Genomic DNA, 112,835 nt, shown 5'->3' with positions numbered 1-112,835 from the left:
GGCTCTCGCGCAGGTCCGCCACACCTGGCTTGTAGGCGACGCCCAGGACCAGGACCCGGGAGCCGCGCGTTCCCAGACCACGTGCCGCGAGTGCGTCGCGTGCCTTCCCGGCGACCAGGGCGGGGCGCTCGGCGATCGCCGTCATCGCGGCGTCCACCAGCGGCGACGTCACCTCCCGCGCACGCAGTTGCCAGAGCAGGTAGTGCGGGTCGCAGGGGATGCAGTGCCCTCCGACCCCCGCGCCCGGGCGGAAGGGCATGAAGCCGTACGGCTTGGTGGCGGCCGCCTCGATGACCTGTCGGGGGTCCAGTGCGAACTCAAGGCAGTTCTCGGCCAGTTCGTTCGCCAGGGCGATGTTGACGGCGCGGAAGGTGTTCTCCCACAGCTTGCTCATCTCGGCGACCTCCGGGCTGTCCACCCGGTGGACGGAGGGCGCGGTCCCGGCGAGCAGGGAGGCGGCGAGTTCGGTGCTGCGAGGACTGACGCCACCGATGACGCGTGGGGTCCTGTCGGGGGAGTGGGCGGGGTTCCCGGGATCGATACGCTCGGGTGCGAACGCCACGAACACCTCGGCGCCGGGCAGCAGTCCCCGTGCCGCGAGCGGCTCGACGAGGAGGTCGCGCGTGGTGCCGACGTAGCTGGTCGAGGTGAGGACCAGCAGCTGCCCCGGGACCGCGTGCGACACCGCCGACGAGCACGCGGCGGTCAGTGCGCGCAGATCGGGCGTGCGCCGCTCGTCGACCGGGGTCGGCACACAGATGATCACCGAGTCCGCCGTCGCGACCGCGGCGGGGTCCGCCGTCAGCCGGAAGCCCGGGTCGCGCAGGGCGGAGGCCAGCCGGCCGTGCTGTGCCGGCAGGAGATCGACCCGCCCGGACCGGATGTCCTCCAGCCGGTGCCCACTCGTGTCCACACCGACCACCGTGTGGCCGGCTGCCTGGAGGGCCAGTGCGGTCGGCAGCCCGACGTAGCCGAGCCCGACGACGGCGACCGTGGCCCGGCTTCCGCCCTGGGGCTGCGACGGGAGGCTCGCGGACGTGACGTGTTCCGCGGGGGCGGCTGCCGCGCACCTGTCAGCCCGGCCCGGCCCTCCGGCGTTCCCCTCCGTCGTCGAAGCGGTGCGCCATGGGGTCTTGAGTGAGGCATGTGGTGTGTTGCTTGCGGTGTGCACAAACGAAACATGTCATTCCGTTTCGAGGTTCTTCCGCAAGGAGGTGAAGCTGTTCGTGCCTGATCAGGTCAAGTTCACTCGTCCGGAACTTAAGTGCGTTCATAAGATCAGGAGTCGGTCAGTGAATTGTCCCGGATAGGTGGAGTGCGCAGGTTTTCTGTGGCGAAAGCTTGCCGAGTCCGTGACGGCTGCATGAAGGTCTTGATCTGGGCGCGTCAATCGAGCAGTGTTTCGAACCAGCCCCCGGAGATCTTCCGGCCGAGGGCCAATCCCCCCACAAAGAATGACGAGGAGACCCCTCTTCATGGCAATTCACAAGCGCGCTCGCTCGGTCAAGCTCACCGCATCGATAACCGCCGTGGCAGCCGCCGCGGGCATCACCCTGCTCGCCACCCCGTTCGCCGGAGCCGCCCCGGCTCCCGCGACGGGCACCGTCTACGGTGCGGACGCGGCGACAGCTGTCTCCGGCAGCTACATCGTGATGCTGGGTCAGAAGGCCGACAAGGCCGGGCTGGCCAAGGAGTACGGCGGCACGCTCCAGCGGAACTACAAGTCGGCCATCAACGGCTTCTCGGCCAGCGGCCTTTCGGAGACCGAGGCCAAGCGGCTCGCCGCCGACCCGGCCGTCTCCAAGGTCGTCCAGAACAAGAAGTTCCACATCGACGCCACCCAGGACAACCCGCCGTCCTGGGGGCTGGACCGGATCGACCAGGCCGAGACCGCCGGTGACGGTGCCTACACCTACCCGGACGCCGCCGGCGGGGACGTCACGGCGTACGTCATCGACACCGGTGTCCGCGTCACCCACAAGGACTTCGAGGGACGCGCCACCTCGGGCTTCGACGCCGTGGACAACGACGACGACGCCGACGACGGCAACGGACACGGCACGCATGTGGCCGGGACCATCGCGGGCGCCGCCCACGGTGTCGCCAAGAAGGCGAAGATCGTGGCCGTCCGGGTCCTGGACGACGCCGGTTCGGGTACCACCGAGCAGGTCGTGGCGGGCATCGACTGGGTCACCGCGAACCATGAGGGCCCGTCCGTCGCCAACATGAGCCTGGGCGGGAGCGCCGACCCGGCGCTCGACGCCGCGGTGCAGAAGGCCGTCGCCTCCGGCGTGACCTTCGCGGTCGCCGCCGGCAACGAGTCGAGCGACGCGGGCGAGGGCTCCCCCTCCCGCGTCCCCGAGGCCATCACGGTCGCCTCGTCCACCGAGGACGACGAGCAGTCGTCCTTCTCCAACTTCGGCTCGGTCGTGGACATCTACGCGCCCGGTTCGGACATCACGTCGGCCTGGAACGACAGCGACGACGCCACGAACACCATCTCCGGTACGTCCATGGCGACCCCGCACGTCGTCGGCGCCGCGGCCGTCTACCTCGGCGGACACCCCGACGCCACCCCCGAGGAGGTCGCCACGGCGCTCACCGAGGGGGCCACCCCGGACGCGATCTCCAACGCCACCGAAGGCACGGCGAACAAGCTCCTGAAGATCGTGGAGTAGCCGCACCGGATCGGACGGAACGAGCAGGAGCCGCCGCGCCCTCCCCCACGGGGCGCGGCGGCTCTCTGCCGGGGGAAAGCTCTAGGGTGAGGGTATGAGCACGATGTACGCGGCGCTGCTGCGGGGGATCAACGTCAGCGGTCACCGCCGGGTCCCGATGGCGGAGCTCCGTGAGCTGCTCGGGGAGCTGGGGCACGAGGACGTCGCCACGTATCTGCAGAGCGGCAACGCCGTGTTCCGCAGTGCCGCGGACGACGAGGACGCCCTGACCATCGGTCTGGAGCAGGCGATCGAGCAGCGGTTCGGGTTTCCGGTCGACTGCCTCGTCCGCCCGGGCGCCTATCTCGCGGGTGTGGCCGAGGCCTGCCCGTTCCCGGCCGCCGAGCTCGAAGGCAAGCAGGTGCACGTCACCTATTTCGACCAGGCCGTCGAGGCCTCCCGCTTCGCCTCGCTCGACGCCGACGCCTTCCGCCCCGAGGAGTTCCGGCTGGGTGACCGCGCCCTCTATCTGTACGCACCCGACGGGCTCGGGCGCTCCAAGCTGGCGGTGGCGCTCGGGCGGCCTGCCGTCACACGGGGCCTCGTCGCCACCAGCCGCAACTGGAACACCGTGCTCAAGCTCGTGGAGATGACGCGTGACTGACCCCTCGCCCGCCGTGGCCACAGCCGTCGAAGGCGAGCTCCGTCTCCTCGACCCCGTGGTGCGGACCTCCGCCGATGTCCTGGTGACCCTGCTGCACCCCGACTTCCGGGAGATCGGCACCAGTGGACGCCTCTGGGAGCGCGACACGATCATCGCGATGCTCACGGATCCCGAGGCGCCGCGCCCCGGGCCGCTCACCGCGTCACGGATGCGGGGCGACCAGCTCGCCGCGGACCTGGTGCACCTCACCTTCGACACGGAGTCCAAGGGGCTGCGCTCGCACCGCAGTTCCCTGTGGCGGCTGACCGGGAGCGGCTGGCTGCTCTGGTTCCATCAGGCCACGCCGTTCGTCGACGACCCGTTCGCCGAGGTCTGAGCCGGCTGTTCGGCCGGCACCGTCCCGCAGCACACACCGGAGCGGCGTCGCAAGAGTGCGGCCCCGGTCTCATCTGTGCGCCGAGCCAGGCCTGTTCCCGCCGGAAGGGTCAATTCCGGCCAACCGCGGCGCCCGGGCAAAACGCTGGTAAAGCGCCTGAACGGACGAGGTGCCGAGAGGCCCGGTGCGGGCCGCGGACGTTCTCGCGCATTCCTGACCCGGGCTGCCGCGGCGTGTGTGAACGCGATGCGCGTAGACAGGAGCCGACGTCCTCCGCCCGCTTCATGCTTTGCTGCAATTCGCAGGCCGACTCCGTTCGGTGAGCGGACGCCCGCGTTCGGAGGGCACTCGTACGCATCGCGGAGTTCACGGTCCGTTCTCCGCCACGGTCCGGAAGGCGACCTTGCCACAGGCCCAAGTGGAGTCAAGGATTCGGGGCGTGCGGTTGGCAGGTCCACGACCAGAACCCCGGTCGAGGACAGCCGTACGCCCGGTGCGCCCACCCAGTGGACCGGACACCCCCAAAGACGGAGGATCCTGTGACCTTCAAGCGCTTCGCTCCCCTCGGCTCGATCTCCAGACGTGCACGCCTCATCGCCGCCACCTCGGGTCTGCTCACCGCGGTGGCGCTCGCGGCACCGACCGCGGTCGCCCAGGCCGCGCCGGACACCGTGACGAAGGCCGAGCTCGCCGACGCCAGTTCGGCCGTCGGCACCGCCGACATCGCGGGCACCGCCTGGTACACCGAGGCGAGCACCGGCAAGGTCGTCGTGACGGTCGACAGCACCGTCACGGCCGCCGAGATCGCCACGATCGAGAAGTCCGTCACCGACTCGGGCGCCAAGGCCGACATCAAGCGGACCCCGGGCACGTTCAACAAGCTCATCGCCGGCGGGCAGGCCATCTACGCCGGCGGCGGACGCTGCTCCCTCGGCTTCAACGTCCGCAGCGGCAGCACCTACTACGCGCTGACCGCCGGGCACTGCACCGAGATAGGCAGCACCTGGTACACCAACTCGGGCCAGACCACCACGCTCGGCACGAGGGCCGGATCCAGCTTCCCGACGAACGACTACGGACTGATCCGCCACTCCAACTCCGCGGCCGCGGACGGCAGGGTCTACCTGTACAACGGCAGCTACCAGGACATCACCACGGCCGCCAACCCCACCGTCGGTCAGGCCGTCAAGCGCAGCGGCTCCACCACCGGCGTCCACAGCGGCACCGTCACCGGTCTCAACGCGACGGTGAACTACGGCAGCGGTGACATCGTGTACGGCATGATCCAGACCAACGTCTGCGCCGAGCCCGGCGACAGCGGCGGTTCGCTCTTCGCCGGCAGCACGGCGCTGGGCCTCACCTCGGGCGGCAGCGGCAACTGCTCCTCCGGCGGCACCACGTTCTTCCAGCCCGTCGTCGAGGCGCTGAACGCCTACGGCGTCAGCGTCTTCTAAGACCACACGCACCACCCGTCGACGGGCCGCGCTCCCGGAGCGCGGCCCGTTGCCGCGCCCGCTTCCCGCTGGGGAGGGCGGTGTGCCAGGCTCGCGGGCATGCGCTACATCATCGTGGGAACGGGCGCCGTGGGCGGCGCCATAGGCGGACGACTGGCCGAGGCGGGCCACCAGGTGGTCCTGGTCGCCCGAGGGGCGCAGTACACGGCTCTGCGCGAGAACGGGCTGACCCTCACCACCCCGGACGGCACCCGCGTCCACCGCCTCCCCGTCGCCGACGGCCCGGCGGCACTGGAACTCGAGGCGGGCGACGTCCTCGTGTTCGCCGTCAAGACGCAGGACGCCGTCGCGGCTCTCGACGACTGGAGCGTCAGGCCGGTGGCAGGCGGCGGAACGGCAGGGGAGCGGCTCCCCGTGATCTGCGCGCAGAACGGCGTCGAGGGCGAACGCCTCGCCCTGCGCAGGTTCCGCCGGGTCTACGGCTGCTGCGTCTATCTCCCCGCGAGCTTCGTCGAGCCGGGCCGGGTCGTCGCCGGCGGAGCCCCGCTCACCGGCATCCTGCACCTGGGCTGTTACCCGTCCGGGGTCGACGGCACCGTGGACGCGATCGCCGCGGACTGGGAGAAGGCGAAGCTGGAGGCGCCCGTCGTACCCGACGTGATGCGCTGGAAGTACGCCAAGCTGCTCTCCAACCTCGCCAATGCCATCGAGGCGGCCACCGGGGTGCTCGACAGCCCCGAGGCGTTCGCCCTGTTCGACCTGGCCCGGGCGGAGGGACGGGCCGTCCTCGCGGCCGCCGGGATCGAGGCCGTGGGAAGTGAGGAGCAGGACGCCGCACGCGGCGGCAGGATCCGCTTCGACCCCTTCGACGGCTCCGAGCGGAGCGGAGGATCGTCCTGGCAGAGCCTCAGCCGCGGCACCGGCACCATCGAGGCCGACTACCTGAACGGAGAGATCGTCCTGCTCGGCCGGCTGCACGGCGTACCCACCCCGGTCAACGAGGTACTGCGGCGCACCGCCGACGCCTTCGCCCGGGAGCGTCGCGCACCCGGGTCGATGACGCCGGCCGAGCTCACGGCCCTGGCCGACGCGGCGTCCTGAACGCCCCCGCTCCGCTGTCGCGTTTCTTCAAGACCGGCCGCACGGGCGGAGCGCAGGATGGGGGCATGAAGAACGCGTACGAACACATGGCCGAGTGTGCGGCCGAATCGGCCCGGGTCGCCCGGGGTGCGGGGGCCCTTCCCGAGGCCTCCACGACGACTCCGTGCCAGGAGTGGGACCTGCGGGAACTGATCAACCACTGGGTGCTGTACAGCGCGCACGGACTGGAGCACCGCGCCCTGCGCACCCCTCTCCCGGACGAGCTGACGACCCGTGACTTCACCGCCGACGCCGACTGGCCGGAGCGCTACGCCGCCCAGTTGGAGCGGGCGGTCGCCGCCTGGTCGGACCCCGCCACCTGGGAGGGGACGATCGACACGGGGCACGGCTCCACCCCGGCTCCGGACATCGCCAGGATGCTCGTCATGGAGACCGCTCTGCACGGATGGGACGTCGCCCGGGGCACGGATCAGGAATTCCGGCTCTCCGGCCCGGCGGCGGCCTTCCTCCTGGAGTCGGTCGAGGGGACGGCGGAGCTCTACCGGCGGTACGACGGCTTCGCCGGTGAGGTCGTCCTGCCCGGCGAGGCGTCCGACTTCGACCGTGCTCTGGCCCTCAGCGGCCGGGACCCACGTCCGGTCGCCGCCTGACGCGTTCCGGGAGCGGCGGCGGGCCGGCGGATCGACGGCGCCGGACCGTACGTGATCACGTTCCAGGGCTTGGGCGCACTAGGCGCTCATCGCCCCCGCCACCGGGACGCGCGCCTCGTCGTACCGGGTCAGCAGCAGCCGCGCCAGTGCCGGGGACGGCCCCAGCACACCGGCCAGTACGTCGGCCCCGGCCTCCTCGGCACCGGCGGCGATCCGGTCGGGGAGGCGGCCCGGGGCGATGACGTACGGCGCCACCGCCACCCGCCTGGCGCCCTCCGCCCGGAGGGCCCGCACCGCTGCCGCGGTACGGGTCGGGCCGTCGGCGACCACAGCGGAGGCGAACGCAGGCCGCACGGCGCACCAACCGGTGTGCCGCAGCTCCCGCGCGATTTCAGCGATCACTGCGATCGCCTCCGGGTCCGTGGAGCCCGCCGAGGCCAGGACCAGCCCCGTCGAGCCCTTGTCGCCGGGCGCCACCCCGGCCTCGTGCAGCCTCTGCTCCAGAGCCGTGTTCAGCAACGGCGACGGACCGAGGACATCGGCCTGGCGGATCCGCAGCCGGGGGAGCCGGCTCCGGGCCTCCCTCAGCACCGAGGGGATGTCCGACTTCGCGTGGAAGGCGCGGGTCAGCAGCAGCGGGAGCGCGACGACCTCGTCCGCACCCTCCGCGGCCAGGCGTTCCAGCACCCTGGGCACGGACGGGGCGTTGAAGTCCAGGAAGCCGGTCTCCACGCGCAGCCCGGGCCGCAGCGACCGCACGCGCGCGGTGAGCGCGTGCACGGTCGCCGCGTGCCGCGGGTCGCGGCTGCCGTGGGCGATGACGAGGAGAACCGGGGATGCCATGGAGATCAGCTCTTCACCAGGAGACCACGGCTGCGCAGCACCCGCCGCTCCAGCGGACTGAAGATCAGCAGGTCGATCGCGATGCCGACGAACAGGATGAGCAGGATCGCCAGGAAGATCCCGGGCATGTCGAAGTTGTTCCGGCCGTTCTCCAGCAGCTGGCCGAGCCCCAGGCCCAGGTCGGGCGAGGAGGCGATGATCTCGGCGGCCATGAGCGAGCGCCAGGAGAACGCCCAGCCCTGCTTGAGGCCCGCGAGGTATCCGGGCAGCGCGGCCGGCAGGACGATATGGATCGTCCCGCGCAGCCCTGTCGCGCCGATCGTGCGGCCGGCGCGCAGGAACAGCGGCGGCACCTGGTCGACGCCGGACACCAGTCCGTTGGCGACGGAGGGGACCGCGCCGAGCAGGATCACCGCGTACATCGTCTTGTCGTCGAGACCGAGCCAGATGATGGCCGGGGCCACCCACGCCACGGACGGCAGGGACTGGAGCCCGGACAGGATCGGCCCGATGGCCGCCCGGACGACCTTGACCCGTGCGACCAGCAGCCCCAGCGGGGTGCCGATCGCGACGGCCATCACGAAGCCGAACAGCCCGCGCGACACACTGGTCCAGATGACCTCCAGCAGAGTGCCCTGCACCCACATGTCGGTCAGGCTGTCCCACACCGCGCCGGGCGGCGGCAGCTTGTAGTCGTCGGTGACCTTCGCCCAGACCAGCAGCTGCCAGACGAGGACGACCAGCACGACCGCGACGACGGGCGGCAGAACCTTCTGGAGGAGGATCTCGCGGGCCGGCGTCCGGCGCACCTGTACGGCGTCGAGCGCGTCCAGGCCGGCTTCGAGACCTGCCAGGTCGTCGGCCTTCGTTTCAGTGCTGGCCATGTCGGCGGATCTCCCCACGCAGTTCTTCGGTGATCTCGACGGACAGTTCCGCCACGGCGGTGTCCTCGATGCGGCGAGGCTGCTCGATGTCGACCGTCCACTCCCGGGCGATCCGGCCCGGACGCGAGGACAGCAGGATGACGCGCTCGGCGAGCCGCACCGCCTCGCGCACGTTGTGGGTGACGAAGAGGACGGAGGCGTTCGTCTCGCGCCAGATCCGGGTCAGTTCGTCGTGCAGCACATCGCGGGTGATGGCGTCGAGAGCAGCGAACGGCTCGTCCATCAGCAGTAGTTGGCTGTCCTGGGCGAGCGCGCGGGCCATCGCCACCCGCTGGCGCATACCGCCCGAGAGCTCGTGCACCCGCTTTCCGTACGCTCCGCCGAGACGCACGAGTTCGAGCAGCCGCTCCGCCTCCGGGCGGCGGTCCGACTTCGGCACCCCACGCAGACGCAGGGCCAGTTCGATGTTCTTGCCCGCGGTCAGCCACGGGAAGAGGGCGTGCTCCTGGAACATCAGGGCGGGCCGCCCGCCGGGGGTCTCGATGGACCCCGCGGTCGGACGGTCGAGCCCCGCCACCAGATTGAGCAGCGTGGACTTACCGCACCCGGAAGCTCCCAGGAGGGTGACGAACTCACCCGGAGCGACGTCGAGTGTGATGTCGTCCAGGACGAGCTGCTGTCCCGTGGGTCCGGCGAAGGACTTGGAGACGTTCCGGATACGAGCGGCGTGCTCGACCGCTGCGCGGTCCTCGGCCTTGGTGAGGGTGGTGGTCGCCATGGTCGTCACCTCCTGGGAGTCTTCAGGGATCCTGGTGCGGTCGGGTGGTTACTCGGCGCCGAGACCGGCGTCGGCGACCGCGGGCTGCCCCTCGGCCTCGAGGATCTTGTTCAGCGGCTTCAGGTCGTAGATCCCGCCCAGGTCGGGCTTCTCCAGCAGACCCGCCTTGACCGCGTGGTCCGCCTGCGCCTGGAGCGTGGCGGCCAGCGGGTCGTCCGTGATCCGGATGGACTCCCACGCCGGGTCGAGGACCTCGGCGGGCAGCGCCTTGCCGCTCAGCTTCTCCAGCGCCGAGTTGGCCGAGGCCTTCGCCTCGTCCGGGTTGGCGTTGATCCACTTGTTGGTGTTCACCGTGCCGCGCAGCACCGCGTCCACGACGTCCGGGTGCTCGGAGAGGAACTTCTGCGACACGATGATGTTCGTGATGACGAACTTGTCGTCCGGCCACAGCGACGACTCGTCGAGCAGGACCTTGCCGCCCTCGGCGACCAGCTTCGACGCGGTCGGTTCCGGCACCCAGGCGCCGTCCAGCGAACCGGACTTGAAGGCGTCCGGGGTCACCTTGTTGTCCGAGCGGACCACGGAGACGTCGCCCTTGCCGCTCTGGGCGTCGACCTTCCAGCCCTTCTCGGAGATCCAGTTGAGGAACGCCACGTCCTGCGTGTTGCCGAGCTGCGGGGTGGCGATCTTCTTGCCCTTGAGGTCGTCCAGGGTCTTGATCTTCTTCGGGTCGACGACGAGCTTCACGCCGCCGGAGGCCGAGCCGCCGATGATCCGCAGGCTCTGGCCCTTGGACTTGGCGTAGCCGTTGATCGAGGGGGAGGGGCCGATGAAGCCGATGTCGATCGAACCCGCGTTGAGCGCCTCGATCTCGGAGGGCCCCGCGTTGAAGGTCGAGGGCTTGACCGAGGTGCCGCCCAGCTCCTTGGCGATGAGGCCTTCCTGGATACCGACCAGGGCGGTGGCGTGCGTGAGGTTCGGGAAGTAACCGATCTTCACGGTGTCGGCCGAGAGCTTCTTCCCGCCGGCGGAGACGTTCGACTTCGCTGCGTCGTCGTCCTTCGCCTCGGAGCCGTAGCCGCAGGCGGTGGCCGCCACGGCGAGCAGCGACGATGCGGCGGCAGCGGCGAGGCCGCGGCGCAGGGTGGTACGGGTGGCACGCACGGGAGGTTTTCCTCTCGTAGGCCCGGTGCTCACGTCCTCCCGTGGTCGGGTGGCGTGGCCGGGCGGTCGGCAGGTCTTCGTCTGAACTGGCGGTGCGGGTGGTACGAGCGGGCGCGCAGGCAGTGCGCGTACGTCATCACGCACATCGCCCGACCCCGCCCTGGCCGCTGCCGAGGGCGCCGCTGCCGACCCGGCCGCCCTCCTTCGCGAAGGTCGAGAAGAAATCGGTGGTCATCAGAAGTCCCACTCCGCGTCCTCGGCGGAGGTGTCCGCGTCCGCGTCGGCCTCGGCGGCGAACGAGGCGCCCGCCATGCCGGCCGTCAGCGTGGTGCCGTCGGCGGGGTCGATCAGCAGGAACGATCCGGTGCGCCGCGAGTCCGCGTAGGCGTCGAGCGCGAGCGGCTCGGCGGTACGCACCACGACCCGGCCGATGTCGTTGGCCACCAGCTTGCCGGGAGCCGGGTGCTGGGAGAGGTCGTCCAGCGTGAGCCGCGACGGGATGTCCTTGACGATCGCCTTGACCGTGCGGGTGGTGTGCTTGAGCAGCACCCGCTGCCCCACGGTGAGCGGCTGGTCGGCCACATGGCAGACGGTGGCCTCGACGTCCTGAGTCACGGCGGGGGCGTCGTCCGCCGGCGCGATCAGGTCGCCGCGCGAGACGTCGATGTCGTCGGCCAGCCGGATCGTCACCGACTGCGGGGCCCAGGCGACGTCGACGCTCTCGCCGAGTGCGTCGATCCCCTCGATCGTCGTGGTGCGCCCCGACGGAAGCACGGAGACGCGCTCGCCGACCCGGAACACCCCGGCGGCGATCTGGCCGGCGTAGCCCCGGTAGTCGGGGTGCTCGGCGGTCTGCGGGCGGATCACGACCTGCACGGGGAAACGCGCGTGGCACTCGGTCAGGTCGTGGCTGACCGGCACCGTCTCCAGGTGCTCCAGGACGGTCGGGCCGCCGTACCAGTCCATGTGGGCCGACGGCTCCACGACGTTGTCGCCGGCCAGCGCCGAGATCGGGATCGCGGTGATCTCCGGGACGCCGAGGGAGGCGGCGTACGCGGTGAACTCCTCCGCTATCGCCGCGAACACGGGCTCCGCGTAGTCCACGAGGTCCATCTTGTTCACGGCGAGGACGACGTGGGGGACGCGCAGCAGGGCGGCGACCGCGGCGTGCCGGCGGGTCTGCTCGACGACGCCGTTGCGGGCGTCGACGAGGACGACCGCCAGCTCGGCCGTGGAGGCGCCGGTGACCATGTTGCGGGTGTACTGCACATGGCCGGGGGTGTCGGCGAGGATGAACCGGCGCCGCGGCGTGGCGAAGTAGCGGTAGGCCACGTCGATGGTGATGCCCTGCTCCCGCTCGGCCCGCAGACCGTCGGTGAGGAGCGCCAGGTCGGGTGCCTCCTGGCCGCGGCCCAGCGAGGCCTGGGTGACGGCTTCCAGCTGGTCGGTGAGGACCGACTTGGAGTCGTGCAGCAGGCGCCCGACAAGGGTCGACTTGCCGTCGTCGACGGACCCGGCCGTCGCGAACCGCAGGAGGGTGGTGGCCGACAACTGCTCTGCCAGCTGGATGGGTGTGGTCATTTTTAGAAGTACCCCTCGCGCTTGCGGTCTTCCATCGCGGCCTCGGACATCTTGTCGTCGGCGCGGGTCGCGCCCCGCTCGGTGAGGCGGGAGGCGGCGATCTCGGTGATCACGGCGTCCAGGGTGGTGGCGTCGGAGTCGACGGCGCCGGTGCAGGACATGTCGCCGACGGTGCGGTAGCGCACCTGACGGGTCTCCACCTTCTCGTGGTCCTTGGGACCGCCCCAGTCGCCGGCGGTCAGCCACATGCCGGAACGGCTGAAGACCTCGCGCTCGTGGGCGAAGTAGATCTCCGGGAGCTCGATGCCCTCGCGCTCGATGTACTGCCAGACGTCGAGCTCGGTCCAGTTGGAGATGGGGAAGACCCGGACGTGCTCGCCGGGGGCGTGGCGGCCGTTGTAGAGCTGCCACAGCTCGGGGCGCTGGCGGCGGGGGTCCCACTGGGAGAACTCGTCGCGGAGCGAGAACACGCGCTCCTTGGCCCGGGCCTTCTCCTCGTCGCGCCGTCCGCCGCCGAACACGGCGTCGAAGCGGTGCCGCTGGATGGCCTCGGTGAGCGGGACGGTCTGCAGCGGGTTGCGGGTGCCGTCGGGACGCTCACGGAGCTTGCCCGCGTCGATGTACTCCTGGACGGAGGCGACGTGCAGGCGCAGCCCGTGCTTCTCGACGGTGCGGTCGCGGTAGTCGAGGACCTCGGGGAAGTTGTGCCCGGTGTCCACGTGCAGCAGCGTGAAGGGGACGGGCGCCGGCGCGAACGCCTTCAGCGCCAGGTGCAGCATCAGGATCGAGTCCTTGCCGCCGGAGAAGAGGATCACCGGCCGCTCGAACTCCCCCGCGACCTCACGGAAGATGTGCACCGCCTCGGACTCGAGGGAGTCCAGGTGGCTCAGCGCGTACGGATTGACGGTGCCGTCCGGCACGGTGGCGACGGTGCTCACGCCAGGCCCCTCTCGGTGAGCAGCGCACGGAGCGCCGCTGCGGACTGCTGCACGGTCTGCTGGTGCGACTCGATCCGCAGATCCGGTGACTCGGGCGCCTCGTAGGGGTCGTCGACCCCGGTGAGGCCGCTGATCTCGCCCGCTGCCTGCTTGGCGTACAGCCCCTTCACATCGCGCTCGGAGCACACCTCGACCGGGGTCGCCACGTGCACCTCCAGATACGCGGTGCCCTCCTGCTGATGACGCTTGCGTACCGCGTCACGGCTGTCGGCGTACGGGGCGATGACCGGGACGAGGACCTTCACGCCGTTGGCGGCGAGCAGTTCGGCGACGAAGCCGATCCGGCCCACGTTGGTGTGCCGGTCCTCGCGGGAGAAGCCGAGGCCCGCGGAGAGGAACTCCCGGATCTCGTCACCGTCGAGTACCTCGACCCGGTGGCCGTCGGCGCGCAGCCGGCCCGCCAGCTCGTAGGCGATGGTGGTCTTGCCCGCGCTCGGCAGACCGGTGAGCCAGACGGTGGCTCCCGTCTCCGTCACGCTCATCGATATCTCCTGATCAGTCGTCATCAGCCGTGCAGCCCGCATTCGGTCTTGCCGCGCCCGGCCCAGCGGCCGGCCCGTGCGTCCTCGCCCTCCAGCACCCGCCTGGTGCAGGGCGCGCAGCCGACGGAGGCGTAGCCGTCCGTCAGCAGCGGGTTGGTCAGTACGCCGTGCTCCGCGACGTAGGCGTCCACGTCGTCCTGCGTCCAGCGGGCGATGGGCGAGACCTTGACCTTGCGGCGCTTCTCGTCCCAGCCCACGACAGGGGTGTTCGCCCGGGTGGGGGACTCGTCGCGGCGCAGTCCGGTCGCCCAGGCCGCGTAGGCCGTCAGCCCCTCCTCCAGGGGCTTGACCTTGCGCAGCGCGCAGCACAGGTCGGGATCGCGGTCGTGCAGCTTCGGCCCGTACTCGACGTCCTGCTCGGCCACCGACTGACGCGGCGTCAGCGTGATGAGGTTGACGTCCATCACGGCGCCGACGGCGTCCCGTGTGCCGATGGTCTCCTCGAAGTGGTAGCCGGTGTCCAGGAAGACCACGTCCACGCCGGGGAACACCTGGGAGGCGAGATGCGCGACGACCGCGTCCTCCATGGAGGAGGTGACGCAGAAGCCGTTGCCGAAGGTGTCGGCCGCCCACCTCAGGATGTCGCTCGCGGAGGAGTCCTCCAGCTCGCGTCCGGCGCGCTCCGCCAGGTCCTTCAGTGCCTCGTCGGTCAGCCCGTCCGCTTGCAGGGTGTCCGTCATGTCCCGTCCCCTTCGACGTCGTTGCGCTGGAGCCCCTGGGCCAGGAGACCCAGGAACTTCAGCTGGAACGCGCGGTTGCAGGAAGCACATTCCCAGGCGCCGTGACCGGCCTCGTGCGGGCGCAGGTCCTCGTCGCCGCAGTACGGGCAGTAGAACGGCGCGGCTCGTTCGCTCATGACAGCGACTCCGCACTGGCGCGGGCCGCCCAGGTCGCGAAGCGCTCGTCGTCCTCGCGCTCCTCCTGGAACTTCCCGAGCACCCGCTCGACGTAGTCGGGGAGTTCGGCCGAGGTGACCTTCAGCCCGCGGACCTTGCGGCCGAAGCCGGCCTCCAGTCCGAGCGCGCCGCCGAGGTGCACCTGGTAGCCCTCGACCTGGTTGCCGTCGCCGTCCAGCATCAGCTGGCCCTTGAGCCCGATGTCCGCGGTCTGGATGCGGGCGCAGGCATTGGGGCAGCCGTTGATGTTGATGGAGAGCGGCTCCTCGAAGTCCGGCATGCGGCGCTCCAGTTCGTCGATGAGCGCGGCGCCGCGCGCCTTCGTCTCGACGATCGCCAGCTTGCAGAACTCGATGCCGGTGCAGGCCATCGTGCCGCGCCGGAACGGCGAGGCGTTCACCTGGAAGTCCAGGGCCTCCAGCCCGGCCGTCAGGGATTCGACCTGGTCCTGCTCGACGTCCAGGATCAGCATCTTCTGCTCGACGGTGGTGCGCACCCGGCCCGAACCGTGCGCCTCGGCCAGGTCGGCGATCTTGGCCAGGGTGGAGCCGTCCACCCGGCCGACGCGCGGCGCGAAGCCGACGTAGAAGCGGCCGTCCTGCTGGGCGTGCACACCGATGTGGTCGCGCCAGCGGGAGGAGGGCTGCGCGGGCGGCGGCCCGTCCAGCAGAGGGCGCTTGAGGTATTCGTCCTGGAGGATCCGGCGGAACTTCTCCGGACCCCAGTCGGCCATCAGGAACTTCAGACGGGCGCGGGTGCGCAGCCGGCGGTAGCCGTAGTCGCGGAAGATCCCGACGACCCCCGCCCAGACGTCGGGGACCTCGTCCAGCGGTACCCAGGCGCCGAGGCGCTCGGCGAACCGGGGGTTGGTGGAGAGTCCGCCGCCGACCCACAGGTCGAAGCCGGGGCCGTGCTCGGGGTGGTCCACCCCCACGAACGCGATGTCGTTGATCTCGTGCACCACGTCCTGGACCGGCGAGCCGGAGATCGCGGTCTTGAACTTCCGGGGCAGGTTGGAGAATTCCTTGCTGCCGATGTAGCGCTCGTGGATCTCGTCGACCGCGGGCGTGCCGTCGATGATCTCGTCGGCGGCGATACCGGCCACCGGAGAACCGATGATCACACGGGGGCAGTCACCGCACGCCTCGGTCGTCGAGAGCCCGACGGCCTCGAGCTTCTCCCAGATCGCCGGGACGTCCTCGATACGGATCCAGTGCAGCTGGACGTTCTGCCGGTCGGTGATGTCGGCGGTGCCCCGCGCGTACTCCTCGGAGATCTCACCGATGACGCGCAGCTGTGCGGTCGTCAGCCTGCCGCCGTCGATGCGCACGCGGAGCATGAAGTAGCGGTCGTCGAGCTCCTCGGGCTCCAGCACGGCGGTCTTGCCGCCGTCGATCCCGGGACGGCGCTGGGTGTAAAGGCCCCACCAGCGCATACGCCCGCGCAGATCGTTCGGGTCGATGGAGTCGAAGCCGCGCTTCGAGTAGATCGTCTCAATGCGTGTCCGCACGTTGAGACTGTCGTCGTCCTTCTTGAACTGCTCGTTCCCGTTCAGCGGGGTGAAGTGACCCATGGCCCACTGACCTTCACCACGGTGACGTCCGGCCTTGCGGCGGGGCGTGGCGGTAGCAGGCTTCTCAGGGATGGCGGCCATGGCTATACGTCCTTCGGGACTGCAGGAGGGCGGCTCTGAACTGCACACTCGCGTGAGGCGCGGCGGTGCGCAGGGGATGGAGCTGGTTCAGGAGATCGCGGTGCTGGAAACTCTCAGCGGACCGGACAGATGGCGCTGGACATGCGGCCGAGATCGACGTGCCGCCGACTCACCAAGGCAATTCCAGTTCCAGACATGACGGAAGCGTGTCACGCGGATCTCGGGCCAGTCCACCACGATCCATCATGTGGACGTGATGGTCCCGAAATGTGAGACGCTGTGGTGTCCGTCACGTCCGTCCTGTCGACAAAGCGGCAAGAAGGGGTGTGATCAGGCGTGCGCACCGGGCCAGGGGCCGGGGTTCGCGACGTCGGGTTCCTGCTCGACCTCGGTGGCGAACAGCCGGAAACCGCGCCGCCGGTAGTTGTCCATCGCGTGCGGGCCGTCGTTCGAGCAGGTGTGCACCCACACCCGCTCGGTGGGCTTCCGCCCCGGATGCCGTTCGGCCAGGTCCCACGCGCGGGCCACGCCGTACGACAGCAGATGGCCGCCGATGCGGCGGCCGCGGAAGGCCGGGATCAGACCGAAGTACGCGATCTCCACCGCCCCGTCCTCCTGCGCGTCGAGCTCGATGAACCCCGCCGGCGTGCCGTTCTCGTACGCCACCCAGGTCTCGGCCCCCGGCCGCTCCAGGATCTCCTGCCACTGCGTGTACGTCAGGCCCAGCCGGTCGGTCCACCTGACGTCCCCGCCCACCGCCGTGTAGAGGAAACGGCTGAACTCCGGCAGCGGGGTCCGCGAACGCGCGACGGTCACTCCGTCCGCGGGCGCGGCGGCGGGGCTCAGATCGGCCGGCGACGTCTGCTCCAGGGACCAGACGGTCACGTCGGAGAAGCCGGGGGAGGGGTGCGCGGAGTCGTTCATGGCGGTCAGAAAACCACGGCTTCCGCACCGCGCCCAAACCGGGGCCCCTCAGGCCGTCCCCGCGGGCATACGCGTCCTGAGCACCACCGGAGCCGTCGAGCGGGGCAGCAGATCGGCCGGCACGTCGGGGTGGACCACCTCCACCTCGACGTCCTCACGGAACCGGTACGGGCGGTGCGCCAGCACCTGGGCGAGATGGCGCCGGATCCGCGATATCTCGGCGCGCACCGTCACCGTCCTGCTCGCGTCACCGAAGACGTCCCCGGCCAGCTCCGCCGCCGTGCGTCCCTCGCGGTGCAGGGCCAGCGCGTACAGCAGCTCGGCGTGGCGGGGTGAGAGCCGGCGGGTCCAGCTCCCCACGGGACCCGTCACATGGACCGCGAGGCCCCGCTCCCGGCCGAGGTCGAGCACCACCCGGCGCGGCGGATGGTCGTGCGAGTCCTCCGCGACCTGCACCAGCCATCCGCCGGGCAGGGGCTCCACCCGGCACATCCCGAGCGAGGCCAGCCACACCGTGCCCGGCTCCAGCGACTTCGGCAGGGGCAGCCGGTCCACCGGCGGCATGCCGCTGACGGCGGCCAGCCAGCCGTGGACGTCCACCACCAGCGCGCGGCCCCCCAGCCGGCAGAGGATCGGGGCTGCCACCGAGCGCAGCCGCTCGATCGCCACCAGGTGCCGGCTGCGCAGCTCGCTCTCCGCCAGCGCGGCGACCGAACCGACCAGGGCCAGTGTCGCCGGGTGGAAGGTGGAGGCGGGCCCGGTGATGTCGACGATGCCCATCAGCCTCCCGTCCCGGGGGTCCCGCACCGGGGCGGCCGCGCAGGTCCAGGTGTGCAGGGCGCGGATGAAGTGCTCGGCGGAGTGGACCTGTACGGGAGTGCGCGTGGCGAGCGCGGTGCCGATGGCGTTCGTCCCCGTCGCCGACTCCGCCCAGGCGGCGCCCTCCTCCAGACAGATGCCGCTGGCCCGGCGCAGCACGGCCCGGTGGCCCTGACGCCACAGGACGCGGCCCTCGGTGTCGGTGACCACCATGAGCTGCTGCGTCGAGTCCGTGATCGTGGCCAGCCGGTCCCGCAGCACGGGCAGGACCTCGCCGAGCGCCGAGTCCCTGCGCCGGTGCTCGATCTCGTCCGTCTCCAGCAGCCTGCTCTCCGGTGACTGCTCGGGATCGACCCCGCTGCGCAGCACACGGTCCCAGGACGCGTCGATCTCCGCACGCGGTGCCGCCGCCGGGCGCCCGCCCGCCAGCCGGGCCTCCCGCGCGCGGTGGACCAGCCGCTCCGACACGGCGGGGCGCGGGGCGTTGTCCGGCCGCGCCCCCGCGCCGGTGTGTGACTCCATGACGCTCCCCCCAACAAAGCGTGGGCCGGTCCGGAAGAGGGGGCCCGGCCCCAAGGACACATCCTGCCGTGCAGGGGGCCGGTTGGCCCGCACTCCACGCAATGGTTGCAACCCTTTGCAACTCTGGTGAGGGGGGCGCCGGCCGTACGACAGTGGAGGGACACCGCGTGGGGAGTCCCCGACCCGCCGTGCGGTGATGCACAAGCGTGGAGGGTGGTGCCGTGTCGGCGCAGCACCACCCTCCGTCGTTTGCCGCCCGGTGGCCGCCCTCAGGACTCCCCGGCCCGCGCCCGCTCCACCACCGTGGCCAGATCCAGGCTGTGCGGCAGCGTCCCGAAGGCCGAGCCCCAGTCCCCTCCCAGCCGTGAGGCGCAGAACGCGTCCGCGACCTCCGGCGGCGCCCAGCGCAGCAGCAGCGAGCCCTGCAGCACCAGGGCCATCCGCTCCACCAGCCGCCTGGCGCGCGCCTCGACGGCCTCCAGGTCGGCCAGCTCCGTCAGCAGGTCCTTGATTGCGGCGTCGAGCCGGTGATCCGCGCCGCGGGCCTTGCCGACCTCCCTCAGGAACGCGTCGAGAGCCCCCGGCTCACGCTGCAGCGCCCGTAGGACATCGAGCGCCTGCACGTTGCCCGAACCCTCCCAGATCGAGTTGAGCGGGGCCTCGCGCAGCAGCCTCGGCATCCCGGACTCCTCGACGTAACCGTTGCCGCCGAGGCATTCCAGGGCCTCTCCGACCACCGCCGAGCACCGCTTCGTCACCCAGTACTTGGCGGCCGGTACCGCGATCCGCAGGAAGGCCCGATCCTGCTCCGTGTCCGCGTCGTAGGCGGCGGCCAGCCGCAGTGCGAGCGTCGTCGCCGCCTCCGACTCCAGGGCCAGGTCGGCCAGTACGTTGCGCATCAGCGGCTTCTCGATCAGCAGACCGCCGAACGCGCTTCGGTGGGCGCTGTGATGGATCGCCTGCGCCACCGCCTGGCGCATCAGCGCGGCCGAACCGACCACACAGTCCAGCCGGGTCGCCGCCACCATCTCGATGATGGTGCGCACCCCGCGCCCCTCCTCGCCGACCCGGCGGGCCCACGTCCCGTCGAACTCGACCTCGCCGGAGGCGTTGGACCGGTTGCCCAGCTTGTCCTTGAGGCGCTGGATCGCGAAGGGGTTGCGGGCGCCGTCCGGGAGGACCCGCGGCACGAGGAAGCAGCTCAGCCCGCCCGCCGCCTGCGCCAGCACCAGGAAGCCGTCGGACATGGGGGCCGAGCAGAACCACTTGTGACCGGTGAGCAGGTACTCCCCGTCCGCGGCCAGGGCCTCGGCACGGGTGGTGTTGGACCGCACGTCGGTGCCGCCCTGCTTCTCGGTCATGCCCATCCCGAAGAGCACACCGGTCTTCTGCGACGCGGGCCGCAGCCCCTCCTCGTACACGTGCGAGGTCAGCAGCGGCTCCCATTCCGCGGCCAGCGCCGGATCGGTGCGCAGTGCCGGGACCGCCGCGTGCGTCATCGACAGCGGGCACCCGTGGCCCGCCTCGGCCTGCGTCCAGACCAGGAACCCGGCGGCACGCCGGACATGACCGCCCTGCCGGCCCCAGGCGTCCGTCAGCCCGGCCGTGACCGCGTGCCCCAGCAGCCGGTGCCAGGCCGGGTGGAAGTCGACCTCGTCGATGCGGTGCCCGTACCGGTCGTGGGTGCGCAGCCTCGGTGGGTTCTCGTTCGCCTGCGCACCCCACTCCTGGGCCTGGAAGGAGCCGGCGGACCGGCCCAGCCTGCTCAGTTCCTCCCGCGCCTCGTCGAGGATCCCGGGCGCGAGATGCCGCTCGACGGCCTCCGTCAGCGCCCGGTCGCCGGCGAAGACGTCATAGCCGACCAGCGGCGGAACCTGGTTGGTCACTGTGTGGGTGCTTGCTGCCATGCCGATACGGTAAGGAGGTGCAGGCAGCAAATGAAACACCCGAACGGCCACCGGGCCGCCTCCACCGGGCCCGAGTCCTCTACCGCAACGTGTCGAAGCGGCAGATGGTGTGGCAGTTGCTCAAGGACACGGTCAACTCGTGCATCGAGTACCGCATCCTCGGTCTCGCGGCCGAGGCGGCGTTCTTCACCCTGCTGTCCCTGCCTCCGCTGCTGCTCGGCCTGATCGGGCTGCTCGGATACGTCGACGACTGGACGTCCACCACCACGGTCGCCTCCATCGAGCGCAACATCCTGGGCGCGGTGCAGACGGTGCTGTCGGAGCGCGGCGTCAACGACATCGCCAAGCCGCTCATAGCCGACGTCACCACGGGTGCGCGTCCCGACGTCATCTCCATCGGTTTCGCGATCGCGCTCTGGTCGGGATCGCGCGCGGTGAACGTCTTCATCGACACCATCACCGTGATGTACGGACTCGACGGCCACCGCGGCATCGTCAAGACACGCCTCCTCGCCTTCCTGCTGTACGTGGTGGCGCTGCTGCTGGGCGCGGTGGTCCTGCCGCTGCTGGTGGTCGGACCCGACCGGGTGGTGGAGTTCGTCCCGTGGGGCACGGAGGTGCTCGCGGTCATGTACTGGCCGCTGGTGATATTGCTGTCCATCGCGTTCCTGACGACGCTCTACCACGTCTCGGTGCCCGTCCGTTCGCCGTGGATAGAGGACGTCCCCGGTGCGCTCGTGGCCCTCGGGATGTGGGTGCTGGGCAGCTTCCTGCTGCGGATCTACCTCACGAGCACGGTCGAAGGGCCCACCATCTACGGATCGTTGGCCGCACCCATCGCCGTCCTGCTCTGGATAGGGATCTCCGCCTTCGCCGTACTCGTCGGCGCCGCGGTGAACGCGGCGATCGACCGTGTCTGGCCCTCGCTCGCGACCGCCGCCGCCCGCGCCACCAGTGACCGGATCAAGGCCGCCCAGGCCGCGGAACTGCTGGCACGCACCCAGGCCGCGAACTGGGACGCGTACGCCACCGACGACGAGGAGGACGACGACGTGTCCATGCCCTCCGAGTTCCCCGAGCGCTGGTCGCGCTTCCTGCCCCCGGACGACGTGAAGTCCCGGCTGCACGGGACCCGGGACAAGGACGCCACGTAGCCTGGTGACCATGGGCGCACGGTACGAGGAGCGGGCGTCGCGGCTCGGCGGCGCGGTTCTCTGGACCTGGAGCGGGGCGCGTGACCCCGGCCGGCCCGTTCTGCCCGACGGCTGCATGGATCTGCTGTGGGCCGGCGGCCGGCTGATGGTGGCGGGCCCCGACACCCGGGCGTTCACTCCTGCCGCGGCGCTCTCCGGCAGCTGCGCGGGCATCCGTTTCGCCCCCGGCACGGCCCCGGCGCTCCTGGGTGTGCCGGCGCACGAGCTCCGCGACAGGCGGGTCCCGCTCGACGCCCTCTGGCCGGCGCCCGCCGTCCGCGACCTCACCGCGCGGACCTCGGAGGCCGAGGACCCGGCCGCCGTACTGGAGGGCATCGCCCTCGGCCGCGCGGCCGGCGCCGAGCCTCCCGACCCGCTCCTGGCCGCGGTCGCGGCACAGCTGGACCAGGGGCGTTCCGTCGCCGACACCGCGCGGTCCGTGGGGCTCGGACCCCGTCAGCTGCACCGACGCTCGCTGGCCGCGTTCGGGTACGGCCCCAAGACACTGGCCAGGGTCCTGAGACTCCAGCGCGCCCTCGCCCTCGTCCGCGCGGGCACCCCGTACGCCGAGGCCGCGTACGCCGTCGGCTGTACGGACCAGGCCCATCTGGCCCGCGAGATGCGGGACCTGGCGGGCACGACGCTCGGCGGGTTCCTGGCCCGCACCGGTCAGGAGGGATTCGCGGCGAACAGGGAGACCGCGCAGCCGTCGGGGTCCAGGACGACCGCGTAACGCTGGCCCCAGACGGCGTCCCACGGCTCCAGGTGCCCGTCGTACCCCGCGCCGGTCAGATCGGCGTACACCGCGTCGACCTCCGCGGGGCCCTCGCAGAGGAAGGCGAGCCCGAGGCGCTCACCGCCCCTCGACCCCGTCCAGCCCGGGTCGAAGGAGCGGACGACGTCCTCGGTGTCCCAGAGCAGCCGCTGTCCGCCGGGGAGCGCCACCTCCACATGGGGCGCCGATTCGGCGCCCGCGGGGATGTCGAGCCCCAGCCGGCGGTAGAAGGCCAGTGATGCGGCCAGGTCGGCGGTCGTGACGGAGATCGCGTCGAGTCGTGGAGTCATGGGACGACCGTATGCCGGTGCCGTGACCCGGTCTTGTACGAAACGGTCACGGCCCCGGCGTGGTCACCCGCTACGCGCAGGCGTCGGGCGAGGTGCCCGCCTGCGTCAGCGGCAGGCCGAGCTGGGCGCGCTCGGTGAGCCAGCGGGTCGGACGGTGGCGCGGGTCGCCGGTCGTGGCGTGCAGGGACCGCTGGAGCTCCAGCACCCGCGCGGCGCCGACCCGGTCGCCCCAGGCCAGCGGCCCCACCGGGTAGCCCAGGCCGGTCGTCACGGCGAGGTCGATGTCCGCCGGGGCGGCAAGTGAGCGCTCCGCGATCGAGGCGGCGACGGAGACCACCGAGGCGAGCAGCCGCTGCGCCACCGAGCCAGCGGTGTCCCGTACCACCGACACGGCGAAGGGCTCCGTGCCGTCGGCCGAGCGGGCCAGCACCGCGCGGGCGTCCCGCGCGGCGGACGGGTCGGAGGCGGGCGTCACCGCGAGCACCCGGCGGCGGCCCGCCGAGGGCAGAGGGTCCACGCCGAAGGTGCGTGCGGCGGGCAGCCCCAGCGAGGCCACCGCGGCCGCCACGGTGGTGCCCCACACGGGGACGAGCACCAGCGCGCCCTCCGAGGGGACTGTGCCGCTCTCGACCGTCGCGCCGTCGGCGGTCAGCTCGCCGCGCAGCGCGTCACCCTCCTCGCCCGCCACGAACACCGGCCGGCCGGCGTCGCCCGTCACCGGCGGTTCCGGGGCGGGTGCCGGCGCGTCGGGGCCGTACGCGAACCAGCCCTGTCCGGTCTTGCGGCCGTGCAGGCCGGCCGTGACCCGGTTCGGGGTGAGGAAGGAGGGGCGGAGCCGGTCCTCGTGGCGGAATCCCTGCCAGATGGAGTCGATCACCGCCGCCGTGACGTCGAGCCCGGTGAGGTCCATCAGCTCGAAGGGACCCATCCGCAGCCCCAGTACGTCCCGGGCGATCCGGTCGATCCCGGCCGGATCGGCGACCGACTCCTCCAGCAGCGCCAGGGCCTCGGTCACCAGCCCCCGGCCGGCGTGGTTGACGAGGAAACCGGGGGTGTCGGCGACGGTCACCGCGCGGTGGCCGCAGCTCTCGACCAGGGCCGTGAGCACCGGCGGGATCCCGGGACGGGTGGCGGCCCCCGGTACCACCTCGACGATCTTCATCAGCGGTACGGGGTTGAAGAAGTGCAGCCCGGCGAGCCGGCCCGGGTCCCGCAGCGAGGCGGCGATCCGGGTCACCGACAGGGACGAGGTGTTGGTCGCGAAGACCGTGGACTCCGGCAGGGCCTGTTCCAGCTTGCCGAACACCTCGGCCTTGGTGTCCAGGTCCTCGCGCACGGCCTCGACGACCAGCTCGACCTCCGGGCCCGGTGCCCACGGGTCGTCCAGCGGGACCAGCCGCTCCAGGGCGGCCGCGGAGTCCTCGGCGGACATCCGGCCCTTCTGGACCGCGCGTTCCAGCATCGACCCCACGAAGTCCACGGCCGCTGTCACCGCCTCGGTCCGGACGTCGCAGAGCTCCACGGTGTGCCCGGCTACGGCGGCCCACTGGGCGATGCCGCGGCCCATGGCTCCGGCGCCGACGATCCTGATACGCATGGCGGTTACGTCCTCTCGGCAGGTGCGGTCGATGTCAGCGACGGTAGCCGCGGTCGGTGTCGGAAGGTGCGGGCGGCCGGGTTCAGCGGAGGTAGACGCGCCCGGGGTCGACGTCCTCGCGCAGGAGGCGCAGCTCCGCCGCGGTCGGCGGGGGCACGGTCCCGACGGACCCGTCGACCTGGAGGTCCCAGCCGGTGGCCTCGCGTACCCGGTCCACCGTCACACCGGGGTGCACGGCGACCAGCCGGAGCTCCTCACCCACGCCGGAGCGGGCCAGGATGCCCAGTTCGGTGATGACCCGGGTGACCCCCGCGCCCAGCGGCCGGATGCCATCGGCGAGCGCGCGGTCCGGGCCCGGTGTGGTGCAGAAGTCCAGGGCCGCGGTGAAGGAGCGGGGGTTGTGGCGGCGCATCACCACGAAGACCTCGCGGGAGTTGGCCATCACCTCGACGGCTCCGCCCGAACCGGGGAGCCGCACCTCCGGGCTCTCCCAGTCCCCGATGACGGAGGTGTTGAGGTTGCCCCACCGGTCGATCTGCGCGGCGCCGAGGAAGCCCACGTCGATGTGGCCGCCCTGCAGCACGCAGCCGAACAGCGCCGGCATCGACAGCACGGCCTCCGCGCCCGAGACGATCACGGCGTCGGCGATGGTCTCCGGCAGATGCGAGGGATGCGCCCCGCAGACTCCGGACTCGTACACGACCTCGATCTGCGGTGCGACCGTCAGGTGCGCGAGCTCCGTGGCGAGCGTCGGCAATCCGATCCCGGCGAACACCGTTCTGCGGGAGGCGAGTTCACGCGAGGCCACGACCGAGAGCAGCTCGGACGAGGTCACGGTCTCCGGCGCGGTGGTGGTCATGTTCCCTTCCTTCTCCAGGGGCGCGCTCACAGCCGCCTCCCGTAGTTCACCGGTTCGCTCAGCGCCTCGCCGACCGCGAGGCCCGCCCAGAACTCCTCGCCCAGCTTCTCGACGTACTCGGCGTGGTCGGCCGTGCCGTACACCCACTCCGCCAGCCACGCCCGCAGCCGCTCCGGGTCCTTGCTGATGTGCGACCAGGCCCGGTAGAAGTCGTTGTCGCGGTCGTAGTAGCCCTGCGCGAAGGACGGGTGCGCGCCGCGCGGGCAGACGACGACCGCGTCCACGGCGTGCGACGGCACGAGCGTGCGGTTGGGGTCCGAGCGGACCACCTCGTCCTCGACGACCTCCTCGACGACGACGATCGCCTTGTCCGCCGCGTACACCGCTTCCGCCTGGATGCCGGTCAGCCCCCAGATCTGGGTGTTGCCCCGGCGGTCGGCCCGCTGCGCATGGATGATCGTCACGTCCGGGTTCACGGGCGGTACGACATAGATCTGCTCCGGCTCGCCGTCGGGGCCGGGGTAGGGGGACGTCACCTTGCGCAGATCGCTGTTGACGCCCGGCAGGTCGCTGCCGCCGTAGCTGCGCAGCGGGTAGAACGGCAGCCGCTGGGACCCCGCGAGGTAGCGGCAGACCATCCCGTAGTGGCTGTACTCCTCGAAGGCCAGCGGGGCCGGGTCGGCGCGCTCGATCCTGCGCCGCAGCTCGCCGAGCGAACCGGCGGAGGAGTTGCCCACGAAGGAGGAGACCAGCCGCGAGACGCAGCCCGCGGCGATCATCTGGTCCACCACGATGTCCGCCGTCATCCGTACGACGGTGAGGTCCTTGCGTCCCTGACGGATGATCTCGTGCCCGGCGGCGGTGGGGACGAGGTGGGTGAAGCCCTCCAGGCAGACGGTCGCCCCGTCGTGCACGAAGGCGGCGACCGCCTCCCTCATCGACATGACTTTGCTGGGCCCGTCGGCCGTATCCGTCCGCTCCACGGTGCTCCTCGGCGAGTGCGTGCTGGTCGCCCTTACCGTGCCAGCGGCCATTGATTGCTGTCCAATACCAAATTAAGGTCGGATCAAGACCGTTGGTTAATGAATGGAAGCTCCGATGGAACTGCGTCATCTGACCGCGTTCACCGCCGTCGCCGAGGAACTCCACTTCGGCCGCGCCGCCAAGCGGCTGCAGATGGCCCAGCCCCCGCTCAGCCAGCAGATCCGGCAGCTGGAGAAGGAGCTCGGCGTCCAGCTCTTCGAGCGCAACACCCGCTCCGTGCGGCTGACCAGCGCGGGGGAGTCCTTCCTGGAACCCGTACGCACCGTGCTCGACGACCTCGACACGGCGGTGCGCGCCGCCAAGGCCGCCGGCCGGGGCGAGTACGGCCGGGTCACCATCGGCTTCGCGGGAGCGTCCAGCCACGAGACGCTGCCGCTGCTGACCCGCGCCGTGCGGGCCGCCCACCCCGGGATCGAGCTGGCCATGAAGGGGCAGACGTACGCCAACGTCGCCCTCTCCCGGGTCGCCGACGGCTCCCTCGACCTGGGTTTCGTACGACTGCCGGTCACCCAGCCGGGGGTGGCCCACCGGATCATCGACGAGGAGGAGCTGCTGTGCGCGCTGCCCTCCGACCACCCGCTCGCCCGGCTGGAGAGCATCCCGATCGGCGTCCTCGCCGACGAGCCCTTCGTCTCCTTCCCCGCGAACGCCGGCTCCACGGTCCGCGACGTGATGGTCCAGGCCTGCGAGGCCACCGGCTTCAACCCCCGGGTGGTGCAGGAGGCCCCCGACTCGTACACGATCCTGGCCCTCGTCGCCGCGGGCGTCGGCGTCACGCTCACGGTCTCCTCGGTCCGCCACATCCAGCAGAACGGGCTGGTCTACCGCCCCCTCGCCGGTCCGCCCATCCGGCGCCAGGCCGCGCTGGCCTGGCGCACGGACAATCCCTCGGCGGCGCTGCGTGCGGTGCTGGAGGTGGCCGAGGAGGCACTGCCGACGCCACGACCGCGTGATTGAGACGCGAGGCGTCTTGAATGTGAGGTAACTCGATATTGGACCGACTCAGTGGTCCAGTGCGAAGGTCACCCCACACACCCGAACCCGCCGAAAGGTGTTCCGCCGTGCCCGACCAGACCGATGTCGTCATCTGCGAGCCGCTGCGCACACCCATCGGGCGTTTCGGCGGCGCTTTCGCCCAGCAGACCCCGGCCGCGCTCGCCGCCCACGTCATCGCCGAGGTGGTGGCCCGCACGGGAATCGACCCCGACCGGGTGGACGAGGTGATCCTCGGACACGCCTACCCCACGTCCGAGGCCCCCGCCATCGGCCGGGTCGCCGCCCTGGACGCCGGACTCCCCGACACCGTCACCGGTGTCCAGACCGACCGGCGCTGCGGCTCCGGGCTGCAGGCCGTCCTGGACGCCGCCATGCAGATCAGGGCCGGATTCAGCGACGTCGTCGTCGCGGGCGGCGTCGACGTCATGAGCGCAGCCCCGTACTACACGCACGACGGACGCTGGGGCATCAAGGGCCCCGGACTCCAGCTCCACGACTCGCTGGCCCGGGGCCGGGTCACCGCCGGCGGCGTCCACCACCCCGTACCCGGCGGCATGATCGAGACCGCGGAGAACCTGCGCCGCGCCTATTCCGTCAGCCGCGCCGACCAGGACGCCCTCGCCCTGCGCTCACAGGCCCGCGCCGCACGTGCCGCGCGGGAGGGGCGCTACGACGCCGAGACCGTCCCCGTCACCGTCAAGCACCGCAAGGGTGAAACCGTCGTCACCGCCGACGAGCACCCCCGTCCCGACACCACCGCCGAACAACTCGCCGCACTGCGCCCCATCATGGCCAAGTCCGACCCCGAGGCCACCGTCACCGCCGGCAACGCGAGCGGCCAGAACGACGCCGCCGCGGCCTGCCTGGTCACCAGCGCCGCCACCGCCGAACGGCTCGGGCTCACCCCGCTCGTCCGTCTGGTCTCCTTCGCCCGCGCGGGTGTCCCCGCCGCGACGATGGGCCTCGGCCCCGTCCCGGCCACCCACGCGGCCCTCGGACGGGCCGGACTCACCCTCGCCGACCTCGACCTGATCGAGATCAACGAGGCCTTCGCCGCCCAGGTCCTCGCCTGCACCCGGGAACTGGGCCTCGGCGAGAAGGACCACGAGCAGCGCATCAACGTCAACGGCTCCGGCGTCTCCCTCGGCCACCCGGTGGGTGCCACGGGTGCCCGCATCCTCGCCACCCTCAGCCGGGAGATGCACCGCAGCCAGGCGCGCTACGGCCTGGAGACCATGTGCATCGGCGGCGGCCAGGGCCTCGCCGCGGTCTTCGAACGCATCGCCGCCTGACCGTCTTTCCACCGTCCCCCTCCTCCTCACCGTCCCCTCTCCACCCACACGGACCCAAGGCGTCTCGGGCGACGCCGGGTCAGTCGTGCCCCCATCCGCTTGATCAACGATGTTCACGGGAGCCACCCATGAGTGCGACCACCGCAACCGCACGCGAGCGAACGAAAGCCGCCAACCGCCGGGATTCGGAGCCTTCATCGGCTCCACCATCGAGTGGTTCGACTTCTACATCTACGGAACCGCGGCAGCGCTCGTCTTCGACAAGGTGTTCTTCCCCGAACTCGAAGGTCCCATAGGCACCCTGGTCGCCTTCGCCACCTTCTGGGTCGGCTTCCTCGCCCGCCCCATCGGCGGCATCATCTTCGGCCACTACGGCGACCGGCTCGGCCGCAAGAAGACGCTCGTCATCACCCTGCTGATGATGGGCATCTCGACCACCGCGATCGGTCTGCTGCCCGGCTACGCCTCCATCGGCATCGCCGCCCCGATCCTGCTCGTCTGCATCCGCATGATCCAGGGAATCGGCCTCGGCGGTGAGTGGGGCGGTTCCGTACTCATCGCGTCCGAACACGCGCCCAAGGGCAAGTCCGTCCTGTACGGGGCCTTCGCCCAGCAGGGCTCGCCCGTCGGCAACACCCTCTCCACCGTGAGCTTCCTGGCCATCAGCCAGCTCCCCGACGACGCCTTCGTCTCCTGGGGCTGGCGCGTGCCCTTCCTCGCCTCCGCCGCACTCGTCATGGTCGGCCTGCTGGTCCGGCTGAAGGTCACCGAGTCCCCGGCCATGGCCAAGCTCATCGAGAAGAAGGAAGTCGTCAAGCTCCCGCTGACCGAGGTCCTGCGCAGCCACCCCATGCTGATCGTCCTCGGCATCGGCGCCTGCACCATCGGCCTGTCCGCCACGTACTTCAAGTCGACGTTCGCCCTGTCCTGGGCCACCACGTCCCTCGGCTTCGACCGCAGCTCCTTCCTGACGATCATCCTCGTCGCCAACATCACCCAGATCATCGTCCAGCCCTTCGGCGCCGTCATCGCCACCCGGATGAAGAGCTGGTCCCGTGCGGTGATCGTGATGCTGGTGCCGGAACTGGTCCTGATGCCGGTGATGTTCGTCCTCATCAGCACCGAGAACTACGGTCTCGCGATGCTCGGCGTCGCCGTCGCCACCATCCCGCACTGCCTCTACTACGCGGCCCTCGCCGGCATGCTCGCCAGCCGCTTCCCGGCCCATCTGCGCTACACCGGCATCTCGCTCTGCTACCAGCTCTGCGGCACCCTGCTCGGCGGCACGACCCCGATCATCGGCCAGTTCCTGCTCAACCGGACCGGCTCCATCACCGCGGTCATCGCCTACGCCGTCTTCCAGGTGGCGCTGACCCTGGGCTGCATGCTCCTCCTGCTGAAGCGGCCCAACCATGACGAGCAGGCCGCCGAGCCGGCCGCCGCCCCCCGCACCGCGCCCGTCACCGCCTGACCGCCCGTACACGCAGAACGGAGTACCGCCATGCCGCTGACCGCGCACGGCATCCCGGAGATCCTCGCCCTCGGCGGGCGCGACCTCGGGCGCTCGGAGTGGAAGGAGGTCACCCAGGAGCTCATCGACGCCTACGCGTGCGTCTCCGGGGACCACCAGTGGATCCACACCGACGTCGAACGCGCCGCCGCCGGCCCTTACGGACGCACCATCGCGCACGGCTACATGGTGCTGAGCTGGGGCATCCCGATGTTCGGCGAGCTCCTCCGGGTGAGCGGTGTGGGACGCGCCCTCAACTACGGGGTCAACAGGGTCAGATACCCCGCACCCGTCCCCGTCGGCAGCCGTGTGCGCCTGCACGCCACCGTCACCGCGGTCAGCGAGGTCTCGCGGGGCGGCGTGCAGATGACGCGGGGCTTCACCTTCGAGCTGGAGGGTTCCGAGAAGCCGGCCTGCGTCGCCGAGTCGCTGACGCACTTCTACCCGTAGGCCCGGACGCACCCACGCGCAGGCGCCCGCCCGGATCTCCGGGCGGGCGCCTGCGCGTGCGGCCGTGCTATCCGACGCGGCCGGCCTTCTCCGGCTCCGGGGCCCGGTCGGGCTCGGCCAGGTGGTCCTTCTGCGCGTCGGGATCCGTCAGCCGGTTCAGCCGCGCCGGTACGTCGAACCCGACCAGCAGCACCACGATCACCGTCCCCGCGAACGTCAGCACCGCGAGCGCCTGTCCCAGGTCCATCCCGGACGCCAGGTGCGCCCCGAGCACCGGGGCCACGGCACCGCCGAGCGCCCCGACGTTGTACGTGAAGCCGAGCGCCGCCCCCCGGCCCGCCGTCGGGAAGTGGCCGCCGATGTAGCGCGGCAGCAGCCCGGAGATGCCGAAGCTGGTGGCCTGCAGCAGGAACAGCAGACAGCCGAGAACCAGCAGGTTGTCCTTCACCGCGAACACCGGGTAGACGAAGGCCAGCGAGGCCAGCAGCGTCAGCGCGTAGGCCTTCTTCGCCCCGATCCGGTCACCCAGGAAGCCCGCCGTCCAGCAGCCGACCATGGTGCCGAAGCCCGCGAAGTAGAGGACGTCGGTGACCTGGTCCGTGGTGTATCCCAGCTCCGTCTTCAGATAGGTGGGGAGCAGCGCCTGGATCGGCCAGGAGTAGAGGAACGCGAAGAACAGCGTCACGATCATCGACACGTAGAGCAGCCAGCCCCGCCGTCCGCCCAGTTGCACGGCGAACGCCGCGAGGGCGAGGCCCGCCACCACCGACAGCACCGGCACCATCCCCTCGCCGCCCGGGGTGAAGACCAGGAAGAGCGAGAGCGTGGCGGCCACCACGAGGACGCTGTTGACCACGGCCAGGCGCGGGGTGCGGAACAGCGGCCGGAAGGGATTGGGCTTGGCGCCCTGTTCCGCGACGTCCGCGGTCCACTCCTCGGCCTCCGGCAGGGCCCGGCGCATCCAGAGCGCGACGGCGATGGGGATCAGACCCAGATAGAACATCCAGCGCCAGCCGAGCGAGGGCACCACCCAGTTGTAGACCTGGGCCGCGAGGACGGAGCCGACCGAGAACCCCGAGATCAGGAAGCCGCTCGCACGGCTGCGCACCCGCGCGGGCCAGCTCTCCATGACGTACGTGGCACTGGCGCTGTACTCACCGGCCATGCCCATGCCGATGGCCAGGCGGGCGGCGAACAGGCTGTGGTAGTTCCAGGCGAATCCGCAGGCGAAGGTGCCCAGCGAGTAGAGCAGGATGCTCAGCACCATCGAGATCTTGCGGCCGTACCGGTCACCGATGGCGCCCAGGACGGCGCCGCCCAGCCAGCGGGTGATGAAGGCGCCGGAGATCAGGCTGGCGGCCTGCACCGTACTCAGCCCGAAGTCGTCGCTGATCTCGGTCAGGACGAGCGTGATGAGGACGAAGTCGAATCCGTCGAGGACGTAGCCGATCCAGGCGGCGAAGAAGGACTTCCACTGGGTACCGCTCACCTCGCGGTACCAGGGGAGCGTGGAGGGGGATTTCTGCACGGTGCGCTCCTGGTGCGGGGACGGCGCTCCGTTGCCGGGTCGCCGTCCCTCGGTGGTGAGGGCTGCTCAGGGCCGGGCGAGGCCGGCGACGAAGCGTGAGGTCAGGGCGGTGGGAGCGGTGATGGCCGTACCGACCACGACGCTGTGGGCGCCGCGGGCGATGGCCTCGGCAGCCTCCTCGGGGGTATTGATACGTCCTTCGGCCACGACCGGTACAGGGACCGCGGCCGAGAGAGATGTCACAAGGTCCAGGTCCGGACCGGTCTGCTTCGGCGTCCCCGGCACGTAGCCGGACAGCGTGGTCGAGACGAAGTCCGCTCCCTGCCCGGCGGCGGTGATCCCCTCGGCGAGCGTGGAGACGTCGGCCATGACCAGGGCGCCCGCCGCGTGTACGGCGGTGACCAGCTCGGCGAACGTGGAGCCGTCCGGGCGCGGCCGGTCGCTGGCGTCGGCGGCGACCACGGCCGCGCCGGCCTCGACGACAGCCAGGGCATGCCGGACGGTCGGGGTGATGTAGACGCCGGTGTCGCCGTCCTTCCACAGGCCGATGACCGGGAGGTCGACGGCGGCGGCGATCGCGGCGACGACCTCCGGCTCGTTGGCCCGGATCGCCGCTCCGCCGCCGGCGACGGCGGACAGGGCCAGACGTACGAGGACGGAGGTCTCCCGCATCGGGTCGCCGGGGGGTGCCTGGCAGGAGACGATCAACCGGCCCCGGAGGGCGTCGGCCAGATCCTGTGCGGTCATCGGAGTGCTCCCGGGTGATGGAGGGGAAGGGTGGTGGTCAGGGCGGCCGCGCCCAGCACGGCGGCGTCGTGACCGAAGAGCGGGGGTTCGGGGAGGAGCCCGCGCAGCGGCGGCATCAGTTCGGCGGCGAAGGCGGCGGCCAGCGCGTCGCCGTACAGCCCGCCGATCCTGGGGACCCCGCCGCCGACGACGACCCGGTCGGGGCCGAGCGCGTTGGCGAGGCCGCCGAGGACCCGTCCGGCGGCCGTCGCCCCGGTGGTCACGGCGCGCACAGCGGCCCGCTCCCCTTCGGCGGCACGCGCGGCGACCGTTTCGAGCCGGTCCGCCGGGGTTCCGGTCAGCCGCTCGTAGTGCGCGGTGATGCCCGGACCCGAGGCGATGACCTCCAGATGTCCGGTGGCACCGCAGGTACAGGGCAGCCCCGTCGCCTCCGCGCTGGGCAGATGGCCGAGGTGGCCGGCGATGCCCGCCGAGCCGTGCAGCATCCGCCCGTCGACGGCCAGGGCACCGCCCACGCCCGTGCCGATCGCGGCGAACAGCAGCGAACCGCGGTGGTCCGGCAGCGCGGCGAGCTCCGGCCCGGCGGTGGCGCGTACGTCGTTGTCGCAGGCCACGGCCAGACCGGTGCGCTCCGCGAGGCCCGCGGCCAGCGCGGTGCCCGCCCAGCCGCTGATCGAGTCGGTGGCACTGGTCACCATTCCGCTGCGGGGGTCGACCACGCCTGCGGCGGCGACGCCGAGGAGCGTGGCCCGCCGGCCGGGGTCCACCTCGGCCGCCGCGGCGGCGAGCGCGTCGAGCACCGCCGCCGCACCGTCCCGGGCCGGGGTGGGCCGGGTGTGCCGGGCCAGCACCGTGCCGTCGGCGGAGAAGAGAGCGGCGGCGATCTTCGTACCGCCGAGGTCGAGGCCGATCACCACGGCCCCGGTCGCCGCCGCACCGGCCGGGCCGGCCCATGCCGGGCCGGGGTTCGTCGGACCGGTGTTCATCGGACCGGCGGCAGACCGGCGCCGTGCAGCCGCTCGCGGACCAGGGCGACGGACTCGGCGGAGAGCGGGAGCTGCGGGAAGGCGGTGGCGCCGTTGTCGATGACTCCGAGCAGCTGGAGCGCCGCCTTGAAGGCCCCGAGAGCCGACGAGCTGCGGCCCATGTCCTGCTCCGGACCGACGTCGACCATGGCGAACAGCTCGACGAGCCGCTCCTGCTCCCGGGAGGCGAGCGCCCAGTCACCGGCCCGCGCGGCGTCGTACAGCCGGACGTAGCCGGCCGGGTCCACGTTGCCGATGCCGGGCACGACACCGTCGGCACCGGCCAGCAGCGCCGCGTCCACGGTGAGTTCGGAACCGGTCAGCACGCTGAAGTGCGGCACGGGGCCGTCGGCCCGCCCCTCGCGGCCGCCGAGCTCCACGATCAGCCTGCGGAGCCCGCCCTCGTCACCGCTGCTGTCCTTGAGGCCGGCGAGGGTGCCGTCCTCGGCCAGTTCGCGCACCAGGGCGGGGGACAGCTTGGAGTGCACCGCCACCGGGATGTCGTAGGCGAAGAGCGGCAGATCGACGGTGGCGCGCAGTCGCCGGAAGTGGCCGGCGACCTCCTTCGGGTGCGTACGTGTGTAGAACGGCGCGGTCGCGACGAGGGCGTCCGCGCCGAGCTCCATGGCGGTGCGCGCGTGCTCGGTGACCCGCGCCGTCGTGGTGTCGATGACCCCGGCCAGGACCGGGACGCGCCCGGCGGCCGCGGTGACCACGGTCTCCAGGGCGGTGGCGCGCCGGGCGTCCGTCAGATAGGCGACCTCGCTGGTCGAGCCGAGGGCGAAGAGCCCGTGCACACCGCCGTCGACGAGGTGGCCGACGAGCCGGGTCAGGGACGCCGTGTCGACCTCCCCGCGGTCGTCGAGCGGGGTGCAGACCGGCGGTACGACGCCGTGCAGCGGTGCGGTCAGAGACATGGTGAAGGGCTCCAGCTCGTTCGGTACGCGGGTCGTTCGCCGAAGGGGAGGCGCGACCAGGACGTGGGACGTAAGATGTCCTATGTCTGGACTCACCTTAAACAGATGCCCCGGCAGCCGGTCAAGAGGTGCCGGTGGCCGGCGACACCCCAGGAGGACCGTTGTGGCCCGCCCCACCATGGCTCAGGACATCGAGCGAAGGATCAAGGAACTGATCCTCGGACGCCGGCTCGGACCGGGCGATCCGCTGCCCACCGAGACCGAGTTGATGGAGCTGTTCTCCGCCGGACGCGTCTCGGTGCGCGAGGCCCTCAAGGCACTCCAGGCCGTGAACGTCGTCGAGATCCGGCGGGGCTTCGGGACGTTCGTCGGCTCGCTCTCCCTGTCACCCTTCGCCGAGGGGCTCGCCTTCCGGGCAGCCGTCCGGCACCGGCAGGGCGAACCGGGCCTGCTGGAACTGATGAAGGTGCGCGAGGCGCTGGAGACCGGACTCGTCGGAGCCGTCACCGCCGGAGTCCCCGCGGAGGACCTGGCCGTGCTGCGGGCCCTCGTGGCGACGATGGAGGCCGAGGCCGCCGAGGGCGGCCGGGTCGCCCGGGCCACCGACCGCGCGTTCCACCTCGCGCTCTACGCCTCGCTCGACAACCACCTCCTCAGCGAGGTGCTGGACGCGTTCTGGGCGGCCATGGACCGGGTGCGCGAGGACGTGGACGACGGCCACCAGGACCCGTCCGTCACCTGCGCCCAGCACCACGAGATCGTCGAGGCGGTCGCGGCGGCCGACGGCGCACGCGCGGTGCGCGCGATGCGCACCCACTTCGACGGGATCCGGGGCCGCCTCGACCCTCAGTCCGTGTCCGCGTAGAGGTAGCTCTTCGTGCCCGCGAGGGTGGCGCGGCACCAGGCGTCCACCGAACCCTGGTCCATGGCGGTCCAGTCCGGGGTCTGCTCCACCTGCGCGCGGCCGAGCCTGCGCCCCAGCTCGACCAGCCTGGCGCCCTCGGGGGTCCGCTCCCGGGCGTAGTGCCGCAGCGCCTCGGCGGGTGAGGCGGACGTCCGCAGCGCCTCCTCCAGGCAGAGGGCGTCCTGCAGAGCCTTGACCGCCCCGCTCGCCGTGTGCGGGCGGGTCACCCCCGCCGCGTCGCCCGCGAGCAGGAACGGAGGATCCGCGGCCAGGGGCGCGTGCAGGTCGGCGACGGGGTGGCAGGTCATCGCGGTGTGCTCGCCGCGGGCCACGATGTCCGCCCACTCACGGGGGAAGTGCTCGTCGGCCAGCTGCCGTACGTGTCCGGCCTCGTCGTGCGACCCGGCGGGCGGGGTCGCGTAGATCGCGTAGGCCAGCAGGCGTTCGTCAGGCCCGGCGCCCCCGCCCCGGGGGATCAGGTAGAAGATGCCGTGCCCGCCCGGGAAGCCGATCGTCACCCAGGAAGCGCGCAACAACTCCAGGGGCCGGCGGTGCTCGGCCCACGCGCCCGCCGGAAGCGTGCCGCGCCACACCGTGTACCCGGCGGGGGAGGCCCGCAGGTCCGGGGCCAGGACCTGGCGGGTGAGCGAGCGGTGGCCGTCGGCGCCCACGACGATGTCGTAGGCCTCCTCACCCTCGGCGGTGCGGACGAGGGCGCCCCCGGCGGGGTCACGTGCGACCGAGGTGACGGGGCGCCCCCGGTGGTACCGCGCACCGGTGGTGGCGGCCCGCAACGACTGCCAGAGAAGGCCCCAGTTGCACGGGGTGACCGCGCTGGGCTGGCGGGCGAACTCGCGTGCCGACCGCTCCCCGGGCACCCGGGTCAGCCAGACCCGGGTCGCCACGGGGGCGGTCGGCATGGCGGCGTCCAGATATCCCGCGTCCACCAGCCGGCGGTGCAGAGGGGGCGGGATGACGATCCCGAGCCCCCTGTCCCGGAGCTCGCCGTCGCTGCGCTCGTGGACGGTGACCTCCGCCCCCGCCCTGACACCCGCGACCGCCATCGCGCACCCGGCGATGCTGCCGCCGACCACGCCCATCCGTGAACCCGTCACCGCCATGCCGCTGCCGCCTGTCCGTCGTCCCGGGAGGTGCCGCCCCATCCTGGCAGCCGGCCGGGTGCGACCAGGGCGACAACACTCACACAGGAGGCGGGTGTTACGGGGTGACGGTCACCGTGCGGCTCCCCGAGGCCTGCTTGCCGTCGGCCTTGTAGGTCGCGGTCAGCTCGGCGTTCCCCGAGGCACCGGCCGGGACGGTGACCGGGACCTTGATGTTCGCGCCTTCACCCGGACGTGTCGCCGGGAACGCCACCTGACGGGTCGTCCAGCCGCCGGGCACCGTCAGGTCGAGCGTTCCGGCGCTGCGGGTGACGTCCATCCGGTTGACGACCCGGACCGTGACCTCCGTGGTGGTCCCCGCCTTCATGGTGGCGGGCGGGGTGATGGTGACGTCGGCGCAGGTGCCGCCGAGCCACTGGAGGTCGAAGGAGGAGTACGTGATGTGCTTGTAGTTGTCCCGCTCGTAGAGCAGGCCGAGGCGTCCGTCCGGCAGCCGCGTCAGTGTCGAGTACGCCGCGCTACCGGAGTTGACGACCTTACGGATCGGCCAGGTCCTCCCGTTGTCGCAGGACATCTTCACGGTGAGGTTGCTCCGGGAGGAACTGCTGTCCGTGTTGCTGAACAGCAGCCACGAGGCCTTCGGGTCCGATGCCGCGGCGTCCGGGGCGTACCGCATGACCGAGCCGTTGTTCGCCGGGTCCCGCAGGGCGGTGTCCTGGGTGAAGGGGGTCCAGTTCACCCCGCCGTCGGTGGAGTGGGCGATGGTCCGGTAGGGCGCCGAACGGTTGTTGAGCATGATCCGGCCGTCACTGAGCTCGACCGTCTTGTTCTCGTCCCCGCCCGGACCGACCGGGTTGCCCGTCCTCCAGGTCGCGCCGTGGTCGTCGCTGTACGCGCTGACCGCGTAATTGGCGCCGTTGTTCCGGATCGCGTACTGCTGGATCAGACGGCCCTTGTAGGTGCCGTTGCGCACCTGGATGCCCTCGCCGGAGGCGGCGAACATGCCGCCCCAGGCGGGGTTCTTGATCTGCTGCGTGATCCGGCGGTGGGTCCAGGTCACCCCGTCGTCGTCGGAGTAGCTGTAGTCGGCCTGGAGGACGTTCGGGTCGGTCTCGTCGTTGCCGGTGCCCGACCCGAAGAAGCCCTGGTTCACGGAGGCGGCGTAGAAGACGAAGATCCGGCCCGTGGTGCGGTCCACCAGCAGACTCGGGTCGCCGAACCCCTTCGGGGCGGCCTCTTTGCGGACCACCTGCTGCGCCTGCCAGGTCGTGCCGCCGTCGGTGCTGCGCCGCAGCACGATCCCCAGGTTGCCGGGCAGGTCTCCGAGCGTGGGACGGGAGTCGTAGGCGGCCAGCAGGGTGCCCTTGACCGAGGTGGTCAGCGCCGGGATGCGGTAGTAGGGGGATCCGGCGCCCTGGGTCGCGATGTCCTGCGAGGTGAGCTCTCCGGCCGCGGCCGCGGCGGTGGGTGCGCCGTGGGCCGTGCCGGCGGCGGTGGCCACCAGGACGGCGGCCGAGAGCATGGCGAGGGTGACTCTGCGCTGCATGAACGGTCTCTCTTCTCGTGAGGGGGAGAGGTGCGGAGACGGAGCGGAGCGCGGCGCGAAAGGCCGGCGCGTCAGGGGGTGAACAATTCGCGCACCCAGGCAAGTTGCTCCGCCCGGTGGTGCGCGCCGCCGCCCTCGTGCCCGTTGAACTCGTAGACGCGCAGCTCCTTGGGGCCCGCGTAACGGTTGTAGGCGGTGAAGCAGGTGGAGGGCGGGCAGATCTCGTCCGTCATCGCGACGGAGAACAGTGCGGGCGCGGTCGCCCTGGTGGCGTGATGGGCCGCGTCGAAGTACGACAGGGTGCGGAACACCTGGTCGGTGCGGTCGTGGTGGAGCCGGAGGTAGGCGGCGATCTCGGTGTACGGCGGCAGTGCGGCGATCCGCGCGCCCCGGGCGATGTTGCACAGGAACGGCACGTCCGGCATCACACCGGCCAGCCCCGGCACGAGCCCGGCCACGGCGAGCGCGATGCCGCCGCCCTGGCTCACCCCGGTCACCACGATGCGGGCGGGATCGACCTCGGGGTGTTCGCGCATCGCCTCGACGAAGCGGACCGCGTCGGTGAACACCCTCCGGTAGTAGTAGGTCTCGGGGCTCTCGACACCCCGGGTCAGGAAGCCCGGCACCGTCCCGGCGGCCCCCGGATCGGTGTCCGGGGTGACGCCGGCCGCCGCCGACCACCCCTGCCCCCGGGTGTCCATGACCAGGTGTGCGTAACCGGCGCAGGCCCACATGAGTTCCTCGTGCGGCAGGCCCCTGCCGCGCCCGTACCCGAGGAACTCGACGACGCAGCCGAGCGGTTCGGTGGCACCGGTGGGCATGTGCAGCCAGCCGCGCACCGGGCGTCCGGCGTAGCCCGGAACACTCACGTCGTACGTACGGATGTGGGGCAGTCCGCAGTCGACCTCCCTGTACCGGGGCTTGTCCGCGGCACCGTCGTGCGGCTGCTCGCCCAGGGTGCCGGACCAGAAGGCGTCGAAGCCGTCGGGCAGCGGGAACTCGGGCCGGTAGACGCGGCATTCCTCGAGCGGGAGATCGGCCGAAGGCATGGCTGTGCCCTCCTGGAGTAAGGGAAGAGTCCAAACAGCAGACGTCAGATGTCCTGCTGGCAAACTGGACCCTAGGGAGCCCTGCCGTCGGACGTCAAGGGTGTGCCGGAGGCCGCGGCCCCCGCCCCGGAAGGCGGGGCGGGGGGTGGTGCGCGGTGATGTCAGGCCTGGCCGGCCGGGCCCGCCCCACGCGACCTGGCCTCGGCGATCCGCCGCCGTACGGGGGTGTAGTGCTCGTCCAGAGCCTTCAGGAACGCGGTGACGTCGCCGGCCCGGGCCGCGTCCACGATGTTCTGGTGGGCGGCGATCGTGGCGGTCTCGTCCGCGTGCGTGAAGCCGTCGAGGTGCGGGGCGACGATCGTGTAGACGTCCCAGAAGGCCATGGAGAGCTGGCCGATCAGGTCGTTGCCCAGCGGTTCCACGAGCAGGGCGTGGAACGCGCGGTCCGCGGCGACGAAGCCGTGCCCCTCGCCTGCGCCGGTGTCGCGCATGGTCGCCACCAGGCGCTCCAGGCCGTCGAGCTGCTCGGTGCTGAGCGAGGAGATGATCCGGTCGGCCATGCCCCGCTCGAAGAGCTCGCGTACGTCGACGAGGTCGGCCATGACCTGGAAGTCGTCGTCGGGGGAGAGCAGGCCCCGGAAGGTGAGGCTCTCCACCAGGGCGGACAGGCTGAGTCGGCCGACGTACGTCCCGTGGCCGTGGCGCACCTCCACGATGTCGAGGGCGGCGAGGATCTTGACGGCCTCCCGGACGCTGGAACGGCTTGCGCCCAGCGCCTCGCACAGGGCCGGCTCCGTCGGGAGCGGGTCCCCGGGGCGCAGCCGCTCGTCGAGGATGTAGCGCTTGATGCCCTCGACCACTTCCTGCCGCAGCAGGGTGCGGCCGGGTCGCGTGCCGGACATATGTGAACTCCCCACCTCTTGACCCCTCTCGATTGTCAAGCTACGTTCCCACGCTATCAAGGCATCAGACATCTGACGTCTGATGCTCAACCGTCCGGCGGCATCCCGAAGGCCGTCGAAAACGGTGGCTCTCCACTCATTCCAAGCTCTCAACGTCCCTTGGAGGACCCGTGCCCGAGCTGAGGCCAGCCGGCGTCGAGCGCCGCACCTTCCTGCGTTACACCAGTGCCATCGGCGCGGCCGCAGCCGTCACGGCAGGCCTTTCCGCGTGCGGCGGGCCTTCCTCGACCGCCGACGGCGCTGCGGGCAAGGGCGACGGCAGCGGCACCATCGAGGCCGGTCTGTCGTATCCGCTGTCGACCGGCTTCGACCCGATGATCACCTCCGGCGCCACGCCCTACGCGGCCAACATGCACATCTTCGAAGGCCTGGTCGATCTCGATCCGGCCACGCTCGTGGCGCGTCCCGCCCTCGCCACCGAGATGCCGAAGAAGATCAACGCCACCACCTACCGGGCCACCCTCCGCGAGGGCGCCACCTTCCACGACGGCTCGCCCGTCACCGCCGAGGACGTCGTCTTCAGCTTCGAACGCATCCTGGACCCGAAGAACTCCTCGCTGATGGCGCAGTTCGTGCCCTTCATCGACACGGTCACCGCCGTCGACGCGAAGACTGTCGAGTTCAAGCTCAAGTACGCCTTCGCCCTCTTCCCCTCCCGCATCGCCGTCGCCCGCATCGTGCCGAAGAAGATCGTCGAGGCGGACGTCAAGGGATTCGACGCCGAGCCCGTCGGCTCGGGGCCGTACAAGTTCGTCTCCGCGACCCGCGAAGACAAGATCGTCTTCGAGAAGTACGACAAGTACAACGGCTCCCACCCGGCCAAGGCCGACAAGATGATCTGGCGCCTGATGTCGGACCAGTCGGCCCGCGTCAGCGCCATGCAGTCCGGCCGTGTCCAGGCCATCGAGGACGTCCCGTACATCGACGTGGACGGACTCGCCGCCACCACGAAGACCGAGTCCGTGCAGTCATTCGGCCTCCTCTTCCTCATGTTCAACACGACCGACAAGAGGTTCGCCGACAAGCGGGTCCGCCAGGCCCTGCACCACGCGCTGGACACCGAGAAGATCATCAGCACCGCGATGGTCGGCAACGCGGCGGCCGCGACCGGGTACGTCCCCTCGACCCACCCCGACTACCACGAGGCCGCGACCGTGTACACGCACGACGTGGCCAAGGCGAAGAAGCTGCTCGCCGACGCGGGCGTGGGCAAGCTGAAGTTCACCGTCCTGACCACCGACACCGGCTGGGTCAAGGACATCGCCCCGCTGCTCAAGGAGAGCTGGGCCGCCGCCGGTGTCGAGGCCACCCTGAACATCGCCCAGTCCCCGGCCCAGTGGGCCAAGGTCGACGCGGGTGACTTCGAGGTCATGGTGGCCCCCGGCGACCCCTCCGTCTTCGGCAACGACGTCGACCTCCTGATGCGCTGGTTCTACTACGGCTTCTGGCCGGAGAAGCGCTACGGCTGGTCCCGGACCGCCGAGTACAAGCAGGTCAGGCAACTCCTCGACAAGGCCGCCCAGGCCGCCGACGAGGCGGTGCGCAGGCAGCTCTGGGGCCGGATCACCGACATCGTCGCGGAAGAGGCGGCGCTCTACCCGATCCTCCACCGCAAGCTGCCCACCGCATGGAACGAGAAGGCCCTGCCCGGATTCAGGCCGCTGCCGACCACCGGCCTGTCCTTCGTGGACGTCGGCCGCGCCTGACGCCCACGCCCGGTGCGGGACCGGCCCCTTCCGGCGGGCCCCGCACACCGGTCCGGGCCGCCCTCCCCGGCGGCCCGGACCAGCCGCCCGCCCAATCGCAAGGAACCCGACGATGGTTGCTTTTCTCCGGCTCGCGCTGCGCCGCGTCGCGATGATGCCGGTGATGATCCTCGGCATCGCGCTGCTGGTCTTCGTGGTGCTGCAGTTCTCGCCGGTCGACCCGGCCTTCAACGCGCTCGGGGAGAGCGCCACCCCCGAGGCCCGCGCTGCCTTCGCCGAGGCCAACGGGCTCAACGACCCACTGCCCGTGCGCTACTTCGACTTCCTCGGCCAACTGCTCCACTTCGACCTCGGGATGACCGTCCCGCCGAGCCAGCCCGTGATCGACCGGATCACCGCCGCCTTCCCGCTCACCCTCCAGCTCACCTTCCTCGGACTGCTCCTCGCGATCGTCCTCGCCGTCGCCGGCGGAGTCCTGGGCGCCATGTACCGGGACCGCTGGCCCGACCAGCTCTTCCGCGTCCTGTCCATGGCCGGCGTCGCCATCCCCTCCTTCTGGCTCGGCGTCCTGCTCATCCAGCAGTTCGCTCTGAACACCCGGGTGTTCCCGACCGGCGGCTACACCAACCCCGCCGACTCGTTCAGCGGCTGGCTCACCACCATGGTCCTGCCGGCCGTCTCGCTCGCGGTGCCCGTCGCGGCCTCGCTCGCCCGGCTCGTCCGCACCGCCATGGTCGCGGAGCTCGACCGCGACTACGTCCGCACCGCACAGGGCAACGGTCTGCCGGTCCACCTCGTCATCCGCTCGGTGCTGCGCAACGCGCTCGTCACCCCGCTCACCGTGCTCGGGGTCAAGGTCGGCTACCTGCTCAGCGGGGCCGTCGTCATCGAAGCGATCTTCGACCTGCCCGGCATGGGCAAACTCATCCTCGAAGGTGTCACCGGCGGCGACGTCGCCCTGGTCCAGGGCACCGTACTGACCATCGCCATCGCCTTCCTGGTCGTCAACGTCATCGTCGACCTGCTCTACCTGCTGGTCAACCCGCGCATCAGGACGGTGTGACATGTTCGCCACGGGCCGTCTGGCCACCAAACTCTCCCGGCCCGGCATCGCCTTCCGCGCCCTGCCGGTCACCTCCCGCGTCGCCCTCGGCGTCCTGGTCGTCGTCGTACTCGGCGCCGTACTCGCCCCCCTGCTCACGCAGGACCCGCTGACCACCGGCACCCCCGTCCAGGCCCCGGGTGCCGACCACTGGTTCGGCACCGACCGCGCGGGCCGCGACGTCTTCGCCCGTGTGGTGCACGGTTCGCGCTACTCGCTGGTCATCGGCCTCGGGGCGACCGCCGTCGCCCTGGTCGCCGGCTCCGTCCTCGGATCGCTCGCCGCCACCTCGCGCAGACTCGGCGACGAGTCCGTCATGCGCACCCTCGACATCGTCATGTCCTTCCCGCCGATCGCGCTCGCGGCCGTCCTCGTCGCCGTGTTCGGCACCAGCGTCCCGGTGATCATCTTCACCATCGCCTTCGTCTACACGCCCTCCCTCGCCCGCGTCGTACGCGCCAACGTCCTCGCCCAGTACGGGGAGGACTACGTCGCCGCCGAGAAGGTCATCGGGGCCCGCCGCGGCTACATCGTGCTCCGCCACGTCGCCGTCAACTGCATGGCGCCCGTCATGGTGTTCGCGACCGTCATGGTCGCCGAGGCCATCATCTTCGAGGCCAGCCTCTCCTTCATCGGAGCGGGTGTGCAGGACCCCGACCCCAGCTGGGGCAGCGTCCTCGCCTACGGGCGGCAGATCCTCCTCGCCGGCGGCTGGTGGGCCACCTTCTTCCCCGGCCTGGCCCTGCTGATCACCGTCCTCGCGCTCAACATCCTCTCCGAGGGCCTCACCGACGCCTCCGCGGCGCCGAAGAGCGCCCGCGCCCACGCCGAGCCCGCCGCCACCACGGCACCGGACCCGGTCGAAGCCGCCTCCACCGTCGACATCGACGCTGCCCTCGGCAAGCTCGCACGGCACATCGAGTCCACCGAGCCGACCATCACACCGGTGCGCGAGGACGCCGGCGAACTCCTCGTCGTACGCGACCTCGCCATCCGCTTCCCGGACCGTTACGGCGACGTCCCCGTCGTCGACAAGCTGAACCTCACCGTCCACGAGGGCGAGACCCTCGGCCTGGTCGGTGAGTCCGGGTGCGGCAAGTCCATCACCAGCCTCGCGGTCATGGGGCTTCTCGCCCGCAACGCGGAGGTCAGCGGCGAGATCCTCTACCGCGGCCGGGACCTGCTGAAGCTCCCGCCCAAGGAACGCCGCGCCCTGATGGGCCCGGAGATCGCGATGGTCTACCAGGACGCGCTCTCCTCCCTCAACCCCTCCGTGCTCGTCGGCACCCAGCTCAAGCAGCTGACCTCGCGCGGCGGTACGAAGACCCCGGCCGAACTCCTCGAACTCGTCGGCCTCTCGCCCGAACGCACCCTGCGCAGCTATCCGCACGAGCTCTCCGGCGGCCAGCGCCAGCGCGTCCTCATCGCCATGGCCCTCTCCCGCAGCCCCCGCCTCCTGATCGCCGACGAACCGACCACCGCACTCGACGTCACCGTCCAGGCGCAGGTCGTCGAACTCCTCGTCGAGCTGCGCGACGAACTCGGCTTCGCCATGGTGCTGGTCTCCCACGACCTCGCCCTGGTCGGGGACCTCTCGCACCGGGTCGCCGTGATGTACGCGGGGCGGCTGGCCGAGGTCGGCGACACCCGGGCCGTGCTCACCGACCCCGCCCACCACTACAGCCGCGGCCTGCTCGGGTCCGTCGTCTCCCTCGAAGCGGGGGCCGGCCGGCTCCACCAGATCCGCGGCGTCGTCCCCGCGCCCCAGGGCTTCGGCGAGGGATGCCGCTTCGCCGGGCGCTGCGGCGCGGCGACCGGCCTCTGCCGCACCACCCCCGTACTGAGCGGGCGCGGCACCACGAAGGACCACGGCTTCGCCTGCCACCACCCGGCCGAGGCCGCCGCGAAGAAGCTGGAAGGGAGCGCCCTGTGATCAGGCTCGACGGCGTTCACGTACGCCACAAGGCACGCAGCGGAGGCCTCTTCAGCCGCGACGCCGTGCACGCGCTCACCGACGCCACCATGGAGGTGAAGCGCGGAGAGATCGTGGGCCTGGTCGGCGAGTCCGGCTGCGGAAAGTCCACCATGGCACGCGTGCTGACCGGGCTCCAGAGGCCCACCGACGGCAAGGTCCTCTTCCACGGCCGGGACCTCTGGGAGATGACGGGCGCCGAACGGCGGGGCGACTTCGGTTCGGCGGTCGGTGTCGTCTTCCAGGACCCCTCCACAGCACTCAACCCACGCCTGACGGTCCGTCAGATCCTCCGCGACCCGCTGGACGTGCACCGGCGCGGCACCCGGGAGGCCCGCGAGGCACGGGTCGAGGAACTGCTCGACCTCGTCGGCCTGCCGGGCCACACCCTGGAAGCCCTGCCCGGACAGCTCTCCGGCGGTCAGCGCCAGCGCGTCGCCATCGCCCGCGCCCTGGCCCTCGAACCGGAACTGATCGTCGCCGACGAACCGACCTCCGCGCTCGACGTCTCCGTCCGCGCCCAGGTGCTCAACCTCCTCGTCGACCTGCGCGACCGCCTGGGACTCGGCATGGTGTTCATCTCGCACGACATCCAGACCGTGCGCTACCTCGCCGACCGCATCGCCGTCCTCTACCTCGGCCGCATCGTCGAGGAGGGCAGGGCCGCCGAGGTGGCCGGCGCCCCGAGACACCCCTACACAGAGGCACTGCTCTCCGCCACGCCCAGCCTGCTGGAGACGACGGAGCGCATCGTGCTCACCGGACCGGTGCCCTCCGCCACCAACCCACCGCCCGGATGTCCGTTCACCACCCGCTGCTGGAAGGCCGACGACGCGTGCGCCACAGCCTTCCCCACGGAGAGCTCCGGGCCCGGCGGACACCGCTGGCACTGCGTCCACCCCCAGCCCACCACGTCGTCCCCGTCCGGGGACCCGGCCCCCGTACCGCCCGCGAGGAGCACCGCATGACCACCCCCACCACCACCTCCTACTCCGGAGTGATCCCGCCCGTCGTCACCCCGCTCACCACGGACGGCGAACTGGACGCCCCGTCCCTGGAGCGGGTCGTCGGCCACCTCCTCGACGCGGGAGTGAGCGGGCTCTTCGCCCTCGGCAGCTCGGGCGAGACCGCCTACCTCACGCCCGCGCAACAGGACGAGGTCATCAAGGTGATCACCTCGGTGGCGGCCGGGCAGGTACCCGTCCTCGTCGGCGCCATCGAGACCACCACGAACCGGGCGATCGAGAGGGCCCGCGCCGCCGCCGGTCTCGGGGCGGACGCGGTCGTCGCCACCGCGCCCTTCTACACCCGCACCCACCCCCCGGAGATCGACCGCCACTTCCGGGACATCGCGGCGGCGGTGGACCTCCCGCTCCTGGCGTACGACGTCCCGGTGTGCGTCCACAGCAAACTGGACCCGGAACTGCTGCTCCCGCTCGCCGCGGACGGCGTACTCGCAGGGGTGAAGGACTCCAGCGGCGACGACGGGTCGTTCCGCAGGCTCGCCATCGGGGCCCGGGCGTTCCCCGGCTTCTCGGTCCTCACCGGCCATGAGCTGGTGGTGGACGCGATGATGCTGAGCGGCGCGGACGGGTCGGTACCCGGCCTCGGCAACGTGGACCCGCACGGCTACGTGCGGCTGCACCAGGCGGCCGTGCGGGGGGACTGGGCAGCGGCCAAGGCCGAACAGGACCGCCTGGTCGGCCTGTTCGACATCGTCACGGCCGCCGCGTCCGGGACCGCCTCGGCGACCGCGGCCGGACTGGGCGCCTTCAAGACGGCCCTGATGCTGCGCGGGGTCATCGCGACCAACGTGATGAGCCCGCCCATGCGCAGGCTCGACGCCGCGGAGACCGTCGTGATCGCCGCGTACCTGGACCGGGCGGGTCTGTCCCGCGTCTGACACCGCTTCCCGCACATGCGGAAGGGCCGCCCCGCAGCATCCGCGCTGCGGGACGGCCCTTCCGTGCGGGGCGGACTAGTTGCGCGAAGCGCGGGTGCGGCGCATGAGCACCGCGCCACCCAGCAGCAGCCCCGCGCTCGCGCCGGCGGCCAGACCCATGCCGGCGGAACCGGTCTGGGCCAGCTGCGTGTCGGGCGTGTTCGGACCGGGGTTACCGGCCGGCGGCTCCTCCACGGGAGGCTTCGAGGTCGGCGGCGTGACCGTCGGGGGCTCCTCGGTCGGGGGCTCCTCGGTGGGCGGCGTGACCGTCGGGGGCTCCTCGGTCGGCGGCTCCACCGGCGGCTTCACCGGCGGGTGGCCGTGGTCACCGCTGTCGTTGACACAGTCGTTGCCGAACACCGGGTTCAGCAGACCGACGACGTTGACGCTGTTGCCGCAGACGTTGACCGGGACGTCCACCGGGACCTGGGCCAGGTTGCCGGAGAGGACACCCGGGGAGCCGACGGCCTTGCCGTCGGCGCTGGCGCCGGAGCCCTTGTGGCCGCCCTGCGCCTGGCCGTGCTCGTCGCCGTACGCGTCGTCCTGCGCGTCGCCGTGGCGGTCGTGCGAGCTGACGTTCGCGCAGGAGTTGCCGAAGGCCGGGTTCAGCAGGGCGATCACGTTGACCGTGTTGCCGCAGAGGTTGACCGGGACGTGCACCGGGACCTGCACGGCGTTGCCCGAACCGACACCGGGCGAGTTCGCGGCGACTCCGTCGGCCGAGGCGTCGGCGTGCGCGTAACCGCCGGCGGCGGTCAGGATGCCCGACGCCGCCGCCATGACGATCATGCTTTTATTCAGAACCTGTCGCATTACATGCCCTTCTCCGGGAAATTCGCGTGGGCGGTGACCCTGATGGCGGTCATTCCATCGACGCGGACGACTTCCTAACGACGCGACGGTTGCGGGGGAAACTTGGAGATCGGTGGAAATTGTGTAACCACCCGAAAGGGTCACGTACGCGTGTTCGCTCGACGCGGTCTTCATGGCATTCGGGTGAACGGGGCCGAGCGGGGGGAACCAAATGCCGGGCGGCGAGTTGATCAGGGCGCTCCGCTGCGGGGCACTCGGTACGAGAAGGGTTCATCGTGATCAAGAAGGTCCTGGCGACGGGCGCCGTCGCCGCCTCCATCCTCGGTCTCTCGGCGACCAGCGCCATGGCGATCGGTGACGACACCGGTACGACGTCGATCAACGGCAACGGCGCCGAGGCGGAGTACGGCAACAGCTCCACCAAGGGTGACCAGAGCCCGCAGCTCAGCCTCGTGCAGGGTTCGCTGAACAAGCCCTGCATCGCCCTGCCGGTCAAGGCCAACGCCGGTGCGCTCGTCGGCATCCTCGCCGCGGTCGCGGTCCAGGACGTCAACGTCCTCTCCAACCCGCAGAACCAGCAGTGCACCGAGAACTCCACCCAGGCCAAGGGCGACGAGCCGCTGTCGCACATCCTGTCGGACATCCCGGTTCTCTCCGGCAACGGCGCCGGCAACAGCTGACCGGGCCACCACGACCGGTCCGGGCCGCCGACACTCCTCCATCGTGCGGCCCGGGCCTGCGTCATTCGGGCGGTTTTCCCGAAAACGTTTCCCACAGCGTTTCGAAGTCGCCCGTAAATCGTTACGGATTACAGCTCCGGAGTCACGAGTGCGTCCGTAGGAGCGCTCGTGCGGCACGAAAGACGTGTCCGTCGAGGACTCCGCTGCAGAAAGGGATGAAAGTGAAGTACACCAAGGTCGCCGCCGTCGCCGCCGGAACCCTCATGGCGCTGGGCGCCGCTGCCCCGGCCATGGCCGACGCCGGTGCCGGTGCCGTTGCCGCCGGGTCCCCGGGTGTCCTGTCCGGCAATGTCGTTCAGGTCCCGATCCACATCCCGGTCAACGTCTGCGGCAACACCGTCAACGTGATCGGTCTGCTCAACCCGGCGTTCGGCAACGTCTGCATCAACGACTGAGCTCTCGTCGACAGGGCCGACGGCCCGTCATGAGAAGGCCCTGGAGCGCTGTGGCGCTCCAGGGCCTTTCGTCGTGCGGGGGAAATGCCACGCCCCGCAGTTTCCCCGCGCACCGCTCGGTCGTTGGTCCTGGAAATGGCGGCAGACGCCGCCCGAGAAGGGATTTGAGAAAGTGAAGTACGCCAAGACCGTCGCCCTCGTCGCAGGTTCCGTCGCCGCTCTCGGGGCGGCCGCCCCCGCCTTCGCCGCGACCACCCCCACGGCGCCCCGGATCAGCCTCACCGGCGGAGTGAACGAACTGTCCTCCACCGTCCCCGCGATCCCCGACCAGGTGGTGAACCCGGTGGTGGACGCCGTCGGGGACACCGCCGGGAAGGTCAAGGGGGACGGCAAGGTGGCCAAGTCGGCGAAGGCGGTCACCACGGTCGCCGAGGCGGCAGGGCCTCTCATCGGCGGGCTGCCCCTCGGCGGCTGATCCACGGCCGGGCGCCCTTTCGCGTCGTGCGCCGTTCCGTCGGACGGCACCCGTATGCGGTGCACCGAAACCGTCCCGGGAAATCGTTCGAGTGAAGGGGCGAAACCGGGACCGCCTCGGCGGAGTTGTTCAGAATGCTCCGGACAGGCGGGCAAACAGAAATCCAGAAGGGCACGTTCATGATGAAGAAGATTCTGGCGTCCGCGGCAGTCGCCGCCTCCGTCGCCGGTATTTCCGCCGCTGCCGCCCCCTCGGCCATGGCGATCGGCAACGACACCGGCACGACGTCGGTCAACGGCAACGGCTCGGACCAGTACTACGGCAACAGCAGCACCCACGGCGACATGAGCCCGCAGATCGGTCTCATCCAGGGCTCGTTCAACAAGCCCTGCATCGCCCTGCCGGCGAAGGCGAATGTCGGCTCGCTGCTCGGGCTCGTCCCGATCTCGGTCCAGGACATCAACGTCCTGTCCTCCCCGCAGAACCAGCAGTGCACCGAGAACTCCACCCAGGCCAAGGGTGACGAGGCGCTGTCGCACATCCTCAACGACATCCCGCTGCTCTCGGGCAACGGCGCGGGCAACAACTGATTCCGTGCGACTCCGGCTCGCCCTGCGACCATTGAGGCCAGGGCGTACCGATTCCCGCCCGTCGTAGTGCGTGGTCAGTGAGCACGTACGGGGCCGGTCCTTCCGTGCGCCCACCGCTCTGCGGTCGGCGCCCAGGTCGGACCGGCCCCGTACGCGTGCCCGGGCCCAGGCGGCCGGGGGCGCTGGTCTGCACGTCGGGTAGCCCGATAGTGGGGGAATTGGGCCGATTGCCTCAGTCCCGGCCGACGCCGCGCGCCCGGCCGGGTAGGTGCGGGGCATGGACCCGTACGACAGTCACCATGCGCGCGGCCGTGACCGGTCGCCGGAGAGCTCCACGCCCATCTACGACCGGCTGCTCGCCGAATGGCGGGACGCGGCACGGCGAGACGCCGGGGCCGACCCGTCCGCGGCGGCGGTGACCTCCGGGGCCCCGCGCGGCCGCGAGGTCTTCGTCCCCGCCGCCCGCGCGGAATCGGGCGGCAGGTAGGAACCGCGTCGACGGAAAGCCGGATCCAACTCGTTCGAGTGGTGCAGCGGAACTTAATCCTCCGTTTGCGGTTGATCAGTACGTTCCACAACGGGACGCTCCGAAAGGTGAAGCGCAATGAAGAAGATTATGGCCGGCGCCGCTGTGGCTGTGTCCCTCCTCGGTCTGTCCGCCGCCGCGGCCCCCTCGGCCATGGCGATCGGTGACGATCACGGCACCACGACCGTCAACGGCAACGGTGCCGAGTCGGAGTACGGCAACAGCTCCACCAAGGGTGACCAGAGCCCGCAGCTCAGCCTCGTGCAGGGCTCGCTGAACAAGCCCTGCATCGCCCTGCCGGTGAAGGCCAACGTGGGCTCGCTGATCGGTGTCATTCCGATCGCCGTCCAGGACGTCAACGTCCTGTCCAACCCGCAGAACCAGCAGTGCGCGGACAACTCCACCCAGGCCAAGGGTGACGAGCCGCTCTCGCACATCCTGAGCGACATCCCGGTGCTCTCGGGCAACGGCGTCGGCAACAACTGACACCACTGAATGCGGGCGGTCCGGGGCTCAGTGCCCGCGGGGCCGCCCGCATTCGGCTGTGCGGTACGTCAGCACGGCGATGCCCACCACTCCACGGGGGGTGGTGGGCATCGCCGTGCGGACGGGAGCGGGTGAGGTCAGCCCAGGGTGCGTACCGGCATGAGGCAGTGGGCGGAGGTGCCGATGACCTCGGGGTCGCCCACGAAAGAAGCCAGCAGTTCCTCGCTCACCGGCTGTCCCGGGACAGCCGCGGGCCACGGACGAGTGGCGAACATCCCGTGCACCTTGCCCTCCGACCGCGCCACGGCCAGCCACTCGGGCGGCACGGTGTACTGGGCGTTGAAGTGAGGCAGCGTCAGGACGGCCTGGCCCGCCTGTACGAGCAACTTCACCGGGAGGTTGGGGAGTTCCGAGGCGTCCAGCGTCTCGCCCCCCACCCGCAGGCCGCTGCGTTCCAGGGCGGTGCGCATGGCCTGTTCGCCCGCCTCCGGTCCGTCGGAACCGTCGCCGAGCGTGTAGGTGAGCAGGAAGGCGGTCTCACGCCCTGTTCCCGGGTTCGACCCGCTCCAGCCGATCAGGATCTGGGTGCCCAACTGGGCAGGTGTGAAAGGGGCGGTGGCGGCTTTGGATGAGGTCATGTCCGGCACCCTAACGGCACGAGACCGGTACGGGTGCACGCGTATCACCTGATCGGGGAATATCTCTGCCAACCCCGGCCAATCCGCCGTGTGTGCCTTCGCTTCCCGGAAAACCTGTTGACCGCCCCGGTCGCCCCCGCGCTACTGTGTGCGCAGTTCGAGGAACCAGGAGGTGAGGACATTGATGACTGTCGCAGCGGTGGGCACTGCCCACGACCCGAAGAGCATCGTCCCCACCCCTGTGGCCGCCGGCTGACCTTGACCTGAATTCTCTCCGCGCCTGAACGCGCGCTGCCGGGGCCGCCCTTGTGAAGGGTTTCCCTTGTCTTTCTCCATTTCCCAGGCCTCCACCCCGTCGCACCCGCTGGCCCCGTACGGCTGGGACGACGCGTGGGCCGACACCTTCGCCCCGTACGCCGAGCAGGGACTCCTGCCGGGACGTGTGGTGCGGGTGGACCGCGGTCAGTGCGACGTGGTCACTCCGGACGGCGTCATCAGGGCGGACACCGCCTTCGTGGTGCCCCGCGACCCGATGAGGATCGTCTGCACGGGCGACTGGGTGGCCGTCGACCCCGGCGGCGACCCGCAGTTCGTCCGTACCCTGCTGCCCCGTCGTACCGCCTTCGTGCGTTCGACGTCGTCGCAGCGCTCCGAGGGCCAGGTCCTCGCGACCAACATCGATCACATCGTCATCTGCGTATCGCTGGCCGTCGAGCTGGACCTCGGACGGCTGGAACGTTTCCTGGCGCTGGCCATGTCCAGCACCGCCGGCGCCGCGCTGCTCGGCGACGGGTCACGGCCCGTGGAGCACGAGGCGCGCCCGCTCGTGCTGCTCACCAAGGCGGATCTGGTCCCGGACGTGATCACTCTGTCCCATCTCGTCGAGGACATCGAGCGCATCGCCCCCGGGGTGCAGGTGCTTGCCGTCAGCTCGGCCACGGGGGAGGGCGTCGACGTGTTCGGCGCGATCGTCGGCGGCGGTACGAGCGTGCTGCTCGGCACCTCCGGCGCCGGGAAGTCGACCCTCGCCAACACGCTGCTCGGCGAGGACGTGATGCATGTGCAGCAGGCACGTGAGGTGGACGGCAAGGGCCGGCACACCACCACGACGCGCAACCTCCTGGTGCTGCCGGGAGGCGGTGTCCTGATCGACACCCCCGGACTGAGGGGGGTCGGCCTCTGGGACGCGGAGGCCGGCGTGGGCCAGGTCTTCTCGGAGATCGAGGACCTCGCCGGGCGGTGCCGCTTCCACGACTGCGCCCACACGTCCGAGCCCGGATGCGCCGTCATGGCCGCGATCGAGGACGGGTCGCTGCCCGAGCGACGGCTCGACAGTTACCGCAAGCTGCTCCGGGAGAACCACCGCATCGCTGCGAAGACGGATGCCCGGCTGCGCTCCGAGACCCTGCGCGAGTGGAAGCGCAGGGGCGCGGAGGGCAGGGCCGCCATGGAGATGAAGCGGGGCAGGACCCGCTGACGGGACCGCCGGGGTCCGGGCACGCGCCCGGGCCCTCGCCCCTGGGCCCTCGGCCCTCGGGTCCTCAGCCCCAGATGACGGCTCCCAGCCACGCGCCCACGGCCAGCAGGCAGCAGTAGAGCTCCACGAGCACGGAGTACCCCGTCGCCCTCAGCACGGACCTCAGGGAGGTCCAGCCCGCGGCCCGGCTGCCGAGACGCAGACGTTCGGCGCCGTAGACGGCGCCCACGTACCCGAGGAGACCGCCCACCACCGGGACCACGAAGAACCCGGCGATCGCCGCGATCCCGCCGGCCATCAGCGTCCGGCGTGGCGCCCCCGAATCGCGGGGGCGGCGCGCGGGAAGCAGCGCCTTGAGCGCCTGGTTCAGCAGCAGCAGGCAGGTCGCGCCGATCAGCACCCCCCAGGCGACCGGGGTCGGGTCGGTCAGCGCCCACCACAGCACCGCGGCCCAGACGATCGCCTGCCCGGGCACGCCCGGCACCAGTACGCCGACCAGGCCGAGCAGCATCACCGCCCCGACGGCAACGAGCTGCCACACACTCATTCGACCAGCGTGCCGGAGTCCGCCCGGTCCCGCCCGTCAGCGCGTCCCCACGGGCGGACCGGGCCCGCGGCCGGTTGCTCAGCGCGGGGCCCGGGCCACCCAGCCACGTTCGTACGCGTGCCAGCCGAGCTGCAGCCGGGTGGTGACCCCGGTGAGCTCCATGAGCCCCTTGACCCGGCGCTGCACCGTCCGCAGCCCCAGGTCCAGCTGTTTGGCCACACTCGCGTCCGTCAGGCCCGCCAGCAGCAGGGAGAGGATCTCCAGGTCGGTGGGATCCGCGCCCGGCCCGTTCTCCTCGCTGACACCGCTCCCGCCGAGCCGCAGTGGCATGGCGTCCCGCCACACCGCTTCGAAGAGGCCCATCAGGGACTCCAGCAGCCCGCTGGCGTGGATCACCAGGGCCGCGGGCTCCGCGTGCCGTCCGGTCAGCGGCACCATGGCCAGCGCGGCGTCGGCGACCACCAGCTTCGTCGGTACCCGGTCGACCACCCGGCACTGCTCGTCGCGGCTCAGCGCCGCCGACAGCTCCACGATCCCGTTCGGCAGCGAGAGGACGTCGCGTTCGACGACGACGCGGTAGGTCACGCCCCGCATCGCCGCCCGTTCCTCGGACTCGTTCTCCATGCCGGTGACCGCGATCGGCTTGCCCGTGACCAGCGCGCAGACCTCCGTCGCGGCGCCCAGCTGCAGCTGGTGGAACCTGTGGGCCACCGCGCTCGCGCCCGTCACCACCTCCACGAGGTCGTGCACCGCGGGTTCCGCCGCCTGGGCCCGGTAGTCCTCGGCGAGCAGGGCGGACGCCAGCTCGGCCTGCTCGAGCTCGTGGCGCTGCTGGGTCAGCAACGCGCCGAGGGCGACCCCCGGCGGGGCGGCGACCCAGCGGTCCGCCCGGGACGAGGACTGGGCCACGAGGCCCTGCTGTTCCAGCCGGCGCAGCGCGCGCTCGGTGTCCGCCTCCGGCAGGGCCAGCCGTCGCGCGAGGTCGGAGAGCTCCGCGGCGCCCGTCGCGACCAGCGCCCGGTAGGCCGCTTCCTGTCTCTCGTCGAGACCTATCGCTGACAGCATCCTCGGCCCTCCCCGGGTCGGTGTCGCGCGTTCCCGCGCCCGTCGGACGGCTGTGCCGTGGCGGGAAGCGGCCACGGCGTAAACCCGCCGGGGCCATCATGCCCCGTGGCACCGGTCTCTCTGACAATCTGGCGCCACCGCTGCAACGGCCGCCCCACGGGTGCCGGGCCGATCGCGGAGACCGGCCCGCCGGGCGACCTTCCCGTGGGGGGTGGGGACGTCCGGCGGGTCCACCCGCAGGTCACTTCCGGACCGGATTTCCGGATGACCCGGTTTCGTGCGCCCCGCTCGGTCGACAATAGGGACATGAGCCAGCAGGGGGAGAAGCCCGCCGCCCACGAGGACGACTGGTGGCAGGCGCTGTACGACGAGACCGCGCCGGACACCGGGCCGAGCAGCGCGCCCGACAGTCTCGACGCCCGGTTCGACTCCGTGTCCGACGCGGTGGGCGGAACGGAGCCCGAGCCGGTGGAGGGCCCGGAGGAGGACGACCACCCGGCGACCGTGGTGCCGCTGCCCGACCCGCGCCTCCCGGAGGCCGGGCCCGTGCCGGAGCCGCGGCGGCTCCCGCGCACCGTCGCCGTCGGGCGCGCCCCGTGGGAGGCACCCGCAGGGCCCCGCCGGCCGCAGACCTTCGCCGTGCGGCCGCCGCCTCCGCCGCCCGAGCCGCCGGCCGCTCCGCCGCCGGAGCGCCCCACCGTCGGCCACATCGGGGACCGGCCCCCCACCTACGACGCCGAACCGGCCGCCCTGCCGGAGTCCGGGCCCGACTCGCTCGACGAGCTCGTCCCCGACACGGTTCTCGACGGCGCGCGCCACGGGACGTACACCCTGCGCGCCGCGTCCGTACGCGGGGACTCGGCGCGCTTCCGCGGGGAACCGCGTCGAGACGCCCTGCTCACCGCACGGTTCGGCGACGGGGACGGCGCCCTGGTCCTGGTCGCGGTGGCCGGCGGCGGACGGGGTGACGGACACGACCGTCCTGCCGCGGCCGACGCCTGTCGCTGGATCGGCGGAGCCGTCGCCCGCAGTCACGCCCGGCTCTCCGACGACATAAGGGCGGGGCGCAGGGGCGACCTCAAGTCGGGGCTGCACCGCCTCACCGACCGCACCTACGGCAAGCTGCGGGCCCGCGCCGCCGAGCTCGGCCTCGAACCGTCCGCGTACACCACCGGTCTGCGGTGCCTGCTGCTGCCCGCCGACCCGGAGTGCCGCACCCGGGTCTTCTTCGGCATCGGACCGGGCGGTGTCCTGCGCCTGCGCGACGGGGCCTGGCAGGACCTCGACCCCGTGCTGCCGGCGACCGGCGGCGCGGCGGACGAACAGGGTCCCGACGGCGACCGGCTGACGATGGATCTGCAGATCACCACACCCCCGCCCCCTCGTGCCGGGAGCGCACCACCACCCGCAGAGCCCTTCCGCTTCCGCGCGTCCGTGGCCCGCCCCGGGGACACGCTGCTGCTCTGCGGAAACGGCCTGGCCGAACCGATGCGCGGTGAGCCGGCGCTCGCCGGGGAGCTGGCGCGGCGCTGGTCCGCCGGCCGCCCGCCCGGACTGCCCGCCTATCTGGCCGACATCCAGCTCAGGACGAAGGGGTACGCCGACGACCGTACGGGCGCCGCGGTCTGGGAGGCGTAACCGGGCACGCCGTGGATAGATGGAGGCACGGACAGCCGGAGGCAGAGAGGGTACGCACCCATGGCCAAGCAGAACGTGTCGGAACAGTTCGTCGACATTCTCGTGCGGGCGGGGGTCAAGCGGCTGTACGGCGTCGTCGGTGACAGCCTCAACCCCGTGGTCGACGCCGTCCGGCGTCACTCCGAAGTCGAGTGGATCCAGGTCAGGCACGAGGAGACCGCGGCCTTCGCGGCCGGAGCCGAGGCCCAGATCACCGGCACGCTGGCAGCCTGCGCGGGATCGTGCGGCCCTGGGAACCTCCACCTCATCAACGGCCTGTACGACGCACACCGCTCCATGGCCCCGGTGCTCGCCCTCGCCTCGCACATCCCGTCCAGCGAGATCGGCCTCGGCTACTTCCAGGCGACCCATCCCGAGCTGCTCTTCCAGGAGTGCAGTCACTACAACGAGATGATCTCCAACCCGCAGCAGATGCCGCGGCTGCTCCAGACGGCGATCCAGCACGCGATCGGCCGCGGTGGCGTCAGTGTCGTCTCGATGCCCGGTGACATCGCCTCGCAGCCCGCTCCGGAGAAGTCGATCGAGCACGCCCTGGTCACCTCCCGGCCCACGGTGAGGCCCGGCGACGAGGAGATCGACAAGCTCTGCGCCATGATCGACAAGGCCAAAAGGGTGACGCTGTTCTGCGGGAGCGGAACCGCGGGCGCGCACGCCGAGGTCATGGAGTTCGCCGAGCGGGTGAAGGCCCCGGTCGGTCACGCGCTGCGCGGCAAGGAGTGGATCCAGTACGACAACCCGTACGACGTGGGCATGAGCGGGCTGCTGGGCTACGGGGCCGCCTACGAGGCGACCAACGAGTGCGACCTGCTGATCCTGCTGGGCACCGACTTCCCCTACAACGCGTTCCTCCCGACCGACGTGAAGATCGTCCAGGTCGACGTGCGCCCCGAGCACCTGGGCCGGCGTTCCAAGCTCGATCTCGCCGTCTGGGGCGACGTGCGCGAGACGCTGCGCTGTCTCACCCCGCGCGTGAAGGTCAAGACCGACCGCAAGTTCCTCGACCGGATGCTGAAGAAGCACGCCGACGCGCTGGAGGGCGTGGTCAAGGCCTACACCCGCAAGGTCGAGAAGCACGTCCCGATCCACCCGGAGTACGTCGCCTCGGTGCTCGACGAGATCGCCGACAAGGACGCGGTGTTCACCGTCGACACCGGCATGTGCAACGTGTGGGCGGCCCGCTACCTCACGCCCAACGGCAGGCGCCGGGTCATCGGTTCGTTCAGCCACGGCTCGATGGCGAACGCGTTGCCGCAGGCCATCGGAGCCCAGTTCACCGACCGGAACCGGCAGGTCGTGTCGATGTCCGGTGACGGCGGATTCACCATGCTGATGGGTGACTTCCTCACGCTCGTCCAGTACAACCTGCCGGTGAAGGTCGTGCTGTTCAACAACTCCTCGCTCGGGATGGTCGAACTGGAGATGCTGGTGGCGGGACTGCCGTCGTTCGGCACGACCAACAAGAACCCCGACTTCGCCTCGATCGCCCGTGCCGCGGGTGCCTACGGCGTCCGGGTGGAGAAGCCCAAGCAGCTGGAGGGCGCGCTCAAGGACGCCTTCAGGCACAAGGGACCCGCACTCGTCGACGTGGTCACCGACCCGAACGCCCTCTCCATCCCGCCGAAGATCAGCGCCGACATGGTCACCGGGTTCGCGCTCTCCGCCAGCAAGATCGTCCTGGACGGAGGGGTCGGCAGGATGCTCCAGATGGCCCGCTCCAACCTCCGCAACGTGCCCCGGCCCTGAGCGGGGCCCCTCGGGCTCCCGTGCGGCTGCTCGATAACCTGGGGGCATGCCACCGAACCCTCCCACCGGCGACGCCCCGGCGGCGGTCTCCGCGCACCGGCCGGGGGAGGCGGCGTGAGCGGGGAGACCCGCACCGTGGCGGCGCAGGACGCGGCTGCGGCCGGGGCGCCGTTCGTCATCCACGGTTACGAGGAGACCGTCGCACACGACACCCGCTGGAACGCCCACGCCCACCCCTGGGACGAACTGCTCTGGAACGGGCGGGGCGCCTCGGTGGCCGTGGTGGGCGCCCGGGCGTGGACGATCACCCCGACGCTCGGCCTGTGGATGCCCGCGGACACCGTGCACTCCGGCTCGGCGGTCGCCGGGACGTGGTTCCGTGCGACGTTCTTCGGGCGCGCCACCACGCCCTCGCTCTCCGACGTGCCCGTGGCCGTGGAGATCACCCCGCTGCTCCGCCTGCTGCTCGAACGGCTCGGCGACACCTCGCTCGCGCCCGGCTCCCGGGCGGCCACGGAGGCGATGGTGCTCGACGTGCTCACTCCGTCCCCCCGTGAGCTGCTGGTCCACGTACCGACCTCCCCGCTGCTGCGGCCGATCGCCGACGCCGTGCGGAGGAACCCGGGCGACGGGAGGACGCTGTCCCGGTGGGCCGCCGAACTCGGGGTCAGCGCCCGCACGCTCACCCGCGCCTTCAACGCCGAGACCGGTACCAGCTTCGCGCGCTGGGTCGCCGGGGTCCGGGCGCAGCACGCGGTCGAACTCCTCAGCCGTGGCTGGGCGGTGGAGATCGTCGCCGAGGAGGTCGGCTACCGCTCGGCGAGTGCCTTCGGCGCGGCGTTCCGGCGTACGACCGGACTGACGCCCGGCGCGTTCCGGCACCGCTGAGCCCGGCCGCGGGGAGGAGCGGGGTCCACTGCCGCCCCCGGGACACCGTATGGACCCGGCCGGCACACCGACGCCTCCATGTCCCGATCGCTACACGACCTGTCTTGAACGGTTGATTGCGACAACCCTGTGTCTTTCATAAGGTCAAAGGAAAGCCAAGCCTTACCTAAGTTTGCCGCTTCTCCGGTGCCACCCCCTCATGCCCCGATCCCTGCGACGGGGACGTGCGAGGCGGCAGCGCCCATCCCTGAACTGGAGTACGGATCCATGCGTCCACACCGTCTTCGTGCAGTCGCTGTCGCGGCCGCCCTGCTCGTGGGCCTCACAGCCTGCGGCGGGGAGTCCGGCTCCGAGAAGGACGGGAGCGGCAAGGCAGGCTCGGGTGCCTTCCCGGTGACGATCGAGCACGCGCTGGGCAGGACCACGATCCCGTCGAAGCCCGAGCGCGTCGCTACGGTGAACTGGGCCAACCACGAGGTTCCGCTGGCCCTCGGTGTCGTCCCCGTCGGTATGGCCGCCGCGAACTTCGGCGACGACGACGGAGACGGCGTACTGCCCTGGGTCGAGGAGAAGCTGAAGGAACTGGACGCCAGGACGCCGGTCCTGTTCGACGAGACCGACGGCATCGACTTCGAGGCCGTGGCCGACACGAAGCCGGACGTCATCCTCGCCTCGTACTCCGGGCTGACGCAGCAGGACTACGACACCCTCAGCGACATCGCCCCCGTGGTGGCCTACCCGGAGGCGGCCTGGGCCACTCCGTGGCGCGAGATCGTCCAGCTGAACAGCAAGGCGATCGGCCTCGCCGAGGAGGGCGAGAAGCTCATCGGCGAGGTCGAGGGCGACATCGAGGAGACCGTCGCCAAGTACCCGCAGCTCACGGGCAAGTCCGCGATGTTCATGACCCACGTCGACCCCAACGACGTGAGTGAGGTCGGCTTCTACACGGCGCACGACACCCGCACCCTGTTCTTCGAGGACCTCGGTCTGAAGATCCCGGGCAGCATCGCCGAGGCGTCGAAGGGCACGGACAAGTTCGCACTGTCCAAGAGCGCGGAACAGATCGACGCGTTCGACGACGTCGACATCATCACCGGCTACGGCGACGACAAGGGCGAGCTCCTGGAGACGCTTCGCAAGGACCCGCTGCTCTCCAAGATCCCGGCCGTCGAGCGCGGTTCCGTGTACCTCCTGCCGGGCAGCGCCCCGCTGGCCACCGCCGCGAACCCCACGCCGCTGTCCATCTCCTGGGTGCTGGAGGACTACGTGGCACAGCTCGCCGAGGCCGCGGACAAGGTCAAGTGACGACGGTCGACACCCGACACCAGCCGGACGCCGCCGTGGTGCGGCGTCCGGCCCGTGTCCGGCTCCTGTGGCTGCTCGTCACGCTGCTCGTGCTGGCGGGGGCGATGGTGCTCTCGGTCGCCGTCGGTTCGCGCACCGTCGCGTGGTCCGACGTGTGGAGCGGGCTCGGAGGTGCCGACGGGACGCTGGAACAGGCGGCCGTCACCAAGCGGATACCCCGCACCCTCCTCGCCGTGCTGATCGGCGCGGCGCTCGGCCTGGCCGGTGGTGTCATGCAGGGGGTGACCCGCAATCCGCTGGCCGACCCGGGCATCCTCGGCGTCAACACGGGCGCCTCGCTGGCCGTGGTCACGGGCGTCGCGTTCTTCGGGCTCACCTCGCCGACCGGGTACGTGTGGGTCGCCATGGCCGGAGCGGCGCTGTCGGCCGTGTTCGTCCACACGGTCGGCTCCCTGGGACGCGGCGGCGCCACCCCCCTCAAGCTCGCCCTCGCCGGCGCCGCGACCTCCGCGGCGTTCGCCTCGATGGTCACCGCGGTCATCCTGCCCCGCAACGACATCTCGGGTGCCTTCCGGCTCTGGCAGATCGGCGGGGTCGGCGGCGCGTCCTTCGAGCGCATCGGCCACGTCCTGCCCTTCCTCGGCGTCGGCATGCTGATCTGCCTGCTCTCGGCACGGGCACTCAACTCGCTGGCCCTGGGGGACGAACTCGCCGCCGGACTCGGCGAACGCGTCGCCGTCGCCCGGGCCACGGCAGCGGTCGGCGCCGTCGTCCTGTGCGGCGTGGCGACGGCCGCCGCCGGACCGATCGCCTTCGTGGGACTCGTCGTTCCGCACGCCTGCCGGCTGATGACAGGCGTCGACCACCGCTGGCTGCTGCCGTTCTCCGCGGTGACCGGTGCCGTGCTGCTGACCGCCGCCGACGTCGTCGGACGGATCGTGGCCCGGCCCTCCGAGATCGACGTCGGCATCGTCACGGCGCTGATCGGCGCCCCGTTCTTCATCTACACCGTCCGCCGTCAGAAAGTACGTGCCCTGTGAGCGCCCCCGCAGTCGCCCGGCCGTCCGTCCTGGGCGAAGTCACCCGCGGACGCGTCAGGAACGCCTCCCGCAGGCGCCTCGTCGCGCTGGTCCTGGCCGTGCTCGTCGTCGCCGCGTTCGCCGTGACGCTGATGGCTGGGCAGACCTTCTACCCTCCCCGGGACGTCGTGAGGGTGATCCTCGGGGAGCAGGTACCCGGTGCGTCGTTCACCGTCGGCCGGCTGCGGCTGCCGCGTGCGGTGCTCGCCGTGGCGGCGGGATTCAGCTTCGGCATGGCCGGTGTCACCTTCCAGACGATGCTGCGCAACCCGCTCGCCAGCCCCGACGTCATCGGCATCAGTTCGGGGGCGAGTGCCGCGGCGGCCATCGCGATCGTTGCCCTGTCCCTCGACGGGACCCAGGTGTCCGTCCTCGCGATCGTCGCCGCCCTTGTCGTCGCCCTGCTGGTGTACACCCTGGCGTTCCGCGACGGGGTGGTCGGCACCCGCCTCATCCTGATCGGCATCGGCATCTCGGCGATGCTCGACAGCATCACCTCCTACGTGCTGTCCCGCGCCGCCGAGTGGGACGTCCAGGAGGCCATGCGCTGGCTGACCGGCAGCCTGAACGGCGTGGGCTGGAACCAGGCCGTCCCGGCCCTGGCGGCGCTCGTCGTGCTGGTCCCCGTCCTGCTGTCGCAGGGGCGGAACCTCTCCGCCCTGCGGCTCGGTGACGACACCGCCTCGGCCCTCGGAGTCCGCGTGGAACGCACCCGGATCACGGTCATCGTCGCCGCCGTCGGGCTGATCGCCTTCGCCACGGCCGCCGCCGGCCCCATCGCCTTCGTGGCGTTCCTGTCCGGTCCGATCGCGGCCCGGCTGGTCGGGGCGGGAGGTTCCCTCCTGGTGCCCGCCGGGCTGGTCGGCTCCCTCCTGGTGCTCGTCGCCGACTTCACCGGCCAGTTCGCCTTCGACACGCGTTACCCGGTCGGCGTCGTCACCGGCGTGCTCGGCGCGCCGTACCTCGTCCACCTGATCGTCCGCACCCACCGGGCCGGAGGCTCGATATGACCACGTCCCACACCCTCACCGCCGAGGCGCTGACCCTCGGCTACGGCGACCGCGTCGTCGTCGAGTCGCTCGACCTGACGGTGCCGCCCGGCCGGATCACGGTCATCGTCGGGGCCAACGCCTGCGGAAAGTCCACGCTGCTGCGATCGATGTCCCGGCTGCTGTCACCCCGTGGTGGGCAGGTGCTCCTGGACGGCAGGCAGGTGCACCGCATGCCCGCCAAGGAACTCGCCCGGACCCTGGGGCTGCTGCCGCAGTCGCCCGTCGCGCCCGAGGGCATCACGGTGCTGGACCTGGTGGGCCGCGGGCGCCACCCCCACCAGGGGGTCTTCACCCGGTGGAGCGAGAAGGACGACGCAGCCGTGGCGTCCGCACTGGAGGCGACGCAGACCGCCGAACTCGCCGACCGGGCGGTGGACGAGCTGTCCGGCGGTCAGCGGCAACGGGTCTGGATCGCCATGGCGCTGGCCCAGCAGACCGATCTGCTGCTGCTCGACGAGCCCACCACGTTCCTCGACGCCAGCCATCAGATCGAGGTGCTCGACCTGCTGACCGACCTGAACCGGACGCGGGGGACGACCGTCGTGATGGTCCTGCACGACCTCAACCTGGCGGCCAGGTACGCGGATCACCTCGTCGCCCTCGCGGCGGGCCGCATCCACGCCGCTGGTGCCCCGGGCGAGGTGCTGACGGAGGAGACGGTCGAGGCGGTGTTCGGACTGGAGAGCCGCGTCATCGAGGATCCGGTCTCCGGCAAGCCCCTGATGCTCCCGATCGGGCGGCACCACGTCCGCGCGGAGCCCGGTGGGACCGACCCCGTCCTCGCGGCTGCCAAGACGCGTTCCTGACGCCCGCGCCTCACCTCAGCCGCAGTGCGTCGGGTCCGGCCCGTTCCGTGATGATCCCGACGAGGTCGTCGAAGAGGGTCGGCCCGCGGCCGGCCCTCGCCTCGGCCAGTTCCCGCTCGATCCGCGCCCGGTTGGTGGGGTGCACCCGGGGCAGCAGACCCTCCAGCCGTCGGGCGGTCTCCTCGTGGCCCAGCGCGCGGGCGGAGCGGGCGTGGTCGCGCCACTCGATGACGAACGCGCCGTCCTCAGGGGTGCCGAAGCCGCCGCCGAGACAGTCCGCGAACGCGTCGAGGCCGCGGCCGAAATAGCCGCCGGGGCCGTTCACCGCCTCGCCCACCGCGTCCCAGAAGCTGTCCAGGCCGGTGATGGCGGAGCCGTCGATCACATACGTCACGGTCATGCGTGGAGCGTACAAGCGTCATCTCTCCCGTCGCCGGTCCGATGGTCCGCGCCGCAGGTGGGGGACTACGGCGCGGACCGGTCCGGGGAGCGGCGTCAGCAGCCGTGGTCGACGAGACCGAAGGACTCGTAGTGGTCCGCGGTGTAGTAGTCCTCCTCGGTTTCCTCGCCCGTCACGATGCGCCGCGCACCGCGGTCGGACGATCCGGGCGTGATGACCGTGTACTCGTGGTAGTAGCCCGTGCTCTGACTCGGCAGCAGTGCCTCCCTGTTCTGGAAGACGGTGCCGTCCTGGTCGTACGGGAACGGGCCGCCCGCCTCGATCAGGTCGAGCGTGTCGTGTGCCTGGGACGGCAGCGCGGAGTAGCAGACGCTGCCGACCGCGGCGGTCGAGGGAGCCGTCGCGGCCGATGCGGTGACCGGGCCGCCGAGGAGGAGGGCGGACAGGAGGGCGGCTGCGCCGCCGAGCGTGGTGATCCGTGGGGGGATTCGCATGCCCACCATGATGACGCGCGTAGATCCCCATCCGTCAACGCCAACACGTGTGAATTTTTCGGAAGTTAACCGTGAGTACGAAAATATGACGGGCGGATCGGCCGCACCGGGGGCGTGCGGGGGCGCGTTCACATGTTGACGCCTGGAGATGAGTGGCAGCTCCGCTGTGGGGGCATGCATCCCGTGAAGATGTTCGAGACATGACGTCATGAAACGGAATCAGGGGAGGCCGATTCAGCGTGCGTACGGGGGACACGACGATGCCGAAGGAGAGCCCGCCGGTGCGGTTGTACCGCAGACTCGGGCATGCCGACCTCTCGGCCGTGGGGGAGATACGGGCCGCGCTGCGGGACTTCCTCCGCAGTCGCCGGCAGCCGGAGGCGACCGACGTGGCGGAGCTCCTGCTCAGCGAGCTCGTCACGAACGCGCTCATCCACACGAGGAACGGCGCGGTGGTCACGGTGACCTCCATGGCCGCGCGACTGCGGGTGGAGGTGCGTGACTTCACGGGCGGCCAGGAGCCCGCGCCGTACGTACCGAACGCCGACGACGGTACGCACGGCAGGGGACTTCTGCTCGTCCAGAGCCTGGCGGACTCCTGGGGAGTCACGGCCAAGGCGCTGGGCAAGGTGGTCTGGTTCGAGCTGAACGCGGGGAGGCCCTGACGCTCAGCCGAACTGCTGCTCCAGGTCCTTCAGTTTCTGCTCCAGCGAATCGAGCCGGGGCAGGGCCTGGGTGTCGTCCTCCGCGGTGAGGTCGACGGTCGCGGGATCACCGCTCGTGTTCTGTGCCGAAGTACTCCTGGAGTTGGGGCCGTTCACGGCTTGCAGGGATGGCCGGGGGCGCAGTGGCAGTTGTCCCTGTTCTGTTATGGCAGGCTCCGCGACGGCCGGTGGGCCGCCGCCCGGTGCCGGGGCGATGGCCTGGACGTCCACCTGGCGACCGGTGCGGCCGCCGCGTCCCCAGACCCGGTTCTGCCGGTTCAGGGCCTTGATGCGCGCCCGGTCCAGCTTCGCCTTGTCCCTCCGGCGGTGCCGGTCCTGTTCCTTCTCCCGGCGGTCCTCGCGCACCTCGTCCACCGCCTCGTCCAGGGTGCGTACGCCCTCGAGGAGCATCAGCGACCAGGCGCCGAAGGTCTCCCTGGGAGCGCGCAGCCACCGGACGATCCGGATCTGCGGCAGCGGGCGGGGCACGAGGCCCTGCTCACGCAGTGCGGCACGGCGGGTCTGCTTCAGTGCACGGTCGAACAGCACCGCAGCCGAGAGGGACATGCCCGCGAAGAAGTGCGGGGCGCCCGCGTGGTCCATGCCGCGCGGTGCGTGCACCCAGTTGAACCAGGCGGCAGCGCCGGCGAACGTCCACACCAGCAGCCGTGAACCCAGAGCCGCGTCACCGTGGCTGGCCTCGCGGACGGCTAGAACCGAACAGAACATAGCGGCCCCGTCGAGGCCGAAGGGTACGAGGTACTCCCAGCCCCCGTGGAGGCTGAGGTTTTGCCGGCCGAAGCCGACGAGGCCGTGGAAGGAGAGGGCGGCGGCGACCGCGGCACAGCAGAACAGCAGGACGTAGGAGGCGGTGGCGTAGAGCGCCTCCTTGCGCCTGCGGCGCTCCTCGCTGCGTTCCCAGCTGTCGTCGGCCGCGGCCTTCCCAGCGGCGCGCCTGCCGCGCGCGACCACCGTCACCGCCGCCATGACCCCCACGAGCAGTACGGCGCCCGGAAGCAGCCAGTCAAGCGATATGTCGGTCAGTCTCATGCGCGGTCCCTTGCGTCACGTAGGGCGTTTCGTGCGCCATCGTGACGGAAATATCGCCGCGCTCAGGGGGTTTCGGGACAAGTGAACGCCATTGGGTGGGCGGGCCTCATCGTTGGGCGGAATCTTTTCGAATGCCCGCTCGGGCGGGCCGAGTCGCGTGCGAATCGGGGTCACCCGCCCGGGTGGTGTGAGTCGCCGAATGCCTCAGGTGGCGGGCGTCAGCTTCCGGACACGGTCCGCGTCGCAGGTGCGCGGACAGGTGACGCACGTGTCCTCGGGCCGCAGGGTGTAGAAGAGGCAGCAGCTCGCGCGGTCGCGCGTGGGGAGCGACTCGCCGTTCGGACCGGTCAGTTCACGGAAGCCGGCGGTACCCACGTAGGGCTTGGTGGTGCCCGGCAGCAGCAGCTCCAGCTCCCTCATCGCCCGGCTCTCCTCGCCGAGCAGATGGGCGACGTACCAGAGGCCCTCGACGATCTCGTCGGTGGCCATGCCCCACAGGGCCCGCTTCCCGCGTCGCATGCGCGGCCGGAAGCCGTCCAGTACCGGGCCGATGTGCTGCGCCACCGCGTCGAGCACCTCCACCCGCAGGGCCGCCTCGTCGGGCACGACCCGCGCGCCCGGAGTCCCGGCCGCCGGGTCGTCGGGCAGGCAGGCGAACTCGCCCACGCGGAGGGTCAGATGGCCCAGGCCCCGGTGGAAGCTGACCCCCGCGACGGGGATCCGCGGTACCCGGCGGTGCGTGAACCACGGCAGGGTCACCAGGAGGCAGGCGGGCCATGCATAACGGTGCAGCCCGAAGCTCGCCACCACGTCAGGGCGGGCCTGTGTGCCGTAGTCCCGCAGCACCTGTGCCTCGTCCCAGGCCAGGAAGTCGTCCAGCGCGGCTCCGCCCGCCGCGAGCTCGGCGGCACCGACCCAGCCGTTGCCCGAGGGCGCCGCGACGTCGTCGGTGAGCACCTCGGCCCGCAGGCCGGGGAAGGCCTCGGCCAGACGTTCGTAGGCCGCCGTCAGCGGGGACGGGGCGGTGGCGGCGAGCAGAGCGGGCACGGTCATTCAGGGACCACCGAATCACGATCTTTTTGCAGGTAAGCCTTACCTTACCCGAATAGATCGATGTTTGAACTGGCGCCCTCTCCGCCTATCGTGCACAGGGGGCCCGGCGCGCGCGAGCCGGCCCGGCGGCCGGAGGAGGTACCCGTGGAGCAGGGCAGAGCGCGTGAGAACGCGTGGCCGTACGCCTCCCCGGGCACCCCGCAGGACGTTCGCGTACCCGAACAGGCCCGCGGCGAACACACCCACGGCGAGCCGCCCGCCCCCCGTACGGTCCAGCGGCACTCCGTGCGCGGCCAGATCCTGGACGCCCTGCGTGCCGCGCTCGTCGGCGGGGAGCTCGCTCCGGGTGAGGTCTACTCCGCCCCGGCGCTCGGCGCCCGCTTCGGCGTGTCCGCCACCCCGGTGCGCGAGGCGATGCAGCAGCTGGCCGTCGAGGGCGCGGTCGAGGTCGTACCGAACCGGGGCTTCCGGGTCAGCGAGAGAGGCCCCCGGGAGCTGGCGGATCTCGCCGAGGTGCGCGCGCTGATCGAGGTCCCCGTCATGCTGCGGCTCGCCCGCACCGTCCCGGCGTCCGGCTGGTGCGCGCTGCGCCCGCTGGCCGACGCCACGGTCGCGGCGGCGGCCGTCGGCGACCGTGCGGCGTACGCGGAGAGCGACCGTGCCTTCCACCGCGCCGTGCTCGCGCTGTCCGGCAACCAGCAGCTCGTGTCGGTCGCCGACGACCTGCACCGGCGTTCCCAGTGGCCCCTGGTCGACAGCCCCGCCGGCCGCAGGGCCGAGCTGCTCGCGGACGCCTCGGAGCACACGGCACTGCTGGACGCGCTCATCGCCAGGGACCTCACGGTGGTGCGGTCCCTCGTGCGCGACCACTTCGACGGCGCGGACGTCTGACGCCGGCCGGACCGCGCCCTCGCGCGGCCCGGTCCGTCAGTTCGCCTCGGCGGTCTCCGGGGAAGGCGGCTCCAGCCGTGGGGCGAGCCAGGTGGGCACGCCCCCCAGCAGCCGGAACAGCCAGGCCTCCGCGCGCAGCCGGGCGGCTGCCTCGGGTTCCGGTTCGGCGTCCGCGAGCGAGATGAGCGCCGGAGCCGTACCCACGAGATAGCCCAGCTCCTCCCTTATCCGCAGCGACTCGGCGAACCCGTGCCGCGCCTCCGCCAGCTCCCCCTCGCGCAGGGCGAGCGAGGCGAGGTGCCGCCAGGTGAAGGAGAGCAGGAGCTCGTCGCCCCGGGCCGTGGCGCCGGCGTGCGCCCTGCGGTAGGCGGCGCGGGCGGACTGGGGGGAATCGGCGATGTTCTGTGCGATCAGGCCCCGGCGGAAGTCCAGCAGCGGGCGGCCGGGGGCGGAGGGCGGGAGCAGGGCAGCGGCCCTGCTGAGAGCCACGCTGGCCTCGTCGGCCCGGTCGCGAGCCCCGAGCAGGGTGGAGGCGTAGGCGAGATAGCCGCGCTCGCACGCCGCCGCCCCGCGCTCGGAGTCGTCCCGGGCGAGGGCCTCGGCGGTGCGCAGCGCGTCCTCGGCGTCCGTCCAGCCGGTACCCGTGTAGAGGCACCGCTCGGTCAGCAGCGAGGTCCGCTGGAGAGCGGCCGCGGCGTCGGTGGCCGCCTGTGGCCCGAGGAGCGCGGCCGCGTCCGTCCAGCAGGCTCGTGAGCGCAGCCGCCATACCGCGGTCTGGAGCGGCGGATCGTCATCTGCTGTCGTTCCGGAACCAGACATGGCGGTATGCGCCACATTGCCCTCCCCGAGCGCGCCATCGAGCTGTGGAGGCCTGCCGGCGAACGCCGGTCGGCCAGGGTCTGCGCGCATCTCAGCACGGAATGGCACGCCGGGCCAAGGGGTGGGATCAATGTCAGGTGAAAGATTTCACAATCACCTGGAGCCCCGGAGGGCCGTGATATGCCCCGGACGTCAGCTCATACGCAGGGCGAGGAAGAAGTCGAGCTTGTCCTCGAGGCGCGAAAGGTCACGTCCCGTCAACTGCTCGATACGTCCGACGCGGTAGCGCAGTGTGTTGACGTGGAGGTGCAGCCGGGCCGCACAGCGGGTCCAGGAGCCGTCGCAGTCCAGGAATGCTTCCAGGGTCTCGATCAGCTCCGCGCGGTGCCGCCGGTCGTAGTCGCGGAGCGGGTCCAGCAGCCGGGCGGTGAAGGCGCGGCGGACGTCGTCCGGGACGAAGGGCAGCAGCAGGACGTGCGAGGCGAGCTCGTGGTGGCCTGCCGCGCAGACCGGACCAGGCCGGGCCGCGGCGACCCGGCGGGCGTGCCGGGCCTCCTCCAGCGCGCCGCGCAGCCCCTCGGCGGAATGCACGGCCGCGCTGACACCCAGTGTCAGCCGGCCGTCGTCCCCGAGACCCGCGGAGAGCGGCGCCCGGACGGTGTCGAGCAGGGTGTCGGCGTGCAGCGCGGCGTCCTGCTGTTCCCGGGCGCCGGATTCCTCCGGCGCGCCGGCCTCCTCCGGGCGCGGGGAGGCGAGCGCGGTCAGCGGGACGAGGGCGACGGCCTCCTCACCCGTGTACGCCACGGCGATCCGGTCCGCCGAGTCGGGGCCCGTCACCGCGGGGTCGACGAGGATCTCCTCCAGCAGGGCCTGCGCGGCCCGGCTGCCCGGCTGCCCGGTGTCCTCCTGGGGCCACTCGACCCGGGCCACCACGACCTGCCAGTGCGGTGCCGTGCCCAGCCCCGGCAGCAGGACCGGGGCGGCCACCCGCAGCCTGGCGGCGATCTCGGCGGGGGCGGCGCCCGTCTGGACCAGCTCCAGGACCTCCTGGGCGAGTCTGCGGCGTACCGCGCGTGCGGCGTCGCGGCGGTCCCGCTCCACCGCGATCAGCTGGGTGACGCCCTGGAGGAGGTCCAGACGGGCTTCCGGCCAGTCCCCGGCATCCGCCGCCACGGCCAGCAGCCAGTCCGAGAGCACGGACTCGCGCACATCGCGGGCCGGGGCGGGCAGCGTGCCCCGGCCGCTGTTCCGGATCGGGAACAGCGAATAGGCGGTTCCGTCCACCTCGGCGCGGTGCGGCCCGGGACGGCCGGTGCGGGTCGCCGCGAGATGCAGACCGGCCAGCTGCGCGCCCACCCGGGGCGGCAGGGCGTCGCCCGCTCCGGCGATCTGCCGGCCCGTGGGGGACAGGACCCAGGCGCGGAGGTCCAGGTCGGAGGTGAGCAGGTCGAGCACAACCTCGGGCCCGCCGCCCGCCGGGCCCGAGGTCATCAGCCTGCGGTGGCGGTCGACGACCGCCGCGAGGTCCCCGGCCCGCTCGCCGGACACCTGGCGCACCACGTGTTCGGTGATCGTCGCGAATGCCACCGTCTCGTTGACCGCGAAGAGCGGCAGCCGGTTCCGCAGACACGCCTCGACCAGATCGTCGGGGACGTCCCCGAGCTCCGCCTCACCCGCGGCCAGACCCGCCACCCCGGCATTCGTCAGGAGCCGTACGAACGGCTCGGAGTCCGAGGCGTCCCGACGCCACGCCAGTCCGGTGAGGACCAGCTCGCCACCGGAGAGATAGCGGCTGGGGTCGCGCAGGTCGGTCGTCATGACGCCCCGGACCGAACGGTCCAGCTCGTCCTCGCCGCCGAGCAGCCGCAGGCCCAGAGCCTCGGTGTCCAGCAGTGCGCGCAGCCGCATCGTCGATTGCCGCCGATCTCTTCGTGGGTGCGGTGGGGCGGCGGAGGTCTCCTGTGAGTTGCGGTGAGGTTACCGGGATCCGCCATTCGTTCGAATCTACAAGACGGGGACGGGGACCAGCCAATTCCTTCATGGTTTCGGTGACTGCACCGAGTGGAGCAAGGCTTGTGTACTGGGCCACACACCGCGTCAACAACACAGGAACGGCCCCCGTCGAAGTACGGCGGGCCGACGGGCCGGCCGTCCCCAGCCCCAGCCGAACGACCCGATCGAGAAGAAGAAGAGAGCCGCTCATGGACTTCCTTCGCCCCGCCAGCTGGGAGGAGGCGCTCGCCGCCAAGGCCGAGCACCCGACGGCTGTGCCCATCGCGGGTGGCACCGACGTGATGGTCGAGATCAATTTCGACCATCGGCGGCCCGGACACCTCATGGACCTGAACCGCATCGGTGAGCTGTCCGAGTGGCAGGTCGGCCCGGACACCGTGCGTCTCGGCGCCTCCGTGCCGTACAGCGCCGTCATGGAGAACCTGCGGACCGAGCTGCCCGGGCTCGCCCTCGCCTCGCACACCGTCGCCTCGCCGCAGATCCGCAACCGCGGTGGCGTCGGCGGCAACCTGGGCACCGCCTCGCCCGCCGGGGACGCCCATCCGGCGCTGCTCGCCGCGGGCGCCGAGGTCGAGGCCGCGTCCGTACGGGGTACGCGGATGATTCCGATCGACGACTTCTACACCGGCGTCAAGCGCAACGCCCTCGCCCCGGACGAGCTGATCCGGGCCGTGCACATCAAGAAGGCCGACGGCCCGCAGCAGTACTCCAAGGTGGGCACCCGCAACGCGATGGTCATCGCCGTCTGCGCCTTCGGCCTCGCGCTCCACCCCGGGAGCCGCACCGTGCGCACGGGCATCGGCTCCGCCGCCCCGACCCCGGTCCGGGCGAAGGAGGCCGAGGACTTCCTGAACGCCGCGCTGGAGGAGGGCGGGTTCTGGGAGAGCGGAAAGATCATCACGCCCTCCGTGGCCAAGCAGTTCGCCCAGCTCGCCGCCGGGGCCTGCAACCCCATCGACGACGTACGGGGCACCGCCGCCTACCGCCGGCACGCCGTCGGCATCATGGCCCGCCGCACGCTGGGCTGGACCTGGGAGCAGTACCGCGGAGCGGGACGCACCCTCGAAGGAGCTGCTTGATCATGCGAGTGAATTTCACGGTCAACGGCCGGAAGCAGGAAGCCGACGACGTCTGGGAGGGCGAGTCCCTGCTGTACGTCCTGCGCGAGCGCATGGGTCTGCCCGGCTCCAAGAACGCCTGTGAACAGGGCGAATGCGGTTCCTGTACGGTCCGCCTCGACGGCGTGCCCGTCTGTTCCTGTCTCGTCGCGGCCGGCCAGGCGGAAGGACGCGAGATCGTCACAGTCGAGGGGCTGGCGGACTACGCCCGGCACCGCGACGACGCCCACCCCGGAGCGGGCTGCGCCGCCGGCACCTGCGGTACCTCGCTCGACCGGGCCAAGCGCTGGCAGGCCCGGCCCACCGACGCGCAGGGCGCCGAGGCCGCCGAACTCTCCCCGATCCAGCAGGCGTTCATCGACGCGGGCGCGGTCCAGTGCGGCTTCTGCACCCCCGGTCTGCTGGTCGCCGCCGACGAGCTGCTGGAGACGCAGCCCTCCCCGTCCGACCAGGACATCCGCGAGGCGCTCTCCGGCAACCTCTGCCGCTGCACCGGTTACGAGAAGATCCTCGACGCGGTCCGCCTCGCGGCCGCCCGTCAGGAAGAGACGGTCCGATAGCCATGGCGCTGCACCCACGAGCCGCGTCCGTACCGGCCGGCACCCCCACCAGGATCACCCAGGGCTCCAAGACCCGGGGCGGCATCGGGGAATCCACCCTGCGCCCCGACGGCACCCTCAAGGTCACCGGCGAGTTCGCGTACTCCTCGGACATGTGGCACGAGGACATGCTGTGGGGCCACACGCTCCGCTCCACCGTCGCGCACGCCGAGATCCGCTCCATCGACATCGGCGAGGCCGTCGCCACGCCCGGTGTATACGCCGTGCTGACCTACGACGACCTGCCGGCCGAGATGAAGAACTACGGGCTGGAGATCCAGGACACCCCCGTACTCGCCCACGGCAAGGTCCGCCACCACGGCGAACCCGTGGCGCTCGTCGCCGCGGACCACCCCGAGACCGCGCGCCGCGCCGCCGCGAAGATCAAGATCGACTACGTGGAGCTGCCGCTCATCACGGACGAGGCCTCCGCGACCGCACCCGACGCGATCCTGGTCCACGAGGGCCGCACCGACCACCACATCGGGCACGTCCCGCACCCCAACATCGTCCACCGCCAGCCCATCGTCCGGGGCGACGCCGACGCGGCCGCCGCGCGGGCCGACGTGATCATCACCGGGGACTATGTCTTCGGGATGCAGGACCAGGCCTTCCTCGGCCCGGAGTCCGGCCTCGCAGTGCCGTCCGAGGACGGCGGTGTGGAGCTGTACGTCGCCACCCAGTGGCTGCACTCCGACCTCCGCCAGATCGCCCCCGTCCTGGGCCTCCCCGAGGACAAGGTCCGCATGACGCTCTCCGGCGTCGGCGGCGCCTTCGGCGGGCGCGAGGACCTGTCGATGCAGATTCACGCCTGCCTGCTCGCGCTGCGCACCGGCAAGCCGGTCAAGATGGTCTACAACCGCTTCGAGTCCTTCTTCGGACACGTCCACCGGCACCCCGCGAAGCTCCACTACGAGCACGGCGCCACCAAGGACGGCAAGCTCACCCACATGAAGTGCCGGATCGTGCTGGACGGCGGCGCCTACGCCTCCGCCTCACCGGCCGTCGTCGGCAACGCCTCCTCGCTCGCGGTCGGACCGTACGTCGTCGAGGACGTCGACATCGAGGCGATCGCCCTCTACTCCAACAACCCGCCCTGCGGAGCCATGCGCGGCTTCGGCGCCGTGCAGGCGTGCTTCGCCTACGAGGCGCAGATGGACAAGCTCGCCGCCGCCCTGGACATGGACCCGGTCGAACTCCGGCAGCTGAACGCCATGGAGCAGGGCACCCTGCTCCCCACCGGACAGCCCGTCGACTCACCGGCCCCGGTCGCCGAACTGCTGCGCCGCGTCAAGGCGAGGCCCCTGCCGCCCGAGCAGCAGTGGCTCGCGGCCGACGCCGGAGGCAGCTCCGTCGACGTACGCGCCCTTCCCGGAGGCCTGTCCAACACGACCCACGGCGAAGGTGTCGTGCGGGGTGTGGGTTACGCCGTCGGGCTGAAGAACGTCGGCTTCTCCGAGGGCTTCGACGACTACTCCACCGCCCGGGTGCGGATGGAGGTCATCAACGGCGAACCGGTCGCCACCGTGCACACCGCGATGGCCGAGGTCGGACAGGGCGGTGTCACGGTCCACGCCCAGATCGCCCGCACCGAACTGGGCGTCAGCCAGGTGACCATCCACCCGGCGGACACCCAGGTCGGCTCGGCCGGTTCCACCTCCGCCTCCCGGCAGACGTACGTCACCGGGGGCGCCGTGAAGAACTCCTGCGAGGCCGTCCGGGAACAGGTCCTGGAGATCGGCCGCCGCAAGTTCGGGACGTACCATCCCGCCTGGGCCACCGCCGAACTCCTCCTGGAGAGCGGCAAGGTCGTCACCGACGGAGGTGAGGTGCTCGCCCCGCTGGCCGACGTGCTGGAGGGCGAGGCGGTCGACGTCGAGCTGGAGTGGCGCCACCGTCCCACCGAGGCCTTCGACCTGCGCACCGGACAGGGCAACGGCCACGTCCAGTACTCCTTCGCCGCGCACCGCGCGGTCGTGGAGGTCGACACCGAACTGGGCCTGGTCAAGGTCATCGAGCTCGCGTGCGCCCAGGACGTCGGCAAGGCGCTCAACCCGCTGTCGGTCGTGGGCCAGATCCAGGGCGGCACCACCCAGGGCCTGGGTGTCGCCGTCATGGAGGAGATCATCGTCGACCCGAGGACGGCGAAGGTGCGCAACCCCTCCTTCACCGACTACCTCATCCCCACCATCCTCGACACGCCGACCATCCCGGTGGACGTGCTCGAACTCGCCGACGACCACGCCCCCTACGGGCTGCGCGGCATCGGCGAGGCCCCGACCCTGTCGTCCACCCCCGCCGTCCTCGCGGCGATCAGGAACGCGACGGGTCTGGAGCTCAACAGGACACCGGTGCGCCCCGAGCACATCACCGGCACCTGACGGCTCCCCAAGACCCTCCGGGCGGTGCGCACCTGCCGTGAACGTCACACTTCCCCGCGCCGCGCGCCGTCCGGAGTCATCGCCCGACCGCACCATCCGTACGAAGAGTTCGTCTCGGGCCGTCCCCCGGGTCGTGCGCCTCGCAGTCATCCCAAATCCCGCAATCACCACCAGCTCCACGCGGGTGCCCCTGTGAACCTTGGGAGTCAGGCAACATGACCCAGCAGTCCGTGGAACCCAGGACAGGCGCGGAGGACGCGGGCCCCGGCTCGCGTGTCCCCGCCGGACGGTCCTGGCTCGACCGGTACTTCCACATATCCGAACGCGGATCGACCGTCGCGCGTGAAGTGCGCGGCGGCGTCACGACCTTCATGGCCATGGCGTACATCCTCCTGCTCAACCCGCTCATCCTCGGCGGCGAGGACGTCGACGGGCAGTTGCTCGGCCAGTCCGGGCTGATCACCGCCACCGCCCTCGCGGCGGCGGCCACCACCCTGCTGATGGGCTTCGTGGGCAAGGTGCCCCTGGCGCTCGCCGCCGGACTCAGCGTCTCCGGTGTGCTCGCCTCGCAGGTGGCGCCGGCCATGACCTGGCCGCAGGCCATGGGCATGTGCGTGATCTACGGGCTGGTGATCTGCCTGCTCGTCGTCACCGGCCTCCGTGAAATGATCATGAACGCCATCCCGCTCGCCCTGAAGCACGGCATCACCATCGGGATCGGCCTCTTCATCGCCCTCATCGGCCTCTTCAAGGCCGGCTTCGTCCACAAGGGCACCGCGACCCCGCTGTCCCTCGGCCCCGCCGGTGAACTCGCCGGCTGGCCGGTCCTCATCTTCGCCGTCACCCTGCTGCTGATCTTCATGCTGCAGGCGCGCAACGTCCCCGGCGCCATCCTGATCGGCATCGTCGTCGGCACCCTGGGCGCGATCGTCGTCAACGCCGTCGGCGACATCGACCCGAAGGCGTGGAGCAGCGGCCCGCCCGAGCTGAGCGGCAGCGCGGTCTCCTCGCCGGACTTCTCTCTCTTCGGGAACGTCGAGTTCGGGGGCTGGGGCGACGTCGGCGTGATGACGGTCGGCATGATCGTCTTCACGCTCGTGCTGGCGGGCTTCTTCGACGCGATGGCCACCATCATCGGAGTCGGTACGGAAGCGAAGCTCGCGGACGACAAGGGCCGCATGCCCGGTCTGTCCAAGGCACTGTTCATCGACGGCGCGGGCGGTGCGATCGGCGGTGTCGCCGGAGGCTCGGGACAGACCGTGTTCGTCGAGTCGGCGACCGGCGTCGGCGAGGGTGCCCGTACCGGGCTCGCCTCCGTCGTCACCGGGCTCTTCTTCGCCGCCTGCCTCTTCTTCACCCCGCTCACGGCGATCGTGCCGGCCGAGGTGGCCTCCGCCGCCCTGGTCGTCATCGGCGCCATGATGATGCAGAACGCCCGGCACGTGGACTGGGCGGACCGCTCCGTCGCCGTCCCGGTCTTCCTCACCGTCGTCCTGATGCCGTTCACCTACACCATCACCACCGGTGTCGCGGCGGGCGTCATCTCGTACTCGGCCATCAAGCTCGCCCAGGGCAGGGCACGTGAGGTCGGCGTCTTCATGTGGGTCCTGACACTGGTCTTCGTCGTCTACTTCGCCCTCCATCCCATCGAGAGCTGGCTGGGCGTCAGCTGACGCCCGCCGCGCCCCGCACATCGGTCAGAACGGAGAAACGCCATGCTGGACATCGCCGAGGAGCTCCACCGGTGGGCCGGGCAGGGACGCTCGTTCGCCGTGGCCACCGTGGTGGCCGTCGGCGGCAGCGCGCCCCGGCAGCCGGGTGCCGCCCTCGCCGTGGACAGCGACGGCGCGGCCGTCGGATCGGTCTCCGGCGGATGTGTGGAGGGCGCGGTGTACGAGCTGTGCCGACAGGCGATCGAGGACGGCACGACCGTCCGTGAACGCTTCGGCTACAGCGACGACGACGCCTTCGCGGTCGGCCTGACCTGCGGAGGGGTCATCGACATCCTGGTGACCCCGGTGCGCGCGGACGACCCCGCGCGCCCGGTGTTCGCCGCCGCGTTCGCCGCCGCCGCCGAAGGCCGCGCGGCCGCGGTCGCACGCGTCACCGAAGGGCCCGCCGAACTGCTCGGCCGGCCCCTGCTCGTCCACCCCGACGGCGCCTACGAGGGCGGGCTCGGCGGACATGCCGAGCTCGACCGCACGGCGGTCGCCGAGGCCGGCGCGATGCTCGACGCCGGCCGCACCGGCGAGCTCGTCATCGGCGCGGAGGGCTCCCGCTGCGGCAGCCCTCTGACCCTGCTCGTCGAATCGAGCGTCCCGCCGCCCCGGATGATCGTCTTCGGGGCCATCGACTTCGCCGCCGCACTGGTGCGGGCCGGCCGCTTCCTCGGCTACCGCGTCACCGTCTGCGACGCCCGCCCCGTCTTCGCCACCGCGGCCCGCTTCCCCGACGCCGACGAGATCGTCGTCGACTGGCCGCACCGCTACCTCGCGGGCACCGAGGTGGACGCGCGCACGGTGCTGTGCGTCCTCACGCACGACGCCAAGTTCGATGTCCCGCTGCTGGAACTGGCGTTGCGACTGCCGGTCGCCTACGTCGGTGCGATGGGCTCCCGCCGGACCCATCTGGAGCGCAACGAGCGACTTCGCGAGGCAGGTGTCACCGACCGCCAACTCGCCGCGCTGCACTCACCGATCGGGCTGGACCTCGGCGCGCGTACGCCCGAGGAGACCGCCCTCTCCATCGCCGCCGAGATCGTCGCCGACCGGCGCGGCGGCACCGGGCTGCCACTGAAGGGCGCGCACACCCCGATCCATCACGAGAGCGGACCCGCACTCCTCCCGGTGGCCTGAACCCGACGGTCGTCGGCAGTTCACGCCGGGCGGATTGCCGCCACGGCGGTTTCACGCCAGGGGTGAAGCCGTCCGCAGCCCCGGATTTACCGGTAGATCAGCTGCATGACATTTTCCCTCTCCTCCGTTTCCGGCCGGGCGAGACCCGCTCGCGCGGGACGCAGGGCTCTGCTCATAGCGACCTCCGTCGCCCTCGTGAGCGGCGTCATGCTCCCCGCGGCGGGCTCCGCCACCGCAGCCCCGAAGCCGCCGTCCACCGGGGACCGCCCCGGGCCCGGGGCACGCGACCACGACATCACGCTGGTCACCGGCGACGTCGTCCACTGGACGGACGGCGCGGGCAGCCAGGACACCGTCACCGTCGACCGACCCGAGGGCGCGACGGGCGGCGTGCACGTGCAGCAGGCGGGGGAGGACATCTACGTCATCCCGGACGAGGCGACTGCCCTCATCGCGGCCGAGAAGCTGGACCGCCGACTGTTCAACATCTCGACACTCGTCGAGATGGGCTACGACGACCGCCGCTCCGGCGGCATTCCGCTGATCGCCACCTACGCGGCGGGCGTGGGACGTTCGCTGCCCGCCGCCCCGCGCGGCAGCAGGACGGTCCGCACCCTGGAGTCGGTACACGGCGCGGCCCTGAAGGCCGACAAGGACGACGCCCGCACCTTCTGGAACGACATCTCCCGTACGTCGAAGGGCCGTTCGCCGGCCAACGGCATCACGAAGCTCTGGCTCGACGGCAAGGTCGAGGCCGCGCTCAAGGACTCCGTCCCGCAGGTGAACGCACCGCAGGCATGGGCGGAGGGCTTCGACGGCAAGGGCACCACGGTCGCCGTGCTCGACACCGGCATCGACGCCACGCACCCGGACGTCAAGGACCGCATCACGCGGTCCAGGAGCTTCGTCCCCGGTGAGGAGGTCGTCGACGAGAACGGTCACGGCACGCACGTGGCCTCCACCATCGCGGGCTCGGGCGCGGCATCGGACGGCGTCAACAAGGGAGTCGCCCCCGCCGCCGACCTGATCGTCGGCAAGGTCCTGAGCAACGAGGGGTCCGGCGCCGACTCGGGCATCATCGAGGCGATGGAGTGGGCGAAGGCCGAAGGCGCCGACGTCGTCTCCATGAGCCTCGGATCCAGCATCCCGGACGACGGCACCGATCCGATGGCGCAGGCCGTCGACGCACTCTCCGCCGACGGGGGCCCGCTCTTCGTGATCGCCGCGGGCAACGCCTACGGCGCGGGAACCATCGGTTCGCCCGGCTCCGCGGCGAGCGCTCTCACCATCGCCGCCGTCGACAAGCAGGACGGACGGGCCGCCTTCTCCTCCATGGGCCCGCTCGTGCGGTCCTACGGTCTGAAGCCGGACCTGTCCGCCCCCGGCGTCGACATCAACGCCGCCGCCTCGCAGTCGGTCCCCGGCATCGAAGGCATGTACCAGTCGATGTCGGGCACCTCGATGGCGACCCCGCACGTCGCCGGTGCCGCTGCCGTCCTGAAGCAGCGTCACCCCGAATGGTCCGGTCAGCGGCTCAAGGACGCGCTGATGAGCTCGTCGAAGCTGCTGCCCGACCACACGCCGTACGAGCAGGGCACCGGCCGCCTCGACGTGAAGGCCGCCGTCGACACGACGGTCGAGGCCACCGGCTCCGTCGAGGTCGCGTCGTACGACTGGCCGCACAGCGCAGAGGACGCGGTCGCCGAGCGCACCCTCACCTACCGCAACACGGGCGAGGAGAACGTCACGCTGAAGCTGGCGACCGACACGGACGCCGCCGCCTACACGCTGTCCACCCACGAGCTGACCGTCCCGGCCGGCTCCACCGCGGAGGCCGTCCTCTCGATCGATCCGTCGGAGATCGCGAACGACACACGGTTCTCCGGCCAGGTCGTCGCCACGGACACCTCCGGGGCAACGGTGGCGCACACCGGCTTCGCCGTGAACAAGGAGCGGGAGCTCCACGACCTGACGCTCCGTCTGCGTGACCGCGCGGGGGAGCCGATGGACGGAACCGTGGTCCTCGCCGCGCTCGGCGACACCCAGCTCGGTCTGGTCCAGGTCTCCGGTGAGACCACCCTGCGGCTGCCCCCGGGCAACTACACCGCCTGGACCTCGGCCGATGTCGACGGCGACCGGTCCGACTCGAAGGCCGTCGCGTTCCTCTCGGCCCCCGAGACGATCCTGGACAAGGCCACCACGGTCACCCTCGACGCCTCGAAGGCCCGCAAGGTGAGCGTACGAACCCCGCAGGAGACCGAGACCCGGCAGCTGCGCTACGACATGGCCCGGACCTCCCCCGAGGGCGTGGTCCAGCGTGACGCCTACCAGATCCCTCTGACCTACGACCAGCTGTGGGCGAGCCCCACGAAGAAGGTCACGCAGGGCGACTTCAGCTTCCTGACCCGCTGGCGCCAGGGCGAGGAGCTGATCGACCTCACGGCCGACGGCCACGACGTCCCGGTCACCGTGCAGAACGGCTCGGCCGTCGCCGAGGACAGCGAGCAGAAGCTCACCGGGGTCTTCGCCGGCAACGGCGCCGCAGCCGACTACAAGGGCCGAGGTGTCAAGGGCAAGGCCGTCGTCGTCACCCGTAGCGACGCCGTCCCGCCCGCCGAGCGGCTCGCCAACGCACTCGCGGCGGGCGCGAAGGCACTCTTCGTCGTCAACGACGCCCGCGGAGTCGCGATGGAGAGCTACGCGCCTTACGGCGAGCAGACCGCCATTCCGGTCGCCTCGGTGCAGACGGGCGCCGGCCGGACGCTGATCAAGGCGGCACAGCGCGGCAAGAAGCTCACCGTCGACCAGAAGAAGTTCGCCTCGTACGTGTACGACCTGGTGGACCGTCACGACGGCACCATCCCGGACCGCTCCCTGGCCTTCGCCCCGTCGGCCGGCCTGCTGGCGAAGGTGGAGAACACCTTCTACGGCCACAAGGCCACCCTGGGCGGCGGCTACCGCTACGACATCCCGGAGTACGGCCCCGGCCTCGGCTTCGAGGAGTACGAGAAGTTCCCGGGCACCCGCACCGAGTGGCTCACCCCGCTGCCGGGTGACTCCTTCTGGTACGAGAACCACTCCGTGCTGACCGCCGACGCCTCCGACACGGCGCACGAGATGCGCAGCGCCGAGCTCGACTACACGGCGGGCCGCACCTACCGCGCCGACTGGTTCGCCCCGGTCACGGGCCCCCGGCTGGGCACGGCCTACTGGGGACCGTTCCGTACCGCGTACAACGACGTGCAGTTCAACATCACGCCGTGGACGGACTCGGGCGAGGGCCACTCCGGTGCCATGCCGGCGGACGAGTACGACACCACCTCCTACGCCTTCTACCAGGGCGACACCCTGATCAAGAAGGGAGTGGGGCGGGCCGGTTACGCCTGGGACCTGTCGGCCGACAAGCTGCCGTACCGCCTGGTCATCGACTCGGTCCGGGACGAGGCGACCTGGAGGACCTCCACACGGACACACACCGCGTGGAACTTCGTCTCGGGCGCCCTGCCGGACGGCACGCAGCGGGCCGACATCCCGCTGCTCCAGCTCGACTACGACGTGGCCACCGACCTGGCGGGCGACGTCAGGGCGGGCAAGCAGATCGAGGTCGGTATCGAGTCCGGCACCCAGGCGTGGCTGGAAGGCACGGTGAAGGCCACCAAGGCCTCGCTGTCCGTCAGTTACGACGAGGGCAGGTCCTGGAGCGCGGTGGAGCTGCGCAAGAGCTCGCCGGGTGGGTGGACCGCGAAGCTGCGGACTCCGGCCAAGGGCGCTTCCTCGGTCTCGCTCAAGGCACACGCCGAGGGCCCCGGCGGCCTGACCGTCGACCAGGAGATCATCAAGGCCTTCGGCCTGAAGTGACCCGCTGAACAACGGCCCAGGTGGTCCCGCATCCCGCACGGGGTGCGGGGCCACCGTCGTTTCGGTGCAGTCGACGGGCTGCTGCTCAAGTCGGCCGGTTCCTCACCTGCGACGGGCGGCCTTCTCCTGTTCCTTGCGCCGGGCGACCGTGTACTTCGACCAGTCGCCCCGGTGCCGGTCGCAGCGGGAGGCGTCCTTCATCGCCAGCCGTCGGCAGCGTGTGCCCTTCTGGGTGGGTGCTCCGCACCTCGACTGTGTACGAGCCATGCTCCGACCGCCCTCCGAGTCCCGTCGGCCGGGTGCCGACAGGGCCCAGACTCGCCCGCGGGCGTGGTGCCGGGGAAGGCGTACCGGCGCCTTCCGGGTGCGCTCCGGAGCACACGGGTGGCCGGGACGGCTCCCCGGGCGGCGCGTCGGCCGGCCGTCGCCGGGCGGGCCCTCCTCTCCTGCCGTGGTGGCCGGTGGCAGGAGAGGCCGTCCCCCCTCGACGGGCGTGCGCGGGTGGGGGTGGTCAGCGCCCGGACTGCAGTGCGGCCCAGGTGCCGGCGCCGACGGTGCCGTCGACCGAGAGGTTCCGCGAGCTCTGGTAGTCGCGGACCGCCTTGTCCGTGTTCGTACCGAAGGCACCGTCGGCGGCGACGGTTCTGCCCAGTGCCGCGGTCAGCGCCCGTTGCAGCCGCTTCACCCCGTCGCCCGAGGCGCCGGTGCCCAGAGCCGGAGTGGTGCCTGCCGAGAGCAGGGCGGTCCAGGTCTTCGGGCCGACCGTGCCGTCGGCGTCGAGACCACGCGCGGTCTGGAAGGCGCGCACGGCGTTCCCGGTGGCGGTGCCGAAGACGCCGTCCTCGGCGCCCGCCTGATAGCCCTGCTGGTTGAGCAGCGTCTGGAGGGCCTTCACCTGGGACCCCGTCGAGCCGCTCTTCTGGACCGTGTACGACGCGAAGCTCAGACCGTCGGCCGAACCGGCGGCGCCGCCGACGAGCTGCATGTAGTAGGTCCAGTTCCAGTTGGCGCCCGGGTCGGTGTGGTCGTTGCCGGGCGCCTCGCTGTGCCCGATGATGTGCGACCTGTTCTTGGCGATGCCGTACCGGTCGCACAGGTACTTCGTCAGCGCGGCCGACGAGCGGTACATCGTGTCCGTGAACCATGACGGGTCGTCGATGAAGCCCTCGTGCTCGATGCCGAGCGACGAGGCGTTGGCGCTCTTGGCGTGGTACGCGGTGTCCTTGTCGCGCACCATCTGGGTGACCTGGCCGTCCGAGGAACGGACCACGTAGTGGGAGCTGACCTTCGAGGTCGCGTTCTGGAACCAGCTGATGGTCCCGGCGTACGAGCCCTGGGTGACGTGGATGACCACCTTGTCCACCGTCGCCGTGCGGCCCGTCGCGAAGTTGGCGGAGTTGGCCGCGACCCAGAGGCCCGGCGGGTAGTCCGGGCTCTGGGCGGTGATGTCGGCCTTCGCGAAGGGGCCCTTGTCGGGTGAGACCGGCCGGGAGGTGACGGAGACCTGTTCGCCGCCCGCCACGGTGGCCCGCAGCCCCTCCGCGAGGAAGGTGTAGACGGTGTCCGCGTAGAGCGCGGCGACGCCACCCTCGGCTCCGCTGTAGCGGGCGACGACCGGGTACCAGGCGTCGATGTCCGCACGGTCGGCCGTGTCCATGCCCAGCGTGTCCGCGTGGTCCCGCAGCACGGCCGCGCCGCCCAGGATGTTCGTCCCGGTGTCCTTGCGGAGCTCCGCCGTGGACTCACCCGTCAGCGCGGAGGCCTTCTCCAGCGAGTGGTTGGCCGGATTGCTGACCAGGTGCATCACGCCGTAGCCGTTGTCCTGGCTGGGGAGCCCGGCGTGGCCGTTCAGATGGGTCTCGCCGTAGCCGACGGCGGCGAGCAGGTCGCGCGGTACGCCGTACTCCTCGGCGGCCCGGTCGAAGGCCTGGTTCATGGAATCCTCGTCGGCGGGGGCGGCTCCGGCCGACTGGCCGGCGGCGACGAGGGCGGTGACGGTCAGAGAGGCCAGAACGGCGGCACGGCCTCGGGTGTGGCCGGCGGGACGTCGGGGCATACCTGCTCCAGGTCTGTGGGGGAGGGGAGGCCCTCCGGACCCGGTGGGGGTGGACCGAGGGCCGCTGAGCCCGCACAGGCTATCCAGCCGCCCAGGACCTGACAATGATGCCCAGGCGTGTTCAACTTCCCTTCACTCCAATGGATTTGAGGGCTTTCGTAGGCCGCTCGGGTGGGCCGTCACCCCTGGTGGAGGGTGACGGCGCGACGCTGCGGCTACCAGCGGTCCCGGTGGATCACATCCGCCACCGGACGGCGCCGGACCGGTCCGAAGTTGCCCTGCGGCCACCCCACCGGAATGGCGGCGAAGGTGTGCGTGTCCGAGGGGATCCCGAGGGCCTTCTTCCACTCCTGCTCCAGCATCAGGTGCCAGATGGTCAGGTTGGCCGCGAGCCCCAGTGCCCGCGCGGCGAGCAGCAGGTTCTGGACGCCCGGGTAGACGCAGGAGCCCTCCGCGAGTGCCTGGAAGCGCGTCTGGGTGCTCGACATGTGCTCGAGACCCGCGGGGCCGAGCGACGCGGCGTAGACCCCCAGGCCCTCCTCGTCGAACTGCGCCTCCGGGAACTTGTAACAGGGGATGATCAGCGCCGGGGTCTCCGCGAAATGGTCGCGCTGGTACTCGATCGCCGCCACCATCCGCCCGTACGCCGCCTCGTCCATGCCCTTCGGGGCGTGCTTGCCGGTCGTCGCGAGGTAGGCGTCCACGCAGCGCTTCCAGAGGGGGGCGAGGTCCGCCATCACCGCGCGGTCGGTGACGACGACGTACTCGTACGCCTGCATGTTGCCGCCGCTCGGCCCCCAGACCGCGGCCTGTACGAGCTGGTCGATCGTCTCGTCCGGGACGGCGTCCGGCCTGAGGCGGCGCATGGCGCGCATGGTGGCCATGGTCGGGAAGAGGGCGGGTCCGTCAAGGGCGGGCGCGTCGGAGTACACCGTTTCGAAGGTCATGATCGCGGAGTTTACGGCTCAAGACCCGGCGCCGGGAGCCCTGTTGGAGGTGCTGTTCCCCTCCCGTCCAGTGACGGTCGGAGTTCCCGCTCCCACCCGGATCCCGCGCGGGGGAAGGAACTCCCGTCCGTGCAGGTCAGCGCCGTCGGAGCCGGACCACCGGAATGTCACGGCCGGTCTTCGCCCGGTACGCCGCGTACCGCGGGAAGACCTCCACCAGGTGCGGCCACACCCGCTCCTTCTCCTCGGGCGTGAGCGTCTCGGCGAGCGCGGGGAAGCGCTCCGTACCGACCCGGACGTCCACCTCGGGACCGTCCAGGAGGTTCAGGTACCAGAGGGGATGACTGTCCGAGCCGCCGTTCGACCCCACGACCAGGTAGTCGTCGCCGTCCCGCCCGTACATCAGCACCGTCCGCCTCCTGGCACCGCTGCGCCGGCCCACGTAGTCCAGCAGCAGGCAGGGGACACCTAGCTGGGTGGTGCCCTTCGTCCCGCCCGACGACTCGTACAACTCGGCCTGTGCCGCCACCCATGTGGCCGGGCTGCTCCGCACCGCCCCGTCGTGCTGCTCCGTCGTCATGGTGTCCCCGTCTCCGTCAGACGCTCGTGGCCGTACGTCCGTACGTCCGTGCCCATGGTGTCACCCGCCGCCGCGGCGCGGCGGAATCGCACACCTGCCCGTCCCCCCTCCTCACGGGGGAACGGGGTCGGGAACAGCGGCGTGGAAGGCGTATAAAGGGTCCCTCCCGAGCAGCCGGCGTCCCCGATGGCCATCTCACCCCCCACGCGGCCGGCGTCACCGCGTACCGAGAGCGGAGGAGCGTCCCCATGTGCACCTCGGAAGAGATCAGCGCCTTGCTCGTCACCAGGTTCGGAACCGACCCGGCGGCCATCCGGCCCGAGGTGCCGCTCCGGCAACTGCGGCTGGACTCGCTCGCCCTGGAGGAGCTCCGGCTCCTCATCGAGGACCGGATGGACGTCGATCTGGAGGACGTCGTCCTGTCGTCGCGCGACACGGTCGCCCATCTGGTCGCGGCCGTGCACAGCAAGGCCGGAGCGTGACGGCCCCGGGGCCGTTCGCCCGCCGGTCCGTGCGGCCGGGCATCGAGCCGTTCAGCGCCGCGGTCACCGGCGTCGGCCTGGTCACCGCCGCCGGTGTGGGGGCCGACGACGCCTGGCGCGGTGTCTGTGACACGGCGGTCGCCCCCTCCGTACCCCACCTACCGGAACTCGACGGGCTGCCCTGCGACTTCATGTACACCGTCGACGGCCTGGACCCGAAGGCCGTCCTGGGGGTCGCCGCGCAGCGCCTGATGGACCGGTTCTCGCAACTGGCCGTGATCGCGGCCCGTGAGGCGGTCGCGGACGCCGGACTCGACCCCTCGGTCTGGGACAGCGGGCGCGTCGCCGTCGTCATCGGCTCGGCCCATGGAGGACTGCCCTTCTACGACGAGCAGCACACCACCCTCACCGAGCGCGGCGCGCGGCGCGTCTCCCCGAAACTTGCCCCGCTGAGCGTCGTCAACGGGGCCGCGAGCAGCGTCGCCATGGACCTGGGCGTGCACGGGCCGAGCCAGGCCGTGTCCACGGCCTGCTCCTCGGGCACGGTGGCCATCGGCACGGCCCACCAGATGCTCCGCACCGGTGCCTGCGACATCGTCGTGGCGGGCGGCGCCGAATCGGTTCGCTCCCGGCTGCTGATCGCCAGCGCCTGTCAGATGCGGGCCGTCTCCACCCGGCGCGACGACCCCACGGCCGCGTGCCGTCCCTTCGACACGCACCGCGACGGGTTCGTGGTCGGCGAGGGCGCCGGACTCCTCGTCATGGAGCGGCCCGAGCACGCCCGCGCCCGCGGTGCCACCGTCCGCGCCCGGGTCGCCGGCTACGGGGCCTCCAGCGACGCCCACTCCGCCGTCGCCCCCGACCCCGACGGCCTGGGCATCGAGCGCGCGCTGCGCACGGCCCTGGCCGACGCCGGTGTCGACGCCTCCGACATCGGCCACGTCAACGCCCACGGGACGTCGACCGTCGCCAACGACCTCATCGAGGCGACCATGCTGCGCCGCGTCCTCGGTGAACACCCCCTCGTCACCTCGACGAAGGCCATGACCGGACACACCCTGGGCGCCGCGGGCGGGATCGAGGCCGCACTGACCGTCCTCGCACTCCAGCACCAGCTCGTCCCGCCGACCGGCAACCTCGACGCCCCCGACCCGGCGATCCCCGTCGAAGTGGTGAGCAAGGAGGCCCGGCACGCGGCGTTCGACTGCGCAGTCAAGACCTCGCTCGGCTTCGGCGGACACAACGCGGCGCTCGTGCTCACCAGGGCCTGACGGGAAGCGAGGAGCACCGTGCCCGAGGAGATCATCCGCTCGCTGACCGTGGACGGACTGCGGTACGGCTACCGCCTGCTGCCCCGTGACCCGGCCGCCGGCAAGGCCTGCGCCACCGAACCGGTACTCGTCATCGGCGGTGCGCTGCAAGGCATGTACGGGTGGCCCCAGATGGACGACCACCTGGGCCCGGTGGCCGACGTGGTGACCGCCGATCTTCCCGGCATGGGCTCGGCGGACCCCCTGCCGCCCGGTCCCAGTGCCCCGGTCCTGCGCGCGGCGGTCACCGGGATCATCGACGACCTGGGCGCCTCCCGGATCAATCTCTTCGGCTTCTCCTACGGAGCGGCCATCGCCTTCGGCTGTGCGCGCCACGACCCGCGGCGCATCGCGCGGCTCGTCCTCGGAGGCGTCCCCACCCACATCGGTGAGGACCAGCGCGCCTACTGGGTCCGGGCGACGCAGGCGCTGACGGAGGGCGACATCGAGGGTTTCGCGTCGCAGGCGGCCGACGGGCTGATGTGCCTGGACCCCGAACGGCACGTGCACCGCAGGGAACTGGCGCGGCGCTACGTGCGGCGCTCCTTCCTGCACGCGCTCGCGCACTCGGAGCACGCGGCCGAGTCGCTGCGGCGCGCGCTCGGGGACCGGCCGGACTTCTCGGGCGGGCTCTCGGGCGTACCGGCGCTGGTGTTCGCCGGGGAGCACGACACGGTGACACCGCCCGAGCTGCAGCGCCGGTTCGCGGAGACGATCGAGGGGAGCCGCTTCCTCACCCTCCCGGAGTCCGACCACTGGGTCGTGCTGGAGCGGTCCGACGAGGTCGCCGCCCTGGTGACCCGCTTCTTCACGGACCAGCCGCTCGGCCCGGACCCCGTCGCCCGGCTGCCGCACCAGGCGCAGGGCACCCGGACCGCGCAGTCCTCCCAGGCCGCGCAGTCCTCCCAGGCCGGGCAGGGCGCTCCGGGCCCGCAGGTGTCGCGGGGTACGGCGGTCAGCCCAGGGAACTCCACACCCGCATCGCCCCCGCCCCCCGGTTCGCCCACACCGCGTACGGCACCGCTGTGAGTTCCCCCGCCCTCACGACCGTGACGCCGCCGAGCAGCCCGGGGCGGTGCTCCGTATCGAGAGCGGTGCTCGCCTGGAGCAGCACCTCGTTCAGCCTGCGGGAGATCCCGGCGGGTGGAGCGGCCTCGGCAGTCGTGCGGGGGGAGTAGCGATACGGCCGGTCGTACGGGCGGGGGTCCGGGTGGCGGCCCCGGCGGGGACCGCCACCCGGGCGGGTCAGTGCCGGTGGCCCTTCCCCTTCACGTCGATCCGCACGATCTGCGGGTCGTGGTCGCTCGCCTGCTCGGCGAACTCGGCGTTGATGTGCACCACGTCGTAGTCGAAGCGGCTGACGGCGGGGCTGGTCAGGATGTGGTCCAGCGTCTGCGAGTTGCCGTCGTAGACGTAGCTGTACTGCTCACCCCTGGGCAGGGTGGTGATCAGCGGCCGGAGTACCTTGCCTGCGGTCAGCGCCTTCACGGTGGGGGAGAAGGCGAAGTCGTTCAGGTCGCCGAGCGTGACGACCCGGGCCGACTTGTCCGCCTTCAGCAGCGAGGTGACGAAGGTGTTGACCTCCGCCGCCTGCCGGACCCGCTGTGTCTCCGAGCTGCGCGCCGGCTCCTGGTAGCGGCCGTGCAGGGACTGGTCGCCGCCCTTGGACGCGAAGTGGTTGGCGATGACGAAGACCGACTCGCCACGGAAGCGGAACTCGCCCACCAGAGGCTTGCGGCTGCTGTCCCAGGCCGTGCTCGTGGGGTTGATCCGGCCGGGCGACACGGAGAGCGTGGCGCCCTTCTTCGTCCTCACGGCCTGCACGGCGGTCGTCGCGTCACCGCCCGGGCGGTCCACGAAGTCGACCCGGTCGGGGTTGAAGAGGAAGACGTTACGGATGTTGCCGCCGGGCTCGCCGCCGTCCCGGCCGTCCTCGGGTGCCACGTAGCGCCAGGCGTAGCGGGGGCCGCCGGCCGCGACGATCGCGTCGGTGAAGCGCTTCAGGGTCGCCTCGGAGCCCACGGTGCCGTCGTTCACCGCACCGTTGTCGTCCTGGATCTCCTCCAGGGACACGACGTCCGGGGACGACAGGCTGACGGCCACTCCCTGGGCGAGCGTGTCGAACTTCGCCTGCTCGTCGTTCGCGTCGAGGTTCTCGACGTTGTAGGTGGCGACGGCGAGTTCCTTGCGCTTCTGCTTCCGCGTCACCTCGCGCTTCAGGCCGTTGTCCTTCAGCGTGCCCAGCTCGGTGGCCTGCACGTTGTAGCCGCCGTACGACGCGTAGTCGACGACCCCCGTGGTGGAGCCGGTCAGCACGTCGCCGACGTTCGCGTCCGGGACCGGCCGCGAGGCGTCCAGCGACATCACCTTGAGGCGGCCGGTGTTCTGGTCCTCGTAGGAGGCGTACAGGGTGCCGCCGCGCCGGGTCGGGTTCTCCCGCGGCTTCACCGTCACCCAGACCTCGTCGTACGCGGTCGTCGCGCCGGTCACCCGGGTATCGGCCATCGTGACGCGGGTGCCCTCGAGGGACTCGTACAGATCGAGGGCGTACGCCGACGGGTCGAGGGCGATGGCCTCGATCGAACCGCCGCCGGCCGTCGGCACATAGCCGTCGGGCACCGAGGAGGCGTCGAGGACGACGGCCGCCGGCAGGGCGTTGCCGGAGGACAGGACCGTGGTCAGCGGGGCGGTGATCTGGGTGAGCGACTGCGCCCCGGTGGCGGGGTAGTACTCGGCGACCTTGCCGCTGACCAGCACCGAGTCGCCGACCGCGACCGTGGGTGCGGTGGAACCGGTGTAGACGAACACACCCTCGCTGGTGCGGGGGTCGGAGTCCGGCGCGGTGTCCTGGATCCAGAAGCCGCGCGAACCGGTCGTCCGCACGCCGGTGACGACGCCCGGGACCCCGGTGACCTGCTGTCCGGCGAGCGGGGAGAGACGGGTCGTGCCCTGGATGTCGTGCACACGCACGGTGCCGGGCTCCGTCGGCCCGCCGGGCTCGCCCGGTCCGGACCCGCCGGAGGTCTCACCCGCGGAGTTGACGGGGGTCGGGGCACCAGCGGTCAGGTCGGCGGCGTTGTCGTCGGTGTCCGCGAGTGCCGAGCCGCGCGCCACGGAGGCGGTGGCGGAGGCGCCCGTGACGGGACCGCTGCCCTCCCGCACGACCGCGGAGCCGTAGCCGACGAGGTCCACGATCCGGGAGTCGGCGGCGCAGTCCGCGGCGGTCCTGCAGGTCAGCGGCGTGGTGCCGGAGACGAGCGCGACGGTGCCGCTCGCCGCGGACATCGCGATCGTGCCGGTCGCGTCGGCGGCCGGCAGGGCCACCGTGCCGCCGGTGCCCGCGGCCTGGGCGACGAGGTAGCGGCCACCCGGAGCGACGGAGCCGGACAGCTCGGAGACCTGCCACAGCGATCCCGCCGAAGGGGTGCCCGGCAGGTACTGGACGCTGAAGCCTGACAGGCCGAAGGCGCTCCCGCCGGCGTTGGCCAGCTCGATGTAGTCACGGGTGAGCGTCGCACCGGAGTTGCCCCCGCCTCCGTACACCTCGGAGACGACGGCCGACGACGACGGTGCCGCGAAGGCGGCGGGCAGCGCGGTCACCGAGAGGGTCACGGCGACGGCGGTGGCCAGCAGGGCGGAGCCGGGTCTGGCTATGTGCACGGGAACTGCCCCCAAATGTGTAGTGAGGGGCAAAAAGCTATGCGCGTAGACCGGTCGTGGCAAGAGACCGGAGGTTAATTCCGGGCGTCATTACCCCGTACGCGCCGGGCAGTTCGGTCCCGTATCGGCCCCGCCCGGAGCACCGCCAGGCGTCGGGGGTGCCCGCGACGGCGTTGCCCCTCCGCGACCTGCGGTGGTCCGGGGAGTGCCGGACGACGGCCGGTGGTCCGCCGCCGGCGCGGAAGTCCACCATGCGGTCAGGTGTTTGACCGGCTCGCTCGATCGAGCGCCCGCGGTCCACCCGCGCACCCGATGAACCCCGCCACGGACCGCCTGAAGCCGTGCTCGGAGTTCCTGACCGACTGCCACCAGGGCGGCTCCGTCACCGGGACCGGAGCACCGGATACGCCGCCAGGGAGAACGAGTGCCCGGCGGGATCGGTGTAGACACGGACGTCGCGGGGACCGCTGTTGCTGTCCCCCGTGTCCACGGGCCGGGCGCCGAGGCCTATCGCCTCACGCTCGGCCTCGTCCATGTCGTCCGGGTCCACCAGGACACGCAGATGCGCCTGGTGGGAATCCTCCGGGCGTGGCCAGCTCGGCGGGGCGTAGCCGTGGTCGCGTCGGACGGCCAGGTGCACACCGGCGTTCCCGACGATCTCGACGAAGTCCGGATCGCTGCCGATCCGCGTCTCCGCGTCGAGGAGGTTCGCATAGAAGTCCGCGAGCTCGAGGGGCTCGGCGCAGTCCAGGACCAGAACACTCGTTTTACCCACAGTCATGCCCCATCGCTACCCCCGATGGGGCACCGCACGCCGGAACGACTCAGTCCGCCTCCGACGGGGGCGCGCCTCCCGGCCGCACGGCGCGCCCGGAGGAGGACCGGACGGACGCGAACTAGGGTGCGGACCATGGCAGAGAGCACGGAGCACCAGGCCACGGGCATGCCCGGCCCCGGCCCCTCCGACCCCCGTCGCTGGCGTGCGCTCGCCGTCTGCCTGGTGGCCGGCTTCATGACGCTGCTGGACGTCTCCATCGTCAACGTGGCGCTGCCGTCCATCAAGGAGGGCCTCGACACCCCGGAGTCCGACCTCCAGTGGGTGCTCTCCGGATACGCGCTCGCCTTCGGCCTCGTCCTCATCCCCGGCGGACGCCTCGGCGACGCACGGGGCCGGCGCGCGGTGTTCATGGCGGGGCTCGTCCTCTTCACCCTGGCCTCCGCCGCCTGTGGTGCCGCACAGTCCAGCCTCTGGCTCGTCGTCGCCCGGCTCCTCCAGGGGGCGGCGGGCGGACTGCTCTCGCCCCAGATCTCCGCGCTGATCCAGCAGATGTTCTCCGGACGCGAGCGCGGCCGGGCCTTCGGCATGTTCGGCACCGTGGTCGGCATCTCCACCGCCGTCGGCCCGCTCCTGGGCGGCCTCCTGATCCAGGTGGCCGGAGCGCAGGAGGGCTGGCGCTGGGTGTTCTACGTCAACCTGCCGATCGGCGTCGTCTGTCTCCTGCTCGCCCGGCGGCTGCTCCCCGACACACCCTCGGCGACCCGGGTACGCCCACGCGACCTGGACCCCGTCGGCGTCCTGCTGCTCGGGGCCGGAGTCCTCGCGCTGCTGCTGCCGTTCGTCCAGGCCCAGCAGTGGCCGGGCGACGCGAAATGGCTGCTCCTGGTGGTGGCCGCGGTCCTGCTCACCGCGTTCGTCGCCTGGGAGTCCCGCTGCGCGCGAAGGAACGTCCAGCCGGTGCTGAACCTGTCACTCTTCCGGCTCAGGTCCTTCTGGCTGGGCTGTCTGATGATCCTGCTGTACTTCGCCGGCTTCACCTCGATCTTCTTCATCAGCACGCTCTACCTCCAGTCCGGTCTGCACTACACCGCCCTGGAGGCCGGTCTCGCGATCACCCCGTTCGCCCTGGGCGCGGGCGCGTCGGCGACCATCGGCGGCCGGCTGGTCGGCCGCTTCGGGCGGCCCCTCATCGTCGTGGGGCTCACCATGGTGGCCGTCGGACTCGGACTCACCGCACTGGCCGCACACCTGGTGCCGGGCAGGGGCGCCGGGCTCGCGATGGCGGCCCCCCTGCTGCTGGCCGGTCTGGGCAGCGGTCTCGTCATCGCACCCAACCAGACCCTCACCCTGTCGGAGGTCCCGGTCGACAACGCGGGCAGCGCGGGAGGCACCCTCCAGACCAGCCAGCGCGTCGGCTCCTCCATCGGGATCGCCGCCGTCGGCTCGGTCTTCTTCGCCCAGCTGGGGCCCGGTGACTGGGCGGCGGCCTACGACCACGGGCTCCTCGTCTCCGTCGCGTTCGTCCTCGCGGGCCTGATCGTGGCCCTCGCGGACGTCGTGGCGGGCAGGCGGGGAAGAAGACGTCCCGAGACGTCCGAAGCCACCGACGCCCCGAGGAGGACACCATGAGCGACACCGAGGACCAGGACGGGAACCGTTCGTACGGCCACAAGCCCTTCAAGCGCTCCCGCAGCCACTTCGCCGACCGCATCACCGCCGACGGCCGCGACGGCTGGCCCGTCGAGGCCGGGCGCTACCGCCTGGTCGTCAGCCGGGCCTGCCCCTGGGCGAGCAGGGCCCTGGTCTCCCGACGGCTGCTCGGACTGGAGCGGGCCCTCTCCCTGGCCGTCGCCGACCCCATCCAGGACGACCGCAGCTGGCGCTTCACCCTCGACGAGGGCGGCAAGGACCCTGTGCTCGGCATCGGCTACCTGAGCGAGGCCTACGACGCGCGGGAACACGGCTACCCCGGCGGAGTCAGCGTGCCCGCGATCGTCGACGTACCCACCCGGGCCCTGGTGACCAACGACTACCAGCAGATCACGCTGGACCTGGCCACCGAATGGACCGAGCTGCACCGCCCCGGTGCCCCCGACCTGTATCCGGAGCGGCTGCGCGACGAGATCGACAGCGTGATGGACGGCGTCTACAGGGACGTCAACAACGGCGTCTACCGGGCGGGGTTCGCCTCCGCGCAGGGCGAGTACGAGGCCGCGTACATCGATGTGTTCCGCCGCCTCGACCTGGTCTCCGAGCGTCTCGCCGGGCAGCGTTACCTGGTCGGGGACACGATCACCGAGGCCGACATCCGGCTTTTCACCACCCTGGTGCGCTTCGACGCGGTCTACCACGGCCACTTCAAGTGCAACCGCTCGAAACTCGCCGAGGACCCCGTCCTGTGGGCGTACGTCCGGGACCTCTACCAGACCCCCGGCTTCGGTGACACCGTCGACTTCGACCACATCAAACGGCACTACCACCAGGTGCACACCGGGATCAACCCGACCGGCATCGTGCCGCTCGGCCCCGACCTGACGGGCTGGCTCACCCCGCACCACCGGGAGGAGCTCGGCGGCCGGCCCTTCGGTGACGGCACCCCGCCCGGCCCGGTGCCACCGGGCGAGGAGGTCCCGGCGCGCGGGCGCCCCTGACCGGTCACCTCACCCGCGACGGCTTCGGCTTCGCCGTCGCCAGCGGCGACCGCGCGAGGACGACACAGCCGACGGTGATCAGGGCCACCGCGATCAGCTGGGGCAGCAGCCACCACCCGGTCCGCAACTCCTCGCCGAACAGCGTCACCCCGTAGGTGATGCTGATCAGCGCGTCCCCGAGCGTCAGCATCGGCTGCACCGCGACCAGCGAGCCGGCCTGCAACGCGTTCTGGAGGAGGAACAGCGCCCCCACACCGGCCGCCGCGGTGGCGTAGAGCTGCCACGCCGTCAGCAGACCGACCACGCCGTCGGCCTCCAGCCGCGACATGGCGTCCTTCATCAAGGCGGCGGTCAGCGCGTACCCGCAAGCCGCGGCCAGCCCCAGCAGGGCGGCGCGCGCGTTGCCCCTGGTGCCGAGTGCCGTGGCGATCAGCGCGGCCTCGAAGGCGCCCGTCGCGACCAGCGCCGGGATCCAGAGCGCTCCCTCGACGTCCTCGCTGCCGCCGACCGGCGCGGCGGCGGCCATGCCGAGGGCCAGGCCCACCGTCACGGCGGCCACTCCGTACCAGACCTGGCGCGTCACCCCGACCCGCATGACGAACCCGGCGACGACCAGGGCCGCCGGCAGTTCGATCACGAAGATCGGCTGGACCACGGCGATGGGCCCCGTCGCCAGCGCGACGGCCTGACAGACCGCCGCGACGATCACGAGACCGATGCCGGCGAGCCACACCTTCTGCCGCAGCAGATGACCGATCAGCGACAGACGCATCGCCTCGCTGTCGGGCACGTCGAGGGCGGCACGGCGCTGCAGCACCGAGGCGGTGCCGTTGCTGAGAGCGGTCAGGACGGCGAACAGGACACTGATCACCGCCCCATCATGAGGGCCCGGCCCGCCCCGCCTGTGGTGCCGCCGACCGTGGGGGTGTCGCCCGTACCGCCACCGCGCCGCGGGGCCCCGCGTACCCTGCGGACCATGGCCGCCACGAACACTCCCGTGCTCTCCACCCGCGCGCTCAACAGGGCCACACTGGAAAGGCAGTTGCTCCTGCGACGGGCCACCGTCCCGGTGAAGGACGCCGTCGGCCGGCTGGTCGGCCTGCAGGCCCAGAACACCAGGCCCCCGTACTTCCAGCTGTTCTCCCGGCTGGAAGGCTTCGACCCGGCCGCGCTCTCGGCGCTGATGGAGTCGCGCGAGGTCGTCAGGATCGTCACCCTGCGCTCCACCATCCACACCCACACCGCCGAGGACGCCCTCACCCTGCGCCCCCTGGTCCAGCCCGCGCGCGACCGCGAGCTGAACATGTTCCGGAGCGGGCTCACGGGTGTGGACCTGGACCGGCTCGCCTCGCTCGCCAGGGACCTGGTCGAGGAACGGCCGCGCACGATGAAGGAGTTGCGCGAGGAACTGCTCCCGCGCTGGCCCGACGCGGACCCCCGGGCACTCGCCGTCGCCGCCCGGTGCAGGCTGCCACTGGTCCAGGTCACCCCGCGCGGGCTCTGGGGGCGCAGCGGGCAGGTGGCCCTGACGACGGCCGAGAACTGGCTGGACACCCCCGCGCAGCCGGCTGCCACCCCCGACGCGACCGTGCTGCGCTACCTCGGAGCGTTCGGGCCGGCTTCGGTGAAGGACATGCAGACGTGGGCGGGACTCACCCGGATGCGCGAGGTGTTCGACCGTCTGCGGCCCCGGCTCGTCACCTTCCGCGACGGGAACGGCGTCGAACTCTTCGACCTGCCCGACGCCCCGCGCCCCGATCCCGGGACGCCGGCCCCGGCGCGGTTCCTCCCCGAGTTCGACAACCTGCTCCTCGGCCACGCCGACCGTACCCGGGTGATCCCGCCCGCGTACAAGGGGCGCAACGGCGTGGGCAACCAGTCCTACGGGACCGTCCTGGCCGACGGGTTCCTGGCCGCGCTCTGGCGCCTCGACGAGACGGGGGACACCGCGGTCGTCACCGTGCAGGCCCTGGGCGAGCTCGACCCGGCCACCCGCGAGGAGATCACCCGGGAGGCCGTGGACCTGCTGACGGTGATGGCGCCGGCGCCCGCGTACGACGTCCGGTTCGGCACGTTCGTCGACTTCGGGGACTGAGCCGCCCCGGCAGTGGCGAGGACGCCCGCGCCGGGGCGCCTACGGCAGCAGCCCCGCGCGGCGTGCCGCCACCACCGCCTCCAGCCTGGTGTGCGCCCCCAGCTTCTGCATCGCGGAGCGCAGATAGCTCTTCACCGTCTCCGGCCTCAGCCCCAGACGCCCGGCCGCCGCGGCGTTCGTCGCGCCCGACGCGACGCAGGCGACCACATCCACCTCGCGGGGCGCCAGCCGTACCCGCCCGGCCGCCGGGTCCGGGGCCGCCCCCGTGGCCGAAGCGAGCCGCCCGCACACCGCGAGCAGTTCGTCGCGCAGCACCGGATCCACGATCCGCGGGGCGAGGGCGCGCAGCTCGCGATGGGCCTCGCGGACGTCCTCCTCCCGGGTGCCGGGGCACGTGCCCGGATCGCTGACCTGCTCCCGGGTGGCGGCCAGGAGCTGCTGCACCTCGTCCCGGACGGCCAGGGCCTGCTCCACGTCCCGGGCGGCCGAGGCCGCCAGGTCGAACGTACGGTCCCCGAGGGTGAGCGGCTCGCGCAGAGCCCCGTACAGCACGCCGCGCACCGTCCGGCGCACGACGACGGGTACCGCGACGACCGAACGCAGACCTTCCGCCGCCACCGCCGTGTCGTACTCGTGGCTGATGTGGCGCGACGAGGGGTAGTCCGAGACCGCGCACGGCCGGGACAGGGCGATCGCCTTGCCGCCCAGTCCGCTCCCCGACGAGATGACGAGCCCGCGCAGGGCCGAGGTCTGCGCCCCGCTCAGCTCGGCGATCGGCGCGTGCCGGGCGTCGGACAGCAGCCCGCCGAAGACGACCGGCAGCCCGCTCGTGCGGCGCAGCCTGAGCAGCGCGGTCCGCAGCTCGGTCGCCTCGCCCGGTTCCGGCACGCAGATGACTCCCCGCCCTGTCGGACCTGCCCCCGTTCGGGGGTGGTCAGATCTGAATCGCTGTTCACATGATGTCAGAGGACGGGTTCGCGACCAGGAGGACACATGCCGGCAACGAGTGCGACGGAGATGTTCCGGGCAGCCCGGGACTTTTTGATCGAGCACCGTGAGGACTACATCACGGCGTACGAGGGCTTCAGCTGGCCCAGGCCCGACCACTTCAACTGGGCCCTCGACTGGTTCGACGTCATCGCCGAGGACAACGACCGCACAGCCCTGCACATCGTGGAGGAGGACGGCGGCCGCACCGAGGTCTCCTTCGCCCGGATGGCGGCCCGCTCCGACCGGGCGGCGAACTGGCTGCGGGAACAGGGTGTGGCGGCGGGAGACCGGATCCTCGTCATGCTCGGCAACCAGGTCGAGTTGTGGGAGACGGCGCTGGCCGCGATGAAGCTGCGCGCCGTCGTCATCCCCGCCACCCCGTTGCTGGGACCCGTCGACCTGCGCGACCGGGTCGAGCGCGGCAAGGTCCGCCATGTCCTCGTCCGGTCGGCGGACACCACGAAGTTCGACGAGGTGCCCGGCGACTACACCCGGATCTCCGTCGGCGACGACGTCGACGGCTGGCTCTCCTACAGCGGGGCCGACGAGGCGTCGGAGACCTTCACCCCGGACCGGGAGACGGGCGCCGGAGAACCCCTGATGCTCTACTTCACCTCGGGCACCACCGCGAGCCCCAAGCTCGTCGAGCACACCCACGTCTCCTACCCCGTGGGCCACTTGTCGACGATGTACTGGATCGGCCTCAAGCCGGGCGACGTCCATCTGAACATCTCCTCACCCGGCTGGGCGAAGCACGCCTGGTCGAACCTCTTCGCGCCGTGGAGTGCCGAGGCCACCGTCTTCATCTTCAACTACACCCGGTTCGACGCGGCCCGGCTGATGGCGGAGATGGACCGCTCGGCGGTCACCAGCTTCTGTGCCCCGCCGACGGTCTGGCGGATGCTCATCCAGGCCGACCTGACGCAGCTGAAGACACCCCCGCGCGAGGTCGTGGCTGCCGGCGAGCCGCTCAACCCCGAGGTCATCGAGAGCGTCCGGCGGTCCTGGGGCGTCACCATCCGGGACGGCTTCGGGCAGACGGAGACCGCCGTGCAGGTGGCCAACACACCGGGGCAGCTCCTCAAGGCGGGCTCCATGGGGCGGCCCAGCCCGGGCTTCAAGGTCGAGCTCCTGGACCCGGTCACCGGTGAACCGGGTGCGGCGGAGGGTGAGATCTCCCTCGACCTGGCAGCCGCCCCCGTCGGACTGATGACGGGCTATCACGGAGACCCCGGGCGCACGGCCGAGGCCATGGCGGGCGGCCACTACCGCACGGGTGACATCGGCGCACGGGACGAGGACGGCTACATCACCTACGTCGGTCGGGCCGACGACGTCTTCAAGGCCTCCGACTACAAGATCTCGCCGTTCGAGCTCGAGAGCGCCCTGCTGGAGCACGAGGCGGTCGCCGAGGCCGCCGTCGTACCCGCCCCCGACCCGCTGCGGCTCTCCGTCCCGAAGGCGTACGTCGTGCTCGCCGAGGGCTGGGAGCCGGGACCCGACACCGCGAGGGTGCTGTTCGAGCACTCCCGGGCGGTCCTCGCCCCGTACAAGCGCATCCGCCGGCTGGAGTTCGCCGAACTGCCCAAGACCGTCTCGGGGAAGATCCGCAGGATCGAGCTGCGCGAGCGCACGGCGCAGGGCACGGGGACCGAATTCGACGAGGGGGATCTGCGATGAGCGGCCTGTCCTACGCGCACGGCACCGGCGGCACGCCCCTGCTCGGCGACACCATCGGACGCAACCTGGACCGGGTGGTCCAGGCGTTCGGGGAGCGTGAGGCCCTGGTCGACGTGGTGTCCGGACGCCGCTGGACGTACGCCGAATTCGGTGCCGACGTCGATGAGCTGGCCCGCGGTCTGATGGCCTCGGGCGTGGCCAAGGGCGACCGGGTCGGCATCTGGGCGGTCAACTGCCCCGAGTGGGTCCTCGTCCAGTACGCCACGGCCCGCATCGGCGCCGTCATGGTCAACATCAATCCGGCCTACCGCGCGCACGAACTGGAGTACGTGCTCGGGCAGGCCGGGATCTCCGTCCTGGTCGCCTCGCTCGCCCACCGGACGAGCGACTGTCGCGCGCTGGTCGGGCAGGTCCGTGCCGACTGCCCGGCACTGCGGTCCGTCCACTACATCGGCGACCCGTCCTGGGACGAGCTCACGGCCGCCGCCGATGACGTGACGGCGGAAGAACTGGCCGCGCGTGAGGCCGAGTTGTCCTGCAATGACCCGATCAACATCCAGTACACCTCCGGAACCACGGGATTCCCCAAGGGGGCCACCCTCTCCCACCACAACATCCTGAACAACGGCTACTTCGTGGGGGAGATGGTCGCCTACACGGAGGAGGACCGGGTCTGCCTGCCGGTGCCCTTCTACCACTGCTTCGGCATGGTCATGGGGAACCTCGGCGCCACCTCGCACGGCGCCTGCATCGTGATCCCCGCGCCGGCCTTCGAACCCGCCGCAGTGCTGGCCGCCGTGGAGCAGGAGCGCTGCACCTCGCTCTACGGCGTGCCCACGATGTTCATCGCGGAACTCGGCCTCCCCGGCTTCGCCTCGTACGACCTGTCCTCGCTGCGCACCGGGATCATGGCCGGCTCGCCCTGCCCCGTCGAGGTGATGAAGAGGGTGGTGGCCGAGATGCACATGGACGAGGTGTCCATCTGCTACGGCATGACGGAGACCTCGCCCGTCTCCACCCAGACCCGCAGGGACGACGATCTGGAGCGCCGCACGGGCACGGTCGGCCGGGTGATGCCGCACATCGAGGTCAAGGTGGTCGACCCGGTGACCGGGGTGACCCTGCCGCGCGGTGCGACCGGTGAGCTCTGCACCCGGGGGTACAGCGTGATGCTCGGCTACTGGGAGCAGCCGGAGCGGACCGCCGAAGTCGTCGACGCGGGACGCTGGATGCACACGGGGGACCTCGCGGTGATGCGGGAGGACGGGTACGTCCGGATCGCCGGCCGGATCAAGGACATGATCATCCGTGGCGGCGAGAACGTGTACCCGCGTGAGGTCGAGGAGTTCCTCCACGGCCACCGGAAGATCATGGACGTCCAGGTGGTGGGCGTGCCGGACGCGACGTACGGGGAGGAGATCCTGGCCTGCGTGATTCCGCGTGATCCGGCCGACCCGCCGACACTCGACGAACTGACGGAGTACTGCCGGGGGCAGCTCGCCCACTACAAGATCCCGCGCGGGCTGAGGATTCTCGAGGCCTTCCCGATGACCGTCAGCGGCAAGGTCCGCAAGGTCGAACTGCGGGAGGGGTACGGGGCGTAGTCCGGGCCGGAGGGCGCGGGGTCAGGCCGCTTCGATGACGCCGGAGCCTATGTCCTGGGTCGCCGCGGCCCACTCGATGAGCAGCACCTCGTACTCCGCGGCCTCCATCGGGGTCCAGTCCTGGCCTGCCCTGGAGTCGACGAGCGCGCGGATGGCCTCGTTGGCCTCGACGGCCGACGGGTGGGCGGGCTGGGTCAGGAAAACCGAGTGGGATGAGGTGGGAAGCCGGGGAGTTAAGACCATGCCTTCACTGTACGTCCTCATACTGACAACAGCTCGAACATATGCGGCTGGCAGGGCACAGGTGACCGAAATCATGCGAAGGCCTCCTGAGTTCACGGGCCCACGCTGACCAGTTCGTCGGCCGGGCCGTTCACCGGCTGCGGTGCGCCGGTGAGGTCGAGGACGAACAGCGGGATGGCGAGGCCGTCCGCGCGCGAGCGGGCCTCGTCCGTGTAGCCGGCCAGGGAGAACAGCGCACCGGACACCGACGTGTTCAGTGCGTTCAGCCAGAGGCACTCGACGTCACGCAGGGCCGTGGGCCGCGTGGTCGCGTCGACCTGGGCGATGAGCCCGGCCGCCCTGAGGTCGATCCTGGAGTCGGTCCGCGTCTCGGGCTGGACGACGTCACTGAAGCCCAGCCATCTCAGGTAGAGCGCGGCGGTGTTCACCGCGTCGCGGGCCGTGCGTATCACCAGGGGCCGGAACGACGGGCGCGGGTGCGCGGCCGTGCGTGGCAGCGGTATGTGGGACGGGCCGGCCGCGGTGGACGGCGGTGCGGTCCCGCGTGTGGCCACCGGCCGTACGGGGATCCGCAGTACGGCGCCGCAGGGGCAGCAGAGTTCGGGGTGCGGCCACTGGTCGCGGCGCCCGCAGGAATGGCATCGCACGCCGACCCAGTCGTCGTTCCAGGTGCGGTGCGTGATGACCGTGGGCGGCGCTCCGCGCATCAGTGGAGGGGCGGTCGGGGAGCCGCACGGGCAGGGGTAGACCGGCGTGATGTAGGCGTGGTCGCGGTGGCAGACCGGGCAGCGCACCGGTACGGACTCCACGTGCTGCCCCTCTCCTCCGCCCCGCGGCGGCGACTGCGTTCCGTGCGTTCATCGTCCACCAGGAGCGACGTCCAGGGGAGGGAAACGCGTGTTTGGGCCGCCGCTCTCCACCGCTTCTACCCCTCTCCCTTGACGGCTGTACGGAGCCGCCCTAAGTTGATTCCGTATAGCAGAACTAAATTTCCGTAATGCGGAATTGGTGCTCTCAGGTGGCGCGACAGAGCCCGACTCCACCAGGTCCGAGCAGGAGCACTCATGCCTCGTATGACCGCTGCCCGAGCGGCAGTTGAGATCCTCAAGCGCGAAGGTGTCAGCAACGCGTTCGGCGTGCCGGGTGCGGCGATCAACCCGTTCTACGCGGCCCTCAAGGCCTCCGGCGGGGTGCAGCACACCCTCGCGCGGCACGTCGAGGGCGCCTCCCACATGGCGGAGGGCTACACCCGCGCCCGTGCCGGGAACATCGGCGTCTGCATCGGTACGTCGGGGCCCGCCGGCACCGACATGATCACCGGCCTCTACTCGGCCATCGCCGACTCGGTCCCGATCCTCTGCATCACGGGACAGGCGCCGACCGCCGTGCTCCACAAGGAGGACTTCCAGGCCGTCGACATCGCCTCGATCGCCGCTCCGGTGACCAAGGCCGCGACCACGGTCCTGGAGGCCGCCCAGGTCCCGGGCGTCTTCCAGCAGGCCTTCCACCTGATGCGCACGGGCCTGCCGGGGCCGGTCCTCGTCGACCTCCCGATCGACGTGCAGCTCACCGAGATCGAGTTCGACCCGGAGCTGTACGAGCCGCTGCCCGTCCACAAGCCCGCCGCGAGCCGCAAGCAGATCGAGCGGGCCGTCGAGATGCTGAACGCCTCCGAGCGGCCGCTGCTCGTCGCGGGCGGCGGCATCATCAACGCCGACGCCTCCGAACTCCTGGTGGAGTTCGCCGAGCTGACCGGCGTCCCGGTGGTCCCCACCCTGATGGGCTGGGGCATCCTCCCGGACGACCACGACCTGAACGCGGGCATGGTCGGCCTCCAGACCTCGCACCGCTACGGCAACGCGAACTTCCTGGAGTCCGACTTCGTCCTCGGCATCGGCAACCGCTGGGCCAACCGCCACACCGGCAGGCTGGACGTCTACCGGCAGGGCCGCACCTTCGTCCACGTCGACATCGAGCCCACGCAGCTGGGCAGGATCTTCGCCCCGGACCTCGGCATCGCCTCCGACGCGAAGGCGGCCCTGGAGCTCTTCGTCGAGGTGGCGCGTGAGCTGAAGGCCGCGGGAAAGCTGAAGGACCGCTCGGTGTGGGCCGCGTCCACGCAGGAGCGCCGGGCCGCGCTCCAGCGCCGTACGCACTTCGACGACGTGCCGCTGAAGCCCCAACGGGTGTACGAGGAGATGAACCGGGCTTTCGGCCCCGAGACCCGGTACGTCACCACCATCGGTCTCTCCCAGATCGCGGGCGCGCAGATGCTGCACGTCTACCGGCCCCGTCACTGGATCAACTGCGGCCAGGCCGGCCCGCTGGGCTGGACGATCCCGGCCGCGCTGGGTGTCGCCACGGCCGACCCGGACGGCTCCGTCGTCGCACTCTCGGGCGACTACGACTTCCAGTTCATGCTGGAGGAGCTGGCGGTCGGCGCGCAGCACCGCATTCCCTACGTCCACGTGCTGGTGAACAACTCCTACCTGGGGCTCATCAGGCAGGCGCAGCGCAACTTCGACATCGACTTCCAGGTCAACCTGGAGTTCGAGAACCAGAACTCCCCGGAGCTGGGCGTCTACGGCGTGGACCACGTCAAGGTCGTCGAAGGGCTGGGCTGCAAGGCGATCCGGGTCACCGAGCCGGACCAGCTCCTGCCCGCGTTCGAGGAGGCGAAGAAGCTCGCGGCCGAACACCGGGTGCCCGTCGTCGTCGAGGCGATCCTGGAGCGGGTCACCAACATCTCGATGAGCGGGACGGACATCGCGTCCGTCAACGAGTTCGAGGACGTGGCGACCGAGCCCGGGCACGCCCCGACCGCGATCCGGCCGCTGACGGTCTCCTGACCTCGCAGGACACCGCCGGAACCCCTGGGGCCCGGCCCGCCCGCTCCCGACAGGGAGCCGTGCGCGGGCCGGGCCCCGGTGTCTCCCGCGCGTCGTGGAGCCGGCACGGTCGGGGTCCGGCCCCGCCCTCCGTGCCGCCGGTGTCGACGGGCGCCTCACGGGGCGTCCCCCGGCACACCGCGAGGCCTGTGCCCCACCTGGTGCGGCCGGTTCGCGTCCTACCCGAACCCGGGGCCCCGCCCGGATCCTTGGCCCATGGGGGACACCGAGTACGACGCGTCCTGCCCGGACCGGCCCGACGGCGACCATGACCATCTGACAGCAGCCTTCCACGCGCTCCTCGAAGGCGCCACCGCCCCCCGGCCACCGGCGCCACCCGAGTGCCCGTTCTGCGAACTCCCGCAGGACCGGTACGCCACCGACCACGCCGGGCACTGGGTCCTCCTGGAGCCCCGCATCCTCGTCCCGGCCCACACCGTCCCCCCTCGGCGGCGGTGGATCATCACCTCGACCGGGACCGCGCTGAACCTGTGGGACGCGGAGCCGCTGCCCGGCGCGATGTGCCGCATCCCGCACCGCATCGCCTGCCCGTGCCTGGAGCCCGAGGACCACTGGCCGTGGATGACGGCCCTGCGACACCACAACGGGCGACGCGCGCAGCGCCTGTTCGACCTCCCCGGTGAGGACCTCCCGGACACGGGCTGACCCCCGGCCGCAGGTGGCCCTCACGGGTGGGCACACCACGACAGCAGGGGTGCGGCGCACGCCGAACCGGCGTACACCGCACCCCTGCTGTCGTTTTCCACGGCGACCGCGGCGGTGGACGTGGGCGGCGGGCGGAACGGTTCCCTCAGGTCTGGAACCGGGCCACCCGGCCCTTCGCCACCGCACCGGCGTCGTCCGCCGCCGCGGTCCCGTCCTGCCGGTGCCGTGCGCCACCCCTCATGCGGGTGCGTGGCACGGGCAGGGCTCCGTAGGGAGGCTCAGTCCTCGCGCAGTGCGCGGACGGCCTCCTCCACGCGCTTGCCGTAGTCGGCGTCGGCGGCGTGGAAGTGAGCGAGGTTCTTCTCGATGACATCGTCACGGGTGACCTGGGAGAGGCCACCGGCGATGTTGGCGACCAGGCGGTTCCTCTCGTCCGCCGACATCAGCCGGTAGAGCTCGCCGGCCTGGAAGAAGTCGTCGTCCTTGGTGTGGGCGGGCGCCTCGTGCGTGCCCGTCCAGCCGTGGACCGCGGTCGGGGCGGCCAGCGCCTGTCCGGTCTGCGCGGGACCGGCGTAGGAGTTGGGCTCGTAGTTCTTGTCCTGGCGCGAGCCGTAGCGGGTCGCGTGCAGACCGTCGCGGCCGTAGTTGTCGACGACGGCCGCCTTCGGCGCGTTGACCGGGAGCTGGGTGTGGTTGATGCCCAGGCGGTAGCGCTGCGCGTCGGCGTAGGCGAACAGCCGGCCCTGGAGCATCCTGTCCGGGGACGGGCCGATGCCGGGAACGAAGTTGTTCGGGGAGAACGCCGCCTGCTCCACCTCGGCGAAGACGTTGTCCGGGTTGCGGTCCAGCACCAGACGGCCGACCCGCTGGAGCGGGTAGTCGGCGTGCGGCCACACCTTGGTGACGTCGAACGGGTTGAACCGGTAGTCCGCGGCCTCGGCGGCAGGCATCACCTGCACGTGCAGCGTCCAGGACGGGTTGACGCCCCGCTCGATGGCCTGGAGCAGGTCCGTCTGGTGCGAGTTGGCGTCCTTGCCGACCTGTTCGGCGCCCTGCTCGGCGGAGAGCGAGCGCACACCCTGGTTGGTCCTGAAGTGGTACTTGACGAAGAAGGCCTCGCCCTCCGTGTTCGTCCACTGGTACGTGTGCGAGCCGAAGCCGTTCATGTGGCGGTACGAGGCGGGGATCCCGCGGTCACCCATCAGCCAGGTGATCTGGTGCGTCGCCTCGGGGGAGTTCGCCCAGAAGTCCCAGACGTTGTCCGGCTCCTGGCGGCCCGTGAAGGGGTCGCGCTTCTGGGAGTGGATGAAGTCGGGGAACTTGATCGGGTCCTTGATGAAGAAGACCGGGGTGTTGTTGCCGACGAGGTCGTAGTTGCCCTCGTTCGTGTAGAACTTCAGCGCGAAGCCGCGGGGGTCGCGTACGGCGTCGGCGCCGCCCAGGGAGTCGGCGACGGTGGAGAAGCGGATGAACGTCTCGGTGCGGCGGCCCACCTCGGAGAGGAAGTCGGCGCTGGTGAAGCCGGTGACGTCGTCCGTCACCTCGAAGTAGCCGTACGCGCCGGAGCCGCGGGCGTGGACCACGCGCTCCGGGATGCGCTCACGGTTGAAGCGGGCGAGCTTCTCCAGCAGGTGCTGGTCCTGGACGAGGAGCGGCCCGCCGGCGCTGGCCGTGGCGGAGTTCTGGTTGTCGGCGACCGGGGCGCCTGACTCGGTCGTGAGCACACGCTGGGACATGGAGGCCTTCCGTACGGAGCTGCTGACGGTTTCAGGAGACTAGATTCGCCGAGATCGGCACGTCAACAGTTTGTTGAAATCGGAGGAGAGGGTTCCGGGCCGCGGCGGCGCCTGGGCGCGACAGGACAGGTGTCAGCGCCGCCGCGACCCGGAGTTCAGGGGGCCCTGGTGAGGGCCGGGGTGTCAGACCTGGGAGCCGGAGAGCCGCTCGACCGAGCGCAGCAGCGCCGAGTGGTCGAGTCCGCCGTCGCCCTGGGCGCGCAGTGAGGCGACCAGCTGGGCCACGACCCCGCCGACGGGCAGGGCGGCGCCGACGTTGCGGGCGGCGTCCGTGACGATGCCCATGTCCTTGTGGTGCAGGTCGATCCGGAAGCCCGGGGCGAAGTCCCGCTTGAGGAAGTTGTCCTTCTTGCGGGTCAGGACCGTCGAGCCGGCGAGTCCTCCGTTCAGGACGTCGAGCGCGGCGCCCAGGTCGACCCCGGACTTCTCCAGGAAGACCACGGCCTCGGCGCAGGCCTGGATGTTGACCGCGACGATCAGCTGGTTGGCGGCCTTCACCGTCTGGCCGGACCCGTGGGGCCCGCACAGCACGATGGTCCTGCCGAGCGCGTCGAGGAGCGGCTTCGCGGCGTCGAAGTCGCTCTGCTCGCCGCCGACCATGATGGACAGCACGGCCTCGACCGCACCGGCCTCACCGCCGGAGACCGGGGCGTCCAGCACGCGGATGCCCTTCTCCTTCGCGTTCCTCGCCAGGTCCACGGAGGTCTGCGGCGTGATCGAGGACATGTCGATCAGCAGGGCGCCCTCGCGGGCGTTCTCCAGGATGCCGTCGGGGCCGTAGGCGATCGCCTCGACCTGCGGGGAGGCCGGGACCATCGTGATGACGACGTCGGCGTCACGGACGGCCTCCGCGATGGAGGCGGCGCCCTTGCCGCCCGCCGCGACGAGACGGTCGATCTTGTCCTGCTCCAGGGTGTGGCCGGTCACCTGGTATCCGGCCTCGACCAGATTCTCGGACATGGGGGAGCCCATGATGCCGAGCCCGATCCAGGCGACCTTGGGGAGGTTGCTGCTCATGACGGTGCCTTCCGGTAAGCGTGTGTGCGTGGGGCGGGCGGCCTCAACGGGCCGGCCGGTGCTCGGCGGGGAGCCAGTCGAAGGCCTCCGCGCTCGGGCGGTCGCCCGGCTTGTACTCCAGGCCGACCCGGCCGTCGTAACCGGCCTCGGTCAGCTCGTCGAGGAGCCGCTCCAGGGGGAGCGAGCCGGTGCCGGGCGCGCCCCGGCCCGGGTTGTCGGCGATCTGGACGTGGCCGGTCTTCGCGGCGTACGTCTTGATCACCTGGCTGAGGTCCTCGCCGTTCATCGACAGGTGGTAGAGGTCCAGCAGGAACGTGGCGTTGCCCAGGCCCGTCGCCTCGTTCACGCGGTCGACCACCTCGACGCCGGCCGGTGCGCTCACCAGCGGGTAGAGCGGCGACTCCGTGTCGTTGAGGGTCTCGATCAGGAGGGTCGCCCCGATCCTGTCGGCCGCGCGGGCGGCCAGGACCAGGTTCTCCAGGGCGAGTTCGTCCTGGGCTGCCGCGTCCACGCCCTCGACGCGGTTGCCGTACAGCGCGTTGAGCGCCTCGCAGCCGACCGAGGCCGCGAAGTCCGCCGCCACGTCGATGTTGGCGCGGAAGCGGTCCGACTCCTCGCCGGGCAGCGAGAGTGCCCCGCGGTCGGGGCCGGGGAGCCGGCCCGCGTAGAAGTTCAGTCCCACCAGCCGCGTTCCCGCGTCGTCGAGCGCCTTCTTCAGGGCGTCGAGCTCGGTCTGCGCCGGGGTGGGGGTCTCGATCCAGGGCCACCAGAGCTCGACCGCGGTGAAGCCCGCGGCGGCTGCCGCCGCCGGACGCTCCAGGAGCGGGAGTTCGGTGAAGAGGATCGAGAGGTTCACATCGAAGCGCTGGTCCGAGAAGCCCATCATGCGCTCCTTCCGTATTGCGGAAGTTAGTTTCTGCTTAACGGAAGATTGCCCGGCTGGTGGCGGAGCTGTCAAGAGGCCGTCCCGATTTCGGGGCACACGGAAGCGGGGTGGAGGCCGCTCTGCCCCCCCACTCCGCCCCCGCTCATGCCTGCCTGGTCAGACCCCCGGCACGGTGTCCCGGAAGGTCGTACCCGCCGCCCGGTAACCGCTCACCGGTGACGACACCTGAGCCGGGGAGAGGGCCTGACTTCGTGAGGATCTCCGTCTGCACCGTCGAGGCGCCCGTACCTGCGGTCGAGGTCTCCAGGTTCATCACCGAGTTGCCGTTCTGGCCGGCGAAGGTGACGTTCCCGGGTGCCCACTCGGCCCCCGGAACCCCCGGGCCACCGGAGTTCGAGCGGACGCTCCAGCCGTTCGCCGCGATCCTCGGGTCCGCGTGGCTCGAGTGGTTGAAGTCGTCGAAGAGCGTGGGCCCGTCGGCCGGCGGGTCCGTGGGGGGAACGGTCGGATCGTCGCCGCCCGGGGCCTCACCCCGGGCCGCGACCCCGCCCAACCGGGCGGTGACCCGGGGCCGGTCGGCGGTGGCGGTCGGATTCGGCGGGGCCCCGAACGTCCCGGTGATGTTGGCGCAGCCCTGCGCCGCCCATGAGTACAGCCCAGTGCCAGGGTCACGGCGGCCGCCGCCGCGCGGATACGGCTCCTGCGGAATGTCCTCATGGCACCCCACCTCGTCCAGACGTCGAGCCGGCGCTCCGGCCGGTTCCCGAGCAAGGGGTAGGCCGCGAGAGCGGCGCGCACGTGGCCCGGCATCCCGATCTCCGGTACGACGCTCACCCCGCGGGGACATCCAGGCCGGGGCGTGAGGCGGGCCCGGCCCGCCGGGCCCGCCGAGTCGCGCGACCGGTGCCTTAGGGTCGGGGCGAGCCGTGCGAGCCGACCGACGCGGCGGGACATGAGGGAGGCACCGTGCGCTTGAGGGTGGAATTCACCACCGAGCCCTTCGATCTCGACGAGGCACCCGCCCACGCGGTGGTGGCCCGCGACGTCATCCAGGCCGCCGACCTGGATGCCGTGGACGTGGGCCCCTTCGGGAACACCGCCGAAGGGGACGCCGGGCAGGTCCTCACCGCGGTGGACTCGCTGCTGCGCCAGGCCCTCGCCTCGGGCGCCACCCGGGTCTCCCTCCAGCTCAACGTGATCGGGGAGGACACCCCGTGACCGTACCGGCCGACCACCCGCTGGTCACCGCCGTGAAGCCGCTGGTCGACGCCATGGGCGCCGAGCTGCTCGACCCCGGGCAGGCCACCACCGAGGACGTCGTGCTCGTCTGGGAGGGCGTGGACGTCATGGCGGTGCGGCTCCCGCAGCTCTCCGAATCGCTCGACCACATCCTGACCGCGATGGAGCGGCGGCACGGAATGCCACTGGCCGAGCTGGACCGCAAGGCCAAGCAGGGAGTGGTGCGCACCCTTGAGGCACGCGGTGCCTTCTCCGTGCGACACGGAGTGGAGACCGTGGCCGGCGCGCTCGGCGTCAGCCGCTTCACCGTCTACAACTACCTGAACCGTGACAATCCGGCCAAGGGTGAGTAGCTGAGATCAATGCGGGTCCAATGCCGTCGTCCGGGAACTCGGGCGGCGGCATCATCTGTTCGTGGAATTTCAACAAACTGTTGACGTGGTGTTGCGAAGGGCGTTAGCTGTGCGCAGCCCGACAACGCACAGCGAAAAAGCCACGGAGGCTCCCGTGACTACGAGCTCCACACCGGGCCTCGCCCGGTTCAACACCCTGGCGGCCGCTGAGGCCACAGCCGCGCTGCACGAGGTCTGTGCCAGTGCGGCGTGGGGAGACCTCGTCCTCGCCCACCGGCCGTACGCCGGAACCGAAGCCCTGCTCTCCGCGAGCGACGCCGCCCTGGCCGAGCTCTCCGCGGAGGACCTGGCCGAGGCGATGGCCGGCCATCCGCCGATCGGCCGCCCCGCGCCCGGGGATCCGGCCTCCGCCCGTGAGCAGCGGGGGATGGCCGGTGCGTCCGAGGGTCTGAAGGCGCAGATGCTCGAACTCAACCTGGCCTACCAGGAGCGGTTCGGACACGTCTTCCTGATCTGTGCCACCGGAGCCACCGGTGAGCAGATGCGCGACGCGGTGAAGGCCCGGATCGGGAACTCGCCCGAGCAGGAACGCGAGATCGTCCGCACCGAGCTGGGCAAGATCAACCGCATCCGGCTGACCCGCCTCGTACAGGACTCCTGAGGGCCCCGTACAGCACTTCCGAGAACAAGGAGCGTGACGGTCTTGAGCACCGACACCACCGCATCGGTGTCCACCCACATCCTGGACACCAGCACCGGCCGTCCCGCCGAAGCCGTCACCGTCTCCCTGGCCGCCCGCAGCGGCGGCGACGCGCAGTACGTGGCGCTCGGCGGATCCGCGACCGACGCGGACGGGCGCTGCAAAGACCTGCCGGCCCTGCCGGAAGGAACCACCCACGTACGGCTCGTCTTCGACACCGAGTCGTACTTCACCGCGAAGAAGCAAGCCGAGGCGCAGCAGGACGCCCCCCGCGTAAGGGACAGCGGCGCGTTCTTCCCGGAGGTGGCGATCGCGTTCGCCGTCACCCCGGGCGAGCACTTTCACGTACCGCTGCTGCTCAACCCGTTCGGCTACTCCGTTTACCGAGGGAGCTAGCAGACAATGCCCACGATTCTCGGCCAGAACCAGTACGGCAAAGCAGAGAACCGCGTCGTCAGGATCACGCGGGACGGCGACACCCACCACATCAAGGACCTCAACGTCTCGGTCGCACTCTCCGGCGACATGGACGACGTCCACTACTCCGGCTCCAACGCCAACGTCCTGCCGACCGACACCACCAAGAACACGGTGTTCGCCTTCGCCAAGGAACACGGCATCGAGTCCGCCGAGCAGTTCGGCATACACCTCGCGCGGCACTTCGTCTCCTCGCAGGAGCCGATCGAGGTGGCACGCATCAGGATCGAGGAGTACGCCTGGGAGCGCATCGCGACCTCCGACGGCAACTCGAAGTTCATCGGTGCCGACGAGGTCAAGCACTCCTTCGTCCGCAAGGGCCAGGAGACACGCACCACCCAGATCACCTTCGACGGCGAGAAGTGGGAGGTCATCTCCGGCCTCAAGGACCTCACGGTGATGAACTCCACCAACTCCGAGTTCTGGGGCTACGTCAAGGACAGGTACACGACGCTGAAGGAGGCGTACGACCGCATCCTCGCGACCGACGTCTCCGCCAGGTGGCGCTACAACTGGACCGACGACGAACAGCGCATGCCCAACTGGGAGAAGTCCTACGAGCAGGCGCGCAAGCACATGCTCCAGGCCTTCGCGGAGACCTACTCCCTCTCGCTCCAGCAGACCCTGTACCAGATGGGTTCGCGCATCATCAACAGCCGCAGCGAGATCGACGAGATCCGTTTCTCGCTGCCGAACAACCACCACTTCCTCGTCGATCTGGAGCCGTTCGGCCTCAAGAACGACAACGAGGTGTACTTCGCGGCCGACCGCCCGTACGGCCTCATCGAGGCGACGGTGCTCCGGGACGGCGTCGAGCCGAAGATCCCGGTCGACCTGACCAACCTCTGACGCGGAGCTGAGCCGGCCCCTGTCCGCCCACGGACGGGCGGGGACCGGCCATCCCGGAGGGAACACCCATGGCACAGCCTGCAACGGGGCCGGCAGAAGGCCCATGTACCACCTCATCGACCGTCGCCGGCACGGCGGTTCACCCGGTCGACGAGAAGCTTCCGCCCTCGCGGCTGGTCCCCGCCGCACTCCAGCACATCGCCGCCATGTACGCGGGCGTCGTCACCCCTCCGCTCATCATCGGGCAGGCCGTCGGTCTCGACACGGCCGGCATGACCCGCCTGATCGCCGCGAGTCTCCTGATCGCGGGACTCGCCACCCTGCTCCAGACCATCGGAGTCCGCCGCTTCGCGGGCAACCGGCTGCCGTTCGTCAACGCGGCCTCCTCCGCGGGCATCGCGCCGATGCTCGCCATCGCCGAGACCAGCGCTCCCGGCCGCCAACTCCCCACGATCTACGGCGCCGTGATCGTCGCCGGTGTCTTCTGCCTGGCCGTCGGCCCGTTCTTCGGACGGCTGCTGCGCTTCTTCCCGCCCCTGGTCACCGGGGTGGTCATCACCCTCATCGGCGTCACCCTGATGCCCGTGCCGGTGGGCTGGGCCCAGGGAGGCGACGCCACAGCCGACGACTTCGGCGCCATGAAGTACCTCGCGCTCGCCGCGTTCACCCTCGTCGTCATCCTGCTGATCCAGCGCTTCGGGCGCGGCTTCGTCAAGCAGATCGCCCTGCTCGCAGGCATGTTCATCGGCACACTGGCGGCCGTACCGTTCGGCCTCGCCGACTTCTCCGCGCTCGGCTCCGCGCCCGTCGCCGCCCTGCCCACACCCTTCGCCTTCGGCGCGCCCGAGTTCCAGCCCGCCGCGATCCTCTCCCTGTGCATCGTGATGCTGGTGCTGATGACGGAGTCGTCGGCCGGGATGCTGGCCCTCGGCGAGATCTGCGAGCGGCGCACCGACGGCCCCACCCTCACCCGGGGCCTGCGCACCGACGGCATCGCCACCCTTCTCGGCCCGGTCTTCGGAGGCTTCCCGACCAGCGCCTTCGCCCAGAACGTCGGTGTCGTCTCCCTGACGCGGGTGCGCAGCCGCTACGTGGTCGCCGCGGCGGGCGGCGCGCTCCTGGTCCTCGGGGCCTTCCCCGTGCTCGGCGCGGTCGTGTCGCTGGTCCCGATGCCCGTGCTCGGCGGCGCCGGCATGGTCCTGTTCGGCTCGATCGCGGTGAGCGGCATCCGGACGCTGTCCGAGGCCGGGCTGGACGACAGTTCCAACATCATCCTCGTGGCGGTGGCACTCGGCGCGGGCATCATCCCGCTCGCGGCACCCGCCTTCTACGCCGGATTCCCGTCCTGGGCACAGACCGTGCTCGGATCCGGGATCAGCGCGGGAGCGC

At 71.4% G+C, this 112,835-nt stretch carries 105 protein-coding genes and 4 pseudogenes (2 of these 109 running past the window's edge); 56 read left to right on the top strand and 53 right to left on the bottom strand.

All coding sequences use genetic code 11. The features are described from left to right. Window positions 1-1,171, bottom strand: partial view of a nucleotide sugar dehydrogenase gene (locus P8A20_RS06425; protein ID WP_147959995.1) — the 5' portion only. The gene continues 251 nt to the left of window position 1, outside the view; 1,171 of the gene's 1,422 nt are visible here — the first part of the coding sequence; the start codon lies at window positions 1,169-1,171; the stop codon falls past the left edge of the window. Between the two features lie 304 nt (window positions 1,172-1,475). Here P8A20_RS06425 and P8A20_RS06420 point away from each other — a divergent pair, with 304 nt between their 5' ends. The 6 genes from P8A20_RS06420 to P8A20_RS06395 all read left to right on the top strand — a co-directional run bounded on the left by P8A20_RS06420 (window position 1,476) and on the right by P8A20_RS06395 (window position 6,902). Then, window positions 1,476-2,678 (top strand): S8 family peptidase, encoded by a 1,203-nt coding sequence (locus P8A20_RS06420; RefSeq protein ID WP_147959996.1) that lies wholly within the window; start codon window positions 1,476-1,478, stop codon window positions 2,676-2,678. Between the two features lie 94 nt (window positions 2,679-2,772). Continuing rightward, window positions 2,773-3,321: a DUF1697 domain-containing protein gene (locus tag P8A20_RS06415; protein ID WP_147959997.1), complete on the top strand. Its 549-nt coding sequence runs from the start codon at window positions 2,773-2,775 to the stop codon at window positions 3,319-3,321. Further along, on the top strand, window positions 3,314-3,697 hold the full coding sequence (locus P8A20_RS06410) for a nuclear transport factor 2 family protein (RefSeq protein WP_147959998.1): 384 nt from the start codon (window positions 3,314-3,316) through the stop codon (window positions 3,695-3,697). Before P8A20_RS06415 ends, P8A20_RS06410 begins: the two co-directional genes overlap by 8 nt. A 539-nt stretch (window positions 3,698-4,236) precedes the next feature. Then, the gene (locus P8A20_RS06405) at window positions 4,237-5,151 is read left to right on the top strand and encodes a S1 family peptidase (RefSeq protein WP_147959999.1); all 915 of its coding nucleotides are present in this window, start codon (window positions 4,237-4,239) and stop codon (window positions 5,149-5,151) included. A gap of 99 nt (window positions 5,152-5,250) precedes the next feature. After that, window positions 5,251-6,252, top strand: coding sequence for a ketopantoate reductase family protein (locus P8A20_RS06400; protein ID WP_147960000.1), 1,002 nt, complete (start codon window positions 5,251-5,253; stop codon window positions 6,250-6,252). Window positions 6,253-6,317: 65 nt separating this feature from the next. Continuing rightward, window positions 6,318-6,902, top strand: coding sequence for a TIGR03086 family metal-binding protein (locus tag P8A20_RS06395; RefSeq protein ID WP_147960001.1), 585 nt, complete (start codon window positions 6,318-6,320; stop codon window positions 6,900-6,902). Between the two features lie 78 nt (window positions 6,903-6,980). Here P8A20_RS06395 and P8A20_RS06390 read toward each other — a convergent pair whose 3' ends face one another. The 14 genes from P8A20_RS06390 to P8A20_RS06330 all read right to left on the bottom strand — a co-directional run bounded on the left by P8A20_RS06390 (window position 6,981) and on the right by P8A20_RS06330 (window position 20,414). Next, window positions 6,981-7,745: a sirohydrochlorin chelatase gene (locus P8A20_RS06390; RefSeq protein ID WP_147960002.1), complete on the bottom strand. Its 765-nt coding sequence runs from the start codon at window positions 7,743-7,745 to the stop codon at window positions 6,981-6,983. A 5-nt stretch (window positions 7,746-7,750) separates the two neighbouring features. After that, entirely contained in the window at window positions 7,751-8,629 is an 879-nt protein-coding gene (locus tag P8A20_RS06385) for an ABC transporter permease (RefSeq protein ID WP_147960003.1), read from the bottom strand. Beyond that, window positions 8,616-9,407: an ABC transporter ATP-binding protein gene (locus P8A20_RS06380; RefSeq protein ID WP_147960004.1), complete on the bottom strand. Its 792-nt coding sequence runs from the start codon at window positions 9,405-9,407 to the stop codon at window positions 8,616-8,618. The genes P8A20_RS06385 and P8A20_RS06380 overlap by 14 nt, the downstream gene beginning before the upstream one ends. 48 nt (window positions 9,408-9,455) lie before the next feature. Next, entirely contained in the window at window positions 9,456-10,571 is a 1,116-nt protein-coding gene (locus P8A20_RS06375) for an aliphatic sulfonate ABC transporter substrate-binding protein (RefSeq protein WP_147960005.1), read from the bottom strand. 234 nt (window positions 10,572-10,805) lie between these two features. Continuing rightward, window positions 10,806-12,152 (bottom strand): sulfate adenylyltransferase subunit 1, encoded by a 1,347-nt coding sequence (locus P8A20_RS06370; protein ID WP_147960006.1) that lies wholly within the window; start codon window positions 12,150-12,152, stop codon window positions 10,806-10,808. Between the two features lie 2 nt (window positions 12,153-12,154). After that, window positions 12,155-13,090 carry a sulfate adenylyltransferase subunit CysD gene (gene cysD / locus P8A20_RS06365; RefSeq protein ID WP_306103046.1) on the bottom strand — a complete coding sequence of 312 codons (936 nt, stop codon included), beginning with the start codon at window positions 13,088-13,090 and terminating at the stop codon, window positions 12,155-12,157. Then, window positions 13,087-13,656, bottom strand: a complete 570-nt coding sequence (gene cysC, locus P8A20_RS06360; RefSeq protein WP_147960008.1) for an adenylyl-sulfate kinase — start codon at window positions 13,654-13,656, stop codon at window positions 13,087-13,089. The genes cysD and cysC overlap by 4 nt, the downstream gene beginning before the upstream one ends. Beyond that, window positions 13,656-14,372, bottom strand: coding sequence for a phosphoadenylyl-sulfate reductase (locus tag P8A20_RS06355; RefSeq protein WP_147960009.1), 717 nt, complete (start codon window positions 14,370-14,372; stop codon window positions 13,656-13,658). Before P8A20_RS06355 ends, cysC begins: the two co-directional genes overlap by 1 nt. Further along, window positions 14,369-14,548 (bottom strand): IS1 family transposase, encoded by a 180-nt coding sequence (locus P8A20_RS06350; protein ID WP_147960010.1) that lies wholly within the window; start codon window positions 14,546-14,548, stop codon window positions 14,369-14,371. The genes P8A20_RS06355 and P8A20_RS06350 overlap by 4 nt, the downstream gene beginning before the upstream one ends. Continuing rightward, window positions 14,545-16,242, bottom strand: a complete 1,698-nt coding sequence (locus P8A20_RS06345) for a nitrite/sulfite reductase (protein ID WP_147960011.1) — start codon at window positions 16,240-16,242, stop codon at window positions 14,545-14,547. Before P8A20_RS06345 ends, P8A20_RS06350 begins: the two co-directional genes overlap by 4 nt. A 113-nt stretch (window positions 16,243-16,355) precedes the next feature. After that, a complete protein-coding gene (locus tag P8A20_RS38640) occupies window positions 16,356-16,439 on the bottom strand; it encodes a putative leader peptide (protein ID WP_349817346.1) in 84 nt (27 codons plus the stop codon). A 133-nt stretch (window positions 16,440-16,572) separates the two neighbouring features. Beyond that, window positions 16,573-17,166, bottom strand: a complete 594-nt coding sequence (locus tag P8A20_RS06340; protein WP_147960012.1) for a GNAT family N-acetyltransferase — start codon at window positions 17,164-17,166, stop codon at window positions 16,573-16,575. A gap of 48 nt (window positions 17,167-17,214) precedes the next feature. Beyond that, entirely contained in the window at window positions 17,215-18,507 is a 1,293-nt protein-coding gene (locus tag P8A20_RS06335) for a GAF domain-containing protein (protein ID WP_306103045.1), read from the bottom strand. 269 nt (window positions 18,508-18,776) lie between these two features. Next, window positions 18,777-20,414 carry an acyl-CoA dehydrogenase family protein gene (locus P8A20_RS06330; protein WP_147960014.1) on the bottom strand — a complete coding sequence of 546 codons (1,638 nt, stop codon included), beginning with the start codon at window positions 20,412-20,414 and terminating at the stop codon, window positions 18,777-18,779. Window positions 20,415-20,431: 17 nt separating this feature from the next. Between P8A20_RS06330 and P8A20_RS06325 the strand changes: the two genes are divergently transcribed. Next, window positions 20,432-21,568 (top strand): YihY/virulence factor BrkB family protein, encoded by a 1,137-nt coding sequence (locus tag P8A20_RS06325; protein ID WP_147960015.1) that lies wholly within the window; start codon window positions 20,432-20,434, stop codon window positions 21,566-21,568. 10 nt (window positions 21,569-21,578) lie between these two features. After that, the gene (locus P8A20_RS06320) at window positions 21,579-22,340 is read left to right on the top strand and encodes a DUF6597 domain-containing transcriptional factor (RefSeq protein WP_147960016.1); all 762 of its coding nucleotides are present in this window, start codon (window positions 21,579-21,581) and stop codon (window positions 22,338-22,340) included. On the opposite strand, the gene P8A20_RS06315 is transcribed toward P8A20_RS06320, so the two are convergent. The 4 genes from P8A20_RS06315 to P8A20_RS06300 form a co-directional block, all read right to left on the bottom strand. Further along, a complete protein-coding gene (locus tag P8A20_RS06315; protein WP_147960017.1) occupies window positions 22,277-22,672 on the bottom strand; it encodes a VOC family protein in 396 nt (131 codons plus the stop codon). The genes P8A20_RS06320 and P8A20_RS06315 overlap by 64 nt on opposite strands. A gap of 70 nt (window positions 22,673-22,742) precedes the next feature. After that, window positions 22,743-24,269, bottom strand: coding sequence for a 3-hydroxyacyl-CoA dehydrogenase (locus P8A20_RS06310; RefSeq protein ID WP_147960018.1), 1,527 nt, complete (start codon window positions 24,267-24,269; stop codon window positions 22,743-22,745). Between the two features lie 82 nt (window positions 24,270-24,351). After that, window positions 24,352-25,128 carry a CoA-transferase subunit beta gene (locus tag P8A20_RS06305; RefSeq protein ID WP_147960019.1) on the bottom strand — a complete coding sequence of 259 codons (777 nt, stop codon included), beginning with the start codon at window positions 25,126-25,128 and terminating at the stop codon, window positions 24,352-24,354. A gap of 26 nt (window positions 25,129-25,154) precedes the next feature. Beyond that, a complete protein-coding gene (locus P8A20_RS06300) occupies window positions 25,155-26,072 on the bottom strand; it encodes a CoA transferase subunit A (protein WP_187282198.1) in 918 nt (305 codons plus the stop codon). A gap of 154 nt (window positions 26,073-26,226) precedes the next feature. Here P8A20_RS06300 and P8A20_RS06295 point away from each other — a divergent pair, with 154 nt between their 5' ends. The 4 genes and pseudogenes from P8A20_RS06295 (at window position 26,227) to P8A20_RS06280 (ending at window position 30,420) form a co-directional block, all read left to right on the top strand. Further along, a complete protein-coding gene (locus tag P8A20_RS06295; RefSeq protein WP_147960021.1) occupies window positions 26,227-27,129 on the top strand; it encodes a LysR family transcriptional regulator in 903 nt (300 codons plus the stop codon). A 104-nt stretch (window positions 27,130-27,233) separates the two neighbouring features. Then, window positions 27,234-28,460, top strand: a complete 1,227-nt coding sequence (locus P8A20_RS06290) for an acetyl-CoA C-acetyltransferase (protein ID WP_306103044.1) — start codon at window positions 27,234-27,236, stop codon at window positions 28,458-28,460. Window positions 28,461-28,588: 128 nt separating this feature from the next. After that, a pseudogene (locus P8A20_RS06285) lies at window positions 28,589-29,931 on the top strand (MFS transporter). A 30-nt stretch (window positions 29,932-29,961) separates the two neighbouring features. Beyond that, the gene (locus P8A20_RS06280) at window positions 29,962-30,420 is read left to right on the top strand and encodes a MaoC family dehydratase (RefSeq protein ID WP_306103042.1); all 459 of its coding nucleotides are present in this window, start codon (window positions 29,962-29,964) and stop codon (window positions 30,418-30,420) included. Window positions 30,421-30,487: 67 nt separating this feature from the next. Here P8A20_RS06280 and P8A20_RS06275 read toward each other — a convergent pair whose 3' ends face one another. The 4 genes from P8A20_RS06275 to P8A20_RS06260 all read right to left on the bottom strand — a co-directional run bounded on the left by P8A20_RS06275 (window position 30,488) and on the right by P8A20_RS06260 (window position 34,637). Next, entirely contained in the window at window positions 30,488-31,948 is a 1,461-nt protein-coding gene (locus P8A20_RS06275; protein WP_306103041.1) for a sialate:H+ symport family MFS transporter, read from the bottom strand. Window positions 31,949-32,014: 66 nt separating this feature from the next. Continuing rightward, window positions 32,015-32,695, bottom strand: coding sequence for an N-acetylmannosamine-6-phosphate 2-epimerase (locus P8A20_RS06270; RefSeq protein WP_306103040.1), 681 nt, complete (start codon window positions 32,693-32,695; stop codon window positions 32,015-32,017). Further along, window positions 32,692-33,681 carry an ROK family protein gene (locus P8A20_RS06265; RefSeq protein WP_147960027.1) on the bottom strand — a complete coding sequence of 330 codons (990 nt, stop codon included), beginning with the start codon at window positions 33,679-33,681 and terminating at the stop codon, window positions 32,692-32,694. Before P8A20_RS06265 ends, P8A20_RS06270 begins: the two co-directional genes overlap by 4 nt. Next, complete coding sequence (locus P8A20_RS06260) at window positions 33,678-34,637, bottom strand: dihydrodipicolinate synthase family protein (protein WP_147960028.1); 960 nt, start codon at window positions 34,635-34,637, stop codon at window positions 33,678-33,680. The genes P8A20_RS06265 and P8A20_RS06260 overlap by 4 nt, the downstream gene beginning before the upstream one ends. A 163-nt stretch (window positions 34,638-34,800) precedes the next feature. Between P8A20_RS06260 and P8A20_RS06255 the strand changes: the two genes are divergently transcribed. Continuing rightward, window positions 34,801-35,502 (top strand): FadR/GntR family transcriptional regulator, encoded by a 702-nt coding sequence (locus tag P8A20_RS06255; protein ID WP_147960029.1) that lies wholly within the window; start codon window positions 34,801-34,803, stop codon window positions 35,500-35,502. Here the strand turns inward: P8A20_RS06255 and P8A20_RS06250 are convergent. From P8A20_RS06250 to P8A20_RS06235, 4 genes are all read right to left on the bottom strand, one after another. After that, complete coding sequence (locus P8A20_RS06250; protein WP_147960030.1) at window positions 35,484-36,662, bottom strand: FAD-dependent monooxygenase; 1,179 nt, start codon at window positions 36,660-36,662, stop codon at window positions 35,484-35,486. The two genes, P8A20_RS06255 and P8A20_RS06250, sit on opposite strands and share 19 nt — an antisense overlap. A gap of 97 nt (window positions 36,663-36,759) precedes the next feature. Beyond that, entirely contained in the window at window positions 36,760-38,208 is a 1,449-nt protein-coding gene (locus tag P8A20_RS06245; protein ID WP_306103039.1) for a sialidase family protein, read from the bottom strand. Between the two features lie 71 nt (window positions 38,209-38,279). Continuing rightward, on the bottom strand, window positions 38,280-39,257 hold the full coding sequence (locus tag P8A20_RS06240; protein WP_306103038.1) for an acetylxylan esterase: 978 nt from the start codon (window positions 39,255-39,257) through the stop codon (window positions 38,280-38,282). Between the two features lie 161 nt (window positions 39,258-39,418). Next, window positions 39,419-40,159, bottom strand: coding sequence for a FadR/GntR family transcriptional regulator (locus tag P8A20_RS06235; RefSeq protein ID WP_147960033.1), 741 nt, complete (start codon window positions 40,157-40,159; stop codon window positions 39,419-39,421). Window positions 40,160-40,329: 170 nt separating this feature from the next. Between P8A20_RS06235 and P8A20_RS06230 the strand changes: the two genes are divergently transcribed. The 5 genes from P8A20_RS06230 to P8A20_RS06210 all read left to right on the top strand — a co-directional run bounded on the left by P8A20_RS06230 (window position 40,330) and on the right by P8A20_RS06210 (window position 46,902). Continuing rightward, on the top strand, window positions 40,330-41,925 hold the full coding sequence (locus P8A20_RS06230) for an ABC transporter substrate-binding protein (protein ID WP_147960034.1): 1,596 nt from the start codon (window positions 40,330-40,332) through the stop codon (window positions 41,923-41,925). A 112-nt stretch (window positions 41,926-42,037) separates the two neighbouring features. Then, the gene (locus P8A20_RS06225) at window positions 42,038-42,988 is read left to right on the top strand and encodes an ABC transporter permease (protein WP_147960035.1); all 951 of its coding nucleotides are present in this window, start codon (window positions 42,038-42,040) and stop codon (window positions 42,986-42,988) included. Window position 42,989: 1 nt separating this feature from the next. Continuing rightward, on the top strand, window positions 42,990-44,960 hold the full coding sequence (locus P8A20_RS06220) for a dipeptide/oligopeptide/nickel ABC transporter permease/ATP-binding protein (protein WP_306103037.1): 1,971 nt from the start codon (window positions 42,990-42,992) through the stop codon (window positions 44,958-44,960). After that, window positions 44,957-45,967 carry an oligopeptide/dipeptide ABC transporter ATP-binding protein gene (locus tag P8A20_RS06215; RefSeq protein WP_306103036.1) on the top strand — a complete coding sequence of 337 codons (1,011 nt, stop codon included), beginning with the start codon at window positions 44,957-44,959 and terminating at the stop codon, window positions 45,965-45,967. Before P8A20_RS06220 ends, P8A20_RS06215 begins: the two co-directional genes overlap by 4 nt. Continuing rightward, window positions 45,964-46,902, top strand: coding sequence for a dihydrodipicolinate synthase family protein (locus tag P8A20_RS06210; RefSeq protein WP_306103035.1), 939 nt, complete (start codon window positions 45,964-45,966; stop codon window positions 46,900-46,902). The genes P8A20_RS06215 and P8A20_RS06210 overlap by 4 nt, the downstream gene beginning before the upstream one ends. A gap of 75 nt (window positions 46,903-46,977) precedes the next feature. Here P8A20_RS06210 and P8A20_RS06205 read toward each other — a convergent pair whose 3' ends face one another. Continuing rightward, a complete protein-coding gene (locus P8A20_RS06205) occupies window positions 46,978-47,754 on the bottom strand; it encodes a chaplin (RefSeq protein ID WP_306103034.1) in 777 nt (258 codons plus the stop codon). A 275-nt stretch (window positions 47,755-48,029) separates the two neighbouring features. Between P8A20_RS06205 and P8A20_RS06200 the strand changes: the two genes are divergently transcribed. From P8A20_RS06200 to P8A20_RS06175, 6 genes are all read left to right on the top strand, one after another. Further along, window positions 48,030-48,434: a rodlin gene (locus P8A20_RS06200; protein ID WP_147960038.1), complete on the top strand. Its 405-nt coding sequence runs from the start codon at window positions 48,030-48,032 to the stop codon at window positions 48,432-48,434. A gap of 221 nt (window positions 48,435-48,655) precedes the next feature. Next, complete coding sequence (locus P8A20_RS06195) at window positions 48,656-48,889, top strand: chaplin (RefSeq protein ID WP_015579324.1); 234 nt, start codon at window positions 48,656-48,658, stop codon at window positions 48,887-48,889. 172 nt (window positions 48,890-49,061) lie between these two features. Further along, window positions 49,062-49,364, top strand: a complete 303-nt coding sequence (locus P8A20_RS06190; protein ID WP_306103033.1) for a hypothetical protein — start codon at window positions 49,062-49,064, stop codon at window positions 49,362-49,364. A 179-nt stretch (window positions 49,365-49,543) separates the two neighbouring features. Continuing rightward, complete coding sequence (locus tag P8A20_RS06185) at window positions 49,544-49,954, top strand: rodlin (protein ID WP_030124677.1); 411 nt, start codon at window positions 49,544-49,546, stop codon at window positions 49,952-49,954. 277 nt (window positions 49,955-50,231) lie between these two features. Further along, window positions 50,232-50,441, top strand: coding sequence for a hypothetical protein (locus P8A20_RS06180; RefSeq protein WP_147960041.1), 210 nt, complete (start codon window positions 50,232-50,234; stop codon window positions 50,439-50,441). A gap of 117 nt (window positions 50,442-50,558) precedes the next feature. Then, on the top strand, window positions 50,559-50,966 hold the full coding sequence (locus tag P8A20_RS06175) for a rodlin (RefSeq protein ID WP_147960042.1): 408 nt from the start codon (window positions 50,559-50,561) through the stop codon (window positions 50,964-50,966). A 137-nt stretch (window positions 50,967-51,103) separates the two neighbouring features. Here the strand turns inward: P8A20_RS06175 and P8A20_RS06170 are convergent, their stop codons facing one another. Next, window positions 51,104-51,604, bottom strand: coding sequence for a DUF5949 family protein (locus P8A20_RS06170; protein WP_147960043.1), 501 nt, complete (start codon window positions 51,602-51,604; stop codon window positions 51,104-51,106). Between the two features lie 322 nt (window positions 51,605-51,926). Here P8A20_RS06170 and rsgA point away from each other — a divergent pair, with 322 nt between their 5' ends. Beyond that, a complete protein-coding gene (gene rsgA / locus P8A20_RS06165) occupies window positions 51,927-53,081 on the top strand; it encodes a ribosome small subunit-dependent GTPase A (RefSeq protein ID WP_147960044.1) in 1,155 nt (384 codons plus the stop codon). Window positions 53,082-53,145: 64 nt separating this feature from the next. Here the strand turns inward: rsgA and P8A20_RS06160 are convergent, their stop codons facing one another. Continuing rightward, window positions 53,146-53,628: a DUF456 domain-containing protein gene (locus P8A20_RS06160; RefSeq protein WP_147960045.1), complete on the bottom strand. Its 483-nt coding sequence runs from the start codon at window positions 53,626-53,628 to the stop codon at window positions 53,146-53,148. 78 nt (window positions 53,629-53,706) lie between these two features. Beyond that, window positions 53,707-54,693, bottom strand: a complete 987-nt coding sequence (locus tag P8A20_RS06155) for a helix-turn-helix transcriptional regulator (protein WP_147960046.1) — start codon at window positions 54,691-54,693, stop codon at window positions 53,707-53,709. A 306-nt stretch (window positions 54,694-54,999) separates the two neighbouring features. On the opposite strand from P8A20_RS06155, the gene P8A20_RS06150 reads away from it, so the two are divergent. From P8A20_RS06150 to P8A20_RS06120, 7 genes are all read left to right on the top strand, one after another. Then, window positions 55,000-56,331: a protein phosphatase 2C domain-containing protein gene (locus P8A20_RS06150; RefSeq protein WP_147960047.1), complete on the top strand. Its 1,332-nt coding sequence runs from the start codon at window positions 55,000-55,002 to the stop codon at window positions 56,329-56,331. Between the two features lie 60 nt (window positions 56,332-56,391). Continuing rightward, on the top strand, window positions 56,392-58,134 hold the full coding sequence (locus P8A20_RS06145; protein ID WP_147960048.1) for a pyruvate dehydrogenase: 1,743 nt from the start codon (window positions 56,392-56,394) through the stop codon (window positions 58,132-58,134). Between the two features lie 114 nt (window positions 58,135-58,248). Further along, on the top strand, window positions 58,249-59,022 hold the full coding sequence (locus P8A20_RS06140) for a helix-turn-helix transcriptional regulator (protein ID WP_147960049.1): 774 nt from the start codon (window positions 58,249-58,251) through the stop codon (window positions 59,020-59,022). Between the two features lie 267 nt (window positions 59,023-59,289). After that, a complete protein-coding gene (locus tag P8A20_RS06135; RefSeq protein WP_306103032.1) occupies window positions 59,290-60,327 on the top strand; it encodes an iron-siderophore ABC transporter substrate-binding protein in 1,038 nt (345 codons plus the stop codon). After that, window positions 60,324-61,367 (top strand): FecCD family ABC transporter permease, encoded by a 1,044-nt coding sequence (locus tag P8A20_RS06130; protein WP_306103031.1) that lies wholly within the window; start codon window positions 60,324-60,326, stop codon window positions 61,365-61,367. Before P8A20_RS06135 ends, P8A20_RS06130 begins: the two co-directional genes overlap by 4 nt. Beyond that, complete coding sequence (locus P8A20_RS06125) at window positions 61,364-62,416, top strand: FecCD family ABC transporter permease (RefSeq protein ID WP_306103030.1); 1,053 nt, start codon at window positions 61,364-61,366, stop codon at window positions 62,414-62,416. The genes P8A20_RS06130 and P8A20_RS06125 overlap by 4 nt, the downstream gene beginning before the upstream one ends. Next, entirely contained in the window at window positions 62,413-63,264 is an 852-nt protein-coding gene (locus tag P8A20_RS06120; protein WP_306103029.1) for an ABC transporter ATP-binding protein, read from the top strand. The genes P8A20_RS06125 and P8A20_RS06120 overlap by 4 nt, the downstream gene beginning before the upstream one ends. Before the next feature lie 10 nt (window positions 63,265-63,274). Here P8A20_RS06120 and P8A20_RS06115 read toward each other — a convergent pair whose 3' ends face one another. Then, a complete protein-coding gene (locus P8A20_RS06115) occupies window positions 63,275-63,664 on the bottom strand; it encodes a barstar family protein (RefSeq protein ID WP_147960054.1) in 390 nt (129 codons plus the stop codon). Window positions 63,665-63,759: 95 nt separating this feature from the next. Continuing rightward, complete coding sequence (locus tag P8A20_RS06110; protein WP_306103028.1) at window positions 63,760-64,158, bottom strand: guanyl-specific ribonuclease; 399 nt, start codon at window positions 64,156-64,158, stop codon at window positions 63,760-63,762. A 260-nt stretch (window positions 64,159-64,418) separates the two neighbouring features. Here P8A20_RS06110 and P8A20_RS06105 point away from each other — a divergent pair, with 260 nt between their 5' ends. Then, window positions 64,419-64,823 carry an ATP-binding protein gene (locus tag P8A20_RS06105; RefSeq protein WP_306105124.1) on the top strand — a complete coding sequence of 135 codons (405 nt, stop codon included), beginning with the start codon at window positions 64,419-64,421 and terminating at the stop codon, window positions 64,821-64,823. Window positions 64,824-64,826: 3 nt separating this feature from the next. Here the strand turns inward: P8A20_RS06105 and P8A20_RS06100 are convergent, their stop codons facing one another. After that, window positions 64,827-65,912 carry a DUF2637 domain-containing protein gene (locus P8A20_RS06100; RefSeq protein ID WP_306103027.1) on the bottom strand — a complete coding sequence of 362 codons (1,086 nt, stop codon included), beginning with the start codon at window positions 65,910-65,912 and terminating at the stop codon, window positions 64,827-64,829. 204 nt (window positions 65,913-66,116) lie between these two features. Next, window positions 66,117-66,965 (bottom strand): (2Fe-2S)-binding protein, encoded by an 849-nt coding sequence (locus P8A20_RS06095; RefSeq protein WP_306103026.1) that lies wholly within the window; start codon window positions 66,963-66,965, stop codon window positions 66,117-66,119. Between the two features lie 144 nt (window positions 66,966-67,109). Here P8A20_RS06095 and P8A20_RS06090 point away from each other — a divergent pair, with 144 nt between their 5' ends. Beyond that, the gene (locus P8A20_RS06090; RefSeq protein ID WP_147960058.1) at window positions 67,110-67,856 is read left to right on the top strand and encodes a GntR family transcriptional regulator; all 747 of its coding nucleotides are present in this window, start codon (window positions 67,110-67,112) and stop codon (window positions 67,854-67,856) included. Between the two features lie 36 nt (window positions 67,857-67,892). Here the strand turns inward: P8A20_RS06090 and P8A20_RS06085 are convergent, their stop codons facing one another. Together P8A20_RS06085 and P8A20_RS06080 are read right to left on the bottom strand one after the other, a co-directional pair. Further along, window positions 67,893-68,675, bottom strand: a complete 783-nt coding sequence (locus tag P8A20_RS06085) for a hypothetical protein (protein WP_306103025.1) — start codon at window positions 68,673-68,675, stop codon at window positions 67,893-67,895. A gap of 192 nt (window positions 68,676-68,867) precedes the next feature. Then, window positions 68,868-70,583: a PucR family transcriptional regulator gene (locus P8A20_RS06080; protein ID WP_306103024.1), complete on the bottom strand. Its 1,716-nt coding sequence runs from the start codon at window positions 70,581-70,583 to the stop codon at window positions 68,868-68,870. 293 nt (window positions 70,584-70,876) lie between these two features. On the opposite strand from P8A20_RS06080, the gene P8A20_RS06075 reads away from it, so the two are divergent. From P8A20_RS06075 to P8A20_RS06050, 6 genes are all read left to right on the top strand, one after another. After that, entirely contained in the window at window positions 70,877-71,767 is an 891-nt protein-coding gene (locus P8A20_RS06075) for an FAD binding domain-containing protein (protein ID WP_147960060.1), read from the top strand. Window positions 71,768-71,769: 2 nt separating this feature from the next. Further along, on the top strand, window positions 71,770-72,366 hold the full coding sequence (locus P8A20_RS06070) for a (2Fe-2S)-binding protein (RefSeq protein ID WP_147960061.1): 597 nt from the start codon (window positions 71,770-71,772) through the stop codon (window positions 72,364-72,366). A 2-nt stretch (window positions 72,367-72,368) separates the two neighbouring features. Continuing rightward, entirely contained in the window at window positions 72,369-74,786 is a 2,418-nt protein-coding gene (locus P8A20_RS06065) for a xanthine dehydrogenase family protein molybdopterin-binding subunit (RefSeq protein WP_147960062.1), read from the top strand. A 215-nt stretch (window positions 74,787-75,001) separates the two neighbouring features. Then, window positions 75,002-76,459 carry an NCS2 family permease gene (locus P8A20_RS06060; protein ID WP_306103023.1) on the top strand — a complete coding sequence of 486 codons (1,458 nt, stop codon included), beginning with the start codon at window positions 75,002-75,004 and terminating at the stop codon, window positions 76,457-76,459. 42 nt (window positions 76,460-76,501) lie between these two features. Further along, complete coding sequence (locus P8A20_RS06055) at window positions 76,502-77,641, top strand: XdhC family protein (protein WP_147960064.1); 1,140 nt, start codon at window positions 76,502-76,504, stop codon at window positions 77,639-77,641. A 207-nt stretch (window positions 77,642-77,848) separates the two neighbouring features. Next, complete coding sequence (locus P8A20_RS06050) at window positions 77,849-81,499, top strand: S8 family serine peptidase (RefSeq protein WP_306105123.1); 3,651 nt, start codon at window positions 77,849-77,851, stop codon at window positions 81,497-81,499. Window positions 81,500-81,601: 102 nt separating this feature from the next. Here P8A20_RS06050 and P8A20_RS06045 read toward each other — a convergent pair whose 3' ends face one another. From P8A20_RS06045 to P8A20_RS06030, 4 genes are all read right to left on the bottom strand, one after another. Continuing rightward, on the bottom strand, window positions 81,602-81,766 hold the full coding sequence (locus P8A20_RS06045) for a hypothetical protein (RefSeq protein ID WP_187282158.1): 165 nt from the start codon (window positions 81,764-81,766) through the stop codon (window positions 81,602-81,604). Between the two features lie 244 nt (window positions 81,767-82,010). Next, window positions 82,011-83,555 carry a peptidoglycan-binding protein gene (locus P8A20_RS06040; RefSeq protein ID WP_306103022.1) on the bottom strand — a complete coding sequence of 515 codons (1,545 nt, stop codon included), beginning with the start codon at window positions 83,553-83,555 and terminating at the stop codon, window positions 82,011-82,013. Between the two features lie 215 nt (window positions 83,556-83,770). Continuing rightward, entirely contained in the window at window positions 83,771-84,502 is a 732-nt protein-coding gene (locus P8A20_RS06035; protein WP_147960066.1) for a nitroreductase family protein, read from the bottom strand. Window positions 84,503-84,638: 136 nt separating this feature from the next. Beyond that, window positions 84,639-85,082: a nitroreductase family deazaflavin-dependent oxidoreductase gene (locus P8A20_RS06030; protein ID WP_147960067.1), complete on the bottom strand. Its 444-nt coding sequence runs from the start codon at window positions 85,080-85,082 to the stop codon at window positions 84,639-84,641. Window positions 85,083-85,330: 248 nt separating this feature from the next. Between P8A20_RS06030 and P8A20_RS06025 the strand changes: the two genes are divergently transcribed. From P8A20_RS06025 to P8A20_RS06015, 3 genes and pseudogenes are all read left to right on the top strand, one after another. Then, window positions 85,331-85,564, top strand: coding sequence for an acyl carrier protein (locus tag P8A20_RS06025; protein WP_147960068.1), 234 nt, complete (start codon window positions 85,331-85,333; stop codon window positions 85,562-85,564). Continuing rightward, on the top strand, window positions 85,561-86,835 hold the full coding sequence (locus P8A20_RS06020) for a beta-ketoacyl-[acyl-carrier-protein] synthase family protein (protein ID WP_147960069.1): 1,275 nt from the start codon (window positions 85,561-85,563) through the stop codon (window positions 86,833-86,835). The genes P8A20_RS06025 and P8A20_RS06020 overlap by 4 nt, the downstream gene beginning before the upstream one ends. Before the next feature lie 18 nt (window positions 86,836-86,853). Continuing rightward, window positions 86,854-87,735: pseudogene (locus tag P8A20_RS06015) on the top strand (alpha/beta fold hydrolase); the annotation flags it as partial. Between the two features lie 94 nt (window positions 87,736-87,829). Here P8A20_RS06015 and P8A20_RS38635 read toward each other — a convergent pair. The 3 genes from P8A20_RS38635 to P8A20_RS06005 form a co-directional block, all read right to left on the bottom strand. Next, window positions 87,830-87,988, bottom strand: coding sequence for a hypothetical protein (locus P8A20_RS38635; protein ID WP_327330071.1), 159 nt, complete (start codon window positions 87,986-87,988; stop codon window positions 87,830-87,832). 131 nt (window positions 87,989-88,119) lie between these two features. Further along, window positions 88,120-90,534 (bottom strand): DUF8508 domain-containing protein, encoded by a 2,415-nt coding sequence (locus P8A20_RS06010; RefSeq protein ID WP_306103020.1) that lies wholly within the window; start codon window positions 90,532-90,534, stop codon window positions 88,120-88,122. 382 nt (window positions 90,535-90,916) lie between these two features. After that, entirely contained in the window at window positions 90,917-91,315 is a 399-nt protein-coding gene (locus tag P8A20_RS06005; protein ID WP_147960072.1) for a VOC family protein, read from the bottom strand. Between the two features lie 129 nt (window positions 91,316-91,444). Here P8A20_RS06005 and P8A20_RS06000 point away from each other — a divergent pair, with 129 nt between their 5' ends. Both P8A20_RS06000 and P8A20_RS05995 read left to right on the top strand, forming a co-directional pair. Continuing rightward, complete coding sequence (locus P8A20_RS06000; protein WP_147960073.1) at window positions 91,445-92,941, top strand: MFS transporter; 1,497 nt, start codon at window positions 91,445-91,447, stop codon at window positions 92,939-92,941. After that, a complete protein-coding gene (locus P8A20_RS05995) occupies window positions 92,938-93,963 on the top strand; it encodes a glutathione S-transferase family protein (protein ID WP_147960074.1) in 1,026 nt (341 codons plus the stop codon). Before P8A20_RS06000 ends, P8A20_RS05995 begins: the two co-directional genes overlap by 4 nt. A gap of 4 nt (window positions 93,964-93,967) precedes the next feature. On the opposite strand, the gene P8A20_RS05990 is transcribed toward P8A20_RS05995, so the two are convergent. After that, window positions 93,968-94,834, bottom strand: coding sequence for a DMT family transporter (locus tag P8A20_RS05990; RefSeq protein WP_147960075.1), 867 nt, complete (start codon window positions 94,832-94,834; stop codon window positions 93,968-93,970). Between the two features lie 105 nt (window positions 94,835-94,939). On the opposite strand from P8A20_RS05990, the gene P8A20_RS05985 reads away from it, so the two are divergent. Then, window positions 94,940-96,058: a winged helix DNA-binding domain-containing protein gene (locus P8A20_RS05985; RefSeq protein WP_147960076.1), complete on the top strand. Its 1,119-nt coding sequence runs from the start codon at window positions 94,940-94,942 to the stop codon at window positions 96,056-96,058. 39 nt (window positions 96,059-96,097) lie between these two features. Here the strand turns inward: P8A20_RS05985 and P8A20_RS05980 are convergent, their stop codons facing one another. Beyond that, a complete protein-coding gene (locus P8A20_RS05980) occupies window positions 96,098-96,946 on the bottom strand; it encodes a response regulator transcription factor (protein WP_147960077.1) in 849 nt (282 codons plus the stop codon). A gap of 105 nt (window positions 96,947-97,051) precedes the next feature. Here P8A20_RS05980 and P8A20_RS05975 point away from each other — a divergent pair, with 105 nt between their 5' ends. Together P8A20_RS05975 and P8A20_RS05970 are read left to right on the top strand one after the other, a co-directional pair. Beyond that, a complete protein-coding gene (locus P8A20_RS05975) occupies window positions 97,052-98,728 on the top strand; it encodes an AMP-binding protein (RefSeq protein WP_147960078.1) in 1,677 nt (558 codons plus the stop codon). Then, window positions 98,725-100,332: an AMP-binding protein gene (locus P8A20_RS05970; protein WP_306103019.1), complete on the top strand. Its 1,608-nt coding sequence runs from the start codon at window positions 98,725-98,727 to the stop codon at window positions 100,330-100,332. The genes P8A20_RS05975 and P8A20_RS05970 overlap by 4 nt, the downstream gene beginning before the upstream one ends. Before the next feature lie 21 nt (window positions 100,333-100,353). Here P8A20_RS05970 and P8A20_RS05965 read toward each other — a convergent pair whose 3' ends face one another. Together P8A20_RS05965 and P8A20_RS05960 are read right to left on the bottom strand one after the other, a co-directional pair. Next, window positions 100,354-100,575 carry a hypothetical protein gene (locus tag P8A20_RS05965; protein ID WP_306103018.1) on the bottom strand — a complete coding sequence of 74 codons (222 nt, stop codon included), beginning with the start codon at window positions 100,573-100,575 and terminating at the stop codon, window positions 100,354-100,356. A gap of 92 nt (window positions 100,576-100,667) precedes the next feature. After that, window positions 100,668-101,384 (bottom strand): hypothetical protein, encoded by a 717-nt coding sequence (locus P8A20_RS05960; RefSeq protein ID WP_147960082.1) that lies wholly within the window; start codon window positions 101,382-101,384, stop codon window positions 100,668-100,670. A gap of 255 nt (window positions 101,385-101,639) precedes the next feature. Here P8A20_RS05960 and gcl point away from each other — a divergent pair, with 255 nt between their 5' ends. Beyond that, window positions 101,640-103,424 (top strand): glyoxylate carboligase, encoded by a 1,785-nt coding sequence (gene gcl, locus P8A20_RS05955; RefSeq protein ID WP_306103017.1) that lies wholly within the window; start codon window positions 101,640-101,642, stop codon window positions 103,422-103,424. Window positions 103,425-103,679: 255 nt separating this feature from the next. Beyond that, on the top strand, window positions 103,680-104,129 hold the full coding sequence (locus tag P8A20_RS05950; protein WP_147960084.1) for a DUF6083 domain-containing protein: 450 nt from the start codon (window positions 103,680-103,682) through the stop codon (window positions 104,127-104,129). 278 nt (window positions 104,130-104,407) lie between these two features. Here the strand turns inward: P8A20_RS05950 and P8A20_RS05945 are convergent, their stop codons facing one another. From P8A20_RS05945 to P8A20_RS05925, 5 genes and pseudogenes are all read right to left on the bottom strand, one after another. Next, window positions 104,408-105,865 carry a catalase gene (locus P8A20_RS05945; RefSeq protein WP_306103016.1) on the bottom strand — a complete coding sequence of 486 codons (1,458 nt, stop codon included), beginning with the start codon at window positions 105,863-105,865 and terminating at the stop codon, window positions 104,408-104,410. 183 nt (window positions 105,866-106,048) lie between these two features. Next, window positions 106,049-106,942, bottom strand: coding sequence for a 2-hydroxy-3-oxopropionate reductase (locus P8A20_RS05940; protein WP_306103015.1), 894 nt, complete (start codon window positions 106,940-106,942; stop codon window positions 106,049-106,051). Window positions 106,943-106,985: 43 nt separating this feature from the next. Beyond that, window positions 106,986-107,825 (bottom strand): TIM barrel protein, encoded by an 840-nt coding sequence (locus P8A20_RS05935; protein ID WP_147960504.1) that lies wholly within the window; start codon window positions 107,823-107,825, stop codon window positions 106,986-106,988. 247 nt (window positions 107,826-108,072) lie between these two features. Continuing rightward, window positions 108,073-108,477, bottom strand: a pseudogene (locus P8A20_RS05930) (cellulose binding domain-containing protein); the annotation flags it as partial. 59 nt (window positions 108,478-108,536) lie between these two features. Then, window positions 108,537-108,668 (bottom strand): annotated as a pseudogene (locus P8A20_RS05925) (family 20 glycosylhydrolase); the annotation flags it as partial. A 126-nt stretch (window positions 108,669-108,794) separates the two neighbouring features. On the opposite strand from P8A20_RS05925, the gene P8A20_RS05920 reads away from it, so the two are divergent. The 6 genes from P8A20_RS05920 to P8A20_RS05895 form a co-directional block, all read left to right on the top strand. Next, the gene (locus tag P8A20_RS05920) at window positions 108,795-109,046 is read left to right on the top strand and encodes a YkoF family thiamine-binding protein (protein WP_147960087.1); all 252 of its coding nucleotides are present in this window, start codon (window positions 108,795-108,797) and stop codon (window positions 109,044-109,046) included. Beyond that, the gene (locus P8A20_RS05915; protein WP_147960088.1) at window positions 109,043-109,420 is read left to right on the top strand and encodes a helix-turn-helix domain-containing protein; all 378 of its coding nucleotides are present in this window, start codon (window positions 109,043-109,045) and stop codon (window positions 109,418-109,420) included. The genes P8A20_RS05920 and P8A20_RS05915 overlap by 4 nt, the downstream gene beginning before the upstream one ends. Before the next feature lie 154 nt (window positions 109,421-109,574). Continuing rightward, window positions 109,575-110,081 carry a 2-oxo-4-hydroxy-4-carboxy-5-ureidoimidazoline decarboxylase gene (gene uraD, locus P8A20_RS05910; RefSeq protein WP_306103014.1) on the top strand — a complete coding sequence of 169 codons (507 nt, stop codon included), beginning with the start codon at window positions 109,575-109,577 and terminating at the stop codon, window positions 110,079-110,081. 42 nt (window positions 110,082-110,123) lie between these two features. Beyond that, window positions 110,124-110,516, top strand: a complete 393-nt coding sequence (uraH, locus tag P8A20_RS05905; protein ID WP_147960090.1) for a hydroxyisourate hydrolase — start codon at window positions 110,124-110,126, stop codon at window positions 110,514-110,516. 6 nt (window positions 110,517-110,522) lie between these two features. Beyond that, complete coding sequence (gene pucL / locus P8A20_RS05900; protein ID WP_306103013.1) at window positions 110,523-111,446, top strand: factor-independent urate hydroxylase; 924 nt, start codon at window positions 110,523-110,525, stop codon at window positions 111,444-111,446. A 68-nt stretch (window positions 111,447-111,514) separates the two neighbouring features. Next, window positions 111,515-112,835 carry the 5' portion of a nucleobase:cation symporter-2 family protein gene (locus P8A20_RS05895; protein ID WP_306103012.1) on the top strand. 80 nt of this gene lie beyond the right edge of the window, so the window shows 1,321 of its 1,401 coding nt (coding positions 1-1,321); the start codon lies at window positions 111,515-111,517; its stop codon lies off the right edge, out of view.

This window comes from Streptomyces sp. Alt3 (assembly GCF_030719215.1).
GTDB classification, from domain to species: Bacteria; Actinomycetota; Actinomycetes; order Streptomycetales; family Streptomycetaceae; genus Streptomyces; species Streptomyces glycanivorans.
Note: the sequence above shows the minus strand (reverse complement) of the source record. Positions and strands in the feature narration are given on the sequence as shown.

What these genes read in the sequence shown, in the direction of transcription:
- P8A20_RS06180 (WP_147960041.1), top strand. Translation starts at nt 50,232, where the DNA reads ATGGACCCGTACGACAGTCACCATGCGCGCGGCCGTGACCGGTCGCCG.
- P8A20_RS05970 (WP_306103019.1), top strand. Translation starts at nt 98,725, where the DNA reads ATGAGCGGCCTGTCCTACGCGCACGGCACCGGCGGCACGCCCCTGCTC.
- P8A20_RS06220 (WP_306103037.1), top strand. Translation starts at nt 42,990, where the DNA reads ATGTTCGCCACGGGCCGTCTGGCCACCAAACTCTCCCGGCCCGGCATC.
- P8A20_RS06205 (WP_306103034.1), bottom strand. Translation starts at nt 47,754, where the DNA reads ATGCGACAGGTTCTGAATAAAAGCATGATCGTCATGGCGGCGGCGTCG.
- P8A20_RS06060 (WP_306103023.1), top strand. Translation starts at nt 75,002, where the DNA reads ATGACCCAGCAGTCCGTGGAACCCAGGACAGGCGCGGAGGACGCGGGC.
- P8A20_RS38640 (WP_349817346.1), bottom strand. Translation starts at nt 16,439, where the DNA reads ATGTCTGGAACTGGAATTGCCTTGGTGAGTCGGCGGCACGTCGATCTC.
- P8A20_RS06340 (WP_147960012.1), bottom strand. Translation starts at nt 17,166, where the DNA reads ATGAACGACTCCGCGCACCCCTCCCCCGGCTTCTCCGACGTGACCGTC.
- P8A20_RS06075 (WP_147960060.1), top strand. Translation starts at nt 70,877, where the DNA reads ATGGACTTCCTTCGCCCCGCCAGCTGGGAGGAGGCGCTCGCCGCCAAG.
- P8A20_RS06040 (WP_306103022.1), bottom strand. Translation starts at nt 83,555, where the DNA reads ATGCCCCGACGTCCCGCCGGCCACACCCGAGGCCGTGCCGCCGTTCTG.
- P8A20_RS06280 (WP_306103042.1), top strand. Translation starts at nt 29,962, where the DNA reads ATGCCGCTGACCGCGCACGGCATCCCGGAGATCCTCGCCCTCGGCGGG.
- P8A20_RS06265 (WP_147960027.1), bottom strand. Translation starts at nt 33,681, where the DNA reads ATGAACACCGGTCCGACGAACCCCGGCCCGGCATGGGCCGGCCCGGCC.
- P8A20_RS06250 (WP_147960030.1), bottom strand. Translation starts at nt 36,662, where the DNA reads ATGGCGGTGACGGGTTCACGGATGGGCGTGGTCGGCGGCAGCATCGCC.
- P8A20_RS05945 (WP_306103016.1), bottom strand. Translation starts at nt 105,865, where the DNA reads ATGTCCCAGCGTGTGCTCACGACCGAGTCAGGCGCCCCGGTCGCCGAC.
- P8A20_RS06055 (WP_147960064.1), top strand. Translation starts at nt 76,502, where the DNA reads ATGCTGGACATCGCCGAGGAGCTCCACCGGTGGGCCGGGCAGGGACGC.
- P8A20_RS06100 (WP_306103027.1), bottom strand. Translation starts at nt 65,912, where the DNA reads ATGAGACTGACCGACATATCGCTTGACTGGCTGCTTCCGGGCGCCGTA.
- P8A20_RS06330 (WP_147960014.1), bottom strand. Translation starts at nt 20,414, where the DNA reads ATGGCAGCAAGCACCCACACAGTGACCAACCAGGTTCCGCCGCTGGTC.
- P8A20_RS06240 (WP_306103038.1), bottom strand. Translation starts at nt 39,257, where the DNA reads ATGCCTTCGGCCGATCTCCCGCTCGAGGAATGCCGCGTCTACCGGCCC.
- P8A20_RS06370 (WP_147960006.1), bottom strand. Translation starts at nt 12,152, where the DNA reads ATGACCACACCCATCCAGCTGGCAGAGCAGTTGTCGGCCACCACCCTC.
- P8A20_RS06110 (WP_306103028.1), bottom strand. Translation starts at nt 64,158, where the DNA reads ATGCGAATCCCCCCACGGATCACCACGCTCGGCGGCGCAGCCGCCCTC.
- P8A20_RS06355 (WP_147960009.1), bottom strand. Translation starts at nt 14,372, where the DNA reads ATGACGGACACCCTGCAAGCGGACGGGCTGACCGACGAGGCACTGAAG.
- P8A20_RS06245 (WP_306103039.1), bottom strand. Translation starts at nt 38,208, where the DNA reads ATGCAGCGCAGAGTCACCCTCGCCATGCTCTCGGCCGCCGTCCTGGTG.
- P8A20_RS06105 (WP_306105124.1), top strand. Translation starts at nt 64,419, where the DNA reads ATGCCGAAGGAGAGCCCGCCGGTGCGGTTGTACCGCAGACTCGGGCAT.
- P8A20_RS06135 (WP_306103032.1), top strand. Translation starts at nt 59,290, where the DNA reads ATGCGTCCACACCGTCTTCGTGCAGTCGCTGTCGCGGCCGCCCTGCTC.
- P8A20_RS06045 (WP_187282158.1), bottom strand. Translation starts at nt 81,766, where the DNA reads ATGGCTCGTACACAGTCGAGGTGCGGAGCACCCACCCAGAAGGGCACA.
- P8A20_RS06005 (WP_147960072.1), bottom strand. Translation starts at nt 91,315, where the DNA reads ATGACTGTGGGTAAAACGAGTGTTCTGGTCCTGGACTGCGCCGAGCCC.
- P8A20_RS06030 (WP_147960067.1), bottom strand. Translation starts at nt 85,082, where the DNA reads ATGACGACGGAGCAGCACGACGGGGCGGTGCGGAGCAGCCCGGCCACA.
- P8A20_RS06035 (WP_147960066.1), bottom strand. Translation starts at nt 84,502, where the DNA reads ATGACCTTCGAAACGGTGTACTCCGACGCGCCCGCCCTTGACGGACCC.
- P8A20_RS06320 (WP_147960016.1), top strand. Translation starts at nt 21,579, where the DNA reads ATGGGCGCACGGTACGAGGAGCGGGCGTCGCGGCTCGGCGGCGCGGTT.
- P8A20_RS06380 (WP_147960004.1), bottom strand. Translation starts at nt 9,407, where the DNA reads ATGGCGACCACCACCCTCACCAAGGCCGAGGACCGCGCAGCGGTCGAG.
- P8A20_RS06115 (WP_147960054.1), bottom strand. Translation starts at nt 63,664, where the DNA reads ATGACCGTGACGTATGTGATCGACGGCTCCGCCATCACCGGCCTGGAC.
- P8A20_RS06050 (WP_306105123.1), top strand. Translation starts at nt 77,849, where the DNA reads ATGCTCCCCGCGGCGGGCTCCGCCACCGCAGCCCCGAAGCCGCCGTCC.
- P8A20_RS06025 (WP_147960068.1), top strand. Translation starts at nt 85,331, where the DNA reads ATGTGCACCTCGGAAGAGATCAGCGCCTTGCTCGTCACCAGGTTCGGA.
- P8A20_RS06310 (WP_147960018.1), bottom strand. Translation starts at nt 24,269, where the DNA reads ATGCGTATCAGGATCGTCGGCGCCGGAGCCATGGGCCGCGGCATCGCC.
- P8A20_RS06385 (WP_147960003.1), bottom strand. Translation starts at nt 8,629, where the DNA reads ATGGCCAGCACTGAAACGAAGGCCGACGACCTGGCAGGTCTCGAAGCC.
- P8A20_RS06095 (WP_306103026.1), bottom strand. Translation starts at nt 66,965, where the DNA reads ATGACCGTGCCCGCTCTGCTCGCCGCCACCGCCCCGTCCCCGCTGACG.
- P8A20_RS06400 (WP_147960000.1), top strand. Translation starts at nt 5,251, where the DNA reads ATGCGCTACATCATCGTGGGAACGGGCGCCGTGGGCGGCGCCATAGGC.
- P8A20_RS06175 (WP_147960042.1), top strand. Translation starts at nt 50,559, where the DNA reads ATGAAGAAGATTATGGCCGGCGCCGCTGTGGCTGTGTCCCTCCTCGGT.
- P8A20_RS06225 (WP_147960035.1), top strand. Translation starts at nt 42,038, where the DNA reads ATGGTTGCTTTTCTCCGGCTCGCGCTGCGCCGCGTCGCGATGATGCCG.
- P8A20_RS06270 (WP_306103040.1), bottom strand. Translation starts at nt 32,695, where the DNA reads ATGACCGCACAGGATCTGGCCGACGCCCTCCGGGGCCGGTTGATCGTC.
- P8A20_RS06415 (WP_147959997.1), top strand. Translation starts at nt 2,773, where the DNA reads ATGAGCACGATGTACGCGGCGCTGCTGCGGGGGATCAACGTCAGCGGT.
- P8A20_RS06420 (WP_147959996.1), top strand. Translation starts at nt 1,476, where the DNA reads ATGGCAATTCACAAGCGCGCTCGCTCGGTCAAGCTCACCGCATCGATA.
- P8A20_RS06390 (WP_147960002.1), bottom strand. Translation starts at nt 7,745, where the DNA reads ATGGCATCCCCGGTTCTCCTCGTCATCGCCCACGGCAGCCGCGACCCG.
- P8A20_RS06295 (WP_147960021.1), top strand. Translation starts at nt 26,227, where the DNA reads ATGGAACTGCGTCATCTGACCGCGTTCACCGCCGTCGCCGAGGAACTC.
- P8A20_RS05950 (WP_147960084.1), top strand. Translation starts at nt 103,680, where the DNA reads ATGGGGGACACCGAGTACGACGCGTCCTGCCCGGACCGGCCCGACGGC.
- P8A20_RS06305 (WP_147960019.1), bottom strand. Translation starts at nt 25,128, where the DNA reads ATGACCACCACCGCGCCGGAGACCGTGACCTCGTCCGAGCTGCTCTCG.
- P8A20_RS05975 (WP_147960078.1), top strand. Translation starts at nt 97,052, where the DNA reads ATGCCGGCAACGAGTGCGACGGAGATGTTCCGGGCAGCCCGGGACTTT.
- P8A20_RS06335 (WP_306103045.1), bottom strand. Translation starts at nt 18,507, where the DNA reads ATGGAGTCACACACCGGCGCGGGGGCGCGGCCGGACAACGCCCCGCGC.
- P8A20_RS06315 (WP_147960017.1), bottom strand. Translation starts at nt 22,672, where the DNA reads ATGACTCCACGACTCGACGCGATCTCCGTCACGACCGCCGACCTGGCC.
- P8A20_RS06210 (WP_306103035.1), top strand. Translation starts at nt 45,964, where the DNA reads ATGACCACCCCCACCACCACCTCCTACTCCGGAGTGATCCCGCCCGTC.
- gcl (WP_306103017.1), top strand. Translation starts at nt 101,640, where the DNA reads ATGCCTCGTATGACCGCTGCCCGAGCGGCAGTTGAGATCCTCAAGCGC.
- P8A20_RS06145 (WP_147960048.1), top strand. Translation starts at nt 56,392, where the DNA reads ATGGCCAAGCAGAACGTGTCGGAACAGTTCGTCGACATTCTCGTGCGG.
- pucL (WP_306103013.1), top strand. Translation starts at nt 110,523, where the DNA reads ATGCCCACGATTCTCGGCCAGAACCAGTACGGCAAAGCAGAGAACCGC.
- P8A20_RS06300 (WP_187282198.1), bottom strand. Translation starts at nt 26,072, where the DNA reads ATGTCGATGAGGGAGGCGGTCGCCGCCTTCGTGCACGACGGGGCGACC.
- P8A20_RS06000 (WP_147960073.1), top strand. Translation starts at nt 91,445, where the DNA reads ATGGCAGAGAGCACGGAGCACCAGGCCACGGGCATGCCCGGCCCCGGC.
- P8A20_RS06120 (WP_306103029.1), top strand. Translation starts at nt 62,413, where the DNA reads ATGACCACGTCCCACACCCTCACCGCCGAGGCGCTGACCCTCGGCTAC.
- P8A20_RS05935 (WP_147960504.1), bottom strand. Translation starts at nt 107,825, where the DNA reads ATGGGCTTCTCGGACCAGCGCTTCGATGTGAACCTCTCGATCCTCTTC.
- P8A20_RS05940 (WP_306103015.1), bottom strand. Translation starts at nt 106,942, where the DNA reads ATGAGCAGCAACCTCCCCAAGGTCGCCTGGATCGGGCTCGGCATCATG.
- P8A20_RS06065 (WP_147960062.1), top strand. Translation starts at nt 72,369, where the DNA reads ATGGCGCTGCACCCACGAGCCGCGTCCGTACCGGCCGGCACCCCCACC.
- P8A20_RS06185 (WP_030124677.1), top strand. Translation starts at nt 49,544, where the DNA reads ATGATGAAGAAGATTCTGGCGTCCGCGGCAGTCGCCGCCTCCGTCGCC.
- P8A20_RS06345 (WP_147960011.1), bottom strand. Translation starts at nt 16,242, where the DNA reads ATGGCCGCCATCCCTGAGAAGCCTGCTACCGCCACGCCCCGCCGCAAG.
- P8A20_RS05995 (WP_147960074.1), top strand. Translation starts at nt 92,938, where the DNA reads ATGAGCGACACCGAGGACCAGGACGGGAACCGTTCGTACGGCCACAAG.
- P8A20_RS06260 (WP_147960028.1), bottom strand. Translation starts at nt 34,637, where the DNA reads ATGTCTCTGACCGCACCGCTGCACGGCGTCGTACCGCCGGTCTGCACC.
- P8A20_RS06080 (WP_306103024.1), bottom strand. Translation starts at nt 70,583, where the DNA reads ATGCGGCTGCGCGCACTGCTGGACACCGAGGCTCTGGGCCTGCGGCTG.
- cysC (WP_147960008.1), bottom strand. Translation starts at nt 13,656, where the DNA reads ATGACGACTGATCAGGAGATATCGATGAGCGTGACGGAGACGGGAGCC.
- P8A20_RS06150 (WP_147960047.1), top strand. Translation starts at nt 55,000, where the DNA reads ATGAGCCAGCAGGGGGAGAAGCCCGCCGCCCACGAGGACGACTGGTGG.
- P8A20_RS06085 (WP_306103025.1), bottom strand. Translation starts at nt 68,675, where the DNA reads ATGTCTGGTTCCGGAACGACAGCAGATGACGATCCGCCGCTCCAGACC.
- P8A20_RS06170 (WP_147960043.1), bottom strand. Translation starts at nt 51,604, where the DNA reads ATGACCTCATCCAAAGCCGCCACCGCCCCTTTCACACCTGCCCAGTTG.
- P8A20_RS05985 (WP_147960076.1), top strand. Translation starts at nt 94,940, where the DNA reads ATGGCCGCCACGAACACTCCCGTGCTCTCCACCCGCGCGCTCAACAGG.
- P8A20_RS06070 (WP_147960061.1), top strand. Translation starts at nt 71,770, where the DNA reads ATGCGAGTGAATTTCACGGTCAACGGCCGGAAGCAGGAAGCCGACGAC.
- P8A20_RS06395 (WP_147960001.1), top strand. Translation starts at nt 6,318, where the DNA reads ATGAAGAACGCGTACGAACACATGGCCGAGTGTGCGGCCGAATCGGCC.
- P8A20_RS06155 (WP_147960046.1), bottom strand. Translation starts at nt 54,693, where the DNA reads ATGCTGTCAGCGATAGGTCTCGACGAGAGACAGGAAGCGGCCTACCGG.
- P8A20_RS05965 (WP_306103018.1), bottom strand. Translation starts at nt 100,575, where the DNA reads ATGGTCTTAACTCCCCGGCTTCCCACCTCATCCCACTCGGTTTTCCTG.
- P8A20_RS06235 (WP_147960033.1), bottom strand. Translation starts at nt 40,159, where the DNA reads ATGTCCGGCACGCGACCCGGCCGCACCCTGCTGCGGCAGGAAGTGGTC.
- P8A20_RS06350 (WP_147960010.1), bottom strand. Translation starts at nt 14,548, where the DNA reads ATGAGCGAACGAGCCGCGCCGTTCTACTGCCCGTACTGCGGCGACGAG.
- P8A20_RS06160 (WP_147960045.1), bottom strand. Translation starts at nt 53,628, where the DNA reads ATGAGTGTGTGGCAGCTCGTTGCCGTCGGGGCGGTGATGCTGCTCGGC.